We start from the raw sequence: 115,343 nt of genomic DNA, 5'->3' as shown, positions 1-115,343 counted from the left end.
TATTGCTGGACGAACCGACCAACAACCTGGATATCAATACGATCCGTTGGTTGGAAAATATTTTAGTTGAGCGCAACAGCACTATCATAATTATTTCGCACGACCGTCACTTTTTAAATGCGGTGTGCACGCACATGGCGGATTTGGATTACGGTGAGCTGCGCGTTTATCCCGGAAACTACGACGACTATATGATGGCGTCCACGCAAGCGCGTGAAAAATTATTAAACGAAAACGCGAAGAAGAAAGCACAAATTGCCGAGCTGCAAGCTTTCGTTAGTCGCTTTTCTGCCAACGCCTCCAAGGCCAAGCAAGCGACCTCGCGCGCAAAACAAATCGACAAAATCCAACTGGATGATGTTAAACCTTCAAGCCGTGTCAGCCCCTATATTAAATTTGTACAGAATAAAAAGCTGCACCGTCAGGCAGTTACTCTGGATCAGGTCGCCAAGGGTTTTGATCGCCCATTATTTAGCGATTTAAGTTTGCAAATTGAAGCGGGCGAGCGCATCGCGATCATTGGCCCTAACGGCGCCGGTAAAACAACCTTGTTGCGTTGTTTGTACGGTGATTTGCAACCCGATAGCGGTACCGTGAAATGGGCTGAGCAAGCAGAGATCGGTTACTTCGCGCAGGATCACGCCGCTGATTTTGTCGATGATGTGAATCTATTCGACTGGATGAAACAGTGGACTAAAGGTGATGAGCAATTAGTGCGCGGTGCTTTAGGGCGAATGCTTTTTTCCAACGATGAAGTGAAGAAAAAAGTAAAAGTATTATCCGGTGGTGAAAAAGGCCGCATGCTGTTTGGCAAGCTCAGCCTGGTCAATCCCAACGTATTGTTAATGGATGAGCCCACCAACCATTTGGATATGGAATCGATTGAGGCATTAAACCTCGCGCTGGAAAATTATCCCGGCACATTGATTTTTGTCAGTCATGATCGCGAATTTGTATCCTCTCTGGCCACGCGCATTATCGATATGCAGCCCACCGGATTGATAGACTTTCACGGTAACTACGAAGATTATTTGCGCAGCCAGGGGATCTATACAATTTGATTTAAGTGGGGGGATCGCAATAAATCCCCCGCCACTTGTGTAATTTTGGGTACGGCAAAACAGCCTTGCAATCGCGGGTCCATCGTGTTGCTGAGATATGTATGTAATGAAGGGCTAACCGAATCGACTGAGCTTGAGCCAGGCAATCTGTTGTACGCGAAAGTAGTGTGTAAGTTGGGCGGTGTTAAAAAATTGTAGGAATTTTAAATGGTGGGCCCAGCTGGACTTGAACCAGCGACCTGCCGATTATGAGTCGGATGCTCTAACCAACTGAGCTATAGGCCCCAAGGGAAACTGCTGAATCGCAGTGGGCGGCATTATAGTGAGTTGTGTTCGGTGTGGCTAGGGTTAATTTTTTCTGATTTTTATCAGCATGAGATAAAAAAACCGCCGATTGGCGGTTTTTTTTTGCGTTTACGCGATTGTAGGTCTTCGCTCCTAATTGCACACAGTACCGGTTACCGCGGGTACAACAGCAGTTCCATTTGGTTTGGTGCCTTGGAAGCCGAACTCAACGGATTGCCCGGGTTGAATCGTTCTATTCCAGTCCATATGTGTGGCGCTGTATGGGTTGCTGCCGCTCATCACGCTATTCCAGATGTTGGTTACCCGCGTCGCATTGGTGTAGTTCCAGCTCACGCTCCAGCCATTAATTGCTGTTGCGCCGGTGTTGGTGATTTTTATCGACGCGGTAAATCCGCTGCCCCAATCATTGGTGACTGTGTAGGCACATTTTCCATTGCTGGCTGCTTTGGATGAGCTTGAGGCGCTCCTGGATGTTGTTGCACTGCTTGAGGTGCGTGACGAAACGGAAATACTTGAACTTTTGGACGAGCTGGAGGATGTGCTTGGTGCGCTGCTGAATGAGACAGAGCTGACCACACTGTTTCTATCTATTTTGTCGAGCATGATTTGCGCATAGCGTCGGCCAAATTCGCGATAGGAGGCAGTAGTGAAGTGATACACATCCATGCCGGGCAGGCCCAATGCCGAAACAACGTGGGCATTGTTGATTAACCCTGGTAGCTTTCTAACTTCGGCATTGTGCCAATGACAGCAGGAGCCATAGTCTGCGTAGAGTAATTCGCCAGCGAGAAAAGGCACGTCGCCAATACCAAGATCTTTGCGCAAATCAGTGACGATCTCTTTGACTTGGTATTTCCAATTCGGGTCGCTGGTATCGCTTTCCCCTTGATGAAAAATAATGCCTTTAATGACACCTGCTTGTTGGGCTTTTTTGGCCATATCGAGTAACCAGGCATAGCCACCGTTAAACTGCGTGGGTAGGTTCTGATTATTTCGGCCAATAGGCGCGGATTTTTGGTATAGCTCTATCGGGGTTCCGGAGACAGCGGCGGGAACCAATCCAATGGTGACCGAACTCGGCATTCCATCGGCCATGGTTTTGCCAAAATAATCGCCGGGACCCAGCCCGCTATAGCATCGATTAAGTGGCGGTGATGCCACATACCAGTTGCCATAGGTACGACCTAAATTGCCGCAATTCAAATCCGCCATGACTTTTACGCGGGGATTGGTGACGCGGTCCTGCGTCTCGATGGGCGCCGCACCTTCCATATTGGACTGGCCAAACATCAAGTAAATATGAAAATTTGGATCGGGAGCGGCTGAGGCTTGATTTGCCGCCATTGATAACAAAATCGGGAAGAGTAATTTTCCGGGTGCATTATTTTTATTAAACATGGGTGACTCCTTCATTGCTTAAGTGGGGATGTGCAGTCGTTATTGTTTGAACCACTAACTTCAAAGTTCGCGCGGATATTGGCCGAGGGAACAGTAAATGGCTTGATTGGAATACAGGAATGTTTGATGGGCGCAGAAAGTTGAAGCTTTATTGCAAAAAGGAGAAGTGCAGGTTTCGCCGAGAGGAATTATTGACGGTGCTAATTGCGGGCTGAGCGGGGATTTTGCTGGCGTGCAAAAAATAAAACCCGCCGAAGCGGGTTTTAGGAATGGCGATCAATTAATCATCCAGGAAGCTGCGCAGGTGATCAGAGCGCGATGGGTGGCGCAATTTGCGCAACGCTTTGGCTTCGATCTGACGGATACGTTCACGGGTTACATCGAACTGCTTGCCCACTTCTTCCAAGGTGTGGTCGGTGTGCATATCGATACCGAAACGCATACGCAGTACTTTCGCTTCACGTGCGGTGAGGCCAGCCAGCACTTCGCGAGTCGCTTCCATCAGACCTTCCATAGTCGCCGACTCCACCGGAGAAATAATGGTGGTGTCTTCGATAAAGTCCCCCAGATGCGAATCTTCGTCATCGCCGATTGGAGTTTCCATGGAGATAGGTTCTTTGGCAATTTTCAGTACCTTGCGAACCTTGTCTTCCGGCATATCCATGCGCTCGCCCAATTCTTCTGGCGTAGGCTCACGACCCATTTCCTGCAGCATTTGACGCGATACGCGATTGAGTTTGTTGATGGTTTCAATCATGTGTACTGGAATACGGATGGTGCGTGCCTGGTCTGCAATCGAACGGGTGATTGCCTGACGAATCCACCAGGTAGCGTAGGTAGAAAATTTGTAGCCGCGGCGGTATTCAAATTTATCCACTGCTTTCATCAAACCGATGTTGCCTTCCTGAATCAAATCGAGGAATTGCAGGCCGCGGTTGGTGTATTTTTTGGCGATAGAAATCACCAAGCGCAAGTTCGCTTCCACCATTTCTTTTTTCGCACGACGTGCGCGTGCTTCACCAATTGACATGCGACGGTTGATGTCTTTGATCGCAGCGAGGCTCAAGCCACTTTCTGTTTCGATCTGTGCAAGTTGTTGCTGAGCAGTTTTTACGTCGGGCAACACTCGCTCAAGTTTTTCCGGGCTTTCTACTTTTCCTTTCAGAATTTCAGGCAGCCACTCTTCATTGGTTTCATTACCAGGGAAGGCTTTGATAAAGGTTTTGCGCTGCATCTGGGCTTTGCGAGTACACAAGTCCATGATGTGGCGCTCTTGCTTGCGAATGTGATCAAGCGTTTCGCGTGCTTTGCTATAGATCGGATCGAATTGACGTGCGGGCAACTTGAAGAATTTGAACAAGTCACCAAGGGTGGTCAGTTCTTTTTCCGCTTGCTTGCTGCCGTAGCCGTTCTTGGCAAGTGCCTTAACGGTTTTGTCATATTGCTTTTGCAATTCTTCGAAACGAACGCGCGCCTCTTCTGGATCTACACCCGCAACCGCTTCTTCTTCGTCATCACTTCCGCCTTCTTCGTCTTCTTCGTCATCAGAAGCCGGTTTCGCAGCGCCGCCGGTAGTGGCAACAGGAAGTTCTTCGACTTCTTCGGCGAGGGCGGAGGGAATATCTTCAATCGGGTCGAGCCAGCCGATAACCACGTCAGCCAGGCGACGCTCTTCTTTGGCAACGAGCGCGTACTCATCAAGTACCTGCTGAACCGCGCCCGGCCAGTAGGCGAGGGCATGCATTAATTCGCGCACACCCTCTTCAATGCGTTTGGCAATAACAATTTCGCCTTCACGGGTGAGTAGTTCAACTGTACCCATTTCGCGCATGTACATCCGCACCGGGTCTGTAGTACGGCCGGTTTCGGTTTCCACGGCTACCAGTGCAGCAGCGGCCTCAGCAGCGGCGATTTCATCGGCTGCGGAGTCGCCATCAGTCATTAACAGGGTGTCTGCGTCGGGCGCAGTTTCGTACACGCGAATACCCATGTCGTTGATCATCTGGATGATGTCTTCGACCTGATCCGGATCGGAAATGTCTTCTGGCAGGTGATCGTTGACTTCGGCATAGGTAAGGTAACCCTGCTCTTTACCGCGGGCGATCAATTCTTTGATACGAGACTGTTGTTGTTGGACGTCGTCAGACATTCGAGACCCTATAAAACCTGGTGAGTGAAATGCAAAGCCCGAAATTATACTCCACTTGTTTGAGTGGATTCTAGGCAGTCGCGCGGCGACACTGAAAACTCTCGTTACTTGTCGTGAAAGTTGCGCAGCTTTTGATCGATTTGCTGGGTTAAGGTTGTAGTTTAGTCGCGAGAGCTGCGCGTACGAGTTGCTCTCGCTCTTCTTTGGATAGTTGAGTAAAGTTGGTGCTCTTTAGTTTTTCCAGTGCGGTGGATGAGCTTTTTTGAATATCTTGCTTTTTTAGTCCTGCGATTGCTTTTTGAAATTCTATCTGGGCGTCATACATGATCTTTTCCTTTTTACTTGCTAGATCATCCAAAAGGGGGTGATCCGCCATCAATGCAAGTAACTTCGCCTGTTCTGACCCATAAAGGCCTGCCCAATGAAACATTATTTGTCCATCCGTGTTGTAGTGTGGTCTTTCGTGGATAGTTTTTAGGATATCCCCAAGTAGTCTCGAATTCTCATCATCTTGCGACAGCCAATACGTGTGGTCCGGCTCTAGGTTGGCCAGATAGGGGTGTTTGAGCAGCAACGCTAGGGCTAGTTTGAATGGTGTATTGATGTGTCGTTTTCGATCCAATGGAGGTATTGCTGCATCCAAAGGCTTGGATGTTGTACGGTGATGGGCGTAAAAGTTTTCGTATTCCGGTGGTGGCAGTTCCGCGGGGAAATCACCGTAATCGCCCGGATGCATACCCGTGTCGTAAGGATTTTGCTGGTGTCCCTGCGCTTGATGGTCCCACCAGCTATCTGCTTGTCGCGGCAAAGCAACCTGGGGGGCTTTTTCCTCTGCTGAGGTTTTGGTTTGCAAGGGTTGGGGCTGGGCTTCTTTGGTGTGCTGCTCTAGCACCAGGTCTTGCAATACATTACGGCTCAATCCTGTGCGCGTTGCCAGACTTTCAAACATGAGTTCGCGAAAAACGCCTTTGGGTAAGCGATCCAGTAGCGGGGCTGCGCGTTTGCTGAAGGTGGCGCGGCCTTCCATGGTTCGAATATTCAAGCCGTCTGCAACAGCATCAAATAAGTAATCCTCAAAAGGGACCGCCAGTTCGATCATGCGCTCAAATTTTTCGGGGCCGATTTGGCGCACCAATGTGTCCGGGTCTTCATTTTCAGGTAGGAACAGAAATTTCACTGTTCGGCCATCCGTCATGCATTCTATTGAAGCTTCCAGTGCGCGATGGGCGGCGCTGCGACCGGCTTTATCGCCATCAAAACAAAACACCACTTCATTGGTGTATTTAAAGGCGCGGTCGAGGTGGTCTGGTCCACAGGCTGTGCCGAGCGTGGCAACGCCGTAATGTATCCCAAATTGCGCGAGGCTAACCACATCCATATAGCCTTCAACGACCAGCAGGCGCGGTAATTCGCGGTAGGCAAGGCGCGCTTCATAGAGTCCATAAAGCTCCTGGCCTTTGTGGAATACCGGGGTTTCAGGTGAGTTGAGGTATTTGGGTTTGTCGTCCCCTAAAACGCGTCCGCCGAAGCCAATCACTCGTCCGCGCGTATCGCGTATGGGGAACATAATGCGATGGCGGAAGCGGTCGTAGAGTTTCTTTTCTTGTTCCTGATGGATCAGCATGCCACCTTCGATTAGAAGGTGCTTGTCATCATCGTTTTGTGCGAGAGATTTAAGCAGGTTGTCCCAGCCTGGCGGAGCAAAGCCTACCCCATAAGCTTTGGCGGTTTTGCCATCGAGTCCGCGATTTTTAAGGTAATTTACAGCCAGGTGTTTGCTGGGGTGATGACGCAGTTGTTGCTGGTAAAACAGATCTGCTTTTTCCAGTAGGGTGTAAATGCTGCGTTTTTCTTCTTCGCGTTTTTGCTGGGCTTCGGTTTGGACTTCGCGCGGCACTTCCAATCCGGCGAGTCGCGCGAGTGACTCGGTGGCTTCAGGGAAGCTGAGGCGCTCGTAATCCATGATAAAACCCAGCGCATTGCCGCTCGCACCACAGCCAAAACAATAGAAAAACTGTTTCTCCGGGCTAACGGTGAAAGAGGGGGTTTTCTCGTCGTGGAAGGGGCAGCAGGCGCTGTAGTTTTTGCCGGTTTTTTTGAGTTTTACACGGCTATCGACCACATCGACTATGTCGAGGCGGTCGAGCAGATCGTCAATAAAACTCTGGGGGATTAGTCCGGCCATGAAACAATCGCCTGAGGGGGTTGTCAGACTCTAGCACCAAGCTAGCAACCCAGGCGACTAGGTGCTTAATTTGGCTTTGAGAAGTTTGCTCACGTCGCCCATATCGGCGCGGCCTTGCACTTGGGGTTTAATCAGCGCCATGGCTTTGCCCATGTCGCGCGCCTCAGTAACACCAGCATCGGCAATTGCCTTGGCAACTATCGTATCCAATTCGGCCGCTGTGAGTGCAGCAGGCAAGAACTCCTGGATCTGGCCAATTTCATAAGCTTCCTGTTCGGCGAGCTCGGGGCGATTGGCGTTGCGATATTGAGCCTCAGAGTCGCGGCGCTGTTTGACCATTTTGTCCAGCACAGCTAGCACGCGGGCGTCATCCAATTCGATGCGCTCATCCACTTCAATTTTCTTGAATTCAGACATCACAAGACGCAAAACCGCGACGCGCTCTTTTTCTTTAGCGCGCATCGCGGTCTTTAAGGCATCATTTATGCGGTCTTTTAGCGTTGCTTGATTCATGGGTTCACCAATAATCAATGACTTTAAACGCACGGCTTGTTAGTGAAAAGATGCAAACACAACTAACTAGCAGAACCGGTAAGCACTGGCTGCTGCGTTATCCCGAGCGGGCGCAGCGAGCTATTAGTACAGACGGGTAAACTTTTTGGATTCGCGTTGAACCTTTTTAGCATGACGCTTAACAGCAGCGGCAGCATCACGCTTACGAATAGTGGTTGGCTTCTCATAGCATTCGCGAGCGCGAACATCAGCCAAAATACCGGCTTTTTCACAGGCGCGCTTGAAGCGACGCAGGGCTACATCAAATGGCTCGTTTTCTTTGATTTTTACTGAAGGCATGTCGTTACCTTTAAATTAATAGTGCTTGAAAATGATGTCTTGTGGATAGTTACCGGTATAAAACACGGTCAAGTATCCGAGGGGTGCGGATTCTATACGCTTATTCACCCTATCGCAACCTTGGGGCAAGTTATCTGGTCGGGGTTTTACTGGGTTTTCTCCTGCCGGAGGATTATCATAGCCGCCCTTTTGGGCACGCGGCCGTGCCCGACTACAACGTTTTGAGGTTGGCTATGCGTGTGTTGGGACTGGAAACATCTTGCGATGAAACCGGTGTGGCTGTTTATGACAGTGAACTGGGGCTGCTCGCCCATGTGCTCTACACCCAAATAGCGCTGCATGCCGAGTACGGCGGAGTGGTTCCCGAGCTTGCCTCGCGCGATCATGTCCGTAAGCTGCTGCCTCTTATTAATGAGGTGATGGAAAAAAGTGGTTCTGTGGCCATGGATATAGATGCAATCGCCTATACCTCAGGCCCAGGCTTGGTGGGTGCTTTGATGGTTGGTGCTACCTTCGGGCGCTCACTGGCCTACGCCTGGAAGGTGCCGGCAATTGGCGTCCATCATATGGAGGGTCACCTGCTAGCCCCTATGCTGGAAGCGTCGCCTCCCGAATATCCATTTGTGGCGTTGCTGGTTTCTGGTGGGCACACGCAACTGGTAAAAGTAAATACATTGGGTGATTACGAACTGTTAGGCGAATCGATCGACGATGCAGCGGGTGAAGCTTTCGATAAGGCTGCCAAAATGCTCGATCTGGATTATCCCGGTGGACCACAGGTAGCCAAGCTTGCCGAGCGTGGGGTTGAGGGGCGCTTCAAGTTCCCGCGCCCGATGGTTGACCGTCCCGGTCTGGATTTCAGTTTTAGTGGGCTCAAAACGGCGACCCTCACCGCGGTGAATGCCAACAAGCAGGAAAATGGTTTGCCCGATGATCAAACCTGCGCAGATATCGCCAATGCTTTTCAAGCGGCGGTTGTGGACACGTTGGTGATTAAATGTAAGCGCGCGCTCGAGCAAACCGGAATGAAGACACTGGTGATTGCCGGCGGAGTCTCTGCCAACAAAAAGTTGCGCGCTGATCTGGATATCGAGTTGGCTAAAATCGGCGCAAAAGTATTTTATGCGCGTCACGAGTTTTGCACCGACAATGGCGCCATGATTGCCTACGCCGGTTGCCAACGCTTATTGGCAGGTCAACATGAAGAATTGGCGATTAATGTCAAGGCGCGTTGGCCGCTCGATTCTCTTTCACAACTTTGATTCTCATTTCAATTTTAGCAGACGCTGATTATGGATATTGTTTACATCCGCGATTTACGTATCGACACGATTATTGGAATTTACGACTGGGAGCGCGAAGTGCGCCAAACGGTCAGTATCGATTTGGAAATGGCCAGCGACATTTGTAAAGCGGCGGCGACTGACGATATTCAATTTGCGCTCAATTACAAAGCGGTTTCCAAGCGCTTGATTGCCTATGTAGAAGATCGCAATGCGCTGTTGGTGGAAACGCTTGCCGAAGAAATTGCGCAAATTATTCGTACCGAATTTGATGTGCCCTGGCTGCGTTTGCGTTTAAGCAAGCCTGGCGCAGTGCGCGGCGCGCGTGATGTGGGTTTGATTATCGAGCGCGGTGCTCGCCCCGAGGGGTTGCCTTTATGACCGCAATTTTTTTAAGTCTTGGCAGCAATGTGGATCGCCATAAACATATTCTGGCTGCACTGGATGCCTTGAGTGAATTGTTGGGTGAATTAACAATTTCGTCAGTGTATGAAAGTAAATCGGTGGGATTTGATGGCAGTAATTTCTTTAATTTAGTGGTGGGCGCTGAAACAGCTTTGGCTATTGCCGAATTGTCCGAAAATTTAAAGCGTATTGAAGATGATAATGGTCGCAAGCGCAGTGGCCCCAAGTTCAGTCCCAGAACCCTGGATATAGATATTCTCACCTTTGGGGGTTTTGTTGGGGTGGATAGCGGGGTTGAATTACCGCGCGCGGAAATTACCAAAAATGCATTTGTACTCTTGCCGCTGTCAGAGATAGCGCCCGCTGTTGTGCACCCGCAGTTACTAAAAACCTATCAGCAGTTGTGGGCAGAATACGATCAAACTTCACAAAAGTTGTGGGCGATTGATTTTGCCTGGCGGGGGAAGGCTATTTCTAAGGCGCGCTAGATTTTTGTGTAAACCAGTAAGTTCCTGTCATGCTGTAATCCTTCGACGCATACCGTTCTAATCCATACCTTCATATGGCGCACTTCGTCTTAAAAAGAAAGTGAGTTGAGGGGGCTCCCGCTAAAGCCACTTTTTATAGGCAACAATTCCGAATCCGGCTGCAATCACTAGCATGGCTCCCAGCGTATAAAAATAACCGTAAGTCGCGTGTAGTTCGGGCATGTTGTCGAAATTCATTCCGTAAATACCAGCGATGAATGTCAGCGGAACAAAAATCGCGGTGATCACAGTTAACACTTTCATGGTGTTGTTGAGTTGATGCGAGCTGATGGACAAATATCCGTTAATCAGGTCGCCACAAATTTCGTAATACATGGTGGTCAATCCGTGCAATCGTTCGCAACGTTCAAATAAATCCTGCAGTGCGTGCTCAATATCTCCGTCTTCGTCGATTAAACGTTGCGGAATATCTTTCAATAAGTTGGTGACGAGCTTTTCGTGGTAGCTGAAAATGCGTTTGAGTTTACGCAGTCGCGACTGATAAGCGATTAGTTCGCGCATTATGTCGTCATTCGGCTTTTCTTGCATTGAATCTTCCAGTTCGGTTAACGACGATTCAAATGCGAGTATCGTTTCGAGGTAGCGACCCACTGAAAAACGCATAATGCGCGAAGCCAACAAGCCAGGGCTCACCAATAAATTTTCGCTGTGCGCATTTTCCCAGTAGTAACTTATGCCCATCGAGTTGCGCGGATGGCAGCTGATAAGGCAACGATCTCCGGCAAATAATGCGATAGTCATTTGTTGAATAGTAAGATCTTTATTGAATTCGGTGATGCCTCGATAGAGCAGCAGTGTGTAATTATCAAACGTCTCGGTTTTTGGTGGGTGGCGAAAACGTTGCACATCTTCCACGGCCAGTGGATGGCATTCCATGGAGAGCAAAAATTGTTTTTCTACGACTGGCTCTTCCGCTAATAAGTCTATCCAAATGTAGCCGCTGTTATCGCGCTGCCAGCGTTCGATAAGTTCTTTACCACCCTGCAAGTGTTCGCCGTGAGTGGTGAGTAGTTGGGTTCTAATCATTAGTAAATGGTATCGAAAGTTGTTCGTCTAATTGTTAAATAGTCAGTGTGCGTCCGCCGTCGACGGTAATAATTTGCCCTGTGATGTAGGGTGCGTCCTTTGCTAAAAATAAAATTGTACGTGCAATGTCCTGTACTTGTCCGCGCTGTAATAAGGGGATTTGCGAGAGCATTTTTTCCTTATTTTCGTCCGATAGTTGCGCTTCAGTTTTTTTGTAATGATCTTCTGGCCATAAGATGGCACCCGGTGCAATGCCATTTACGCGCACTTCGGGAGCAAGTTCCTGAGCGAGGCTTTGGGTGAGCATCATATTGCCTGCTTTTGCGATAGAGTAAATGCTATGTTTTTTTAGCGGACGTTGCGCGTAGATATCTGCAATATTGATGATGCTGCCATGTGTCTTCTTTAAATGTGGTGCGAGTGCCTGAGCTAAAAAGAAGGGTGCTTTGAGGTTGGAGTTTATCAGGTTGTCCCAGTCCTCGGTGGAGGCTTCACCGATTGGCGTAGGGAAAAAACTGGAAGCGTTGTTAACTAACAGGTCCAGACGTTGCCAATGTGCTGCACTTTGTTGTGCTAGTTTGATGACTTGGGTGTGGTCATTCAGGTCAGCCGCTATCCCGGCAGCAGAATTGTCTCGTTCACTATTTAAATCATCAATCAAATCTTGCGCTGCACTGGCGGAGTGGTTGTAGTGCACAATCACATTGAAGCCGGCGTTGTGAAGTTGCCGCGCAATTTCAGCACCTATACGTTTTGCCGCACCGGTAACCAGCGCTACTTTGTGGTGATTGCGGTCTGTTTGATTGGTTGGGGGTGATACAGACATATTTCTCTCCTGCAAAATATTATTCCGCAATGGAAAATTCTTGCTTTAAGCGTGTAATCTGTTCGAGCCGCAATCGTGCAATTGCTTCCCCAAACTCCGGGCCGGTAATACCCTTCTCGCGCAGGGCGGTGAGGTCAAGTTGCTGGCTAACGGCTAATGCGCGCCGAAAATAGTCAGCTTGTGGATAGCTTCGATTTTCAAAGCCTGTGCGGCCACGCGCATCTGCTTCACAGCATACCAAAAAGTGCTGGAAGCGTTCAGGCCTACGAAACGCGTCATTACCTTGCAGCACTTTTAATACAGTGGCAGGCTTGAGCTCCATGGCTCTGTGGCAGTGGGTATGCCACTGTGCCACCATCAGCGCCAGCTCCTTGTAATCTCGCGGTGCGGCCACGCGTTCACACAACTGTTTTACCAGCGGCAGGCTGCGTTCTTCATGTGCAATATGGCGCGGCCACTCTTGCCTGGGGGTAGCGGCTTTACCTAAATCATGCAGCAGGGTAGCAAAGCGAATGCAAGGGTTGATCGACAATTTTGCCGCTTGTTGCAAACTCATTAGCGTGTGTACACCGGTATCTATTTCCGGGTGATGTAGCGCGGTTTGCGGTACACCAAAGAGCGCATCAATTTCCGGGAATATTTTTTCCAGCGCATGGCACTCGCGCAACACGTGGATAAAAATTTCAGGGTTGGGTTCCGCGAGTGCACGTTCGGTTTCTTTCCAGATGCGCTCGGCAACTAAATGATCCGCTTCACCGTTCTTCACCATGGTTTGCATGAGCGCTATGGTTTCATTCGCAACGCGAAAGCCATATTGGTGATAGCGCGCCGCAAAACGCGCAATGCGCAGTATGCGTACCGGGTCTTCTGCAAAGGCGGGCGATACGTGACGAAGTAATTTATTGCGCAGGTCGGCTTGGCCACCGTAAGGGTCGATGATTTCGCCCTGTTCATTTTCCGCCATAGCGTTAATGGTAAGGTCGCGCCGGATAAGGTCGTCCTCCAGCGTCACTTCAGTGCCGCAATGAAAAATGAAGCCGGTGTAGCCTGGGCCAGTTTTTCGCTCGGTGCGGGCAAGGGCATATTCCTCTTTGGTTTGCGGATGCAGAAACACGGGGAAGTCTTTGCCAACGGCCGTGTAACCCATTGCTTGCAGTTGTTCTGGCGCCGCACCTACCACCACCCAATCACGCTCCGTGACTGTGCGCCCTAATAACTTGTCTCTAACAGCACCACCTACCAAAAATGTTTTCATGAGTCTCGCTTATTAAAGTTCTCGCTTATTAAAACCGTACCTTATTAAAAAGTAATGGCGATTTGTTGATGATGAAGTATAGGGGAATCAAGGTGATAAAAAAATCTACAAAATGACTTGTAGCTGAATAGAAATTAAATTACTCTCGTGCGACTAAACAACTTCATCTAACCATAGAACAAAATATTATGTATTCAATGAATTCCCTAAAACATCGCCAAGTAACCGTGCGACCAATTTTTTGGTGCATGGTCATTGCGCGTGTTTGGGCGGAATTTGTTGATTAATGTTTTAATCGTTGTAAACAAAGGCCGCAGCATAAAAACTGCGGCCTTTTTGTTTTTTTGGGTTCAGTTTTTAAATGAAGTAACTGCTGCGGACAATTTCAATTTCCTCCTCAGGGAATATAAGGAGTTATGCCGTGGCTGTGTTAGTTGCCTATTTTTCCGTGGTGCTTATTTGGGCCACAACGCCCCTCGCTATTCAATGGAGTAGCGATAGCCTTAGTTTTATTGCCGCTGCCGCGGCGCGCATGTCAATCGCGGTGGTATTAGCATTGTCATTGCTGACAATGTTACGCCAATCCCTGGCCATTTTTTGGCGGCATCGCATGATTTATTTTGCCGCGTCGATTGGCATTTTTCCCAATATGCCGGTGGTCTATTGGGCTGCGCAATTTATTCCTTCGGGGTTGGTCGCGGTGATATTTGCGTTGTCGCCATTTGTGACCGGCGTAATGACATTGTTATTGCTTAGGCAAAACCCCTTCACGCTAAAAAAAGTGCTGGCGCTGTTACTGGCGCTAATTGGATTGGTCGTTATTTTTTATCACCAATTGCATTTTGATTTTCGCTCGATTTATGGCATCTCGGGCATTTTGTTGTCCTGCGTGTTATTCAGTTTTAGCACTGTGTGGGTAAAAAAATTGACCGAGCAGCAAGCTGTTTCTGTAGATGCTTTTCATCAGGCGACAGGGGGGCTGCTATTTTCGCTGCCGGGACTATTGCTGAGCTGGTGGTTAATGGACGGTGAGTTTCCGCAAACCGTATCCGTTAAGTCGGCCGGTTCTATTGTGTATTTGGCGATCGTGGGATCTTTGGTAGGTGCAGCGCTGTTTTTTTATATTTTGCAGCGCTTGTCTGCCAGTGCGGTATCGCTGATTACGCTAATGACACCGGTGTTGGCGATTTTGTTGGGCAAGAATTTGGCGAATGAGGAATTGTCGGCGCAAACCTTAGTTGGGGTTGCACTGGTATTGGTGGCGCTGCTGTTTTATTCCCCGTTTTCCCTGCAAGGGATCGCTCGATGGTGCTCGCAAAAGTTGCTCGCGGGTTTGCAATCCGACGCCATTGTGGCGGAAGACGATCCTGAATCCGCACTGCATGAAGCAAGAGACGACATGATTCGCTACAAATGAGTTGTTTTGGTGCGCGCCTGGGTGGCGCGCTTGGTTTTTGTGCACCAAGCTTGTGCTTTGGTGGGTTTTGTTTTGGGTATGCAATCTTGTATTCAATCTGCAATACATTGATTTTTCTATAAAAAATAAAATTGGCGTGCTCCCTGCAATACTCGGGTCAAGCTAGCGTGAATTATCAATAGCTGCCTCAAAACAAACTAGTAAAGACCATTAATTAGAGGACAAACTCATGAAGAAGATGAAACAAACGTTAATTGCTGGTGCTGTAGCGCTGTCTGCTTTTGCAGGTTTTGCGGTTCCTGCGGCGCATGCAGATGTAGCGGCCAGTGTTGGCGTATCCAACATGTACTACTGGAGGGGTTATGATTTGGGCGGCGGTGCCGCGTTAACTGCCGATGTTAATGTTAGCGGTAGTGGTTTCTTCGCCGGTGCCTGGACTTCTTCAGGTGATGAAACATTGGGTACCGAATATGACCTTTACGCTGGTTACGCGGGTGAAGCTGGTATTTTCAAATATGGTGTGAGTGTGGTGTCTTATAACTACCCAGAGCTTGGTGGTGAAGACAAAATCGCGCCAGGTGATTATGTTGAAATTATTCCAATGATTGGCGTCGGTCCAGTGAAATTCACTTATTACGACGCAGTGGCTGCGGAAGTAGCACCGTTGAATAACGAAGATTATTCCTATGCAACCCTCGAGTTAATCTTCGATAAAGTGTCGTTCAAATATGGTCAACACATGGATGACGGCGACACCACCTCTTCTCACTTGGATGCAACTTACAAGTACAACGACAAACTCAGCTTTACCGTTGGCACCTTGATTGATGATGGTGATGATCCTGAGGCAGATGACGCTGCGTTCGTGGTTAACTTGTCGTTACCAATCGAATAACCTTCTAGTTATTCCGAGTAGAAAAAGGCAGGCCCCGGCTTGCCTTTTTTGTTTCTGATCAATGTTTATTAAATAATAATTATATGATTTAATAAAAGATTCTCTTATGGCCCTTATACTCGCGCTCGAACTCTGGTTCAATGCGTGCGCAGCGGCTTCACTCTTTTAAGGAATCTTTCATGTCTCGCTCTTCTATTCTTGTGACTGGTGGTGCCGGGTTTATCGGCAGCCATGTTTGCGTAGAACTAATTAATAACGGTTATTTGCCCGTAGTGGTGGATAACCTCATCAACAGCAAGCCCGAATCGCTCAAGCGCGTAGCCCAAATCACTGGCGTGGAACCGGTGTTTTATGAAGTTGATATCAACGATAAGGATGCTCTGCGCGAAGTCTTTAAAAAGTATGAAATTGAGGCGGTAATGCACTTTGCCGGCTTAAAAGCGGTGGGGGAATCCACCAAAATCCCCATGAAATACTACCGCTACAATGTGGCGGGAACCTTGTCACTTACTGAGGTTATGGAGGAGTTTGAGGTCTGGAAGATGATTTTCAGTTCCTCCGCTACCGTTTATGGTGACCCGGTTTCTGTGCCGATTGATGAAAGCTTTGCAACTGGTGCGACCAACCCTTATGGCCGCAGCAAGTTGATTGTGGAAGATATTCTGCGCGATATCGCCAAAGCGCCGGACAGTCGCTGGAATTTCTCTCTGCTGCGCTACTTCAATCCGGTTGGTGCGCATGAAAGTGGCTTGATCGGTGAAGATCCTGCTGGTATCCCCAATAACTTGTTGCCCTATGTTGCTCAAGTTGCGATTGGTAAGCTGCAAGAGTTGGGGGTGTTTGGCGATGACTACGAAACCATCGACGGTACTGGCGTACGCGACTACATCCATGTTGTAGATTTGGCCAAAGGTCACGTGGCGGCGTTGCGGGCGTTGGAGAAATTTTCCCCTGGGTGCCGCGCTTACAATCTGGGAACTGGCTCTGGTTTGTCGGTATTGCAGATAGTGAAAGCCTTTGAAGTGGCCAGCGGGCGTAAAGTGCCTTACAAAATATTGCCGCGTCGTCCCGGCGATATTGCCGCTTGTTATGCCAATGCAGACAAGGCCAAATCCGAGTTGGGCTGGGAGGCCGAGCTGGGGCTCGAGCGCATGATGCAAGATGCATGGCGCTGGCAATCGCAGAACCCTAATGGGTACGATGCATAAACGCCTCCACGGAGAAGCCCGCCGCGTGCGGGCTTTTTTTTGCACCAAATAATTTTATTTACATTAAATTTACGCTGAGTGGATTCCGCAGTTATAGTGGCACTAACTTTTCTCTTAAGGTGTTGGTGATGGTTCATTTATTTTGGCTATTTGTCGGGCTGGTTTTGCTTACTCTAGGGGGCGAGGCGCTGGTGCGCGGGGCGCTCGCTGCAGCGCGGCGAATCGGCGTATCGCCGCTGCTGGCCGGACTTGTCATTGTCGGCTTCGGTACCTCGGCCCCTGAATTGGTCGTGTCCTTACAAGCGGCGTTAAGCGGTCAGCCGGAAATCGCAGTCGGTAATGTGGTGGGTAGCAATATTGCGAATATCTTGCTGATTCTGGGGATTAGCGCGGTCATCATGCCATTAGTGACGCATATTCAATGTTTGAAACGAGACGGTTTGACCATGCTATTTGCCACCTTAATGTTTATGGGGTTGGCTAGCCTTGGTGGTTTGGGGCGTGTTGAAGGAATAGGTATGTTGTTGGTTTTGGTGGGCTATCTGATTTGGGCTTACCGCACCGAACGTGAAGACACGGCGAGCCCGGAAGCGCAACTGCACAAGGCTGAATCAGAGGAAATTGAGCTGGTACCTATGTCTATCCCTTTGACGCTGTTGACTACTCTGGGGGGGTTGGCGATGTTGATTGTTGGTGCAAATCGCTTCCTGTTGGGTGCTGTTGGTTTAGGCGAGGCACTAGGAGTACCTGAGGCGATTATCGGGTTAACGGTCGTTGCTGTGGGGACCTCCTTGCCTGAGCTGGCGGTTTCTATTATCGCCGCCATACGAAAACACGCGGACGTTGCCGTGGGTAATATTATTGGAAGCAATATTTTTAACGTCCTCTGTATTTTGGGGATTTCATCCACTATTAGCCCGTTACCCGTGCAAGGACGTTTGTTAGAAATTGATCAATTTGTAATGCTCGGGGCCGCGGTTGCCCTGTTGTTATTTTTGTTTTTCGGCTTGCGTTTGTCGCGCTTGAAAGGCGGCTTATTATTGGCCGGGTACGTGGTTTATATTGCTGCGATGTTTGGTTTGCAGTCGTAATTCGTCAAGGTTATTCCTTTCTCCTGAAGCTGCCGCGAGCAATCCGGCGGCTTTTTTGTCGTTAAAGCATGTGATCTGTTTTGCGAAAAAGCTTCTCACTTTTTACTCAATCAAGTGAGAGGCCCCAGCTTTGAGGGAATCTTCAAAAGTGAGAAGAGAAAATACGCTGACTGCTAGATGCTTACTCTGGTGTTAGTTCACCAACACGACAATAACTTTAATAAGTAGTAAGACAACGCACACTTTTCTGGCAGTTGAAAGCTGTGCCTAACCATCAGCCAAGAGTTTTCTTCATCGCTACTCACAATTTTATAACGATAAAAAGCGTGCCTACCTTGCGACCACTTTGGGAGCAATGAGCTGGCCGCGATTGTGGTGTATCTGAAGGGAAATTTAGTGGAGACATCGATATGCAACCCATCAATTTGAGTCGGATATTATTCCTGCTCTGCAGCGTTTTATTTAGTCACAATCTCTTTGCGCAAACCAATCTTGCCTTAAACAAAACCGCGACCGCCAGTTCATCGCTGATCGCAGCCGCCAATGCGGTCGATGGGAATGGAGGTACTCGCTGGGAATCGGCACATGGAAATGGCCCCTCATGGCTTAGCGTGGATTTGGGGGCGAACGTTAACCTGTCGTCGGTCGTGATCGATTGGGAAGCGGCAAACGCAGCCAACTACGATGTTCAGGGTTCAACCAACGGCTCTACCTGGGTAAATCTTGCATCGCGCTCAGGCGGCACTTTTGGAACCCGAACCGATACTGTTGCAGTAACGGGTAGTTATCGTTTTGTTCGCATTAATGCCACTCAGCGCAGCGCCGGTAATGCCTGGGGCTATTCAGTATGGGAGTTGAAGGTTTACGGCAGTACTGCCGCCAGCAGTGGCTCCAGTAATTCAGCCTACACAAATCTGGCGCAGGGCGCCATTGTCGCGGCAAGTTCTCAGGTGCAACCCGCCACAATGGCGATTGATAACAATTTTGGTACGCGCTGGGAGTCTACTCACGGTGTGGATCCCGCCTGGATCAGTCTGGATTTTGGCTCGGCGAAACCCTTGGCGTCCGTTGTAATCGATTGGGAAGCGGCAAATGCAGCCAACTACGAGGTGCAGGGCTCCACTAACAATAGCAGCTGGACCACGCTCGCATCGCGAACCGGGGGAACCTTTGGTGCGCGGACCGATACTATTGCGCTAAACGGTTCATACCGCTACCTGCGTATTTATGGCACGGCGCGCAGTGCGGGTAACCAGTGGGGCTATTCGATTATCGAGCTGAAAGTTTATAGCTCTGGCGGTTTGGCGAGTAGCGCATCGTCGACTAGCAGTGCGCCAGTGGTGGTTTCCAGTCGCGCCGCTTCGTCCGTGGGCGTTGCCAGCTCCGTCAGTATTCCCGTGAATGTGACTTACAAGCCCTTGTACCCGAATCAATCCACGCCGGAAATTTCACGTAATTGGCGCATCGAAGCCGATGGCACCATTGTAACTTTTGGCAGTGGCCGCGCTCGCGCTCGCCACGAAGCGGAAGATATTTTCTATACCTTTCCATCGTTTTATCACGAGCATCGCACGTTTAAATTTGAAGTGCACGATCACACACCCAAGGGGGAATCGCGGGTGGAGATTTTCTACGAACCTGAATACGCCAACTTCAACGATATCGGTTGCCGCAAAAGTTTATTCAATCCATACCGTTCCTACTTTGGTGATAACGGCGGTTTCACCCGTATTCGCAATGCTGACCCCGCAACGGGTAAGGGTGAGTTGTGGCGCTGCACCGGGACACGTTTTGTGCCGGGCGAGCGCGAAGGCCAAACCGCATTGCGCACCGGGGAGTTCTACGATTTTGAATTTCAGCAATGGCTCGGGTTTACCGATACTGATCCGCGTGTGAGTGCGCAACGTGTGTACTACACCGATACTTTCCGCATCAAATTAGGCAGCCCCGGTTTGTATATCGTGAATAACGACGAGTTGAATGCGAAGTTGTCATCCGGTGGTGCAGCAACGGCAGCCCCGGTGCGTGCATTTAAAGGTATTGCGCAAGCGGATGTGATTAGCACATCGGGTGTTTTGGCCGACTCCGGTGCGCCTGGTTATCAATCGATTCGGTCGCCTCAATCGATCGCCAAGGGTTATCAAAAACCGTCTTACTTGCTTACTAACCCTGCCAACAATGCAACGGTAACCTACCGCGACGGCAATCAAACATTTACCGATCAAGTTATTGAATATGCACCAACGGCGGCGAGTCCATTTATTGTGGATCGTCATACACATCTTTGGACGGCATTTTTTCGTGAAGCCTTGAATATCCGCTGGGAGACGCATAATCAATTCTTAAACGGTCGCCGTATTTTTCACACCGATTTTGTAACAGGAAAGCACTTTGAATCAGGCAATCCGGATTTCACTGAGTTAGCAAATCTCTCTACGGGTTTGACGATCAATAATTCGTGTGTGGGTTGCCATGTCAATAATGGCCGCGGTCAAGCACCCGTTGCCGGACAGTTGCCGAATAGCATGGCGGTGAAAGTCAGTTCAGGTGCGACGGACATCAATGGCAATGCATTGCCACACAACTATTTTGGCAAGGTATTGCAGCCACAATCGCGCAATGGTGGTGTGCCGGCAGAAGCAATTACCAATGTGAGTTACACCACCGTGGCCGGAACGTTTAATGACGGCACCACCTATCAATTGCAAGCGCCTAATTATTCTGTACAAGTGCTCGATAACGCCGGTGGGGCAGTAAATAATTTCTCACCGCGGATGGCACAAACTATTGTTGGTCTGGGTTTGTTGGAAGCAATTTCTGAAACGGTATTGTTGCAGCGCCATGATCCGAATGACAGTAACAGCGATGGAATTTCCGGTCGCGCAAATCAGGTTACTGATTTAAAAACCGGTGAGCAGCGCATTGGTCGTTTTGGCTGGAAAGCTTCCGTTGCAACTCTGGAGCAATTTACCGCTGATGCATTGCATGAAGACATAGGTGTTAGCACGAGTATCTTGCAAGGCCCTGCCTGCGGGATCAATCAAACAGCGTGTCGCAACGCGGGCCCCAATGGTATTGAGCTAAGCGATGCGCGGATGAGTTTATTGACTGTGTATATGCAAGCGCTCGGTGCTCCGGCCCGCCGTGCAGAAACTGTTAATAATGCCGATGTGGTTCGCGGTGAATTGGTGTTCGGTAATTTGGGTTGTGCCGCTTGTCATACGCCGAGTATGGCGACGGATTACGGCCATCCACTGGCGGAGTTGCGCGGGCAAACGATCAGGCCGTACACCGATTTGTTGTTGCACGATATGGGTGAAGGTTTGAGTGATCGTTTAACGACTAATGCGACCTTGAATCGTGAATGGCGCACCCCGGCGCTTTGGGGTTTGGGGTTGGAAGAAGCGGTGAATGGTCACGGCCGTCTGCTGCATGATGGGCGTGCGCGCAATATTAATGAGGCGATTTTGTGGCATGGGGGCGAAGCGGCCGCAAGCCAATCTGCTTACAGAGCGGCGACTTCGACACAGCGTAACGATTTGATTAAATTCCTCGAATCTCTGTAGTTTTATTGCGTTGATTTGAAAAAATAAAAAACTCCCGTCAATGTGTGACGGGAGTTTTTCTATTTAACCGCAAGTCAAACGCAGTGCGGTTGATTGCATGAAATTCCTTGTGGGCGCGTATGATGCTTCCTTGCTGCATACGGTCACAGATTGAATGTCGGAGGTCTTCCTTGCCGACGCAAATCGTTACACCAAGTCTTTTTCGGTTGCAAACGACAAGGCGAAAGATTTTGGCCCTACGTTAATTGCGCCAGTCATGCTCATCATCGACAACATGGTTTTAATGTTGTGTTGTTTGCAGAACTCTCGGAATTCCACCAGGACTGGTTCGTCTTTAATTTCTTCCAGCAGGCCGCCGTAACTCATGGCAATAACTTCACTGCTTAAACCTTGTTGAATTTGCTTTTTCACATGCGTGAACAATTTTTCCAATGCGCCCAAAAAGCCCTTGCCAGTATCGATCTTGTCCGTTGCGCCGCGATGTAATTGGACGATGGGGCGCAAATTCAAAGCGCTTGCCAGTTTGAAGTTAATCCAGGAAATATTGTTGTCGCCTTTGCGCAAATGGCGACGTTCGCGCATGTAAGAAAGGTCGTTTGGAATTAAATAGCCGTAAACCTGATCGCGCATGTTGTCGATTTCACGAATTGATTTATTCAGCGGCAATTTGTCCACATGAATGCGTTTTACCAATTCGTAAACCAACAGCGCGTGGCCGGTAAACATGGACATTGAATCGTACAGACGAATGCGGAAGGGTGCGCGGCCTTCATTTTTTTCCAGTTCGCGGAATTTTGGTTCGTTCACCAGCGCCGCTTCAGAAACGCGCTTGAATACATCACTTTTTTTGCTGTTGATGGTAACTACTTGCACTAAATCGTATTTGGGTAGCAGACGCTCTTTTAAAATGTTGGTCATGTCATTGACAGACAGTGGATCGGATTGCGCCAAGCCATAAACATCACGCGAGTGATTTTTGTAAAACTTGAGCATGGTTTCGGGATCGCGATAATCCAGTTCCTGGCCCTTGGCGTGGTTGATGTATATCGGCAGCACTTCGATGTTGTGCTGTTGAATAAACTTTGCGGGCAAATCGCAAGTTGAGTCTACGGCAATACACGTCCTGGATGACATTTTTCTCGCTCCCATGATTAGCATAGTTAGTTTTGAATTCGCTATGCCGTCCCTGGCGAGTTATCCTGGCCCCGTTCAAAAGGCGCTCTTTGATGGTGTCAGTATGGTGGTAACGCAAAGAATTCAGTAGTCGCATAAATCACTGCGTTTTGTGAGGCGTTGTTAGTTCGTGTGTGAGATATGGCTTACACGGATGCAGATTTTTGCGCTAAAGGTTATAAGCGCCATGGGTGTCCAGTAGGGTAGGGCCAATGGTTTGGGTAGTTAAGCAGGAAAGATCGGGGTTGGGAGAGTTAATCGGCTTCCGGTGTCATGGGTAGCAATATGCTAAAGCACGCACCACCCAATTCTGAACGGGTAATGCGTATGTCGCCATCGTAGCTGCGTACAATTTCGGCGGCGACTGACAGGCCAATGCCCTGGCCTGGAATGCTGGTGTCCAGTCGCTGGCCACGTTCCAGAATTCGCTCGCGCTGGTCTTCGGGGACGCCGGGGCCGTCGTCTTCAATATCGATGCACAACTGTGCGCCCTCAATGGAGCTAGTCATTCGCACCTGTTGTTTGCCGTATTTAAACGCGTTTTCCAGCAGGTTTCCGACCAGCTCCATCACATCTTGCTCGTCCCCCGCCACCAGTGAGTTGGGGGCTAGGTCCAGCTCCTGCTGCATGCGTTTTTCGGCATAGACTTTTTGCAGGGTTGCGAACAGGCGTTGGGCAATGGGTTCAATGCGCGTGCGCCGGAAAGTCCCTTTTTGCTGGCTGGATACCGCGCGCTGCAATTGATAGGTCACTACCTGGCTCATGCGCGCGACCTGTTCGCTCAACTCTTTATCCGGGTCGGGTGACTGGTTGATTTTGCTTTGCAATACCGCCAGCGGTGTTTTCAAGCTGTGAGCCAGATCTGACAAGCTATTGCGGTAACGCTGGCGCAATGATTGTTCGCGGTCCAGAACCTGGTTTAAGTTGCTCACAATGCGTTGCAATTCTTTGGGGTGCTCGCCCTCGATACTGCTGGTGTCGCCACTTTGCATCGCCTTGAGCGCAACGGCGAGTTTCCCCAATGGCCGCAGGCCCCAGCGCAGAATCAGCGTTTGGGCAATTAGCAGGAATATCCCCGCTGCCCCCAACCAGCGCCAGAGTTCGCTGCGGTAGGCGCTCAGTTCGGCCAGGTATTCTTCAGCACTGTGAATGACGACAAAGTGGAAGGGGGTAGGGCTGCCTTTGGCGTCTTCCCAATTCACGGTATAGCGGGCGACAAAATGGCGTTTGTTATCGAGTAACTTCTCGCTGAACAACATCTTGCCCGGTGTATCGCTTTTGGCGATTTTTTTATACTCCGGTGGATTCGTTATCGCTGCCGAGTTTGAGTGCCAGACCGCCTTTTCTTTACCATCAAAAATATAGCCGTAGAGGCCCGAGTTGGGATGCTCAAAATCGGCCTCGCTCAGTGTGACTGAGGTGATACGCAATCCCGTGATACGGCCATTTCTGGTTTCCGGTTCGGCCACGCTCATCAGCAAATTCACATGGCCGCGCAGGCGCGATCGCTCCGCCACCTCCAGGCTGTTCTCAAAGGCGCGATCAAGAAAAAAACCGGTCAACCCCAAAAATAGCGGCAATAGCAGCGCCGATGCCAGCAACAGGCGCGAGGCGATAGAACTGAAACGTGCGCCCACGCCTATTGCTTGTCCAGGTTAAAGCGATAACCAAGGCCGCGCTGGGTGGTGATCAAGTTGAGGGTGCCTTCCGGATCCAGCTTTTTGCGCAAGCGCCCTACGAACACTTCGATCACATTGCTGTCGCGGTCGTAATCCTGCGCGTAGAGATGTTCCGTCAGCTCGCTTTTGGAGATGTTTTTACCGGCGTGCATCGCCAGATAGGTAAGGGTGTTGTACTCGAAACTGGTGAGCTCCACTTCTGTTTCATCGCGAAAGACGCGCTTGGCGCTGGTGTCAATGGAGATAGGGCCATAGCGCAACACCGAGGACGCGTGGCCACTAGCGCGGCGCAGCAACGCGTGAATGCGCGCGCGCAGTTCTTCCGGGTGAAACGGCTTGGTTAGGTAGTCATCGGCGCCCGCTTCAAGCCCTTCTACTTTGTCTTGCCAGTTTCCGCGCGCCGTCAAAATAAGGATCGGGAAATTACGCGCTTTCGCTCGCAATTGTTTAATCAGGTTGGAGCCATCCAGCAGCGGCAGGCCCAAATCGATAATTGCGAGGTCGTAATCGTATTCAGTCCCCAGGAACAAACCCTCACGGCCATCCGCGGCGGCATCGCAGGCATACTTTTCCGCTGCCATCAGGCTCTGAATCTGCTCGCGCAGCGGCTTTTCGTCTTCAACAATCAGGATTCGCATAGTGGGTGTCAGTCCGTGCTGGATGGGTAGAAACAACTAGTTGTTAATAATTTGACCGGTTTGGCCGTGGACGCGGACAACTTTCATCCGGCCAGAATTTAACACCTTGACGCCGTAGACAACACCGTTTTCGGTTTGTTGGCTATTGACACTCATCACCTGCCCACCGGTAGAGCGGCGTACCAGTTCAGCGGCTTGTGCGGGGGTTATTTGGGGCGGCGGTGGGTCGGACGGGATAGGATCATTGTCGATACGACGGCTATCGATCATGTCATTGGCGGGGGTGCTGGTGGAGATCCCCATATCGCCGCCCAGTAAATCCGGTTCGGCAGCGGCAGGCAAGGCGCCGAGCAGCAAAGTGGCCAGCAATCCGCTGGCAGCGCAGGTGCGTAAACGGGTGATATGACGAATAAACGACTTCATACTACTGGGTCCGGCAATACTTGATCCAACAAGATTTATGCCTTCACTATCGCTGCTGTTTCCCCAAAGGTCAATTTGACCTTTGGGGTTTTCGGTAAAGCGTTATTCACAAAGTCCTATCTGTGACGAATGCGGTCGCCAGGGTGATGACGAGTTTCGGTCTGGTAAATCCGGCCACCGTACAAATAGCTCACTTCATAACCCACCAGCTGGCGCTCATAACGAGTGCGGTATTGAGTGGAGCAAACTTCGCGGTCTTCATAGCGCGTCACTGTGCGGCCACCACCGGCAACATCGTTACCAATTGCAGCGCCGATCAAGCCTCCCGCTGCCGTCGCATGACCGCTATGGCCAATTTCTTTACCAATCGCTGCACCGATCAAGCCGCCAACGACAGTGCCTTGGAAAGAGTCACCGCCGCGCTGACGCTCGCGGTAAGCCACGGTTTCAACCTGGCAGGATTCGCGTGGTACATCCACCGCGACCTCGCGGTAAATCGGGCGCACATCAGTCACTGGGGCGTAGTAGTCCCGTTCATAAACCACGACTGTCTCATGGTGATGGTGTCTGTGGTGATCGTGGCCGTGACGATGATGATCGCGATCCGCCAGTGCATTGTTAGCCAGCAGTAGGCTGATGCTGGCCAGGGTGCTGATGAGTAACAAGCGTTTCATGTGGTATCTCCGTTGGGGGTTAATACAGAGGTTTCTGTATTGGATTAACGTGATTCCAGACTAGTCCTCGTAAACTGAATTCAAACTGAAAGCCCTTCGCGTTTTATTGTGCGCCAGATCGCAATTGCGCTAACTCACCGGAATTTGTGTGGGCGTTGGAAATAAAGCCCGCAAATGCGCCAATTTGTGGTGCAACTCGGGTTATAATCGCGGCCATTTTTTCCAAACTGCATTTTGGGCTTTCCCGCACACGCACAGGTTGTTTCATGTCTGCATCCAAATCTGAAATAAACGTTAAAGACTACATGGCCGGTCTTGGTCAAAAAGCGCGCACGGCTTCTCGCATCATTGCGGCGGCGCCCACCGCCCTGAAAAACAAGGCATTGTTGGCGATTGCTGACGAGCTGGATAGATCGCGCATTACCTTGGTCGCTGAAAATCAGAAAGACCTGGCGGCTGGCAAGGCCAATGGTCTGGATGCCGCCATGCTCGACCGACTGGCTGTTAAACCAACCACTATCGACGGAATGATTGAAGGGTTGCGCCAGGTTGCGGCATTGGCTGATCCCTGCGGTGAAATTACCGATATGAGCTACCGCCCTAGTGGTATCCAGGTAGGCAAGATGCGTGTGCCTTTGGGGGTGGTGGGGATTATTTATGAATCCCGCCCCAACGTAACTATCGATGCCGCCAGCCTGTGTTTGAAGTCCGGTAATGCGGCGATTTTGCGCGGTGGCAGCGAAGCAATTCACTCTAACCGCGCTATCGCCAATTGTTTACAAGCAGGCTTGAAAGCTGCTGGTTTGCCTGCAGAAGTGGTACAAGTGGTAGAGACCACCGATCGCGCGGCAGTGGGCGAGCTGATCACCATGCCGCAGTTTGTGGATGTAATTGTTCCCCGCGGTGGTAAAGGGCTGATCGAGCGTATCAGCAATGATGCCAAGGTACCGGTGATCAAACACCTCGACGGTATTTGCCATGTCTACATCGACGATAAAGCCGATCTGGATAAAGCCTTCACGATTTCCATGAACGCTAAAACGCATCGCTACGGTGTTTGCAATGCCATGGAAACACTGTTGGTTCATGAGCAAATTGCGGCGCAAATTCTCCCGCGACTTGCCGCTGCCTATACCGAAAAAGGTGTGGAGCTGCGTGGCGACGATAAGACCCGCGCAATTATTTCTGCAAATGCCGCAACCGAAGAGGACTGGGCAACCGAATACCTCGCGCCGATTTTATCGATCAAGTTGGTGAGCGGTTTGGATGAAGCTGTCGCGCATATCAATCAATACAGCTCCCAGCATACAGACGCGATCGTAAGCGAAGACTACACCCGCGCGCGCCGCTTTATCACCGAAGTGGATTCAGCGTCGGTGATGGTGAATGCATCCACGCGTTTTGCCGATGGTTTTGAATACGGACTGGGTGCGGAAATTGGAATTTCTACCGACAAAATCCACGCGCGTGGACCTGTAGGGTTGGAAGGTCTGACCTCGCAAAAATGGGTAGTGTTTGGTGATGGGCACATCCGCACCTAAGCCCCATAGCCTGGGTTTATTTGGTGGTACTTTTGATCCGATTCATCTCGGGCATTTGCGTCTGGCGCTGGAGTTAAAGCAACAGCTGGCGCTGGATGAAATGCGGTTAATGCCTTGCTACATTCCACCGCATCGCGCATCGCCCAGTGTGGATGCGCAACAACGATTAACGATGTTGCAGCTCGCGTTAAAGGAATGTCCGCAATTGCACTGGGATGCGCGTGAACTGCAACGCGAAAAACCCTCCTACACTTATGACACTTTGCGCGAGTTGCGCACTGAGTTGGGTGAAGAGGTGAGCCTGAGTTGGTGTATGGGCATGGACAGTTTTGTCGCGCTCGATACTTGGCATCGGTGGCAGGAATTAATCGAGCTTGCTCATCTCGTGGTTGTCGCGCGTCCCGGTTGGGAGTTGCCAGCGCAGGGGCCTGTGGCGGATCTAATCGTGCAACATCGCGCTGATGCTGAAGCAATTCGCTCGGCATCTGCTGGTAAGTTGGTGATATTGGAACAGCGTTTGTTGCCAATTTCCGCCACGGAAATTCGCGCACATATCAAGGCGGGAGCATCGCCGCAGTTTTTAGTGCCGGATGCGGTATGGAGTTACATCCGCGCGCAGGGGCTGTACCGATCTTAATAAATTTTATTGTTAGTTTTTTAGTAAATAGGTAACTGAATGTCAGATTTAAATAAAGCGATCATCGAAGCCCTTGAAAATCTCAAAGGCAAAAACATTGTCACGCTCGATGTACGCGAACTCAGCGATGTGATGGACACATTGATTATTGCGAGCGGTACTTCCAGTCGTCACTCGCGCTCATTGGCAGAGAATCTGGTAGAAGAGACCAAAAAAGCCGGCTTTCGTGCATTGGGTGTTGAAGGCCTTGAAACCGGTGATTGGGTGCTGGTCGACTTCGGCGATACCGTAGTGCACGTGATGCAACAGGAAACCCGCGATTACTACGAGTTGGAAAAACTCTGGTCGATGAAGCCTGCGAATCGTACGTAATTACTGATGAGTGCGTCGCTGCAGATTTAGCAGTGACGGACTGTCGGAGACAGGGGTGAGGCAAGCGTTTGCAAAACATGTTTTGCGCGCAGCTGAACGACAACAGGTTTACCTGTTGGCAGGCCCGCCCAGCGGTCGACGACAAGCCTACATGGATGTATTCACGGCGTGTCCGGCACTGCTAAATCTGCAGTGATGCACGGTGCTAAAAAGTATCACCGAATGCGCATAAGAATTATCGCCGTAGGCACAAAAATGCCCGATTGGGTTGAAGCGGGTTACGCGGAATATGCCAAGCGTATGCCGCGCGATCTCACTGTGGAAATGGTGGAGTTGCCACTCGCCCAGCGCAGCAAAAATAGTGACATCGCCAAAGCCATGGAAAAGGAAGGCGAAGCTATGCTTGCAGCAATTGAAAAAGGCGGCAAAGACGAACAAGTCATTGCGTTAGAGGTCAAAGGCAAACCCTGGAGCACCGAACAACTCGCGGAAAATCTCGCGAGTTGGAAAATGAGTGGCAACAACTACTCATTATTAATTGGTGGCCCGGATGGATTGGCACCGGCGTGTGTGCAAAAGGCGTCGATCAAATGGTCGCTTTCGCCGTTGACCTTGCCGCATCCACTCGTGCGCATTTTAGTGATAGAACAGTTATATCGGGCCAGCAGTATTTTGCAAAATCATCCATACCATAAATAATTTGCAGAAAATAAAACCATCACCGCCACATCAACCTTGATTTAATTTTCGGCCCGACCATGCAAGAAAACCAACATTTTAAAGATCACCAGCGCGAAGCTAAATTATTTCGCAATCGCGTGCTGGTGATGGCAACGTTTATGTTGCTATTGGTATGCACGTTGGTTTATCGCTACTACGATTTGCAAATCGTTAACTACGAAGAATACGCCACTCAATCCGAGCGCAACCGCGTTCACGTGCAACCAGTACCGCCGACACGCGGTTTGATTTTTGATCGTAACAATGAATTGCTGGCCGACAACAAAGCCAGCTTTACCTTGTCGGTAGTCAGTGCGGATGCTACCGAATTAAATAACACCATCGAGCTGCTCAAAACCCTGATCGAAATTACCCCGTCCGATTTGGGCAAATTCTATAAAGCGCAAAAGCAGCGCCGCCATAAGCTCGACCCGGTTCCGCTGCGTTATCGTCTGACCGAAGACGAAATTGCGCGTCTCGCGGTAAACCAGCATTTGCTTGAAGGCGTAGAGGTTAATGCGGAGTTGGTACGCAACTACCCGCACATGGATATGTTTGCTCATGTAATTGGCTATACCGGGCGTATCAGTGAAAAAGATATGAATAGCTTTACGCCAGAGCAACTGCAGCGCTATTCGGGTACCCATGCGATTGGCAAGAGTGGTATCGAAAGCAGTTATGAAAATGTACTGCTTGGACAGGTGGGCAGCCAAAACGTAGAGACCAATGCCCGTGGCCGGGTCATGCGCGTGTTGGATCGTATCGATTCGGCGCAAGGCAGCGATTTGCATTTATATTTGGACACGCGCCTGCAAGAAACGGCGGTTGCTGCCATGCAAGGGCGCCGCGGTGCGGTAGTGGCAATTGATGTAAAAACCGGCGGCGTATTGGCAGCGGTCAGTAATCCCGGGTTTGATCCCAACCTGTTCGTAACCGGTATTGGGTATCGCGATTACAAAAACTTGAATGACGATATTGATACCCCTCTATTTAACCGCTTCTTGCAAGCGCAGTATCCGCCTGGTTCCACCATTAAACCGGTAATTGGACTGGCGGGTTTGTACCATGGCGTTACTGACGTAGATCGCGCGATTTCAGACCCTGGTTTTTTTACACTGCCGGGCAGTTCGCGTATTTATCGCGACTGGAGCCTAGCCAAGACCGGAGGTGGCCACGGTCGGGTGAATCTTAAAGTGGGTATTTCGCAATCCTGTGATACCTATTTCTGGGATCTGGGTACCCGTATGGGAATCGACAAGATGAGTGCGTTTGGTACCCATTTTGGTTTGGGTCTGGCAACGGGTATCGATGTTCCCAGTGAGCGTAAGGGCATTTGGCCATCGCGGGAGTGGAAGCGGGCCGCCAAAGGTCAGGCCTGGTATCCCGGCGATACGGTAAACATGTCTATCGGACAGGGCTTTGTGTTGGCAACTCCACTGCAATTGGCGGTGGTTGCCAGCACCATCGCTAACCGAGGTGTGCGCTACCGGCCGCAATTTGTGCAGCGCATTGGCGACAAGGTTCATGAGCCGATTATCGAAGAAACGCTGGATGCGAAAACCGAATACTGGGACGCAATTTTTGAGGGTATGGCTGAAGTGGTCCACGGTCCGCGCGGAACTGCTAACCGCTATATGAGCCCCGGTGCGGAATATCGCATGGCGGGTAAGTCGGGTACGGCGCAGGTGGTGGGCATTGCACAGAACGCCAAGTACAAATCGGAATTGCTCAAGGAGCGTCACCGCGATCACGCACTGTTTATCGCGTTTGCGCCGCTGGAAGACCCAAAAATCGCTGTGGCCGTCATGGTCGAAAATGCGGAAGGTGGCTCCAGCAAGGCGGCGCCGGTGGCTCGCTGGGTAATGGATGCCTATCTGCTGGGTTATTACCTGAAACCGGGAGAGCCGGTTCCTCCGTTGGGATTTCACCCAGCCGCTATTATTAAACGCGCGAACAATTACATTGCCGAACGCAAAGCCGCGCGCGAAGCCAAAGCGGCAGAAGAAGCAGCAAAATTGGCGGGCTCATCCGCATCCTCGGTATCTACTTCCAGTGCGGGAGCTAGCCAATAATGAATCGACAGGATTTTCAGCGGCGCATGCCGGAAGCGTCACGTGCGTTCAGTCGTCCGACGCGCTTGGCGGAGCGTTTACACATCGACTTTTTCCTATTGATGTTGTTGCTGTTGCTAACCACGATTGGCCTGACCGTACTCTACAGCGCCAGTGGGCACAACTTGCCCAGTGTGGAAAAGCAGGGCACTTTTTTTATCATCGCTTACGTGACCATGTTCGTGGTGGCGCAGATCCCGGTGGATTTTATCCGGAGGATGGCACCATTCGCCTATGTAGGCGGCGTCCTGTTGCTGCTAGCGGTGACTATTTTTGGCGATATTTCCATGGGCGCCCAACGCTGGTTGCAGATCGGCAGCTTTCGCTTCCAGCCCTCGGAAATTATGAAGCTCGCCATGCCGATTACCGTAGCGGCCTTCCTGAGTAGCGGGTTTCTGCCGCCGAGTTTTAAACGCGTAGTCGCCGTATTGGCGCTGATCGGAATTCCCACCGCGTTGATTATTGAACAGCCAGATTTGGGTACATCGATTCTGGTGGCCACCTCGGGAATGATGGTGTTGTTTTTCTCCGGATTGTTGTGGCGCTACATCGCGGCTGCGGCAGTGGTTTTTGGAGCGAGCCTTTGGCCCATCTGGCATTACATGCTGCACGACTACCAACGTCAGCGGGTGTTAACCATGCTCGATCCGACGCAAGATCCGCTCGGTACTGGCTGGAATATTATCCAATCCAAAACCGCTATTGGCTCCGGTGGTCTCTCGGGCAAAGGTTGGATGGAGGGCACCCAGTCGCGTCTCGACTTCCTGCCAGAAGGCCACACGGATTTTATTATCGCGGTGATGTCGGAAGAGTTTGGGTTGCTGGGGGTGATAATGCTGTTGACGGTTTATGCGTTGGTAATTATTCGTGGCTTGACCATCGCGGTGAAATCGCAAAACACCTTCGGACGCCTGCTGGCCGCCAGTGTTAGCTCGACCTTTTTTGTGTACGTGTTTGTAAATATGGGTATGGTGTCGGGCATGCTGCCGGTGGTGGGTGTACCCTTGCCGCTGATCAGTCAGGGCGGTACCGCGATCGTTGCGCTCTTTGCCGGGTTTGGTTTGTTGATGGCTATCTCCACCGAACAGAAGCGCGTGATGACGCCCCAGTCCTGAAGCAGATGCGGTTGTTTGTCGAGCAAAAAAATGAGAAGAAAGGTTATGCGTTTTCCCCACATTAAATCCTGGTCGTTAGTTAAGGGCTGGCTCGGCGCGGTTGGTTTAGGCTTGTGCGCGGGTGCCAATGCCGATTACAGCCAGCATCCACTGGCGGCGGAATTTGTGAATGAGATGGTGCAGCAGCATGGGTTTACTGCCGCCGAAATCAATCAATGGTTGAGCAAGGCGGAGAAGCGCCAACCGATTCTGGATGCCATTGCGCGCCCGGCGGAAAAATCCAAAACCTGGAAAGAGTACCGACCGATTTTTATTATCCCTGTGCGCATCACTAATGGTGTTGCCTTCTGGAATGAGAATCGCGCGGCGCTCGCGCGCGCCGAAAAAGAGTTTGGTGTGCCCGCCGAAATTATCGTGGCGATAATTGGAGTGGAAACCAACTACGGTAAAAATACTGGCAGTTGGTATGTAATAGATGCGTTAACCACGCTCGCATTTGACTATCCGCCGCGCGCGCCTTTTTTTCGCTCAGAACTGGTGAATTATTTCATCCTCACGCGCGAGCAAAAGCACAATCCGCTTGAATTTAAAGGTTCCTACGCAGGCGCTATGGGTTATGGCCAATTTATGCCCTCCAGCTACCGCAATTTTGCAGTGGACTTTAACGGCGATGGTTTTACGGATATCTGGAACAACACTACCGATGCGATTGGCAGTGTTGCCAACTACTTTAAAAAACACGGCTGGCAAACAGGCAAGCCAGTGGTTGCTCCCGCCAAACTTACCAAAGCGCGCGAACAAGTCAGTGCTCATGCATCGTTTAACAAAGTTGAGCAGCCTGTGCTTACTCTGGGTGATTGGAAAAAACTCGGTGTAGCACCAATAGTAAAAATTGCGGCGCGCACACCGGCAATCACTGTTGAATTTGAGGGCGTGAATGGCCTGGAGTATTGGTTTGGTCTGCAAAACTTCTACACCATCACCCGTTACAATCGCAGCCCCATGTACGCCATGGCAGTCTATGATTTGAGTCAGGATATTAAAGCCGCTATGAAACAAAGCGGAAAAAAATAACGCTTACTCAAGGGCAAAGCACATGCAGCAATATTCATCATCGCCAGTTTTTAGCAAGCATCAACCCCGGATGTATCTAGTATTGGCGTTGTTGTGCGTGTTCCTTGCCGCCTGTTCCGGTTCCAAGCCCAAAACCAAAACTACTGAGCCCTACAATCCTAATGATGGTCGTTATAAGCACGATAAGGATTTTGGCCCGAGTGAAGAGGTAGACCTCTCCCACATTCCTGATGCGGTGCCGCGCTATGAAGTTCGCACCCGCGCGGGTAATAAAAATCCTTATACGGTATTGGGTAAAACCTATCACCTGATTAAAGATGAAACCTCTTACAAAGAGCGTGGCTACGCCTCTTGGTACGGCAATAAATTTAATGGTTACCACACCTCCAATGGCGAGCTCTACGATATGTACGCCATGACCGGCGCGCACAAAACTCTGCCAATTCCCTCCTATGTGCGCGTGACTAACTTGGATAATGGTAAGAGCGTAGTCGTGCGTATTAATGACCGCGGCCCATTTCATCAGGGGCGCATCGTCGATTTAAGTTACGCGGCGGCCCAGCGCATTGGTATTCACAAGGCCGGTACCGGACGGGTGGAAGTTGAAATTGCGCTACCGGGGGATGCGCCGCCTATTCCGCGCAAGGCAGAGACTTCAGTGGCCAAGCAAATTGAAGCAGCGCTGCCACCGGGAACCTACTTGCAGATAGGCGCATTTGGTAATAAACAAGCCGCGCAGGATTTTGCGTCGAACCTGGGTACGAAGTTAACGTTTCCAGTAGTGATAAGTTCTGCGTCCGCACCTAAAGAAATTCATCGCGTGCGCCTTGGTCCGTTTAAAGATGCAAAAAATTTACAGCAAGCGCGCGATCAATTAGCGCGCGTAAAAATTTATGAGGCCCATGTGGTCTATCAGTAATTTCATAACGCTGACTTTGTGAACAAACGATTCAGTTTAGGTTCACCCGAAATAGTTAGTGTGGCACCGTTTATTTTTGTTAGAAGAGTGTTAATCGACCATGATTAAAAAATCTATTGTATGTGGACTGTTATTTTCATCGGCTTTGGTAGTTGCCCAGCAGCCAACCATCCAGCAACCAACTGTTCAACAATCTGCACCGCAACCGGCAACAGCACAACCAGCGCAACTGCCAAATGCCCAGTTGCCAGCATCGACTCTGCCTGCTGCTCCAACACCCGGTCAGGTAGTTGAGCAAAAGCCACAAGTCATTCCCGCTGCACCGCAATTAGCCGCAACGGGTTTTATTTTGGTGGATGCCACCACGGGTAGTATCGTGGCCGAATTTAATTCTGATCAGCGTTTGCCACCAGCGAGCCTTACTAAAATGATGTCCAGCTACTTGGTGGTGGATGAAATTGAAAAAGGCAAAATCACGGAAGATGCCATGGTGAACATCAGTGTGAAAGCCTGGAAAATGGGTGGTTCACGCATGTATGTGAAAGAGGGCACCCAGGTTTCGGTGATTGATTTGTTGCGCGGTGTCATTATCCAATCCGGCAACGATGCCACTGTGGCACTGGCTGAATATGTATCTGGCAATGAAGATGCGTTTGTCGATTCCATGAACCAGCGAGCAGCGCAATTGGGCATGGCAAACACCCATTTTGAAAACTCTACCGGTTGGCCTGCAGAAGGACATTTAACGACTGCAAAAGATTTGGCCATTCTGGCGCGTGCGATTATTAATGATCACCCGACGCACTATCCGCTCTACGCGGAAAAATATTTTTTCTACAACAATATTCGCCAACCTAACCGCAACCTGCTGTTGTTCCGCGATGAAACTGTGGACGGCCTGAAAACTGGTCATACCGAAGAGGCGGGCTATTGTTTGGTGGCGTCTTCCAAACGCGAGAACACGCGTTTTATTGCGGTTGTTATGGGAACCGCTAATGAAAGTGCGCGCGCTGCAGAAACACAAAAATTATTGGCGTATGGTTTCCGCTATTTCCAAACCACCCAGTTGTACCAGGCGGGACAACAAGTTAGCACTTCACGCGTGTGGGCCGGGAAAACCCAGGAAGTAACGCTGGGTATTCCCAACAATATTGTGCTAACTATTCCGAAAGGCCGTGAACAAGCCATGCAGGCCAAAATGCACATCAACGAAATTATCAAAGCGCCTATTGCCGTGGGTCAGGAGCTGGGCAATTTAACCGTTGAGTTAGATGGCCAACTCATTGTGAATACCCCAATTGTTGCGTTGCAACCCGTTGAAGAAGCCGGTTTTTTCGCTCGCTTGCTCGACAACTTGAAGTTGTTCTTCCGCAATTTATTTAGCTGATTATAAAATCGGTTCATTTGATTTCGAACCTATCTGCATCCAATACAAAGGCAGCTTCGGCTGCCTTTGTATTTTTTGAGTCGATGCTTGCATACGTATTCATCTTGCCGGGTGCAGGTTGTAAAACTATTCTGCTCGAGTGGTGTTCTGTAAAAATTGTTTTATCAACAATAGAAAAAGTTTTTCATAATAAATACGAATTAAGACCATTATCGCCCGCGTTGGCTAAACGCCTTTTAAATACTCTTACGTAGAAAATTGATTCAGTGGCATTGATCCGGTAGCAATGGCAGCAGGTTTTCTTGCAGCCAGGGATCTGCATAATTTTTGTTTGATTGACTCAATCAGCTTGGTTGGAAAATAACATTGAGTTTTTCAGGTGCGCCATGCATCTGTGGCTTTGCTTTGCCTTAAATAATTCAAATTACATAACAATAATATATCCAGGTGCCTAGATTGCTATTCGCCTGGTCGTTACCGGGAGAGAGACACTATGCACGCTTCATCAACGGCTATTGCTGCCCATTCGCAGCGCTACTTCCTGTGCAGTTTTTTCCTGCTGTGCGCATTGGCTTATGCACAGGCTGGTCAGGCCCAAACTTGGGTAAACAGCTATTTTCGCGGCACGCCCAACAATTGGGCAGCGACGGCAATGACTAAAAATTCCTCGACGGGTTTATGGGAAACCCAACAAAGTTTTTCGGGCGCGAACCCGCGCTTTAAAATTAGTCGTAACGCTGAAAACTGGAATGAAGCTTACCCCGTGCAGGACTATTTAATTACTGGCGGCGATGGCGATTACAAAATTACCTTTAATGATTCGAGCAAGGCAATTGTTGCAACCAAACTGCCTATTGTGCTCTCTGCCAATAATATATGTTTTAGCAACCCGAATAATTTTGCTACGCCTTATATTTATTTTTGGAATCCACTGCCTGCGGGGGCAGTGACCCCTTTGCCCGCTTGGCCCGGTAAGAGTATGACCAAGCGTGGCATTTTTTATTGTTACGACTTCACAGTTGCGATTCCTGCTGGTATGCAGATGCCGGCTTCGCTGGATGTGATTTTTAGCAACAATGGTGCAAACCAGACGGCGAACCTGAAATACACGGGTGCGGCCTGCTATGATAATAATGCTTGGAAAACATTAGCGCAGTGCGGCTTCAGTGTAATTACAACCTCATCAGCGGCGAGTATTTCTTCTTCGTCTGTTGCGTTATCAGCGACATCATCCTCAGTTGGTTCATCATCAATAGTCTCATCAATAACCACATCCATTATTTCGTCAAGCGCGATTTCTTCATCGGCAGCCCTAGGTTCATCCGCAGCGTCTTCCAGTAAATCCAGTTCTTCAGTTAGCTCTATTACCAGTTCTGCCACTGCGGAAAAAACAAAAATCTATTTTAAAAATACCGCTAACTGGGCTTCGGTCAATATCCATTATTTCAATGTGCAACCTGCATTGGCTGGCTCAACCTGGCCTGGCCCGGCGATGATTAAAAATATCAATGCCCCAACATTTTACAGTCACGAATTTGCCAGCACGGTTACTTCAGCGGGCATAGTGTTTAGTGTGAATGGCAATCCCAAAACGATCGATTTAAATTTTGTTGCGCCGAATAATTGCTACGACTTTGGTACAGCAAGTTGGAAAACCGCTAGTACCTGCGGTGTACCCGCGGAATTGGTTGCCAATGCCGGTGTGGATCGCAAAGCCAATATCAATACGCGTCAGGCGTTATCGGCGGCAGCGTCAATTGGAAATTATGTTAGCGCTAATTGGACCAGCCCGGCGTGGTCAGGTGCATTGACCGGCAGACAAGTGGTAACACCATTGTTGAAAGCTGTCGGCAATATCACAGTAACGCTCACACTCACGGCGGCTGATGGCAGTACCGCCACTGATACTATGGTGATTAATGTTGTTGCCGGCGCTCAAGCATTACCCGAGCGCCCGCAATTGGCTGCGCCGCTTGGTTTTCCCATTAGTGGCACTGTGAGTGCGGGCAAGTATCGCTTTGTAAATGCCTACCCGAATTTAACTGAATATTTCTTTTCGCCGGTGATGGTCACTAACGACGGCATTAATGATTTGGTGTATGTCGTCGACAAAGAAGGCGCGATTTATGTGTTCCCGAATAATGAAAATGTAATCGCCTCTGAAGTGCGAAAACTGTTGGATATCAAATCCACCGTGCTCAACAACAATGAAAGCGGGATGTTGAGCATGGCGTTTGATCCTTATTACGCCACCAATGGTTTTATTTATGTGTATTATCTTTTTGGTGAGACAGATAATTTTTATCCGCGTACGGATGGCATAGTCGGTGGCAAAACCGGCGATGCGATTATCGAGCGTTGGACAGTTGATAATCCGGCAAATCCAACCTCTGCCGGTGCCAAAGTAGAAGTGTTGCGCATTCCGCAAATTGGTGAAGACCACAAAGGCGGCATGATGCAATTCCATCCCACTGAACATTATTTGTATGTGGGAATTGGTGAGGGCGGTTACGGTCACAGTGCGTTTACGCAAAATCCCTTACCCAGTGATCCTTACAATCGTCGCACCAATAACAGCGCGCAGGATCCAATGACATTGCGCGGAAAATTTATTCGTATTGAGCCATTAGCCCAAGCGGTAGATGGAAAATATTATCGCGTACCGGCCGATAATCCTTTTGTTGGGCGCGCTGGTTACTTGCCAGAAATTTGGTCCATGGGCCATCGCAATCCTTGGCGCTGGGCGTTTGATACTGATGCACCTTACACTCTGTGGGAAACAGAAATCGGGCAGGATACGGATCTCGCCTACGAAGAAGTTAACATTATTACCAAAGGCCAGAATTACGGTTGGCCGGTGTGTGAAGGTACGCGCAATCGTGGTGCACTTGGTGGCGATGCACCAAAAAATTGTTTAACAGATTTTGTTCCGCCACGCGAAGGTTATGGGCGCACCTCCGGTGTTTCCATTATTGGTGGATTCGTTTATCGCGGCACGGATTTACCCAACCTCAATGGCAGTTTTATTTTTGGTGATTACGTCAGCAAGCGCCTCTGGTCGGTTGCCAATGATGGCCAGGCAAAGAAATTAATTAGCGAGGCTTTTCCGCACTACATTTCATCGATTGGCAAAGACCTCAAAAAGAATTTATTAGTTTCCAGTCACGGTCGCGAACTGGGTGGGCCTTCCAGCATTTTTAAAGTGGTGGATGATGATGTTTCATCCGCACAAATTCCACCGACCTTGTCGGCAACCGGTTTGTTTGCCGATTTGCCCAATGCCATTCCCGCGCACGGCGTTATTGAATACACCGTAAATACCAAAGGTTGGTTTGATGGCGGCCAGGTGCGGCATTTTATGGCGCTGCCCAATACCAGCAAAATTACTGCTGATGCAGCAGTTGATCCAGTGGCAATTTGGGATTTGCCTGTTGGTTCGGTAATCGTCAAACATTTATCGATAGCGACATCGACCAACGCCAATAAACCTTTCACTACCTCGGTATTATTTCGTCAGGAATCCGGTTGGCAAGCGGCAAATTATCGCTGGAATGCAGCGGGTACTGATGCGGATTTAGTTACTGAATCGTCCGTAGAACCCGACGGTGGTGTGGTGAGTGTGGTGCGCAAGGTGGAGACGGGCAGTACCTGTGCTGGCTGCCACAAAGATGCTGGTGGAAAATTAACACCCTTATCGATACACAACTTGCAATTGAACAATCATTTCAATTATCAAGGAGTCACAAACAATCAATTGGATGTGTTTAATGCGATAGGTTTGTTCACGTCGCCTCTGAACAACAGCACCAGTTATGCAAAATTCACAGCACCAACGGATGCAAGTGTTGACCTGACAGCACGCGCAAAATCCTATCTCCACACCAACTGCTCTCACTGCCACTCGGGTACTTCGGGTGGTATGGATATGCGTTACGGCACTGCACTGGCAGCGATGAAATTAGTCAATGATCACAATCGTGTGGTGCCTGGAATTCCTGCTAACAGTAACGTCTATAAATATCAAACCGGTGCGGGCATGCGTATGCCGTATGGATCGGTGGCAACCAATGCTGAAGCAGAAAATTTATTCCGTAACTGGATTATTGAATTAGGTGTTGATGTTGTTCAAACCGGTATTGAAATAACCGCAACCAAAGCTTCGCCTGAAGTTAACGAGATTGTTGGTTTAAGTGTGGAATCGGTTTACAGCAACGGCACTCGTTTGCCAGTGTCGGGGTCAATCATTTGGTCATCAAGCAACCCGGCCATTATTTCCACGCAAGGTAAAACCGGTGCGGCAATTAATGTTACTGCGTTAGCAACTGGCGCTGTAACTATTACCGCGAGCAGTGATGGTTATAACGATAGCATTGAACTGGAAATTGTTCCGGCGACAAATCCGGTCACTGCCCTGGCAATTACCGGTGCCGCAAATTTGCGGTTTAAAACTGGCGAGACGCAGCAATTGGTTGCGGTAGGTACAGCAGGCGATGATTTGCTGGGCATGAATGCACAAGTGAATTGGGCGAGTAGTAATACCTCTGTGGCAAGTGTATCGGCGGCGGGTTTAATTACCGCGGGTGCAACCGCAGGCACGGCAACTATCACTGCAACTTACGGAACAATTTCTACAACCTATACGGTGACGAATTTAGGTGCGGGGCAATATGTGTATGTGAAAAAGCCGGCCGCGTGGGCAACGGTGAATACGCATATCTGGACTAACCAAAATGGTGTAGAAACAAATCGCACTGGTGCATGGCCAGGGCCTGCAATGACGGAAGCCGCCGCTAAATACGGTGCAAATTGGTTGCGTACATTTATTCCTGTGACATGGGCAAATACCGCAGGCAGTACCAATATTATTTTCAGCAACAACAAAGCCAATCAAACCGGCACTTTAACGGTAAACCAATCCAATCCGGGTTGGTATGACGCCGCCTGGTTAACAGCAGAACCTGCATTGGCGGTAGTGGAATCGGGCACGCAAATTCAAGTGGGCAATGGCACTGCGACTATCGCGAACAGCGCCAACCTGAGTGGAAAATTATTTGTACCCGGCACTCTAGTTGATATCAAAGCAAACGCTGCCGGTCCGGGCATGAAATTTGTGCACTGGGAGGGAACCGGTGCAGCCTATTTGTTGGATGCCAATAGCGCGAATACAAAAATGGTGGTGGGTAATGCCGTTTCACTTACGCTACTTGCAGTGTTCGATACCGTTACCGACCAGCATCAGGTGGCGCGCAGCCATTATCAAAGCCAGGGTTGCAATGGTTGTCACGGCAGTGATGGCAATGGTATTCCCTCATTACACGATTTACAAACGCGCTACACGCTAACGAGTTTGGCAAATTATATTGCAACCAATATGCCCAGAGGTAATGTCGGCAGCTGCACCGGTACCTGTGCAAGCAGTATTGCGGCGATGATTTTTGATGAGGCGTTTATTGCACCGGCGGGCGTGTGCAACGCAGAAAGCCTCGACGATTTAATTCCGCAAGATCGCAGTTTCCGTTTGCTATCAACATTGGAATACAACAATTCAGTACGCGATTTGTTGGGGCTCGCAACCACTGTCGATTTCACCAGCGGGCGCATCCCGGCAGATATTCCGGTGAATGGATTTAAAACCAACGCCAATACTATTTTTACTAACGATTACGCCAAAGGTTATGTGCTTGCTGCCGAAGCAGCTGCCTCCATGGTGAGTCATATTTACAGTCTCACACCGGGATGTAGCAACGCGACTTGTTTTGTGCAGACTTTTGGCAAGCGCGCCTATCGCCGTCCGTTGAGTGCTACAGAAGTTACTAAATTAGTTGCACTGCAAACAGCGCAGGGCAATCTCGCATTGCTCACCGCCATTCTTTCATCGCCCTCCATGTTGTATCGCTCGGAAGTGGGTGAACTAAAAGGCGCTTATTACGAACTCACGGATTATGAAGTTGCTGCTATGTTGTCCTACACCTATTGGGCAACAACGCCAGATGCGGCATTAATGGCGGCGGCTGATGCAGGGCAGTTGAGTACGCCTGCACAAATTTCTGCCAAGGTTGCGCAAATGCTGCAAGACTCCAAAGCGCAAATTGCCTTCGAGCGTTTTATTACTGGTTGGCTGGATCTGGATAAAGACATTAAAACCTCCGTATTAAGTGCAGGCCTCAAAGCTGATATGAAAGCGGAAACTATTGAGTTAGTTAAGCGCACGGTATTTAGCGGTGGCAGCTACAACGAATTGCTCAATGCCAATTACAGCTATATGACGCAACAGCTTGCGACCCATTACGGTTTGAGCTGGCCGGGTGGCAGTGGAATTCAACGCGTGGATTACAACGCGGCTAATGCTGAACGTCGCGGGTTGTTAGGGCATGCGGGCATTCTTGCCATCCAATCGGCATCGGAAAAAACGCATCCGGTAAAGCGCGGGTTGTTTGTGCGACGCAATCTGCTCTGCCAGGATTTTCCGCCCCCGCCGGTAGGTGCTGAATTAAAACCATTGGAAGACCCAAGCCTTACCGTGCGCGAACGTTTTGAGCACGCGCATTTAAAAGAGGGTTGCGAGGCTTGTCATCAATATATCGACGGCATTGGTTTTGGTTTGGAAAATTACAATGCACTGGGTTTGTATGTGACCAACGAAACCACCGATAACGGCTTGGTAAAAATAATTAATTCGCTCGGTTATATCGGCAGTTTAAATTCGGCGGAGACTTATTTGTCTGAAGCGGAACCGGTAGTGACCTATCAGGGTATGGATGAGTTGGCGGGTCTGATTGCGGGCAGCACCAATGCCAAAGCCTGTTATGTGCGGCAGTGGTATCGCTATGCACGCGGGCAACGCGAGGAAGTGAATGATAGTTGTACGCTGCAAGTCATCGGCAAAACCTTCAAAGAGTCAAGCAATGCCAGCATGCTGGATTTGATGATCCAGTTTACCCAAACCAAAAATTATATTTTGCGCAAGTAAGGGCGGAGGGCACAAAGATGAATCTGTTGAAAAATAAAATGCAGCGTCGCGAGTTCCTGCGCACTATTGCGCGCCTGGGGTTAACCACGGCGTTTACTAGTCAATTTATGTTATCGAGAAATGTGTTTGCGCAAGCGGCGGGCGCTAAACGTTTTGTGATGGTTTATTACCCCAATGGCTGTGTGCGCGATAAATGGCATTCCTATAATCTGGGCGCGCTCGGTAGCAACAGTTTCGCAACTAGCCCATTGCAACATTTAAATGCGCATCTCACTAAACTGATTCCCATAAAAAATCTCACCTATAACGGTCACGGCGGAAGTTCGGGCCATCCGGAAGCCTGTCGTGGTGTCTTTTCGGGTGGCCAGGAATATGCGCCCACGTTTGATGTGGCACTGGGCGAGGCGCTCGGTGGGCGCCTCACTAAAAACATGCATGTAGGCGTTTGGAGCAGCAAAGCGAAAGATGCCTCGCATATGCCGTTTACCGATAAAAATCGCAATAAGATTCAAGTCTCCGATGATCCGCAGCAAGTGTATGACACGCTGCTCGCGGATGTGGTGCGCAACGCAGGTGGTGGCACGCCTGATCCAGATACCGAGCGTCGTAAAAAAGTGTTGGAAGCGCTGCACGAAAATCTGGATTTGCTGCAAGCGAATACACTCAGTGTGAAGCAGCAAGGGAAATTATTAACTCATGAAGAAGCATTGAATTATTATCAAAATACACTCACTGGTACGCTCAATGTTGGCAGTACCGGATTTGCGCGCCCCGCCATTGGCATGACCGGAAATAATGACGATGGCGATGCAATCGCGAAAGCACAAATGCGCAATATTGCGATGGCGTTTCAAGCAGACATCACCCGCGTCGCCAGTTTTCAATTTATGGGCGCGCAGGATGAATCACTAAAAATTAATTTTCCGGCGATTCGCCCGTATATGGGTGAATTCGGTATCGGTGAAAAATTAACGTACAACCAAAACGGCAGTCACGCCAGCTCGCACGATGAGTCATCACTCTTCGATGCCCAAACCCGTTGGTACAACATTCTTGTTTCCTACCTGATGGACGAGCTCGCCACCCGCCCGGATGCAGCCTACGGCGGAACGCTGTTGGATAACACTTTAATTTTAGTAATGTCCGAGGTCGGCGGCGGCAACCACCAACAAGAAAACCCCGGCATCTACGTCGCCGGCGGCGCCGGCAATTCAATTCGTATCGGCAATGCTATAGATGCGAATAACGCCGGAATGTCCAATTTATATCTGGATATCGCCAAAGCCTTTGGTTTGAATTGGACGCGTTATGGAAATAGCTCGGGTGGTGTTGCGGGTTTTTTGAGATAGCTAACTATTTATAAGCGAAAGTCTCCATTAAGCGGGCGGCTCATTATTTGGAGTTTGCTCCGTAATAGTTAAAAACACGCTTTGATTTTTTGAAATAGTTTGACCAAATTAGATAATAAATTATGGAGAAAAAAAATGGAGATGGTTTATCCTGAGCAATTCCATTTTTGTAGGCCATATAAATTAGTATTCCAATGATTAATTTGGCGGCAAGCTCGAAGGACATTAGTTTTTTGATTGATTCCGGGGTGCTGGTGTTTTGTATTTTGATTGACCTTAGTATCAATATTGAAAAAATGAAGTCTGGCGTCAGTTCGAGAATATAGAACATCAGTTTATTGCTTAAAATGGATGTTTCAGAATCAAGCACGGAAGATAAAATATAGGCCAATGATCCCAAGGGTAGGAAGATCAGCCATATGAAGTTAATTATGTAAAAAAACTTAAGCCATCCTTTAAAATGGTTTTCCTGCTTGTTGTCGAGATCGGATTTTGGAGTGTCATATATAGTCATGGCTTCTCATTATAACAATGAGCCTTTTCTGGAGGCAACGTTACAAAACCCCCGCACTCTTAATTTCCAAATAAGCATTCGCAACTCGAACCGCTAATTGATTGGCGGTGCAGTCAACTGCATAAACTCCGGCAGAGGTTAATTTTTTGTGGGATTCGCTGCGTTCGTGCAGGAAGCGGCGGACGCCGGCGTAGCTTAGGGCTTCGTCGAAGGTTTGTACGGATTGGTCGTTGAGGTCGTCGAGGATTTGTTCGCGGATGTTGGCGATCATCACCAAGTGGCGTTTCTTTAATAAGTTCGCGGCGAGTAATAGTTCGCTGTTGTCTTCGTCGCGTGAGTTGGTGACTAAAATAATCAGCGACCGTTTCGGTTGCAGTACCGATAATTTTTCCGCAGCGGTAATGTAATCCGCGGTGGATTGGCTGGCTTGTAAATCGTAAATGCCGTTAAGCAATACACTCACACGCTCAGTGCCTTTTTGCGGTGGAATCCAGCGGTGTTTGGTATTTGTTGGGTTGCTATTACTCGCTTCGCCGCCGAAACTCATCAGGCTAACGCTATCGCCCTGACGTAAGGCGATATAACTCACTAGCAACATGGCATTTAGTGCGTGATCAAAATGGCTGAGTTCATCGTCTTTGGCGCGCATGCGGTGGCCGCTATCGATCATCAGTACAATTTGCTGGTCGCGTTCATCCTGATAATCGCGCGCAATTAATTTTTGCCGGCGCGAGGTGGCTTTCCAATCCAGTTGACGCAAGCTGTCGCCTTGGCGGTATTCGCGCAATTGATGAAATTCCATGCCTTCCCCACGCCTTGGCTTCTTGCGAATACCCATTTGGCTGGTGTGATTTTCCGTGGCGAGAATCGCGTAGTTGGCAATAGCCACAAAATCCGGAAATACTTTTGCATCGCTCGTTGTACCGGTTTGGTAGCGAATATTCCACAAGCCGAGCGGACTGCTGAATTCAATATGGCTGGGTGTTAATTGCAATAGGCCGCGCACAAGTGGGCGTAAGGAGTATTCGCTGCTGCTGGTTTTATTGGGCTGCAATTCAATGCTGAGCGGTAAGTGCTGATAATCGCTACTGCTCGGTACACCATCAAAAATCCGTATACGAGTTGCCTGCGTATATTGATGGCGAATGCGGATTTTTACCGGTGTCCATTTGTCCACCGCGAGATTGCCCGGCAATTCGCGTTCAATCTCTACCGGCGGCAAGCGGCGCGATAAAACAAAGTCGAGCAGGGCAATTAATAATACCCCGAAAAACCCCCACTCCAGCCACTGGGACTGGAATTGGGTTTTAAAATAATGGCTACTGAAACTGTTGGCAAAAATCAGCCCCGCCAATAATAAGAATGCCAGCGTCAGCTTTGTATCCGGTGTCCAGCGTCTCTTCATGTGAACTCTAGGTTTTCGTTACAAATTCAATTCAGGTGCGGAATTAAGTTTTACTTTTTGAGTTGTTCGTTCTTCCCGTAGGTGATGTTGTTATAGCTCCATCACCTCATCCCTGTTAATGATTCCATTGAGTGTCAGTGCTTAATGGCGCGGCGCTTCCACCTGTAGCAAAATATTATTCAGGATGCGCTCGGCAGCGACACCTTCAATTGCCAATTCCGGTGCTAGCAAAATACGGTGGCGCAAGGCTGGGATAAACATTTTTTTCACATCGTCGGGCGTGACAAAACTGTTGTTGCTTATCAATGCATAGGCGCGTGCGGCAGAGAGCAGCGCAATACAGGCGCGCGGGCCAGCGCCGCGCGAAATGCCTGACCAGCTGCGCGTAGCGCGCACCAGTTTCACCACGTACTGCAGGATTTGCTCGTCCACAGTGATTTGCTCGGCAATTTTTTGCAGGCTTAACACATGAGAAGGTTTTAATAGCGTGCGAATATGTTCCAAACCAAAACCGCCCTGGGCTTGTGAGCACACCTGACGCAACATAATTTGCTCATCGCTTTCGTTCGGGTAATCAATAATAACCTTCAACATAAATCGATCGAGTTCTGCTTCCGGTAGCGGATAAGTGCCTTCCTGTTCGATCGGGTTTTGCGTGGCCAATACCATAAAAGGCTCACCGGTTTTAAAGGATTGGCCTTCAATGGTAATTTGCCCTTCCTGCATCACTTCCAATAATGCAGCTTGGGTTTTCGCGGGTGCGCGGTTAATTTCGTCCGCGAGTAACAGATTGGTAAATACCGGGCCGCGACGAATTTCAAATTCCTGCTTGGCCATATTAAACATAGCGTGGCCAGTAACATCGCTAGGCATTAAGTCTGGCGTGAATTGCACACGCGAAAATTGGCCGCCAAAACATTTAGCCAGGCTGCGCACCAGCAGGGTTTTGCCCAGGCCGGGTACGCCTTCAATTAACACATGGCCGCGCGCAATCAGGGCAATGAGTACCTGCTCAATAATCGCATCCTGGCCGATCAACACTTTTTTTATTTCATTCAATAAGTTATTCGCCACCGCACTTGCTTGTTGCAGGCGCGCCTGGGTGTTTTCCTCACTTTTGGGTTCTGTGTTTTCGGGCATCACTGAATCATTCATAATTGCTTCCTGATAATTTGCAGATGGGCAATAGCGGTGGCAAACGCTTGCGGATGCAATAAGTCATCCGTATAGAGCGCGTGACGAATTTCATTTTCTTTTAAACCAGTCATTTGCTGAAGCAGTTGGATGCGCGCACTCTTGCTGTCGTCTTTACTGAGTTGCGGGTGCTGCTGTGCAAGGCGTTCCAATACTTCTTCGCGTAGTAGTTTCAATAATTGCGGGTGCTGTTGTTTGCGCCAGAGCAGCATGGCGCTGGCATAAATATGTTCTGCAAGGCTGCGGCGTCCTTGATGCTCAACCACGAATACCGGGCCGAAACGCGCGCTCCTTGCCCATAGCCAGCACAGCAGTGCCAGTAGTGAGGCGAGTACGGCATATTTCGCTTGTTGCCAAACAAGTGCAGCGAGTGAAGGTGCATCCTGATTAATTAAAAACCAGACTCGGCCGTTGGGGTTTACCAAACTCCAGAGCGCATAGGCGTGGTCATGGCAATCAATACGGCGATTCGACCAGATGCGATTGTCACTGGTAACGGTGATAGAGCCCTTGCCAATTTCAAAGTAAACCAGGTGCATGGTTTCTTCGTGAGTTGTGTTGGTAGTCGCATCAGACTGTTCTGCGTCTGCGTCTGCGTCTGCGTCTGCGTCTGCGTCTGCGTCTGCGTCTGCGTCTGCGTCTGCGTCTGCGTCTGCGTCTGCGTCTGCGTCTGCGTCTGCGTCTGCGTCTGCGTCTGCGTCTGCGTCTGCGTCTGCGTCTGCAAATGCATCATCAACTTCTGCATCTTCATCGGTATATTCCTCTTCCGATTCATGTTCATCGCTCCAGCGATGGGTAAATGGATCTTCATAGGAGAAGTCAATACGTAGCGGTTTTGCCTCATCGCCAAATTCGATTTCTGTGGGGTGCTCGTCCAAACTGCAGCGATAATAATTTTCCGGCTTTTCTGCTTCGTCTTCTTTATCGGTTTCCTTGCTGTTGGCAGTAGCTTTCTTGCCATCTGCTGTTTCTTTGTTATCAGCAGGTATTGAATCTGTATCTGATTTGTTCTCTGCTGCCTTTTCCTTTTCCTTTTCCTTTTCCTTTTCCTTTTTCTCTTCTTTTTTCTTTTTTGCATCTTCGTCCAGGCCATCGGCGATGCTTTCGATGAGGTCTTCGTCTTCCTCGGATTTTTCCTCGGCGGGAGTTATTCCAAAATCGCTCAGCAGTAAATCTTCTTCATTAGTGTGAGTGCCAATAAACGGATTCTGTGTGGAGGTAATCAGGGTGCCACCATTTTCTATCCACTCGTAGAGCGCATCATAGCGTTCTTCATTCAGGGTTTTATTGGCGTTGATGAGTATCAGTGTATCTTTCGCTCCTAATTTAACGTTTCGCCAACGATGTTTGTCGAGCAAACTCAGGTTTTTAACGCTGGTGGCTTGGATACCATGTTTGCGGAGAAAAATTTCGGCAGCGAGGTAGGGGTTCTGACGAGCCTCTTTGGAAAAACCTAAATCTATTTCTTTTTCTTCCCACTCCAGTTTGGTGTAGGCCCAATAGCCTAACCCTGAAACTACAACGAGCAGCAGGCCGATCAATAAGATATTTTGGCGGCGATTGTTATTGCTGCCAGTTCCGGCGCGATCAGGCGAAGTATCAGTCATTTAACTTCTCCTGCCGAGTTGGTGCCGGTCTGGTGGAGCCAACTGTTATTCCATGTGTCGCAAAGTTGCTCAGCAGCTTGCGTTTCTGGTGCGACATGGCCGTAGGCCAGCTGCTGCCACATACGCGTGAGACGGGCGAAATAATCGATGCGTACTTCTTGTAGTGCGCGCGTGTTGATATTTTTGGTTTGCGCAAAATGATCCCGTACTAACTGTACGCATTCGCCTTCAGTGTGGCCATCGTGAACGTCTACACCCTGGTGAATTAATTGAAACAGGCTGGCGCGATAGAGCAATGCAAGCGCAGCGCGTGTGTCGCCGGTGCGCAATAATCCCAATGCGCTTTCACTAATATTTTCGGGGAGTGATTCGCGCGTTACATCCATCCCAAACAAGGTTACGGGTTTGCTGCGTGCAACGGGTTGCGGCGCGATGCGCACAAATTGCGCCGCTAGCCAGGCGCGATAGCGATACACCAGTAGGCCGATAATAGCGAGTACTGTCAGCCATAATAAAATTTCCAACAGGCTTGCCGCCGCTACAAACCCTTTAAAGTCGCGCAACGAATCAAAGAACTTATCCCAAAACTCCTCATCAACTTCATCTTCTTTATTCTGTTTGAGTCGGCGTTGTATTTCTTTGCGCGAAAACTCGCTTTGCTGCATGACGTCTTTGATGCCTTGCTGTGCAGTATCGCGATTCAATTCTTGGTACTCGCCCAAGGGTAAATCGACGACGGGTTCGTCTTTGTATTCGGCAGAAGTATCTTCCTGAGGAAGCTGTGCACTCAATTCGCGTTCATTTTCGTGAGTGGGCGCGATCTGCTGTTCCGGTGCCGACTCCACATCGGCATAGGCCGGTATTGGTGCATCGGCAAAAAATGCGCTTAACCCAATTAGCAGTACTCCAATTAAAGGAGCAACCGCCGGTGCGCGACGTTTGTTGACGATACGGCGAAAAGCGATATCAATATCCCAGGCTTCCAGTTTGATGCGGCGATTTAAATAAAGCGCAAATCCGCATGCAGTATAAAACGGTGCTGTTAATCCCAGCGCGCTGTACCAAAGCACAATTTGCAATTCGATTAACTCGGATGATTCACTATCAAAAAATAATCCCACCCATTCAATATTTAATTCACGCGGGATAAACGCCCAGATGAGAGTGATTAGACCAACTAACAAACTGATCTCCAACAACAGGCCGAGCACGCTAATCCAGCCGGCCGGTGCCGAGTCTTCGCGGTGCAATATGGCGAGGCGATCTTGCCGCCGCGCTGCGCGCAATCCTTCAAGTTGCAACACCGGCAAATCCATCGAACGAGTGGGGCTAAAGCGGCGCCAAGTTAAACTCATAAGAATTTGCGTGAACGCCTGGGTAGGAAATTGTTTTAAGGTGCTGCGGGTTGTAGGTAAATCGTTAAACACCGCATGACTGAGGATGTGTAACAGTGGGCGCTCGTAAATGGGTTTGAACCACCAGATCACCAGGGCGCTAATCCACCATTTATCGGTAGGAATCAGCAACGCAATTAGCAATATCGGAAAGCTGACAATCAGCCAGACTTTCATGAGTGGCCACCACCAGCGGCGCGCCATTAATAATCCTAAATCCAGTGCTTCCCAAGCTGTGCGCGGGCGAATTTCAATGGTGATCTGATCCAGGTTCATCCTCGACCTCGCTCGCCACGCAAACCTCGCCCGCTAAACACCAGATAGCCAATTACCAGTGCCCACAAAAATCCCCCCACCAAATATTTTTGCCAGGGCATAAGAATATTGTTGGATGACCAGAAGGCTTCAATAAATGCGGCAATGGTTAGCATGATAATAACGCCGTACACCAATTTAATGGCGACGCTGCTGGCGCGCTTGAGCGATTCGGTACGCGAAATATTTCCGGGTGCCAGCAGGGCGTAGCCGAGTTTTAACCCCGCTGCACCGGCGATGCAAATGGCGGTTAATTCAAAGCTGCCGTGACCCACAACGAAGGTAAAAAAGGTTTCGGTAAATTGCGCGTTGGTTAAGTGGCCGGCGACAGCGCCCATTAATAAACCGTTGTAGACCAGAAAGAAAATTGTCCCAACGCCAAATAAAATGCCAGACGCAAATGTTTGGAAGCTCACGCCAATATTATTGCGGATGTAAAAACCAAACATTTCCACATTGGTATCGGACGCGCGCGCCGCACCCAGAGTGCGGTTGTGCGGGTCGTACATTTCTTCAAAGTTGCTCACCTGATCGGGCGTGGTGATGGTGTATACCAAATCCGGCTGCCACAAAATCGCGAGATAAACTAATAAACCGGGAACATACAACAGCGCCGTGGCCCACCAGACATAAGCTTGCTGTTTGCGCACCAACCGCGGAAAGCCAGCAACAATAAAACTGATGAACTGCTGAAAAAAGGGTTGCTTGCGGCGATAGAGTTGTTGATGCCCACGCACCACCAAATCGCCGAGTTTATCCACCAGATGGCTGGAATAGTGGCGATCTTTTGCCAACGCATGGAAATGGCATAAGCGGCGATAGCGGCTGGCAAAGGTCGCTAACTCATTGCCTTTTAAACGGCCATCGGCTTTTTCCAGTTCGATAATTTGCGTTTCCAGCAATTGCCAAAGCGGTTGGTAGAGTTGTTCGAATTGTCCTTGTTTCATGCGCTATTCCGTTTACTGCTTGCCAACCATAGTGTTGGCCATTTGTTTAATGGCGATCACTGGATCTTTGGCATTAATTACCGGCTGAAGTATGAATGCCAATTCGGTTTGGCGCTCTCCGGAAAGATTTTTGCTGCGTTCGGCGAAGGCAAGCAACGCGCGCTGCTCATCGGTAGAGAAATCGGCTGGCACTGGCAATTGCCCGCGCACTTCAAAGTTGGGCTCGCGCAACGGTGGTGCATCGTAAATCACCATGCTGCCAGCGGCTATATCGCCCAAGCGCTTGAACTGATGATTGCACAGACTGGTAATGATACCTGCAAGGTAAGCCAGCGGAAGGAAATCAACAACGCGCAGTAAATTGCGCACCAGTGAGGGGCCAAAGGTAATGGGCGTACCATCGTCGTTGACAACGCGAATCCCCATCCACTTTTTACCGGGCGTGCGGCCATTGCGCGCCACCTCAAAAAACACCGGGTAAAACCATTCCAGAAGGAATATTAAAATCAGGGCAATCCCGCTACCCAGCTTACCTAGCAGTGAAAACACTATGGCGATAAGGATGGTAATGCCCATGCGGATCATCACATCCAACAATTGGGCCAGCGTGCGTACACCAAAACCCGCCGGCGTCAGCGGCAAGAGCGCTCCTTCCGGGGTTTCCAATGATTGACGGGTATCGAGTAACAAAACCTTTTCCTTTCCTGGATGCGGGGTAAGCCCCGGGGTGATGTCGTGCAAATTATTGTTTGGCTTTGCCAAGGATGGGGGCGAGGATAGCGGATAAGGGTGGGTATGGGTAGCTAAAGACCGGGGTTTTTAGCTTGAGGATGACGCTTTCGCCCCCATCTAGGCGTTATAATTTGCGCCTCATCTTCAGGTTTTAGTGTTATGTCCCAGCAACAACCCCCAAAAATTGAATTTCCCTGCGAAAACTACCCGATCAAAGTCATGGGCGATGCAGTGCCCGAGCTGCACAGCTATGTGATTGAGATCATGGAGCGCCATGCGCCGGGGTTTGATCAGACCCGTATCACCGTGAAAGAGAGCAGCAAGGGCAGTTTCCGCTCCTTGACTGTCTGGATCACCGCCACCGGGATAGATCAACTGAGCGCTATCCACGATGACCTGCGCCTCAACCGTATGATCAAGATGGTGCTCTAAGTTGGCGGAGCTTAGCCTTGAGGTAGTGAATCTCGGTCAGCGCGACTACGCCAGCTGCTGGCAGGCGATGAGCGAGTTCACCAACCAGCGCACCCCGGATACCACCGATCAGCTCTGGCTGGTGGAGCATCCGCCGGTGTTTACCCAGGGGCAGGCGGGCAAGGCCGAGCACTTGCTGTTTCCGGGGGATATTCCGGTAGTACAGACGGATCGCGGCGGCCAGGTAACCTACCACGGGCCCGGTCAGCTGGTGGCCTATCCACTGCTGGATTTGCGCCGGCTCAATATCGGGGTGCGCGAGCTGGTGACCCGTATCGAACAGACCATAGTCGCGACTCTGGCCCATTACGGCATTGACTCGGCGGCCAAGCCGGATGCACCCGGCGTCTACGTCAATGGCGACAAGATCGCCTCGCTCGGCTTGCGCGTGCGGCGCGGCTGCAGTTTTCACGGTCTGGCCTTGAATGTGGATATGGATCTGGCGCCGTTTTTGCGGATAAATCCCTGCGGCTATCAGGGCTTGGCCATGACCCAGATGCGCGACCTTATCGCCGCTGCGCCCAATTTGGTGCAGGTGCAAAACCAACTTGTTACGGAATTCGCGCGGAAATTGGGCTACGAAACCTGTACAATGCGCGCCGTAGATTAACGTCGCGAGATTCCTATGTCAGATCTTCCTCCCGTATCCACCTTTGTCCCTGAACTTCAACCGGTCAAACGCACCGAGCGCTACAAGCAGGGCGAAAAGCTGCGCGATGCCGACAAGGTTGAGCGTATCCCGGTCAAAGTGATTGCCACTGATCGCGAGGAAGTGCAGCGCAAGCCCGACTGGATTCGCGTGCGCATACCCGCCTCGCCGGAAGTTGATCGCATCAAATCCATCCTGCGCAAGAACAAGTTGTCGTCAGTGTGCGAAGAGGCTAACTGCCCAAACCTGGGTGAATGTTTCAGCGGCGGTACCGCGACCTTTATGATCATGGGCGATATCTGTACCCGTCGCTGCCCCTTCTGCGATGTGGGTCACGGCAAGCCCAATCCCCTCGATGAGCAGGAACCGCGCAAGCTGGCAGAAGCCATCGCCGAAATGCGTTTGAAATATGTGGTGATCACCTCCGTGGATCGCGACGACCTGCGCGATGGTGGCGCCCAGCATTTTGCCGACTGTATCCGCGAAGCGCGCGCGCTCAGCCCCAAACTGCAAGTGGAAGTACTGGTGCCCGATTTCCGCGGTCGCATGGAAATCGCGCTGGATATTCTTGAGCAGGAAGCACCGGACGTATTCAACCACAATATGGAAACCGTATCGCGTTTGTACCGTCAGGCGCGCCCCGGTGCCAACTACGAGTGGTCGCTGCAATTGCTCAAGCAATACAAAGCGCGCCGCCCGGATGTACTTACCAAATCCGGGTTGATGGTGGGCTTGGGCGAAACCAAAGAAGAAATTATCGAAGTGATGAAGCACATGCGTGAGCACGATATCGATATGCTCACCATTGGCCAGTATTTACAGCCGTCCAAAGACCATTTGCCAGTCGAGCGCTTTGTGCATCCGGATGAATTTGCCGAGTACACCCGTCTCGCCGAGGAGATGGGCTTTAAGCACGCCGCCTGCGGCCCGCTGGTGCGCTCTTCCTACCACGCGGATAAACAAGCCCACGGTGAAGATGTGAAGTGGTTCGGCGAGACCAAATAATCCTGAAGCCTGTTGTAGGTTCAGCTTAAAAAACTCCCGCTAGCCGGGAGTTTTTTTATTTCCGGTTCAGCAAATTGAACTAAAGTTAATTCAATATTCGTCGGCGAATTAAGTTGTTAATGTGAAAACATCTGCGGTAAAAAAATCCCCTGAGTTACAAATTGCACTATTGGAAAACCATCCTGAATTTTTTGCGCAAATTGCTTATTGGCACCATCAGGAGTGTGAGCGTCAGGGGCTGAAATCGACACTGGCATTGCGTCAGCAGCGCCTAGTGTTGCATGTGAAAGAAAACCTTATCCCCAAAACCCTGATCATTCTGCAGCGCGGTGAATTGGTTGGCTGCGTGAGTCTGGTGAATTACACCTATCGCAGCAGTGAACGCATGCCCAAAGTGTCCAGCGATTCACCAGTATGGTTGAGTAATTTATTTGTAGTGGAGCAATATCGACGGCTAGGTATTGGAATGGTGTTGATCGATGCTGCAAAAAGCTACGCGCGGGATTTAGGATTAGGAGAGCTTTGGTTGTCAGCGACGGATTACACTGATTACTATCAAAAGCGAGGTTGGGATATTGTTCGCCATACGCGCTTGGGCGGGCGACAAGTGAACGTGATGCGAACTAATGTGTAAATGGTTATCGATGTAGTAAAACATGTTCGATTAGTGTTCCCAATCGAACATGTTCGCGAAGAAAATTAGTTCACTTTTACCAATTTTGCTTTTTGTTCATCGGTCAGGGAATCGAAGCTGGCAATCGTCAATATTTGATTGTTACTCGCCGTTGTATTCGCGTCCAGATTGATTGATACGTCTTGCGGTAATTTGTACATGGCACCAGTTGCCGGGTCCACAATCAACATACCGATCAAACCACCAAATAAAATATTGCCCCAATACCAACCATCCAATGAGCTGGTCAGCGTAAAGGTTTTCTCACCAAAGCCTTCTTTTTTAAAGGTGATTAAATAGCGCTCCCCTTTGAAGTATCCTGCATTGGCTTTCAGTGTTACTACGCTTGGCGTAACACCAGAATGAACGACCGCGCCGCTGCGGTTGGTAATGGTGAAGTTAGCGGTATCCGGTGCAGACTTTAGAGAAATCGGGTAGGAGGAATCACTAACGATGCTCGCACAACCACTCATGAAAAAGCCGCAAAAAGCCGCCGCCGCAATTTTGTTTTTAATAGACATATCAATCTCCATGTTTTTTAAGCGCCATATTGGCGCGGCAAGCCTATCCCATCGTAATTCCATGTACAAGCGGCGGTTGTATTTGCAAAAGTGTTGCACCGGTGTTGCAACACGTTTATTTATCAATGCAGTGTAATTTCACCTATCAATGCAATTTCAGTCGCGGTCTTAACCAGCGATTCAACCTTCCTCCCAGCATAATCAATCCGGTGCGGATTAATCCGTGGATGGCAATTTGGTGCATGCGGTATAACGAGATATAAACCATGCGCGCCAAACGGCCTTCAATGAACATACTGCCTTTGCTCAGGTTGCCCATTAAGTTGCCGACGGTTGAATAGCTGGCGAGCGAAATTAGCGAGCCGTGATCGGTGTATTTGTAAGCGTGTAAAGGTTTGTTGTTTAACAGTGCGACCAGGTTTTTGTAGCAGGTACTGGCCATCTGGTGGGCAGATTGCGCGCGCGGGGGCACGCGGGAACCATCGGGGTTGGTAAATTGCGCGCAATCTCCGATGGCGAAAATCGTGGCATCGCGTGTGGTTTGTAAAAATTCATTGACATGCAATTGATTGATGCGATTGGTTTCCAGCCCAGCGATATTGGCCATGAAATCGGGCACTTTAATTCCGGCGGCCCAGACCATCAAATCGGCATTAATCAGTTGGCCATCTTTGGTGTGCAGGCCTTCGGCGGTGGCGGCGGTGATCAGGGTATTGAGTTTTACGTCCACGCCAATTTTTACCAACTCTCCATGGGCGGCCCCGGAAATTCGCTCCGGCAGTGCCGGCAAAATGCGCGGGCCGGCTTCTACCAGAGTGACATGCAAGTGTTCATTAGACACGGCATCGAAACCATAGTTGTGAATTTCGTGTACGGCGTGGTGCAATTCCGCCGACAGCTCCACACCGGTTGCACCTGCACCGACAATGGCAATGCGCACATGATTATTGGCGCCGGTAACGCGCTGAATACGCAAAAATTTATTGAGTAATTTATTGTGAAATTTATGGGCTTGCGCCGGGCCATCTAAAAACAGGCAATGATCTTTCACGCCGGCGGTGTTGAAATCATTGGACATGGAGCCGAGCGCGATTACTAAATAGTCGTAAGGAATTCGAGTGGACGGCAAAAACTCCACACCGTCTTCATCTTGCATGGGAGCCAGCACTACTTCACGTTTGTCGCGGTCAATGTCAATCATGGTGCCGACGCGAAAGAAAAAATGGTGTGCGTTGGCGTGGCCGCGATAGCTCACCGCATCCACATCTTCATCCATAGTGCCCACCGCGATTTCGTGAAGCAGTGGCTTCCATAAATGCGTCGTGTTGCGATCGATCAGCGTCACTTCCGCTTTATTTTTTCGCCCGAGTTTTTCCCCCAGTTTGGTGGCGAGTTCCAGCCCGCCGGCGCCGCCGCCAACCACGACTATGCGTGGTTTGGTGGATGAGTTTGGTGTGGTTGATGTTTGCATAGTACACCTGCAAAAGTAGTGGATTAATTTCTCGCTAAAAACAGGCTTGCCAGAGGCCGCTCGATAAATCGATAGGTGTTTTGTTGTAGTGCGGCGTTGAAGTGTTGCCTGGCGGCCGAGGTTTTTCCGGCGCGATAGTCGCGATAACCGGAATAAAAATAATATTCAGTAAGTTCGCAGCGATTGGTTGCGGCTTGTTGTAATTGTTGGCGATTGATTTTGTTAATCCAGTAAGCGTAGACGGCGCCTTCCCACTCATTGCGGACGGCCATTTTTTTCCCGCGTGCTATCTTGGAGAAATCCCAATCCGTTTGGTCATGAATAATATCGGCTTTAATCGCATCATAAATGCTGATTTCACGCTGTGCCTGTAAGTACTCGGTAAATGTTACTGCTGCTTTTTGCCAATCGCCTGCATTCATATAAATTTCGTGAAATGCCGTATCGCTCGCGGTAAGTCCTTGTTGTTTGGCTTTTTCCAACAAATTAAACGCCTGCTGATTTTTTCCTATGGTGGAGTAGGTCTGTGCTGCCCAGGCATAATTTTCGGCACTGGGAGCAATCTCTAACACTATGGCAATTTCATTCAGCGCTAACTGGTGGTGATTGGTATCAATAAACATCTGGGCCAGTTGATAATGCAATTCCGCCTTATCCGCACCCATTGGCATGGCTTTTTGGTAATAGCCAGCTGCGCTGGAGAGCGATTTATTTAATTCGTAGGAGCAACCACTGGCTTCGGCGCGTTCTTCATAGGTTTCCGCGAGTGTTTGGAAAAAATCGCGTGATTGCACCTGATTGGTCTCCGCCTGTTTCAAGGTGGCTAGTGCAAGCGGGTAAAGCCCCATGGTGCGATACATTTTGGCGAGCTGAATGTAGGCCTTGTCGTTGGTGGGTTGCTCACGTGTAGCACTCAGCAGCGCATCTAATAATTCTTCGGGTTGCTTATTTGCACTTTCTTTTTGCGCGATATAACGCTGCAAAAAAAGTGCGAGCGACGGAGGATTCAACGCTTCGCGCGCACCGGGCGAGAGTTGGGTGAAAATGGTTTTGGCCTGGGTTAGCGATTGATCCTTGCCTTTTACGATATCATCGTAATAAATGTTGTAAAGCGCGGTCAGTGTCGCCTCATTGCCTGGCACCAGTTCTAAAACCTTACGAAATTCGGCTATCGCCAGTTTTCGCTGCGCCGCCGATTTTTCCGGCTCAGCCGATTTTAATTGCTCGGCCGCGGAGTTATACGCAAAACCCAATTTATAATGTACTTCCGGGTTGTTAGGGTCTTGTGTAAGTTGTTGCTGCAGATTGCGAATCATACCTGAGCTGTTTGCCGTTACTTCACTATCTGCTGTTTGCAGCGTGGGTTCTTGCAAAGGCTTAATGGATTGTTGGCTGCAGGCACTGAATAGTGCGCAACATAGCAGTGCAGATGCTACGCGAGCAGACAGTGATGCGAAGCGAGCCGGCGATGATCCCAACCGCTGTTTTACAAACCGCAAATCGTTTCTATACAACTCCATAGCATCAATCTCAGAGTTGGTAGCCGAGGGCTTCGGCTTTTTTAAAGGCTGCATCTGACTCTTTAAACTGATGAATGTAGCCCAACGCCAAGCCTAATTGGTAATGCGCTTCGGCATTTTTTGGAGCGGTGCTCACTGCCGAGCGCGCGCTTTCCAGTGCCTGTTGGTAATTGCCATTTTTAATGTGCAGTTTGCTCAGGGCGATTAAACTGGAGATGTCGTTTTTGTCACTCTCCAGCGCCGCAATGTCAGCCGCCGTAGTGTTGTATTCGTAAGCCAGTGTCCAATCAGTTGAATCCAGCAACTCTTCGGTTTTTTCATAAAAATCCGCGTAGCTACTTTTTTCAACACGATTCGCTTTTACCGTTAGATTCTGCTCCACAATATAACGTTGTGGTTCTTGTTTTCCGCTTTGCACAAGCTTGTACCAGGGGTTATCAATATTCACGCCTTGGGTTTTAATGCGCAGTTGATGTTTATTGCTTGGGCTGTTAAACACAATGCGTGTTTGCAAACTGTAAGCGGGGTCGTTCACATAGGGTTGTTTGCGATCGGCGGGTTTATGCAGGTTGCGCAGATCGGCAAATAAATTGGTGAGCTGGGTAATACTAAACGCGTAATTGATGGCTTCCTGATCGCCACCCCATACATTGGTAAAGGCAAAGCGGCCGTGGATCACAAAGGGTTGCCATAAATTGTCGGCATTGCTGGTACTCAGTTCAATGACCTCCGCCGAGTTGTAAATTTGCCCGATAAGCTCGCGAAAATATTTGTCGCGCTCGTGAGAGTACTGCCACATGCTGCGCAAGCGCTGTTCGTACAAGCCGCCAAAACTGAGTTTGAAGCTGGCCCGGGCGTTGCGACCTTCGAATTTATCGAACACCAGTTCCAAGTGAGCAAAATGTTGGCTGGCATCCAGTGTGGGTAACACGCTGATTTTTTTATTCTGCTCATTCACTACCAGCGACGGCTGGCCTTCTATGCCGACCGAAAAACCAGGGTACAAACTGGTTTCACCGGTGGTGTCCATCCAGATTTCTGTCAGGCCAGTTTGTGCAGGAATATGCACGATCATATGGTCAAAACTGATTCCGGGAATGGTCATATCGGGAATGCCGCGCCCGCGCGTTACAATCAAGGCCGGGTCGGCTTTTATGCCCAGATCGCGCAATAACTTAACGGCTAATAGGGTTTGGTCTTTGCAATCGCCATAACCGTTTTTCAAAATTTCGGTGGTATCGTGCGGCTCGTAACCGCCACGTCCTACGTGGGCAAATACATAGCGAATACGATCCTGAATGGTTTGGTAAACCGCTTTGACTTTCGCTTCTGGTGTCGGTGACGATTTTTTAATATCGGTGACAATTTTTTCCAGCGCTGCATCGCTCAACAAATGTGGCTCGATCAGGCTGTTGGCCCAGCGTGCCACTTCATTCCAGTTATCGGTGGTGGCGACACGCAGGTAGGGGGCATAGTCATGCTCGCGCGGCATATCGCTTTGCAGTTCAATTTTGGCGAGGTTGGTGCCGCTCCAGCTCAGTATTTGCTGGTTATTTTTTTCGTTGCGCTTGAATGCGATGGCATAGCGACTCGCATCGGTACTGAATAGCTTTATCGTTGCCGGTGCATTGATGATTAATTCACTTTTGGTAATGGCATCAGCGCGCGATCCCTGGCCCGCAGCGCGATCTTCCCACCAGTGGAAACTAAAGCTGTCAAACCAGTGGTTGGGAACCATTTTTTTGGTGTCGGTATAACGATACTGAAATTCAATTACCGATCCTTTGCGCACATTGGGCAAGGAAAATAATAACTCTTTGCGGTCGTGATAAAAATTTTCATCGGTGGGGCTTTGGATCTGGGTAGCGTCAGCTTTGATGCTATCGAGTTTGCCATCCGGTGTGCGTACATTGGCGTACTCGAGTTGAATGTCTTCGTAGAAACTATTAAAGCTCACGCTGATTTGGCTGTAATCGCGCACCGCTTCATCACTGTTGATGTACACCGCAACATAGGAGGTGGCGTGGCTCATTAACTGTTCGTCAATATCTACTACGGTTTTCCGTAGCAGCACTTGCGCCTCGGTAGCAGAAGAGGGTTTGTAGCCACGCATCAGATTTTTAAGCGGCGGGGCAATTCGCTCGGCAGTTTCTTTATCGATTGCTGCCGCATGGCTGGTGGCCGAACTAATTGCTAACACCAGTAGCCAAAGCGAATATTTTCTTACACACACAGCTAAAAAATCTGACACGCGATGCCTCTCCAACAATTGCCAATTAAAACTCGTAGAACCTAGCTTGCTTAGACTTCAATCCACCGGCCTTCAGCAGCACTTTCAAAAATAGCATCGATAGTGCGCATATTGGCAATGGCATCATCCAGGGGGGTAGGCACGGGTGTATTGTTAAATACGCTTTGTGCAAAGGCATCGCCCATGGCGCCGTAGTGGTTGTGATCGGGAACCTCAATTTCTTCTACCACCCGGTTGCAGGTGATACGAATTTTTTGAGTGGGTTCGCCGCTATCGTTATAGAACGGGCGCTCCAATATCAGGCTGCCTGCTTCGCCGCTTGCCTCCACGCGTTGCATGGATTCCAACTTGGTGGCTACTGAGAAAGTGGCGGTGCCATCGCGGAACTCTAAAATTCCTGACGTTAAGCAGTCCACTTCTTCGCCGGGCATCGGCGTGATGTGCCCCATCACCTGATCCGGTTCCTGACCGAACAATAGGCGCGACAGGGAAATTGAATAGCATCCGATATCCAGCAGGGCACCGCCACCCATATCAATGCGATTGCGAATATTGTCGGAGTCGCGATTGTTGTAACAAAACACCGAGTGCACTGTGCGCAGCTTGCCGATGCGTCCTTCATCGATGAGTTTTTTCGCCAGTTGCCATTGGGGGTGAAAGCGGTACATAAACGCTTCCATCACTTTTAAATGCGGGTGTGCTTTCGCGGCGTCTACCAAGCGTTGGGCATCCTCGGTATTCATGCCGAGCGGCTTTTCACAGAGCACGTGCTTGCCGGCCTCCAGTGCGCGTATCGACCAGTCTACGTGCAAATGGTTGGGGAGCGGGTTGTAGATTGCATCGACATCCGGGTCCGCCAGCAGCTCGTGGTAATGGCCGTAAGCGCGCTCGATTTGCAACTTATCAGCGGCCGCACGCGCGCTTTGTTCATCGCGTGAGCAAATGGCGATGACCTGGTTGTGTTGCGATGCCTGCAATGCAGGAATGACTTTTTCGCGGCCGATCTTGGCGGTGCTAAGCACGCCCCAACGAAGTTTTTGCATGGTGGATCCTTAGTGTCAGGAAGTATTTTTATGAGGGTTTTTACGAGTTCACTGCAGTGCGGTCAGTGTAGCCCACGCGCGACTTTAGCGGGGAGTCGCGCACGGAAAAAGGCGGGTAAAAAATTGAAATTTACGGCGTCTGGTGAGGAAATTTCAGTTTCAGGCGTTGTTACCAGGGCAAGATATCGCCATTGGAATGCCAGAAGGTGCCGCTATTTTTCAGGGTGAGGTCGGCAATTCGCTGACTCAAGCGTTGGGCGGATTCCTCTGCCGAAATATCGCCGCCAAAATTAACCATAGCGGTCTGTACATAGCCTGGGTGCAGCACCGCCACGGCAATCCCCTTGGGCTGCAAGTCGCGTGCGAGTGACATGGCGGCCGCATTGAGTGCCGCTTTGGACATACGGTAGCCGTAATAACTGCCCGAGGTGTTGTCGCTAATGGAACCCATGCGGCTGGTGATAAACGCTACCTTGGCACCGCGTTGCAAATTGCCGAGAAATGCCTCGGTTACCCGCAGTGGCGCAATGGCATTGACATTGAGTTGTTGTTCGATACTGGCGTAATCCAGATTGCCCAGGGCTTCTCGCTGTAAAATCCCGGCGTTATTTATCAGCAAATCGATTTTCTTTCCGGTGAAGGTATCGGCCAGCTTATTCAGTGCGGCTTGATCGGTGACATCCACCCCGGCGATGACGCGCGCCCCTGATTCCACCAATTCGGGGGATGCATTGCGGCACACCGCCAATACTTGCCAACCTTGGGCGAGATAGGTTTTGCTCAGGGCGAGGCCAATTCCGCGATTGGCACCAGTAATTAATACGGTTTGCATGTGAGGTCCTTGTTAAGCTGCAGGAAAGGTCTGCGGCGAATAAATGCGCGCAGTGAATTAGTTGATAGCGGTTTACAGACTATAGAGCCAAGCCGGTTCGAAGAAAAGGACGGTGTGATATTTGTCGTTAAAGCTTGCCGGGACCTTGACCCGTCCAGCGTTTGAAAGCGCGGCGCAAGTTGGCCGCATCATAAAAGTGCAATTGCCGCGCAACTTCTTCTTGGGTGATGCGGGTCTCGCTGAGCCAGTGCAATGCCAGGTGTTTGCGCACCAAGTCGTATTGCTGTTGAAAACTACTGTGATGTTTTTGCAACTTGCGTTTCAGCGTGGCGCTGCTCATGCCGAAATCCTGGGCGCATTGCTCAAGGTTTGGTTGGTCTTGCAAGTTACTGTGGAGATAGTAATAAACTTCATGTAAAAAACCGCGAGGGTTTTCTGCTGTGAGTGGGTTGATGATGTTCATAGAAGTTGGAATTTTGGGCCAGTTGCTGTGCAATTCATGACGCGCAATAGCAATCGCATCCGCGCGTGCGTTGAATACCAATTGCTCCCCCAAATGCACCTGATATTGCTCAATATATTCTGGCTTGGCGTGTTTAAAATAAAATGTCCAGGTGGGCGATGAAGCGCTACGCCAGCGCGTAAAGTTGCGCATACTGCTCGCCATCATTGCCAGCAAAAAGGGAGTTAACTCATCGGCTCCGAAATTATCCTGCCAATAGATAACCAGGCGGTCTTGCTCATAATGCAAGTGCAAACTAAGCAATGGCGATAAGGTGCCCGCATAGGTGACGAAATAGTCCAACAGCTCGGCCAGGTTGTTTGCCTGGCTTAAGTGTGCTTGATAAGGCGTTAGCAAGTCTCGCGCTACTAAAAAAACTAACTCATAACCTTGTGGTTGGCGGGTGGCGTTGTCCAGCAGACGAAAGATTTGCTGCGGTGTGAGCAATATGTTTCCTTGGGCGATATCCTCATAAAAAATGCCGGTGTTGCGCAGCAATTTGTGTTCTTGCTGACCGCGCGCGAGTGCCAGGTCGATGAGGGTTTTGGGCCAGCTCTGCGCAGGAATAAACGCGCTGTCGCGTTCGCGGTAAAGTTGAGGCAAGTAGCGTCGGTAGCGATTATCCATTACGCGACCTGATCGATAAAGTTGGGGCGCTTTTCCTTGGTTTGCAAAAGGTTGCGGGTAGCGCGCTGAAGTAAGTCTTCAGTCGTGTCTGGTTGTTGCAGTGTATCACCCGCTATTGCGATACCTGTACTTGCGCTGTGAAAAATCGATTCACCTTGACCGCTGGTTTTAAATGCAAAATGCTGGATCGCCAGGGCAATTTCCTCGCTGATTGTTTCGGCAAGTGAACGAGTCGTATTGGGTAGCACCAGTGCAAAACGATCGCCCGCGTAGCGGCAGAGCAAATCGTTGCGGCGAATGTTTAATAATATTAATTCACCGAGCGCCTGCAATAATCGGTCGCCCTCCGCGTGGCCATAGCGGCGGTTCGTTGCGTCAAAAAAATCTATGTCAATTAAGATCAGCGCGAGGGTCAAATTATTTTGTCGTGAATGATGTAATTCCTGTTCCAATAATTTTCGCAGGTAAGTTGCGCCGTTGAGCTGTGTAATAAAATCCAGCCCGCGATGATCGCGAAATAAGCGTTCACGCTTGCGCAGTTGTTCATTGATGGTCAGCTGCTCTTGATGCCAGTGGTAAATGCCGAAGGTTAGGAGGCCGAGACCGATCGGCATTAAACCCGATTCAACCCAGTGGTCCCAAAACGCGCTGACAGGGAAGGCAATAAATTCATCCAACCAATCCTGAAAACTGGCGAGGAAAATACAACTCAAACCAATGCTTAACCATTGGGTCACGCGACCATTGGGCCGGCTGTGCAAAATTAATAGCAACCATACCAGTGCGAGTAACGCCGCACCGCCTTCACTGATTACATCGAGCCAATTTATTTGGGCCCAGCGTTTACTATCGCCTTGGGCGAGGCTGGCGATGAGCGTCACGTTGGCCGCCAATGCCAGCACTAATAGTTTCCATTGATGAAGTTTCAACATGCTGCGCGTTAATCCCACGATGAGTCTACAAATCATTCGCCAACATCATGCGTGTTGGCCGGTGTGCAGCGATACCAGCTCTGTATGACACTTGTGTGAATACAAAGGAATACACGTTCGAATCATTGAGCTATTTTGCCTCTCCCGATCCGGTTGTCGGCGCAAGAGGCAAAATAGCTCAACGCATATTTATTGGGACCTATCCCGCTGTCATGCGAGTGTCATCTGTGGCACCTAGCTTTGCCTTCCGAACCTGTTTGGCTCGCACGTTATGTGCTGGTCATCGACGAATCTGGAAAAAAGTGGGGAGAATCATTGTGGCGCAACGCAGACACGCAAAAAAAAATTGCAGAGATACTTTTATAAAAAATACCGTCTTTATTAAAAGCATTTTGTCATTAACGCTAGCAACAATCGCGGGTGGTGCGCTGGCGGATGGACGCATCGAAGGCCAAGTAAAAGCAGCGGAATACGGTGTTGCCTTACAAGGCGTGAAAATTCGTATCGCGGAATTAAATCGCGAAGCGGTGAGCCAGCGCGATGGCCGTTATGTTTTTCTCGATGTCGATGCTGGCAATTACACATTGGAAACGAGCTATATAGGCGCAGACCCGGTGCGTCGTTCAATTGTTGTCACTGACAATCAAACCACTAAAACCAATTTCCAATTAGTGGGCGTTTCAGGAATAGTCGAGAACGTGATAGTAATTGGTCAGGCGGCAGGAATGAACAAAGCACTCAACAAACAACGTAGCGCAGAAAATATTATCACTGCTGTTTCTGCCGATGCGATTGGTCAATTCCCGGATACTAATGTTTCTGAAGCGCTGCAGCGTTTGCCGGGCTTGTCGGTGGAGCGCGATCAGGGTGAAGGCCGTTATGTGCGCGTGCGCGGCATGGGGCCGGACTTTAACGCGGTAACTATTAATGGCGTGGGTGTTCCCGGCCCGGATGCTGATCGCCGCGCGGTAGCCTTGGATGTCATTCCGTCAGACCTGTTAGAAAATTTAATCGTTACCAAAAGCTTAACGCCGGATATGGATGCCAATTCATTGGGTGGCAGTATTGAAGTACAAAGTTTATCGGCGTTTGATCGCGACGGTGCGTTTTGGCAAATGACGGCTGAAGGCAGCTTCGACGATAACACCGAACAAACCAGTCCTAAATTCGCTGCAACGGCGAGCAATCAATTCAGCATTGGTGGTGATGAAAATAATCTGGGTGTTGCTTTCGGGGTGAGCTCATTTAAACGGGAATTTGGTTCCGATAATGTGGAAACGGGGGGCGCCTGGGATTTTGAGGAGGGTGTTAAACTGGAAGAGCTTGAGCAGCGCGATTATCGCATTTCACGCGAGCGTTCTGGTCTTACTTTGAACCTGGATTTCAAACCAACCACCAATACTGATTTGTATTGGCGCAATCTGTACAGCGAATACACAGATTCAGAAATTCGCCTCGCTAATGTCATTGAATTTGAAGATGCCGTAGCAGAAGGTGAAATTGGCAGTGCTGAAGTGCAACGCGAATTAAAAGATCGCACAGAAACCCAGGAAATTTTATCTACCTCATTTGGCGGTCAAACCCGTTTTGAGCGCTGGACAGTCGATTATCGTTTGGCACACAGCGAATCTAACGAAGACGAACCGCAAAACATCGCCGGAGCAGTATTTAAAATTGACGATGATGTGATTGCCGATGAGGTTTTCGATTTAGCGTTTCAAGGTGCACGAAAAATTCGCATTACTGCTCCAGCAGAATATTATCAATCCGCTAGTTATAAACTGGACGAAGTTGAATTGGGCAGCACCAATACCAATGACGACAGTGATGCGGTTAACCTGGATTTTACTCGCGACTTGCAATTAGGTAGCAATGCTGCGCAAATCAAGTTTGGTGTAAAACGCACTGAACGTGAAAAAGACAACGATGTAAATGTGTGGGTTAGCGAAGATTTTAATGGCGATACCGCCTTAACCAGTTTCGCTAAGGGTGTGGTGGATTATCAACTGGGCGAGTTCGGCTCCGGTATTAGTACGCGCGCGGTAAGAGCAGCTATCGCTGATCAGGAACTTGATGAAGTGGAAAGCAGTATCGGCGATTTTGCTATTACTGAAGATACCAGTGCCGCTTACTTAATGGGACGCATCGATATCGATTCCTGGCGTATTTTAACCGGCGTGCGCTATGAAGATACAAGTTTTACCGCGCAAGGCTATTCCTGGGACGACGCTGTTGAAGGGAGCACTGCAACACACTTTGAAAATTCGGATGATTATTTTTTGCCCGCAGTACATATTCGCTATAGCCTGAATGACAAAACCCAGATTCGTGCCGCCTGGACCAATTCGGTTGTGCGGCCGGGTTTTGCACAATTGTCGCCAGGACGTTTAATTGAAGAGGATGATGGCGATATTGAAGCCGAGTTTGGCAATCCGGATTTAAAATCATTGGAATCCAGCAACCTGGATGTGGGTATTGAATATTACCCCGGTGTTGCGAGTGTCATATCAGCATTTGCGTTTCACAAATCGATTGATAATTTTGTGTATCAAACCGATTTGGGAGGCACCACCGGTTATGAAGTGTTTGATCACGCGGTAACTTTTGTAAATGGCGATAGCGCAGAAATTACGGGGATTGAGTTGGCAGCGTCCAAACAGTTTTCCAGTTTGCCGGCGCCCTGGTACGGTTTGTTAGTTGGCGGCAATGCCACGTTTGTCGATTCATCGGCTGACATTGGCGGCTATGATGACGGCGAGTTTATCGCGCGTGATATCCCTATGCCGAGCCAGTCCGACACTTCCGCCAACCTGATGCTGGGGTATGAGTCTGATAAAATCAGTATGCGATTATCGGCGAATTATAAATCCAGCTATTTATTGGAAGTGTTGGAGCCAATGGAGTCCACTTACGATGCTTATGTGGATGACCAGATGCAACTGGATTTTTCATTGCGTTATTTCCTGACTGATACCATCAAAGTGCATTTTGAAGCGTTGAATTTAACTGACGAGGTCTACTACACCTACGTAAATAATGCGCGCTATAACGCGCAATACGAAACCTACGGTGCGACTTATAAACTTGGCATTAGCTTTATGAGTTTTTAAGGAATGATTAAGTGCTTGCGCTTAATCTGCTGAAACATTGCGCGCCTTGTTAACACCGGCGCGCCCATGGTTTTGCGCGTTCGCAGATCAGTCTGGTTGTAGTTAATCGTTTCAAGTTTTTCAGGATCTTAAAAATATGTATCTTAAAATTATGCGTCTAAAAAAAGCAGTCAGCATCGCTTTGCTGTTGGGGGCAGCATTTGTGTTACCCGCCTATGCAACCGAACAACAACGGAATAGCAGTTCCATACAGGCCTTGCCGAAAACTATTCAGGCATCGATGCTCGCGCCTCTGAGTGGAGGTGGATATTTGGCAGTTGATGGAAAAAATGGCGTGAGTTGGTTGAATGCCGATGGTACGCCTTTGGCCGCGTTAGCGGCGCCGGCGGAATTGCTCGACTGGCGAGAGGAAATTCCTGTTAAAAATGGGAAACTTGAAAAGTACGTGGTAGCGGCTACGGTTCGCTTGCCTGAACAGCAGCCCGTCATTATGGTGCTGAATAAATCCACGAAAAAAATCAGTGAACTGGTACGTTTGCCTATCCCGAGTTTCAAAATTGAAAGTCTGTGCTTGAGTGTGGATCCTGCGCATAATCTGTCGTTGTATTTGCTGGATGAACGCGGTACTGCAGAACATTGGCTAGTGGCGGATGCGCAAGGTGAACCGCTGATTAAAAAATTGCGCAGTGTGCCAATTCCTCCCAACAGCAAATCTTGTTCTGTGGATGATCAGCAGGAATCGTTATTTATTGTTGAGGAAGCTATCGGTGTCTGGCGTTTAAATGCGTCGGTGGAGGCAGCTCCGGGGCGCCAGTTGGTAGATGCCGCCAAACCATTTGGGAAATTAAGCCAATCGGTAGAATTAGTGGCAGCGCTACCCGGTGGATTGTTAGCGTTTGAACCACAACAAAAAAGTGTATTGTTTTATCGGAAGCAGGGCGACTCCTACCAATTGGAAAAATCGCAGACAATTTCCCAGGTTGAAGAAGTTGAAAACCTATCCGTCGTTTATGATTCTGTGCGCCGGGAAATAACGGCAGTGCTTTTTGACGAAGCAACGCAGCGTCATTGGCAAATTAAATCCCCTTGGGCGTACGACAATCAGAACGATAAAACGGTGATGCCAATGGTTTCCGTCGTTGCCGACATTCAAACAGAAACCATGGCGCGATTTGGTGATGCGGCCGATGACCCGGCTATTTGGGTTAATAAAAAGTCCCCGCGCAAAAGTCGTGTGATTGGCACTAATAAACAACAGGGATTATTTGTCTACGATTTACAGGGTAAGCAAGTGCAGCATTTTAACTCTGGAAAATTAAATAACGTGGATGTGCGCTACGGTGTTCCGGTTGGTAAAAAAAAGATGGATATCGCGGTAGCTACCAATCGCGCTGACAACAGCCTGGTGATATACGCTATTGATCCCTCGTCGGGAAAGCTGGTGTTTTCTGGCAGCGTCAACACTGATTTGGAAGAAATCTATGGTTTTTGTCTCTACCAATCTGCATCAGCTACCTACGCCATTCCGAATGGAAAAAGTGGTGAGTTTCAGCAAATTAAATTAATCGCCACGCCCGACGAAAACAACAATATTACCTGGCGTGGAGAATTGGTCCGCCGCTTTTATGTAAAAAGTCAGCCGGAAGGCTGTGTGGCTGATGACAAAAATCAGCGCCTGTTTGTGGGTGAAGAGGATGTTGCACTGTGGACCCTGGGCGCCGAACCAACCGCTGCAAATACCCCCGAACTGGTGTTGGCCGCCGGTGATTTATTGGTTGCTGATGTTGAGGGAGTGGGAATTTATCAGGGTAGACAGCATTCCTATGTGGTGGTTTCCAGTCAAGGAAATAACAGCTTTATAGTCATCGATGCGCTACCGCCGTTCAAGGTACGCGGTCGCGTGCGTATTGATATGGACGCTGCGCATGATATTGACGGTGTGTCGGAAACCGATGGGCTAGAAGTTAACGCTGCGAATTTTGGTGGTAACTATAATGAGGGGATGCTCGTAGTGCAGGATGGTCACAAAGTAATGCCGGAAGCGCCGCAAAATTTTAAATATGTTGATTGGAAAAAAATCAGTGCCGCCTTACAGCTTGATTGAGAGCCTTTTGCCCCTCTTTGTGTAAAGAGGGGTTCCATATCAGCTTGACGGTAAATACCACTCAGGTTTTAGCGCATAACCTATTTCCACATCGCCCCGAAAACCGAGTTTTTCGTAAACACGGTGGGCTTCAGTGCGTTGCATTCCCGACAGTAACATCACTTTGTAACAGTTTTTCTGCCATGCCAGGTCTACTGCGAAACGCAACATACGGCTACCTATGCCTTTGCTGCGGCAACGGCTATTGGTAATGACATGTTCGATCATGGCAAAAGGACGGGCGCCATTGGTGAGTGTTGGTATTAATCCCAGCATGCAACTGGCAATCAGTTGCTGATTTTCTTCAACCACAATCAGTGCAATCTGTGGGTTTTCCAGCATCGCTTGCAATGTGCTGACTGCAAGCTCATTGGATATTTTTGGGTCATTGGGCCGAAGCTCGCTGTAAAGCGCGAGCAAACCCTCGCAGTCAGCGAGGGTTGCCGTGCGGATAGTTTCCATCGGGATTTGCTGGTCTTTTTAGTTTGTTTTATTGGCCTTTGCGCGATTCACGGATGTAAAAGCGTGCGTCTTTGGCATTGTTGTAACAATTGTCGAAGTTTTCAACCGCTTGCATGGTGCGCGCCGCGGTAATTAAACTCAGCGCTTTGGTATAGCTCACGGTACCGCTAAAACCATCAGCTTTTGCAATTGATAACTCGCTCCAGGCGGCTTCAATTTCTTTATCGCAAGCGTTGCGGAATTGGGTTTTTCCCGCACAGGCGGATAGCGTAACCGCCAACACAATCAGGCAACTGGAGGTAAGTATTTTACGGATGGGCATCTGTGAATCTCCTTGGGCTTGTTGTTGATACTTGGATCAAACTTTTTCGCAGGAGTTCACATTCTGGCGGTAGTGTAGATGAATGCCAAGCCGAAATTGCTATTCCGGCTTGGGAATGCTCGTTCAGGCAAGCAGGGCGTCGGGCTGTTGGTGTAGTTCGCGATCTATAACGCCAATGGTTTGGGCAATTACATGATCAAGAGAGCCTCGCACATCAATACGATAAACATCCGGTTCAGTGCTCGGGTCTTCAAGGCTATCAAATTGACTATCAACCAATGTGGGTGCCATAAAGTGACCTGCACGCTTGTTAACACGAGTTTGTATCGTGTCTTTGTCGCAGTGAAGAAAGATAAAAATCGTCTTAAGGCCTGCTTTGCGCAGCTCATCTCTGTGCACGGCCTTAAGCCCTGAAAACGCCAGGGTAGAGTGCTGGTCACGGGTGGCTGCGTCGCGGAAGTAATCGCGCATCCTGATTACCCAGGGAAGTCTCATCGCATCCGTTAACGGAATGCCTTTTGCCATGGTGTCGCGCGATTCCTGGCTATGAAAGTCGTCGCCATCAAGATACGCGTACCCATAGTGGTCGGCGATGGCTTTTGCTACGGAAGATTTACCGCTGCCGGAGACTCCCATCACAATGATCAGATTGGTGGCGGCATCCGGGTTGCTAATTGCATAAGAGTGTTGCATCTGGGGCTGTCTCGTGTACGTCCAGGGATAAATCCGGCGCAAGGCTGGAGATTCAATGGAATCGCAATCAAAATGTTCAATCACTGTACATGATAGCGCAACCATCGTGCTTGTGGTATGGTAGCAAAAAATAATAGCGAAGTGCAGATATTGCCTATGAAAACAACAAAAAAAAGACTTTCAGATAAAAAAATCACCTTGGTTGATGTTGCAAATGCGTCTGGTGTTAGTGCTATCACCGTGTCACGTGTGATCAACCAACCGGAAAAAGTATCAGAGTCCTTGCGAATTCAGGTGCAAAAAGCAATTGATTCGCTCGGCTATATCCCTAATCAGCACGCCAGCTCACTTGCGTCATCCAAGTCCCGTGTTATTGGTGTCGCCATCCCTTCGCTCAGCAATATCGTGTTTACCGAGGTGTTGCGCGGGATTTATGAGGTGATGGGGGCCAACGGCTACAAGGTTCTATTGGTGGATACTCACTATTCTCCGCTCGAAGAGGAGAAGATGATTCGCACCCTGCTAAGTCAGTCGCCTGAAGGGCTAATTATCACCGGGGGCGACCAGACCAAGGCCTGCCAGAACTTCCTGACCAAAGCGCGCATTCCCATCGTACAGATGATGGAGCTGTTGGCAGACCCCATTGATATGAACGTCGGTTTTGCCCATGGTCGTGCGGGTTACGATGTAGTGAAACACTTGATTGGCCAAGGGTATGAGCGCATCGGTTTTATCGGTGCCCGTATGGACCCGCGCGTTCAGCAACGTATGCAGGGTTATAAATTGGCGCTGGAGCAGGTGGGCAAGTTTGATAAAAACTTTATTGTAACTACCCCTGAGCCATCTTCGATCGGTGTAGGTGGTGAGCTGTTCAAAAGCTTGATGGCCTCCACCAACGGCGCCGTCGATGCCGTTTTTTGTGTAAACGACGACCTGGCTCTGGGGGCATTGTTTGAAGCTCAGCGTATGAATATCAATGTTCCGCAAGATCTCGCGATCTGCGGATTTAACGATATTGAGGCAGCTGCCTATGTTAACCCGTCGCTCACCAGTGTATCGGTAGGGCGCTATGAAATGGGTGTAAAAGCAGCAGATATGATTATTCGAGTGCTCAACGAAAAACCCATCGAATCCAGAAAGGTAGATATGGGTTACGAAATTCGCAAGCGTGCGTCTACCAGTCGCCTCTAGTGAGTTCATTCATTTCATCCCCCGACACCAACGACAAAGCAGCTTTATAGCAATCACAAGACCACAGCAACTCACTTCGCTGGCACCGGGTGCTGGCGAAGCCTTATTAACTCCGGAGAGTAATGGTGAACGCGCAAGAGTCCCTGACAAACAACAATGATCGCCTTGCCAAACTTAGTTGGCGCGAACGTATAGGCTACGGTTTGGGAGATGCCGGGTTCAATTTTTATTGGGCAATTATCGGTTCCTATTTAGTATTTTTTTATACCGACGTATTCGGTATAGCGCCAGCCGCCGCGGCAACCATGGTGACGGTAACCAAAATTATTGATGCCATTACCGACCCGATAATGGGTGGAATCGCGGATCGCACCAACACTCGCTGGGGAAAATTCCGCCCTTACTTAATTTGGGGAGCCTTGCCGATGATGGGGGCTGGCGTGCTCACAATGAGTACGCCCGATTTGGACGAGACGGGCAAATTGATTTGGGCCTATTCCACCTATGCGTTCCTGATGCTCTGTTACACCGTGCTCAATATGCCTTACAACTCACTCTCTGCTGTGCTTACCGGCAATGTGCAGGAGCGCAACACCTTAAACAGCACCCGGTTTTTCTTTGCGTATCTCAGCAGTATTTTGGTGGGCGCAGCGACGCCGGAGCTGGCTGAATATTTTGGCGATGGCGATCGCTACAGCGCCAAGGGTTGGCAATTAACTATGGCGGTCTATGCGACTATCGCATCCTGTTTATTCCTGGTGACTTTTTTTACCACGCGCGAGCGCATTCAGCCTCCGGCGAACCAGGAAAAAACCAATCCGCTGGTTGACCTTAAGGATTTGTTTACCTGCCGCCCCTGGATGGTTCTGTTCGTGTTGGCGCTGGTGTTCATGATTACCATGACGCTGCGCAGTAGCTCGGCCGCCTACTATTTCCGCTATTTTGTGGAGCGTCCGGATCTGCTCGGAAATTACATCGGCTTGCAAATGGCGGGTTTGATGGTGGGGGCGATGATGGCCTCAACCGTGACTAAATACATCGACAAACGCAAGCTGATGATGGTGCTGCTGGTGGTGGTAGCCAGTCTTTCGATCGCATTCACTTTTGTCCCCAAGCCTGATCGTCATGGCGTGGTGGACATTTCCGGCAGTGAACTCGTGCAATTAAATGCGAGCGAATTGCTCGATGGAGACCAAGCACCGGGCGACAGCTATCAGTGGCTGCGTCACGACAAAATTTTCTGGATTATTAAAGAGCGCGTTGCGCTGGAAGAAACCGGACCGGTGATTTCGCTGGAAAATGCCAAGGGTCAAACCCTTAGCGTAGTGCGCACTCGCGCCGATGGCACCACTCAGGACAGCGCGGATTTGCCCGCTGAAATTCTGTGGATGTTTGCGCTGAATATTTTGATCAGCATCGCCTTGGGATTTAAGCCGCCGATCACTTGGGCAATGTATGCCGATGTGGCCGATTACAACGAGTGGAAAAATGGTCGTCGCGCTACCGCCATGACATTTGCGGCAACCACTTTTTCGCAAAAAATTGGCAGCGCCGCAGGTTCAGCCTTAATGCTTTCTGTACTCGCGGCTATGGGGTATCAGGCGGGACAAATGCAGGCGGGCGCCTCGCTTGACAGTATTGTCTATATGCAGACAGTTGTTCCCGGACTGTTCGCGCTGGTCACGGCGTTTTCGCTGATTTTTTACAACCTGACGGATAAGCAGGTGGAAAAAGTTCAAGTCGAACTTAAGTCTCGCCACTCGTAATTATTTTTCGCTGCCGAACTTTTCTCCCTGGTTAGAATGGGCGGGAAAAATTCGGCTGCTGCATTTCAATACGTATAAATTTACAAGACTCCAGAGCTTCCTATGACGACAAAACTACTTAACGCCAGTGACGCTGGCGAACGCTACGAGTTGCACAGTCCTACCGCAATGCCGCGCGCAGCGGGTTTTTTGTGGAATCAGCGCATGATGATTCAATCCACTTGTCGCGGTTACGCGGTTGCACAGTTTATGCAGCCTGAACCGGCCAAGTATGCCTATGCGCCGAATCTGGAGGCCAAGACATTTATGCAGCCAGAGCAGCCCTACTATGCGCATCATCCGGGCCGCTTTTTTTATGTGAAGGATGAAGAGACTGGCGAGATTTTTTCGGCGCCCTATGAGCCGGTGCGCGCGGCCTATGAAAATTATGTGTTCTCTATCGGTAAAAGCGATTTGCGCTGGACCCTGCAGTCACTCGGCATCGAAGTTGAGATTACGCTGTCCCTGCCGGTGGCGGATGTGGTGGAACTCTGGGATGTAAAAGTGATTAATCGCTCCGGTCGCGCGCGCCGCATCAGTGTTTATCCCTATTTCCCGGTGGGCTATATGTCCTGGATGAACCAGTCGGCGGAATACCGTGCTGATCTGGGCGGCATGGTGGCAACCTGCGTGACTCCCTATCAAAAAGTGGCGGATCACTTTAAAAATAAATTTTTCAAAGACAAAACCTTCTTCCTGCATGAGCAAAAGCCCGATGCCTGGGAAGCCAAGCAAGAGACCTTCGAAGGGGAAGGTGGATTGCACAATCCATCGGGATTACAGCAAGAGACTTTGTCGGGCGGTGATGCGCGCTATGAAACGCCCGCTGCTATTTTGCAGTACCGTTTGGAATTGGCAGCCGATGGCGCACAGCGTTATCGCTTTATTTTTGGCCCGGCCTTTGATGATGCCGAAATCAAAAAAATGCGCGATACCTATTTGAGTGAGCAGGGCTTTGCCAAGGCGCGCGCTGAATATTCTGCCTACGTTGCCAGCGGCAGCGGTTGTCTGCAAATTGAAACTCCGGATGCGGAGTTGGATAACTTTGTTAATAACTGGTTGCCGCGTCAGGTGTTTTACCACGGCGATGTCAATCGCTTGACCACTGACCCGCAAACCCGCAATTACCTGCAAGACAATATGGGCATGACGTTTATCAAGCCCCAGGTAACGCGCGCGGCATTTTTGCATGCGCTGAGTCAGCAGGAAGCGTCTGGTGCTATGCCCGATGGTATTTTGCTGGTAGAAGGTGCTGAGCTGAAATACATCAACCAGATTCCTCACACGGATCACTGCGTTTGGTTGCCAGTGTGTTTGAAAACCTATCTGGATGAAACCAATGATTACGCGATTTTAAATGAGCCGGTTCCTGGTCACGATGGTAAGACCCTGAATGTATTTGAGCGCATCAGCAACGCTATGCGCTGGCTGCTGCAGGCGCGCGATTATCGCGGCTTGAGTTTTATCGCTCAGGGCGACTGGTGTGACCCAATGAATATGGTGGGTTACAAGGGTAAAGGTGTTTCTGGTTGGTTGTCGGTAGCAACTGCCTATGCGTTAAATTTGTGGGCGGATGTCTGCGCAAAAACATCGCGCAATGATTTGCAGCAGGAATTTATTGCTGGTGCTAATGAAGTAAATGCAGCAGTGAATAAATATATGTGGGATGGTGAATGGTTCGGACGCGGTATTACCGATGATGATGTGGTGTTTGGCATCAGCAAGGATAAAGAAGGGCGCATCTTTTTGAACCCGCAAAGTTGGGCGATTCTCGGTGGTGCGGCCAATAATGAGCAGCGCGATAAGATGATCGCCGCCGTAGAAGCGCAGCTGGAAACGCCTTACGGTGTGGCCATGTTGGCTCCTGCCTTTACCTCTATGCGCGATGACGTTGGCCGTGTAACCCAGAAGCACCCTGGGTCAGCGGAAAACGGTTCTGTGTATAACCATGCTGCCATTTTCTACATTTACAGTTTGTTCACTATCGCCGAAAAAGATCGCGCCTATAAGCTGTTGCGGCAGATGATTCCCGGCCCATCGGAAGCGGATTATTTGCAGCGCGGCCAATTGCCGGTGTATATCCCTAACTATTATCGCGGTGCTTACTATCAGTATCCGCGCACTGCTGGTCGCTCATCGCAACTGTTTAATACTGGCACTGTGTCCTGGGTGTATCGCTGCATGGTGGAAGGTATTTTTGGTTTGCAGGGGGATACCGAAGGCCTGCGCGTGAATCCGCAATTGCCATCGGCCTGGAATGAAGCCACAGCGGTGCGCGAATTCCGCGGTGCGCGCTTCAATGTCAGTATCAAGCGCGGTGCAACTGACAAATTGCAATTGCGCTGCAATGGCGATTTGTTGGCAGATAATTGTGTGCGCAATATTGTGGCTGGTAGTGAATATCAGTTGGAAGTGTTAATTCCCTGATTTGCTCATTTCACTGCCAGCGAAAATAAAAAAGGCGTGCCCGGTGCACGCCTTTTTTATTTGCAAAATAATCGCTCGCCAATTTATCGAACAGCCTGCAATCAATCGTTAAAAATCAAAAATTTCGCTCAGGATGGATTTCTTTTTGTAGGGTTTACCGTAGTGACCGCCATAGTTGTGATGCTTGCGGTCATCGTAATCTTTTCGATGTGAGTCGTACTGGCGCTGCTCTTTGTACTGGGGTTCTTGCGGGCGATAGTGCTGTTCTTGATGTTGTGGGCGGTAAGTTTGTTCCTGATAGCTGCGGGCGGGCTCAGGTTGGACTTGTGGTGTTGGTGCCGCGTCTTCCTGTGCGCGTTCAATCAACTTATCCAGTTCTCCGCGATCCAGCCAAACGCCACGACATTTGGGGCAGTAGTCAATTTCAATACCCGAGCGCTCGGAAATGAGCAGGTGAGGGCGATCGGGGGATTCGTAACAGCTGGGATTGGGGCAGTGCATAATGTGTCTCCGAATGAGGCGTGAATAAAAAACGCAACGACCGGACACGCGAAACCTTTGTCATTGCGACAAAGGTCTCGTTCACAAATGCTGGGCATTTGCCTGCGGCGCCGGAGCCTGTGTAGTGATAAGGCTCGTGATGACGACATCCGCAGCGGGAACTACTCCCCTTCGGTAGGGCGGATTTTTCAGCAATGCGCTGGAGTTGTCAACCCGCCTCGGTTTTGGTGGCTTTCTTGGTGGTTTTGGCGGGTTTTGCATCGGCTGCTTTGGGCTTTGTTTCTGTAGCCACGGGCTCTGCCGCTTTTGCCTTGGGTTTGGTTTTGGTTTTGGTTGGCGCTGAAGCCTGGCGGGCTTTTGCGATGGACAGGTATTTAACCCAAGCTTGTTCAATGGGGCTTTTGGGGGCGCTTTGGTTGGCGATAACTTTGAGGATGTGTTGGTCGTCAGTGGTGGGGTCGGAAACTTCTTCTTGCATCAGGGCGTTAATCAGGACTCCGTGTTTGCGTATCAACCTTGCTTGAACATCGGATAACCCCCCCTTCTCAAATCCTTCAGGGAAATTCACAGCATCCTGGAATGTTTGTTTCAGGTAATGATCACGCGGCAACATAGGGTATCTCCATTATTAGTATGTGCTATCGGATTTCGGGTGCCTGCAGATGGCTGTGTCCGTGTTTTGGTCAGTCTGGAGGAGTTACCTGCAAATCCGGCTCTTGTTGTTATAGCGCTGGAATAGCCTTCCAGCCAAAAGTTGCTGCCGAATTTAATCTGTTTTTGTGACACTGTATAGAGCTTAAATTGCCCTGAGAGGTGAGTTTATCGGCTGATTGCTGCTGATTAACTCTACATGCACAAATTGCGGGCACAAAAAAACCGGCCGTAGCCGGTTTTTGTACTGCTGGTCTGGTGCGCTTAAGCAGCCAGTGCCTTTACTTTAGCGTTCAAACGGCTCTTGTGACGAGCAGCTTTGTTTTTGTGGATCAAGCCTTTGTCGGCGATACGATCAATCACAGAAACTGCAGAAACATAAGCGGCTTGAGCAGCAGCTTTATCGCCAGTAGCGATAGCAGCCAGCACTTTCTTGAGGTAAGTACGCCCCATAGAGCGCATGCTTGCGTTGTGCTTGCGAGCTTTTTCATTCTGACGCGCGCGTTTTTTAGCTTGGGGTGAATTTGCCACCTTAGTGCTCCTATATATAAATTCGGGTTAAAACTGTCTAAAAAAGGGTCTGGATTCAGGGACGCGACATTATGCCGTCTTAACGCGGTTTGTCAACCAAAGAAACACATTTTGGGTGCTAATCGAGCTTGGTCGGTGTGATCAGATTTTTACGATAGTTTACACGCCAACAAGAGGTTAAATCTTGGATTCTGGATACACTTTGAGCAACTTATAAAGATAAAAAGCCTTACGGAGTGCTCCTACGATGAAATTAACGCTTATCAATCCCCTCCTGGTGCCCGCGTTTGTCCTATGTTGTTGTGGTTGGCTGTCCGCCTGCGGTAGTGGCGGGGGTGGGAGTAAGGATTCCGGGGGACCCGCCTCAGCGGCTGTAAGCTCAAAAGCATCAAGCTCGACCCCCGTGAGCACGCCGGCCTCTTCGTCCGTGGCGTCGGTTGTGCAAAGCTCAAGTTCGGGGGCGATGTCTAACCAAATGGTTCCCTTCGTTTTGCCTTTTGATGATGCCGCGAGCGGCATTACCCAGGTTGGCGATTTATTGAACCATAAGCCGGCTGGCAAGTTCGGCGCAATTAGAGTCGATGGTCATGCGCATTTCGTTGCGGGGAGCGAACGCGTTCGTTTCCTGGGGGTGAATATCACCGCCAGCTCCACACTTACAGCCAAGAACAATGCGGAGAAAGTGGCCGGGCGTTTAGCCAAGTTTGGCGTGAACCTGGTGCGATTCCATCATATGGATAATAACTTCGGGGCCAAAAGTATTATCAATTATGCAGCGGGTAATAGTCGTTCGCTGGATGCTGATAACCTCGACAAGCTGGATTATTTTATCCATCAGCTCAAACTCAACGGCATTTACATCAATCTCAATTTAATTAACTCGCGCGATTTTTCTGCCGCTGATGGTTTACCCGCAGACATCAGTCAGCTCACCTGGAAACAGCGTCATGTGTTGGGTTATGTATCCCCGACTTTTCGCAATCTGGAAAAAGAATTTGCAACACAATTGCTGACCCATAAAAATCCCTACACAGGATTAACTTATGCGGAAGATCCGGCAATTGCCTTTGTGGAAATTAATAACGAGAACGGCATTTTTCAGCAGTATTACGATGGCTCGATCGATAAGTGGCCGCAAGTATTCAGTGCGATGCTGAATGAGCGCTGGAATAACTGGCTTGCGGAAAAGTATGCATCTACCGCCACGTTGGAAGCTGGATGGGGTGCGCTTGATCAACCTCTGGGTTCTGAAAAGTTGGCCAATAATAATTTCGCCAACGGCACTAGCGGTTGGAATATCGAACAACACGATACAGCAAAAGTTACTGCAACGGCCGGTAGTTTTGCCGGGCGCGGCGGCGTGGAGTTAAAAGTAACCCAAGCGGGCTCTGCAAGTTGGAATGTGCAATTAAATCAGGGCAATCTCGCGATAATAAAAGATCAGCTTTATACCTTGGGTTTTTGGGCTAAGGCGGATACTGCTCGGCAACTCGGCGCAGCCATGGGGTTGGCTTACGACCCTTGGACAACATTACTCGAGCGCAATTATTCGCTGACCAGTAGTTGGCAATATTTTGAAACCAGCTTTATTGCCAGCCAAAGCGATACCAATGTGCGCATTAATTTCAACGGCTTCGGTAATACGCTTGCGACAGTTTATATTGGCGATGTCAGTTTTAAAGCGGGCGGAAGTATTGGCAAATTGCCTGCGGGCCAGTCCCTGGATGCAAAAACCATTGGTAACAATTTGCGCTCAGCCGGCTACACCAATGGGCGCGATAAAGATTGGGCAGATTTTTTACGCGCGTTGGAAACGGCCTACTGGGCGGATATGAAAAACCACATAAAAGCCACCATAGGTTTTAGTGGTTTGGTAACAGGCACTGCGATTATGAATACGCCGCCGGGAACCCATAAACAATTTGATTTTGCCGACGCACATGCCTACTGGCAGCATCCGGTATTTCCAACGGCGGATTGGGATGCGGTGAATTGGACGGTGGATAACCAATCCATGGTCAACACCTTTAACAATACCCTGACCGCACTGGCGAAGCAGCGTATTCAGGGGATGCCCTTTACCATTTCCGAGTACCAGCATTCATCGCCCAATAGCTACGGCAGTGAGGGGCAGCTGCTGGTCGCGGCTTACGGTGCGCTGCAAGATTGGGACGGCATTATGATGTTTGCCTATGACGCCGGGCCCAATGATAATTGGGGACAGGGTTACTTCAGCGATTTTTTCAGCATGAATGCGCACCCCACCAAAATGGCCAATATGCTGATTGCCGCGAATATGTTCCGGCGCGGCGATGTGGCGGCGGCACAAAGCCAACTGCTGATGAATTTTGATCCGGCTACGGAACTAGGTGTGTTGGTGAGTAAAGGTGGAGCTTGGAATGTCGCCAATGGCTCACATTTAAATGTACCCAATGATATTCCGCTCACCAAACGTTTTGCGTTGGATGTGAGTGCAAACCCGCAGGGTTTGAGCACCGCACCGGTGGCGAGCAACCAAACCCAAGTGGCCTCGGATACCAATGAGCTGGTGTGGAATCTCTCTCAAGTCAATCAGGGTTTGGTAACGGTAAATACAGCGAAAACCAAATCGTTGATCGGCTTTATTAATAATCGCGCGCTTATACTGGGTAATGTCGGTATTAAAGTGGCGGCCACTGCTAACAATTGGGCAACGGTTGCGCTCACCGCGCAGCAGGGTAGTTTTAGCGATATCGATAGCGAAGCGAAAATTTTGGTAGTGGCAACTGGCAATGCCGAAAACACGAATATGCAGTGGAAAAGCGCAGCGAAAAATTCGCTGGGCACAAATTGGGGGACCAGCCCAACGCTGGTGGAGGTTATTCCTGTCACTCTGGATTTGCCATTTGCCAGTGCGCGTACAAAGGCTTGGGTTCTGGATGAAACCGGTCAGCGAAAAGCGGCGTTGGCGGTGGGCGATAACGGCGGCAAGGCGCAACTGGTATTGAATGGCGCAACCGCGAGCTTGTGGTATGAAATCGAAGTGACCGCAGCGAAGTAGCCCGGCTGTTAAACGCCTAAACGAACTGCACGGAAGCTATCCTGCAGTTCGTTTTATTGGTCTGCAACTGGTAGATATGACTATTTCAGTATCGCTTCTTCTTTAGTCTACTCTGGCGCGATAAAACTGATTTGCCGTGATAATATTCTTCCCTGAGCCAAGTCCAAACGCGCCGGGGATGTTGCGTGACCGATTCCAACAATTCCAATCAGACCCAGATTCGCGCCGATCTTGCTACGGGTGAAACCCGCGTGGCAGGGACTACTGCACCCGCGCATTCTGCTACTGATCACTCTACCCAAATTACCCGTTATTCCGCATCCCACAATCACTCAGCTGGCTTTGCGCGTGCGCGTGAGTTAGTTGAGCAATCGCACACCGGCAAGGGGTTGCTGCTCAAGAAACGCTTTTTGTTGGAGGATGTGCTGGGCCATGGCGGTATGGGTACCGTCTATAAAACCCGGGATTTGCGCAAAGTAGAAGCCGAAGACCCCAATCCGTATATCGCCACCAAGGTATTGAATCAGGATTTTAAAGATCACCCGGACGCCTTCGTTACCTTGCAGCAGGAAACGGCAAAATCCCAAACCCTGGCGCATCCGAATATTGTGACCGTGCACGATTTTGATCGCGACGGCGATACGCTTTTTATGACCATGGAGCTACTCGAAGGTCAGCCGCTCGATCAATTAATCAAGGCGCAGCGCAATCAGGGGTTGCCCAAAGAACAGGTGTGGAAAATCACGCGCGATCTATGCGCGGCATTGGCTTACGCCCATCAGCGGCAATTTATTCATGCGGATTTCAAACCGGGCAATATATTTGTCGCTCCCGACGGCAGCGCCAAAGTGCTCGACTTTGGTATCGCGCGCGCGACCAATCGCGAAGCGCACAAGCATAAATTCGATGCAGGTCAGTTGGGTGCATTAACACCGGCCTACGCCACGGTCGAAATGGTAAAAGATGAGCCGCTCGCATTTACTGACGATGTTTACGCGCTGGCGTGTGTTGTCTATGAAATGTTGGCGGGGCGTCATCCCTACAATAATCGCTCGGCACTGCAAGCTCTTGAGCACAAAATGCAGGCCAAGCGTTTAGAGGGATTGAGTTCGCGCGAGTGGAAAGCCTTAAGTCGTGGTCTGGCGTTAGTAAAGTCCGAGCGCTACGCGAGTGTCGCGCAATTTTCTGATGCGTTATTTCCCCGGCGCAATCCAATACTCTTGCGTGGCGCTATTGGTCTGGCCTTGGTGTCGCTGCTGGGGGCCGGTTGGTTTGCCTATAGCCAGCAGCAGGCGCAGCAAAAAGTACGGGCGACTATTGCGGAAAAAGTGGCGGCAGCGCAACGCTGTTTTGCGGAAGAAAATTTTGATTGCGCAATTGAACACAGTTTGGTGGCCGCCAATCTTGACCCGGAGAATGTCATCGCCAGACAATTGTTGTTAAGCGCCCAGCGCGCCAATGAACAGCGTGCTAGCGATGAGAAAATTAACGAGTTAATTGCTGAAGCAAAAACCTGTTTGCAGCAGCAGGACTTGGATTGTGCGGCATTGTTTTTACAAAAAGCGGAAGCAATAGGTGCACATAGCTCGCAGGTGGTGAGTTTTCATGAGGCACTGAGTGTGGCGCGCGCGCAACAGGCGCAAACCGCAGCAAAAAAAGAACAGGAAATTAGCAGTGCGTTGGCGCGCGCGCAAACTTGCTTGTCTGGGCGCGACTATTCATGTGTGGTTAATTCGGCTGTTCGTATTTTGGAGTTGGACCCGACCAATGCCCAAGCTGTAGCGATTAAACAATCTGCGTCCTTGGCTCAGGAACAGGCCAGTGCGCTCACCGTAAAAATCACGCGGTTGATGAGTGATGCACAAGGCTGTATGGATAAGAAAAATTATTCCTGCGCGATAGCCAAAGCGGAGTCTGTACTGGAGTTGGATGCGAGCTACCAAGCGGCGGTAGCGTTAAAAAATCGCGCCCAGGAAACCCAGCGCAAACTCAAGGAATCCGGGTTCACTATTAAATAATTTGTTGAGCGCATCTAAATAACTCACTTGGGGGCTATTACTGTGAAAGCCAAAATTATAATTGCTATTCTTTCGTTCTCATTAATTTCACCTGCCTACGCATTTAGTTTGAGCGATCTGAAAGACAATATTGATCGCTCCTACAAATGCAAAAGTGGCGATCAGGGCTGTAAGAATCGAGAGCGCTTAAAAGCGGCAGCGCGTGTTGCAGCAGTTGCTGTGGCAGTGACCTTAATTACCAAAATGATTATCAAGCACCGGTCCGAGCGCATCGCCAAAGAGGAGCAGGTTGCCGAAGAATACAAAACCAAAAATCAGAATTTACCTGCAGAGCCTGTGGCCACTGAGTATCAAACCAAAACCTTGCCGGGCAACGTAGTGGCACCCGGCCAGGAAGTGATCATTCAATCGGATATCGTGGTGGTGCCGGGTACCCGCCATAAAACGGCATTGATCGAAGAGCGTATTGCGATTTACGACAATGAAGACAACACCAAGGAATTAAAAAATTTCACCAAGCCGGTGAATGAAAACACCAAAGCCGGCGGCCGCTACAAAAATGAATTTACCTTCACCCTGCCTGAAGGTTTGCCGCAAGGCGTTTATCCGATTAAAACGGAGTTGTTATTGAATGGCGAAGTAGTGGATACCGCGAATAATGATATTCAGTTGGTGATGCAGGTTGATCATCATGGTAATCACCAGTTGTTGGCGATGAATTGATTGTTTAGACAATTAGAAAACAATAAATCAGGGCGCAATAAATTGCGCCCCTACGATCAGGTGATTGGGGATAAATAATCTTCAAGTTCTTGCAGACGCTCCGGTGTGCCTACGTCGCTCCAGTGTCCGTGATGCAGTTGCCCGCTTAATTGTTGTTGCGCAATGGCGTGGCGAAAGCACTCAACTAATGGAAACTTTGCGCGCTTGTTCGGGTAGTGGGATACCAATTGCGGTTTTAGTAAACTGATGCCGGCAAAGGTGAATCGCTGCGGATGTTTTTTTTGCGCGTCTTCCAGTAATACGCCGGAATCGCTCAAGGCAAAATCGCCAAGAGGATGAAATTCCGGGTTAGGCACCAATAACAAATGACCCAAGTGTGTGGGACTTAATAGTTGCGCACACAATTCGCTAAATTCCAGATCGCTCCAGACGTCGCCATTTATTAATAAAAACGTTTCATCGCCCAGTAAATTCAGCGCCTTTAAAATCGCGCCGCCGGTTTCCAACGGTTCGGGTTCCTGCGAATACTGGATCTGCAAATTCCAGCGCTCGCCATCACCGAGATGTGCACGAATTTTTTCACCCAGATAGGCGAGGTTAATAATGACGTCGCGAATGCCCGCGCGCTGCAAATTTTCCAGATGGTATTCAATCAAGGGTTTGTTGTTGGCACAGAGCAGGGGCTTGGGGGTGTGATCGGTCAGGGGGCGCATGCGATTTCCCAAACCTGCGGCGAGAATCATGGCTTTCATGGGCGATCCCCGGCACTTTGATAATCTGCGTACCATTCCTGTTGTTGGGCGAGCGGTAGCAGGGTGCGCGCAAACCAATGTGCAAAGACCTGAAGTTCTGGGTATTCCTGTGCGACCTCCAGCGTATAGCGAATCACAAGCGGTAAATCCTGCAGGTATCCAGGCTTGTTATCGCGCAAATTCAAGCGTGCAAAGATGCCCAGCACTTTGATATGACGCTGCAATCCAATAAGGTCAAACCAGCGCAAAAATATTTTCGCATCTACTTCCGGGATTTGTTGGAGTTCGATGGCTCGCGCTCGGTAATAGAGCGCCCATTGCGTTACTTTTTCCGTTGGCCAGCGCAGGTAGCAATCGCGTAGCAGCGAGACTAAATCGTAAGTGACTCCACCCCAGAGTGCGCCTTGGAAATCAATAACACCCAGTTGGTTGTCGCTGCGCAGAATCAGATTGCGCGAGTGATAGTCGCGGTGCACAAAGCTTTGGGGTTGATTCAGGGAATTGTCTTCCAACAAATTAAAAAGATGGTCGAGCAGCTGTTGTTCCGCTGTGGACAACGGGTGCCCTAAAAGCTTGCCCACAAACCATTCGCTGAAAATTTCCAGTTCACGGCGCAGCAAGGCGCGGTCGTAGCGAGGAATTAATGTTGGATTATCTGCGCAACCCTGCAGCTGCAGTAGTGTGTCGATTGCTTGATGATAGAGCAGGTCGGCATTGTGATTATTTGCGGCGCGGAACAATAAGTTATCGCCCATGTCTTCCACCAGCAGGAAGCCTTGGTTGGGATCGGCGGCAAATATTGCCGGGCTATGCACGCCCTGGGCATGAATCAATGCGGCAATCGCAATAAACTGTTGGCTGTCTTCCGTGCCGGGCGGGGCATCCACAGCCAGCCATTGAGAGGGTTGTTGAAAGCGGAAGTAACGGCGGAAGCCGGCATCGCTGCCCAGACTTTGGAGTATAATCGGATGCCACGCTTCTGGTGTGTTAAGGGTTGTCCAGTTGGCAAGCGCTAACTTGCGGGTATCGGTAACGGAGCTGCTGGTGGAATCTGTCATCGGTGGCCTGATAGTTTAGGGCGTTATTCCAGGGGGTGTTATTGGTCGCGGATTCTACTCCAGTCGCTGCTCTTTCCCCAATCTATTGCTTTTGGTGCTATTCATTCCCAGTGCAGGCGGTTTCCAGTAGAATCGCTGCAATTTTTTCGGCGGCAACTTTTTCAGGCGCCTGTTGACTCAGTTCAGCAAATCCAACAATTGACGGCAGTGCGCATATTCGCCCGCCAGTACGAGACCGCGGTTAATGGCTCCAACCCAGAATCAACCCAAGCAAGATCGATACTTTTCATTAAAAAATCGATATAGATCATTTGTCCCTTCGCGGCTGGCCCTGTCGATTGCGGCCCAGTGCGCAGGCCTATTGCTGCTGCCTGCCGCTTCCGTGTGGGCGCAGGACCAGTCGTCCAGTGCTAGCAATTCGTCGTCCTCCGGTGCCCCAGCAGTTGCCCAGATTAATCCCAATGACGCTTTGCGCGAATTGGATTGGGTTCCGATGGAAGAGTTAACCGAGGAGCAAAAGCAACAAGTACCGGTTGCTTGCTGTGGTGCTTATATAGCACCACCCCGCGATGATGCGGAATCAGAGATGGACCCGGAAAAAGCGAATATTTTCGGTACTGCGGATTATTCTGAATCGGAAAAGCAAACCAAATTTGTTATGCACAGTGATGTGCGCCTTACTCAGGGGCGCCGCTCGTTCCGCGCCGACACCTTCACGTTTGATAAAACAACGCGTGAAGCCGAGTTGAAAGGAAACATTCAGGTGCGTGAGCCGGGTGTATTGCTACGCGCCGAGCGCGCCTATGTAGACACCAACACCGGCAACGCCGAGCTGGAACAGGCCCGTTTTGTACTTTACGAAACACGTGTGCGTGGCCGCGCGGAAAAACTTGAAAAGTTTGGTGATCAGATTATCAGCTTGGACCAAGGGACTTTTACCAGTTGCGAGCCAGGAGACAATACCTGGATGATCCGCGGCTCCAATATCACCTTGCACAATGACAAGCATTACGGCACCGCTAAACATATGCGTTTGGAAGTCAAAGATATTCCCATCGCCTATGCCCCTTATTTCCGCTTTCCTATTGGGCCAGATCGTTTAACCGGGTTTCTCTTTCCCTCTATGGGGTTTGATGAAAATGACGGCGTCGGTGAATTTACAGCGCCCTTTTACTGGAATATTGCACCCAATTACGATGCCACTTTCACCTGGCGCTATTTGTCGGATCACGGCAACATTCTGGCCAGTGAGCTGCGTCATATGTCGAGCAGCTTTGACACTCAATTAAACGCCAGCGCCCTGAATGATGATCGTGGTGGCTACAGTGAGCGCCTGCAGGATCAAATTGATAGCGGTGAGCTTGCCGAGGAAGATGCCTATCCCTACAAAGGTAAAGATCGCTGGCAGTTCAATCTGAACCAGACTGGCGGACGCAATCAGCCCTGGTCCACTCTTATCGATTACACCGATGTGAGCGATACCGATTATCTGCGCGATGTGGATAGTAGCGCTGTGGATTTGAACCGCCAAGCCTATATCCGTCAGCGTATATCGGGTAGCTACACCACAGATCATTGGCAGTTAGCCGGAAAGATTGAGGAGTTTCGCCTGCTAACGGACAACCAATTGCCGTATCGCGAGTTGCCGCGGTTGAATGCCGATGGTGAATATCGCATTAATGAGTGGCTGCTGGAGCTGGATAACGAATACACCCACTTTGCAATGAACCGCTACTTTGGGGATAACCCGGAACAGGCCCTTAATAAAGCTGATTTGATTACTGGCGAGCGTCTCCGCACCAATTACGGCTTGACCTGGGACAAACAGTACGCCGCCGGGTTTATCAAACCGGGTGTGGGGGTCAAAACTCTGGGCTATCAACTGGATGCGACCAATATGCGTGCAGACGCCGACACCAGTCCCCGCATTGTGGCGCCACAAGGCTCGTTGGATACTGGTTTGTACTTCGAGCGCGACCGGCAATGGTCTGGCGAGGCTTTCACCCAAACCCTTGAGCCGCGTGCGTTTTACTTGTATCGCGACTACGAAAATCAGGATGCGTTTTACGGTTTGACCAGCGAGACCAGCTACGTCAACTTCGACACCTCGGATTTGGTTTTTACCTACCAGCAGTTGTTCCGCGATTCGCGTTTTTCTGGTGGCGATCGTATTGACGACGCCAATCACCTCGCTGTGGGGCTGACGAGCCGCTTCGTTGAAGCCGATACCGGTATAGAGCGGGTGCGTTTGAGTGTGGGGCAGATCAATTATTTTGAGGACCGCGAAGTTAGTATCCTCAACAATGAAGATGACTATGCCAATACCCGCAGCAGCTCCGCCATTGCGGGTCAGGTGAGTGCGCAACTGGGCGATCATCTGCGCCTTTCCAACGACATTCTCTATGATCACCAGCAAAAGAAAGTTAACGCCGTGAGCAGCAGCCTGCATTACATGGATGAGCAATACCGCATCCTGAATCTGGGCTATCGTTACTCGCGCGATCCGGTGACCCTGAGCCCACTGGATACTAACCCGCAAATCGGCGAAACCCTGGATCAGTTGGATGTAACCGCGCTCTGGCCCCTGAATAACCAGTGGGCGGTAATTGCACGCACTAACTATGATTTTAATTTCAGTGCGGAACTCGATACCTTTGCCGGGCTCGAATACACCGATTGTTGCTATCGTATCCGCGTATTGGCCCGCCAGTGGGTGGATTTCGATTTCAGCCAGGATTTCCTGCAGGATTTAAGCAATGACGATTATGATCGCGGCATCTTCTTTGAAGTGCAGTTACGCGGTTTTGGCACCTTGAGTCAACGTATTAGTAACCTGCTCGATAAAGCCATGTTGGGCTATAGCGAGCGTGAAGCCTCTTTACAATAAAACAGTGATTGATGTTATGAGTAAGAACCAAAACAAGCCTCATCAAATGCGCAGTGCCTGGGCGATGTTTATGAGCGGGCTGATGCTGCTTGGCAGTCAAGCCTGTCTGGCCCAAAGCAATGCGGTATCACTGGACCGCGTTGTGGCGATTGTCGATAAAGATGTTGTGTTGGAAAGTGAATTGAATGATCGCAAACAATCGGTACTGGATCGTTTGCGTGGTCAATACCAGCAATTGCCACCTGACGAAGTGCTCAACAAGCAAATTCTGGAACAGCTAATTGTTGAGCGTATTGAGTTGGGATTGGCGGAGCGCTATGAAATTAAAGTGGACGAGGCTGAAATAGATCAAGCTGTAGGGCGTGTGCTGCAAAAGAATCAAATCACTCTGGCGCAGTTGGAGGCAGACTTGCAGCGTCAGGGTTTGAATCTGGCTGGTCTGCGCAAACAAATGCGCAATGAGTTAACGATCAGTCATTTACAACAGGGTGTGGTGAACAGCCGCATTAAAATTACTGAACAAGATATTAATAATTTCCTGGCCTCCAGCGACGGCAAATATGCAACCTCGCCGGATTTTCATATTGGCCATATTTTAATTGCGGTTTCCAGTAGTGCGGATGCAGATGCAGTGGCAGAAGCAGAAAAGAAAGCCAATGAGATCTACCAGAAATTGCAATCGGGCAGTGACTTTTCGCAAATGGCTATTAGCTTTTCCAATGATCAGGCTGCGCTGCAAGGTGGCGACATAGGTTGGCGCAAGCTGGCGCAATTGCCGGAGTTGTTTGGCAACCAAATGGCCAATCTTGCGGTAGGGCAAGTTTCCAAGCCGTTCCGCAGCGGCGCCGGGTTTCATATTTTGAAAAATATCGAGCAGCGTGGTGGCGGTGCACAATTAATCGAGCAAACGCATGCGCGACATATTCTGTTGAAAACGTCGGAAATTATGGATGATGCGCAGGCACGCCAGAAATTGCTGGATTTAAGAACCCGTATTGAAAAAGGCGAAGACTTCGCCAAGCTGGCACGTGAAAATTCAGAAGATACCGGTTCTATGTTAAGTGGCGGTGATTTGGGTTGGTCCACACCCGGTATGTTCGTGCCTGAGTTTGAAGAAGCTATGGCTAACACCTCACCGGGCAATATCAGTCGCCCCTTTAAGAGTCAATTCGGCTGGCATATTTTGCAAGTGATCGAGCGCCGCAAAGAAGATATGAGCGATAAAGTGAAACGCAATCAAGCGGCGAATGTATTGCGTTCGCGTCGCTTCGATGAAGAGTTTCAGTTGTGGTTAACACAGATTCGCGAAGAAGCCTACGTTGAAATTAAACTCTAGTCGCCGTTAGTTAACAATTAATCAGATAAGCGGCTAAAAATTGGGTTGCCTTGCAATTCCGGTTTTTAGCCGTTGCATTTTTGGGCCCAACAATTGTTTGGGCTCAGTAATTTGGGGCACAGTAAAATGACGGACTGCTACCGTATTGCGCTAACACCGGGCGAGCCCGCTGGCATCGGCCCTGATCTTGTCGTTACGCTCGCTCAGCAGGCGCAGCCGCATGAAATAGTGGCGATTGCTGATCCACAGCTATTGCGCGAGCGAGCGCATCAATTGAACTTGCCCTTGCGATTGCGCGAAATCAATTTGCAGGATGCCCCGCGTCCCTGTGCCGCAGGCGAGTTGGCGGTGTTGCCTGTTGTCTTGGTCGAAGCCGCCGTACCGGGCAAGCTTAACGTCAAGAACGCGCCTTATATTTTACGCTCCTTGGATACCGCAATTGCCGGTTGTATCTGTGGGCATTTCGCGGCCCTGGTCACTGGCCCGGTGCAAAAAAGCGTGATTAATGATGCGGGTATTTCCTTCAGTGGCCACACTGAATACTTAGCGGATAAAACCCGTACCCCAAAAGTGGTGATGATGTTGGCTACCGAAGGGTTGCGCGTTGCGCTCGCAACCACGCACTTGCCGTTAAAAGATGTCGCCGCCGCAATTACCCATGATGAGCTCACACAAGTGACTGAAATTTTGCAGCGCGATATGCAACTGCAGTTCGGCATCAAAGAGCCGCGCATTCTGGTGTGCGGTTTAAATCCGCATGCCGGTGAAGGCGGGCATTTGGGGCGCGAAGAAATCGAAGTAATCGAGCCGGTATTAAACGAGCTGCGCGCGCGCGGCATGAACCTCATTGGCCCACTTCCTGCTGACACTTTGTTTACGCCCAAGTACCTGGATAAAGCGGATGCGGTGCTCGCCATGTATCACGATCAGGGCTTGCCGGTTTTGAAATACAAAGGCTTTGGCAATGCGGTGAATGTTACTCTGGGTTTGCCGATTATTCGCACCTCGGTAGATCACGGCACCGCATTGGATTTAGCGGCGACCGGTAAGGCCGATTTGGGTAGCCTGCGTACAGCATTGGCTTATGCACTTGCCATGGTGCAAGCAAAGCACGCGCACTAATTTGAGAAACACTCATGAAAAAAATGTTGAATCACGAATCCCAACATAAAGCGCGCAAGCGCTTTGGACAAAACTTTTTAATTGACCATGGCATTATTCGCGACATAGTGCGCTCGGTCCACCCGCACAAAGATGATGTGATTGTGGAGATTGGCCCGGGTAAAGGCGCTATCACCCAATTACTGGCAGACGCCTGCGATAATTTAAACGTGATTGAGCTGGATCGCGACCTGGTGCCCTGGTTAAAAGTGAAATTTGAAAAACATCCAAACTTCCAGCTTTATCAGGCAGATGCGTTGCAATTTGATTTTGCACAGCTGATGCGCAATGACAAGCCGCTGCGCATTGTAGGTAACTTGCCCTACAACATTTCCACTCCATTGATTTTTCATTTGTTGAGCTATGCGAGCAAAGTGCAAGACATGCACTTTATGTTGCAGAAAGAAGTTGTTAAGCGCATGGCTGCACAACCGGGCGAAAGCGCTTACGGTCGTCTGGGAATCATGGTTCAGTATTATTGTGCGGTGGAGGATTTATTCGACGTTCCGCCGACATCATTTGATCCGGCCCCTAAAGTGGACTCCGCTATAGTACGTTTGATTCCCTACAAAGAATTGCCCTTTGTTGCTAACAATATAAAAACGCTGGAGACGCTCGTAAATGTCGCTTTCCAACAGCGTAGAAAAACCCTGCGCAACTCACTCAAGCAACTGCTCACCACGGAGCAAATGGAAAGCCTTCCCGTCGATTTAAGTTTGCGTCCGGAAGAAATCAGTTTGCCGGAATATGTGGCGATGAGTAATCTGTTGGGCGAAGTGTCATTTAATGGAAAAATATCCGCCGACGATGGCGAGTAATCATTTATTTCAGGTAGTGAAAAATGTCAGCAATATCTGTCAATGTAAAAACCCAATACATTGCAACCCAATCGGTTCCCGCAGAACACAAATACGTGTATGCCTACACGATCACCATCGCCAACCAAGGCGAGGCGCCAGCGCAATTGATCAGTCGCCACTGGCGCATTACCGATGCCAATGACAAATTGCAGGAAGTGCAGGGCATGGGTGTGGTTGGCGAACAGCCGCATTTGCAACCGGGCGAAAGTTATACCTACACCAGTGGTGTTATCCTGGAGACCGAAACCGGGTTAATGGAAGGCACTTACCATATGCGCACCGATGAGGGCGCGATGTTTGATGCACCCATTCCCACTTTTGCCTTGGTGCCGCCTTACGCGGTGCATTAATTTTTAACGGGTACACAAAATAATATGGCTACTTACGCAATTGGTGATATTCAGGGCTGTCTTGAGCCGCTGCAATGCCTATTAAAAAAAATTGCGTTTGACCCCGCTAAAGATAAGCTCTGGCTTGCGGGTGATTTAATTAATCGCGGCCCCGATACCCTTGCCACCCTGCGTTTTTTATACAATTTGCGCGATTCAATTACCATAGTGCTCGGCAATCACGATTTGCATTTTATCGCGGTCTATTACGGTCTGCGCAAAAAAGGCAAAAGCGACACCCTCGACCAATTGCTGATTGCGCCGGATCGTTTGGATCTGGTGTATTGGCTGCGTCAACAAAAACTGGTTCACCATGACGCGGCTTTGGGATACGCCATGGTTCATGCCGGCATTCCACCACAATGGGATTTGCAAGAAGCATTAGTGCGCGCGCGCGAAGTGGAAACCGTTTTGAAAAGCGAGCAACCAGAAAATTTTCTCGCCGGTATGTATGGAAACTCTCCAAACCTGTGGAGCGAGTCGCTAGTCGGTGTTGATCGCTTGCGCGTCATTACCAATTATTTTACCCGCATGCGTTTTTGCAATGCGCAGGGTGTGCTGGAATTGCAAACCAAAGAAAGTGCTGATGCTGCTCCTGAAGGATTTGCTCCCTGGTTTTCCTTTGCGCAACGCAAAACACGCGACGAAAAAATAATATTTGGTCACTGGGCAGCGCTGGAAGGGAAGGTGAATTTGCCTAATTTGTACGCATTGGACACCGGTTGCGTGTGGGGTGGTTCGCTTACCGCCATGCGTTTGGAAGACGGTGTCCGTTTTTCTTGCAACTGCCTTGCTTAATCGCATTCAATACAGTTTGGCGTTAAAAATAGCGCTGATTTCGCCAAACTGTAACAAAATGTTTCATTCAGTTTAAATTCAATTTTCTATCACTAGTATGAACTCGTGCATCAACAACGATGCGAGTGTTTATATCAGAGGATAGATTATGAAATCAAAAATGCTCCCCACTATTATTGCCAGCCTTTCGTTCGCCGCTGTTCCCGTTGCATTTGGCGCAACTTATCAAATGGAATTGGCTGCGGCCTATGGTGAGGTTGACGTCGACAATTATTCAACCAGCCAAAATGATTATTCACTAAGTGGCACTTATTATTTTTCGTTGGTTGATACTAAAAATCGTCCGCTGGCTGAATCTGCATTTTTGCAAAAAGCCGGTAGTGTCAATGTAAGGGGAGATTATAGTCGCTACGAAAGTAGTTATTCCTCATTGGACTACACAAGCGAGGCTCGGGTTTATGGGCGAGAACTAGGTGCAGATATTTATATTCCAAATAGTGTTTTTTATCTGGGTGGCGGCGTTAGGGAGTTTAAGGCGAGGTCCGAATGGAACTATGGTGAAAATAAGGGTAGCTCTTCGGAGGACTGGGATTCTCGATGGTATGTCAAAGCGGGTGTAACACCTGTTGATGGCATGCTGGTTTGGTCGGAGTTTTATGAGGATGTGGATGTCTCTGATTACTGGAATATTAATGCAAAATATGTGATGCCAATTGGTGCGGAAGGGCATTGGCTGAATTTGGAAGCTCGCTACGAAGCAACGGAAGATGATGGGGACGATTCACAAAGTTTTTCTATGGCCGGTGATTATTATCTGGATAGTCATTTAAGCCTGGGTGGTGGTGTTACTCACTACACCTATGATGGTGACTATTCTAACGATAATGAAAATGAATACTTTGTGCGTGCGAATCAATATTTTACCGATAATCTCGCAGTTAATCTGAAGTACGCCGATGGTGATTACGAAAGTAGCTGGACTTTAGGGGCAACGCTGAGATTCTAAAATGCTTTGTTAGTAAAGCCCGGTCTATGATCGGGTTTTTTAATTTATATTTTACTATTGGAATATCTCTTTAATCCAACTTGCGTTTTACAAAGCGCGGTTTATAGTTAAAACGTTAAATAAACGCGAGCTGTAGTTTTGTATATATCTTGCGGGCTTATCCAGATTTATTTATTGAATGAAAAGTAATTTACGTGACCCTGGTTGTGTTTATGTAGTAGGGTTTTTATTTACGTAGTTGGAATTTAGGTGGCCGGTAATTCTTGTAAGAGTCTGGTGCGTCCTGTGTTCTGGCGTTCTCTTCTGTAGCCAGTTGGCTGTTCTGTTGTCAGGTAGCGCCTTGGCCCTCTGTAGATGGGCAGTTAGTTTCACCTGATTTCCGTTGCCGGGAATAGTCCCGGAATCTGACCGTTTTAAAGCATTGAGCTTTGTTAAAGCGGTGGCTAATGAATAGTAGTTATGAGCAATGGTTTATTCCCGTTGTGAGACTGGAAGGTATTTGCTCATCTGTTCGTTGCGATTTCCATCGGCACTACGCTTGAAAAAGGAGTCGTGCAGTGAAACAGAATAATAATTGCAATCGGGTTGTTAATTCCCGGGTATTAATTGCATTGCTGTCTATGATTGTGGCCAATATGACCGCTGCTGGTGATACGGCTCACTCTGCTTACAATATGACGCGCGGCGTAACCGAAATAAGCCATGAGGTGTACAACCTGCACATGGTGATTTTTTATATTTGTTGCGTGATAGGGTTGGTGGTATTTGGTTTGATGTTCTGGGCGATTGTCCATCACCGAAAATCCAAAGGTGCGGAGCCGGCGCAATTCCACGGCAGTTTAAAAATAGAAATTCTCTGGACTGCAATTCCTGTAATTATTTTGGTGGTGATGGCCATTCCCGCCAGCAAAACCTTGATCGCGATGGAAGATGCATCCAAAGCGGATATGACTGTGTTGGTAACTGGTTCGCAATGGAAGTGGCATTACAAATATCTGGAATACCCCATCGAATTTTATTCGCTGCTCGCCACTCCGCGCGAGCAAATTGAAAACAATGCGACCAAAGATGAATTGTATCTGCGCGATGTTGATAAGCCTCTAGTTCTGCCCACCGGTAAAAAAATTCGTTTTTTAGTCACTGCTGATGACGTGATCCACTCCTGGTGGGTGCCAGCGTTTGCGATTAAAAAAGATGCCAACCCAGGTTTTATTAACGAGACATGGGCAAAAATAGATAACCCCGGAATTTATCGTGGTCAATGTGCAGAACTCTGCGGAAAGGATCACGGCTTTATGCCGATAGTAGTCGATGTAAAAACACCGGAAGCATTTGAGACCTGGGTGAGTGAACAGATTGCCGCGCAAGAAAAGGCCAAAGCCGAAGAGGCAGCACGTGGCTTGATGAGTAAAGCAGAATTGCTCGCCCAAGGGCAAAAAGTCTATGAGACGCGCTGTGCTGTATGTCATCAACCCGGTGGTGAAGGTTTGCCCGGCGCCTTCCCGGCATTAAAAGGCAGCGCCATGGTGACGAAAGATAAGCCGGCGCATATCCACACCGTGTTATTTGGAAAACCCGGCACCGCCATGCAGGCTTTTGGCAAGCAACTTACGGCAGCCGAATTAGCGGCGGTCATTACTTATGAGCGCAATGCCTGGGGCAACGATACAGGCGATCTGGTACAGATTGCCGACATTAATGCAGCCTTGAGTGCGGGAGAATAATAATGAGTCAGGAACATTCCCCAAGTATTGGTGAGCACGAAAGCCATCATGCGCACGATGAAAAGCCCGCAGGTATTATGCGCTGGCTCTACACCACTAACCATAAAGATATTGGCACCTTGTATTTGTTGTTTTCGCTGCTGATGTTATTTATCGGCGGCAGCATGGCCATGGTGATTCGCGCGGAATTATTCCAGCCGGGTTTGCAATTTGTCGATCCACACTTCTTTAACCAGATGACCACCGTGCATGGTTTGATTATGGTGTTCGGTGCAATTATGCCGGCCTTTGTTGGTTTGGCAAATTGGATGGTACCGCTGATGGTGGGCGCGCCAGACATGGCGCTGCCGCGCATGAATAACTGGAGCTTCTGGTTGTTGCCCTGCGCCTTTACGATCTTATTGTCCACGTTATTTATGGAGGGTGGTGGTCCTGCGTCGGGATGGACTTTTTATGCTCCGCTTTCAACAACATACTCCAACGATAGCACCGCATTTTTTGTCTTTGCGGTACATATGATGGGAATTTCCTCGATCATGGGGGCGATGAATATTATCGTCACCATTTTTAATTTGCGCGCACCGGGGATGACCTGGATGCGTTTGCCGCTGTTTGTATGGACCTGGCTAATTACGGCATTTTTATTAATTGCCGTTATGCCGGTGTTGGCGGGTGTAGTGACAATGGTGTTAACCGACAAATATTTTGGCACCAGTTTTTTTAATGCTGCCGGGGGCGGTGACCCGGTCATGTTCCAACATATTTTCTGGTTCTTTGGTCACCCTGAAGTTTACATCATGATTTTGCCCGCCTTCGGAATTGTCTCCAGCATTATTCCGTGTTTTGCACGCAAACCTCTGTTTGGCTATGAGTCCATGGTGATCGCTACCGCGAGCATTGCATTTCTTTCGTTTATTGTGTGGGCCCACCACATGTTTACTACCGGCATGCCCGTGGCTGCTGAGTTGTTTTTTATGTATACCACCATGCTGATTGCGGTTCCCACCGGGGTAAAAGTTTTTAATTGGGTAGCCACCATGTGGCGCGGCGCCATGACTTTTGAAACACCGATGATGTTTGCGATTGCCTTTATTGTGTTGTTTACCATTGGTGGTTTATCCGGTTTGATGTTGGCGATTACCCCCGCCGATTTCCAATACCAGGATACTTATTTTGTCGTAGCACATTTTCACTATGTGTTAGTCACCGGTGCCTTGTTTGGAATTATTGCGGGCGTGTATTTCTGGATTCCCAAATGGACCGGCGTGATGTACAACGAGCGCCTTGGTCAATTGCATTTCTGGTGCTCACTGGTTTCGGTCAACCTGTTGTTTTTCCCTATGCACTTTGTCGGTTTGGCGGGAATGCCGCGGCGTATTCCGGATTACGCACTGCAATTTGCCGATATGAATGCATTTATCAGTATCGGTGGATTTTTATTTGGCTTGTCGCAGTTGCTATTTGTCGCCATGGTGTTTCGCTGTATCAGGCGCAAGGGTGTTAAGGCCAGCACGCAAGTTTGGGAAGGCGCTTATGGGTTGGAATGGGAAATTCCATCGCCAGCACCTTATCACACGTTTCAATCTCCACCGGAAATAAAGACGGACGTTAAGCATTAGTGATTACCTGGTTGGTAAGGAGCTGGATCGATGACAAATCAAACCGTTTCGCATCAGCCGCTGTTGCGCAAACTCCTGTTGGTTTGCATTGCGATGTTTTTGTTCGGATTTGCGTTGGTGCCACTCTACGATGTGTTTTGCCGTTTGACCGGCTTAAATGGAAAAACCGCTGCGGTGGCAGCAGCGCCATCTATAAGGGTTGATAAAAGTCGTGTGATCAAAGTGGAATTCATTGCTAATCGCGATGACTCTATTCCCTGGAATTTTGCACCGGAAATAAATTCAATCGAACTGAATCCCGGTGCAGTAAAAGTTATTTATTTTAATGTGAAAAATTTATCGGCCCAGGCCATGGTTGGCCGCGCAGTGCCGTCGGTATCGCCGGGAGCTGCAGCGCGCTATTTTAAAAAAATTGAATGTTTTTGCTTTTCTGAGCAACCGCTGGACGCCCATGGCGAAAAATCCATGCCGGTGCAGTTTTATATAGATCCGCAATTACCTGCGGAATATTCCACGATTACCTTGTCCTATCGTTTGTATAAAAGTCAGGGGCAAACGGCGAGCCGTTAGCTTCAGTGTGTTAATCCAGTGTGCGAATGGAGGTATCCCATGAGTACCAGTTACCAACACTATTATGTTCCGCATCACAGTCATTGGCCGATTGTCGGCGCGATTGCGTTATTTTTAATGGCCAATGGCGCTGCCCACTGGGTGAACGACAATCTCTGGGGCGTGCTTGCACTTATTGCTGGCTTTGGTTTGTTGTTGATTATGTTATTTGGCTGGTTTGGTAATGTGATTGAAGAATCTATGGATGGCCTATACAGCAGGCAAATGGACCAATCCTTTCGCCAGGGAATGAGCTGGTTTATTTTTTCGGAAGTCATGTTTTTTGCTGCGTTTTTTGGTGCGCTTTTTTATGCGCGTATTATCTCTGTGCCTTGGCTGGATGGCGCTGGCAATAATGCTATGACGGCCGAAATCCTCTGGCCCAATTTTGACGCTATGTGGCCGCTAATTAAAACCCCCGCTGGCGCGGAAACTCAAGCAATGCCGTGGGATGGAATTCCGCTTATTAATACCGTTATTTTGCTGGTCTCCTCCATTACCTTGCAATTTGCGCATATTGGCATAGAGCAAAAGAAACCGGCGCAGCTGGGTTTCTTTTTGATGTTGACCATTATTCTTGGCGCCTGCTTTTTAGCACTGCAAGGCCATGAATATTTTCACGCCTATGAAGAGTTGGGGTTGCGTTTGGACTCTGGGGTGTACGGCAATACCTTTTTCTTACTTACCGGTTTTCACGGGTTGCACGTCACCCTGGGGGCGATCTTCCTGACAGTGATCTTTTTGCGCATTGCAGTAAAAGGTCACTTTACCCCTGAGCGCCATTTCGGTTTTCAAGCAGCCGCCTGGTATTGGCATTTTGTGGATGTGGTTTGGTTAAACCTGTTTGTCTTTGTGTATGTGTTGTAGCGATTGCACATTAGTGCAATCGCTTTTGAGGGTATTGGTCATTGTTTTTCAGTTAACAGTTTTTAAATTAACAGTTTTTAAGTAAAAATTTTATAAGTTAAATGTTTTTATTTCGGTGTTTTTAGTTAATAAGGTCGTGGGTTGGGGGTAATAACCCCGGTGGCAAGGAGAACCAGTATTGCCAGAACAACCAGTGCTGAAAAAATCAGCCGGCGACCTAGAAATTTGGACATCTTTGGCGCTGCGTCGTCATTTTTCATCATGACATAAAGCGCTTGGAACAAACTGATAATCACGAGCATTAACAGCGCAATCAGAATAATTTTAGTGAGCATAATCGGCTCCACGGATGTGTGACATGACCATTATAGTCTTTAAACGCAACTGGGTAGTCCATTGGTATTGGGCAGTTATTAATGTGTTGGTCGTTGCGATTTTATTGGCTCTGGCTTCCTGGCAATGGCAGCGGGCAGCGCAAAAGCAGCAGAGTCTGGATCAACTCGCACAATGGCAAACGCAACCCGCAACCACATTGGGCGGCTTGATGACACACGCGCAAGAGGGAACTAATTTACTTGCGCAGGATGGAGCATTAGTCGCGTTTACTGGGCATTGGATTTCTCCCTATGTTTGGTTGCTGGATAACCAGTTGCTGAGCGGACGGCCCGGTTACGATGTGGTTATTCCTGTGCAGGAACTTTCCGCATCACCGCCAGCAATTGTGTTGGTTAATTTGGGTTGGGTCTCCGCGCCCCTGTCCCGCACAGAATTGCCTGAAGTAAATATTTCCGATGAAATAAATGTGCAAGGTGTCTATCGCGCGCGTTCCGATACCTTGTTGCTTGGAAAAAATCTGGAAGACCAGGGGCGTTGGCCCATGCGTATACAGAAAATAGATAACCAACTGCTAGCGAGCTACTTGCCTGCAGGATTATTGCCGGGACTCATCTATCAGCAACAATCATCGCCCTTTGTTGTGCATTATCGCCCTGTGGTCCTACCTCCTGAGCGGCACAAAGCTTACGCCTTGCAATGGTTGTTGCTTGCTGTTGCTGCGCTGCTGGTGGGCTTGGCTTGCGCTCATGAAACCGCCTATCAGTGTGAAACGGTGAGCAATTCAAAATCAATCACAGCGGAAAATTCGGCTAAAGAAATGCGAGAACAACCATCGAAAAAAATTCTGCCCTTGAAGACCCTTTATCTAAAACCGCCTTTTCTAAAAATAAGGTATCAACGAGGAGCCATTAGCATGAACGCGCGGAATTTCTTTTTATTATTTTCCCTGTGCGCACTGGTACCTTTTGCTGCTGCAAAATTAAGTTTGTCCATGGGCTGGTTTACAGGCGAAGCAACCAATAAAGGCCGGTGGCTGACGCAGGAGGTGAAGCTAATTCCTGCACTCGCACAGGGCGATTTGCATTGGACTGTGGCTTATGTGAGCGCGCAATCTTGTGCTCAAGAATGCGAACGCGCGCTGACACTTTTGCAACAGCTCTACACCGGGCTTGGCCGCAAACAGCTAGGCGTGCAAGCCATGTTGGTTGCCGGCAATACAACAGATGTTACGAGCCTGAAGTCGAAATTCTCCGCGCTAAAAATGGTGCAGACCTCTGAAGGATTAAACTCTACAGCAGCAATGAATTCTACGCTGGAGCTATTGAATAACCAGTTTGTCATTATTAACCAGCATGGAATTGTACTCTTGCGCTATCCCTTGACTGATTCCATAGCCACCCAAGTGGCCGCCGATGTGCGCAGTGATCTATTGCGGTTGTTTAATTACGATCGGAGCCGTCTATGAATTCGTCGTTGATTGTATTTCGACGTTTGGTAAATAGTGCGATGTTGTTAGCGCTAATAGTGATTGGCTTGGGCGTTTACACTCGCTTAACCGATGCGGGGCTTGGTTGTCCGGATTGGCCTGGCTGTTATGGGAAACTGACCGCCCCTTTGCACGAGGAGCATATCGCTAAAATTCAACAAAAATTTCCTAACGCTGTAGTTGAGCCGCACAAGGCGCACAATGAAATGTTGCATCGCTATATTGCCGGCTTGCTCGGGTTGTTGGTGCTGTCGATATTTTTGCTCAGCCTGGTGATTAAACGCTGGCGTAAATTTGGGGTGCTGTTGCTGGCATTAATTATTATGCAAGCGCTGTTGGGAATGTGGACAGTGACTTTGAATTTGATTCCGCTGGTAGTGATGGCACATTTGCTGGGTGGATTTTTTTTGCTCGGTTTGCTGGCGCTGTTACGGCTGGATATTTTCAATGCGCAATATTCCCTTGCCACCGAACCTGAGTTAAGACGCTTTTTGCCCCTTGCCTATATAGCCGCGACGTTTTTGTTAATGCAGATCGCCCTGGGGGGCTGGACGTCGGCAAATTACGCAGCACTGGTGTGTACACAATTGCCAGTTTGTGATGCGGGATGGCAAACGCGTTTTTCACTGGAATCCATTTTTCATTTACCGCTGGGGCACGAGACCTATGAGTATGGTGTGTTGTCTTATGACGCACGTATGAGTATTCATGTGGCTCATCGCGTTGGTGCAATGATGACTACACTTATAGTTGCGCTGCTATTGATGTGTAGCTGGCGCAACGCGAAAACGGCAGGTATGCGGCGACTGGTATTGACGATTGGCCTGTTGCTAGTTACCCAAATTGGCCTAGGTATCGCCAATATTTATTGGCAGCTACCACTGGCAAATGCGGTGGCGCACAATCTGGTCGCTGCTAATTTGTTGATGTTAACGCTGGTATTTATTCGGCAATTGCACTTGCGCACGCGTACGGGTGCATTAACCGAAAATTCGATAACCAAAGTGGCTATGGGTGCGAGTCAATCAGTTGTTAATTAGTCAGTTACCAATCAAACAGTTGTTAATCAATAGTTATTGATGCGGCTGGGAGGTGTTATGGCCAGTATAAAATTATTATTGCCACACAATGTGCGCAGGGAATTTTTATTGCTGTGTCGTGACTACTATCAGCTGACGAAACCCAAAGTCGTTGCATTATTAGTGCTTACCGCTTGGGTGGGAATGATGCTCGCAACACCGTCCATACCTGATCTTATCAAAATAGTGTTTGCGTGCATCGGTATTGGTTTGGTATCGGCCGCTGCGGCGGCATTCAATCAGGTGTTGGATCAAAAAATTGATGCGCAAATGGCCCGCACCCACATGCGTCCCTTACCAAAAGGCCGTCTGTCTACTACGCAAGCGGTAACCTTTGCGTGCGCTCTGGCAATTCTTGGTTTTGCCATTTTATCGCTCGGTATTAATTGGCTTACTGCCTGGCTCACTTTGTCGGGTTTATTTGGTTATGCCGTCGTTTATACATTGCTGTTAAAACGTGCAACACCACAAAATATTGTTATAGGCGGTATTGCAGGCGCCTTGCCACCTGTATTGGGGTGGAGCGCAATGACAGGGCAGGTAGGTGGTGAAGCACTGCTGCTAATGATGATGGTGTTCACCTGGACTCCCCCGCATTTTTGGGCGCTGGCTATTCATCGCGTAAACGATTATGCGCGCGCGGGTATTCCCATGTTGCCCGTCACCCACGGCATCGAATTTACCAAAACGCTGATTTTGCTCTACACCTTGTTGTTGGCGGTAGTCTGTTTGTTGCCGTATCTGATTGGCATGAGTGGGTTAATTTATTTGTTGGGTGCATTGGTGATGAGTGCAAAATTTATCGCCCACGCCTGGCAATTAAAATTCCATGCTGACGCTGAGTCGGCGATGAAAACATTTCGTTTTTCAATTGTGCACTTGATGGCGTTATTTTTAATTCTCTTGGTGGATCACTATGTCTACTGGAACCTTCAAATGCTGGTGCGCTAGCATTTTTGGGATTTTTGCTCTGTTGTACTGCGCATCCGTGTTTGCTGAGTTGCGCATAGAAAATGCCTGGGTCAAGTTGGCACCGCCGGGCGCGCGCGCCAATGCGGCCTATGTGCAGTTATACAACAGCAGTGATGCGCCGGTTGTAATTCAGTCCCTGAGTGCAACCTGTTGTGCTGAATTAATGTTGCATCGCACTCGCTATGTAAATGATAAGGCGATTATGGAGCATCTCGACCAATTGATTGTTCCCGCGAATGGAAAAATAACCCTAGCGCCGGGCGGCATGCACATTATGTTGCTAGGCGCACGTAAGCCTTTGCAACAGGGCGAGCAGATTGAGCTGGAGTTGCATTTTGCTTCAGGCCAGCAACAAACCATCCACTTGCCGGTAAAAGCCGATGACGATTAACGCAGCGCGCACGGGCTGGGTATTCTTTGCTTTATTGTGTCTGTTGCTGGGCGCATTAAGTGCAAAACAGTTATTTGCGGCCCTGGTAAATAAGCCGCTGGTACTGGAACGCCTGCAGTTATTACCTGAACCTAAACCCTTGCCTTCAGTATTGCTGCGTACTGCTACGGGAGATGCGTTTGCGCGCGAAAAATTTCAGCAGAAATGGAGTCTGGTTTTTTTTGGCTTTACGTCTTGCCCGGATTTTTGCCCGATGGAATTACAAAAGCTCGGTAAAATATTGAAGCTTGCCAGACAAGAAGGAAAGCCGCTGCAGGTGGTTTTTGTCAGTGTGGATCCCGAACGCGATTCGGCAGCGCGCCTTGCAGAATATGTTGCCTTTTTTCATCCGCAAATTATCGGTCTGCGCGGTGATAATCCCGCTATCGCCAATTTTGCACGCTTCTTTGGTGCGGCGTATGACCGTTCAGCGCTGGTCAACAATAAGGTGCTTAGCATCCCGGCGGGTGCGGCCATGCCAGCGTTAGCGGGTGATCATTATCAGGTGAACCACTCCACGCGAGTATTTGTGATAGATCCGCAGGGGCAGTACGTCGGATCTGTGTCCATGGCTTCCGAGGCTATCGGTGATTCGACAGAGTCACTATGGTCGGATTTAAACAAAGTGTTTTAGCGTTGTAGGTTATCGCGCCACCATTTTTGAATTTGAATCGTTCTAATGGTGTGCATGAACATCATGCGCGCGCGCCCTATACTCATACACAGAGTGCTATTCATTGTTTTAAATGCGCGGTTATTGCAGGTGCTTTTAAAAATAACGACGGTGTTGCCTGTCAGGCGTCGGTATTGACTTGCAGGGCACACAGTTTTCTTTAATAGGTGTAGCTGGAGGCAGGATATGATTTCCCATGTTGCCGGACTCTTTACTCATCCTCACCAGGAATGGGAGGAAATTCGCGATACCCAGGAAAGTGTTTCCCATCTTTATTTTGCCCACGTACTTTTACTCGCACTTATTCCACCTGTTTCCATGTTCATTGGAACCACTAAAGTGGGGTGGACAATCGGCAAGGGCGACCCGGTGATGCTCACTGAATCCAGTGCAGCGATTATGAGTGTGCTTATGTATTTGGCTATGCTTGCCGGTATAGCCTTCATTGGCGGATTTATTAATTGGATGGCGCGCACTTATGATTCGGCACCAGGGCTTGCGCGCTGTATTGTATTTGCGGCTTATACCGCTACACCGTTATTTGTAGCTGGGCTTTGTGCGCTCTACCCCAATGTTATTCTTACTATGTTGGTGGGCATAGCCGCGATTTTTTATACCGTGTATTTGCTGTATATGGGCATCCCGATTTTTATGAAAATTCCGGAGGATGAAGGCTTTATTTATTCAAGCTCAATTTTGACCATAGGTTTGGTGATGTTCGTATCCGTTATGGCGATTACGGTGTTGATTTGGAGTTTTGGTTTTGGGCCGGCCTATACATCCTAAAGACTTCGAAGTATGAATTAAAAAACGGGCATGGAGTTTCATGCCCGTTTTTTATTTTGGATGTAAATACTTCGTGTAATTACAAACTGGAAAATACCGCTTTAGCAGCGCTCAGTGTATCTGCAATATCCTGGTCCGTATGTGCGGCCGACATAAATCCTGCTTCGTAGGATGCCGGCGCTAAATAGACACCGCGCTCCAGCATACCGTGGAAAAATTTATTGAAGCGCGGAATATCGCAGGCCATAACTTGTTTGAAGTTAGTGACTTTTTTCTCGCTGGTAAAGAAGAAGCCAAACATGCTACCTACGTGGTTGGTGGTAAATGGAATGCCCACTTCGTCGGCCAGCTTTTGCAGACCTTCAACGAGTTGTGTGGTGCGATTGCTGAGGTTTTTATAAAAGTCTGGTTGCTCCAATAATTCCAGCGTTTTTAATCCTGCTGCCATAGCGACAGGGTTTCCCGACAAGGTGCCTGCCTGATACACAGGGCCGGAAGGGGCAATCATTTGCATGATGTCGCGCCGACCACCAAATGCACCAACCGGCATGCCACCGCCAATCACTTTGCCAAGGGTAGTGATGTCAGCCTTGATGTTGTAATAACCCTGTGCACCTGTGTGGCTGACGCGAAAGCCGGTCATGACTTCATCCAGAATTAATACACTGCCATATTGGTCGCAGACTTCACGCAGGCATTCCAAAAAGCCCGGCACTGGTGGAACACAATTCATATTACCGACAACAGGTTCAACAATAATGCAGGCGATTTGCTCGCCGAGTTTGGCAAAGCACTCGCGCACCTGTTCGGCGTCGTTGTAATCAAGGGTGATAGTGTGATCGGCCAATACCGCCGGTACTCCGGGCGAGCTTGGCACACCAAGCGTTAATGCCCCGGAGCCCGCTTTGATCAGGAGTGAATCCGAGTGGCCGTGATAGCACCCTTCGAATTTAATAATTTTGTCGCGCTTGGTGAAGGCGCGCGCTAAGCGAATAGCGCTCATGGTGGCTTCGGTACCAGAGCTGACAAAGCGCACCATATCCATACCGGGCATAAGGGCGCAGAGTTTTTCAGCAAGCGTAGTTTCGCGTTCGGTGGGTGCGCCAAAACTCAAACCGTGTTTGGCTGCTTCGATAACGGCGTTAATTACTTCCGGGTGCGCATGCCCCAGTACCATGGGACCCCAACTTTGTACGTAGTCGATATAACGTTTTTTATCGGCATCCCAAGCGTAAGCGCCCAAGGCCTTTTCAAAAAATATCGGCGTACCACCCACGGCTTTAAATGCGCGCACTGGTGAGTTAACTCCGCCGGGAATATGTTTTTGAGCTTGTAAAAATAATTCTTCTGAACGACTCATAATTAATCCTGATTATTTGTAAGCGATAAATTTTTTTGCGACTTGTTTAATGTCGTCTGCCGAAAATAGTTCGTGACATACTGCAATTTTGTCCGCACCCGCATCCAATAATATGTTGGCATTAGCCAAGGTGATTCCGCCAATTACCACTATGGGAATAGTGGGGAATTTTGCTTTCGCGTCGCTGATTAGGGTGAACTTTGCCGGGCGCGCGTTGGGTTTGGTCTGCGAAGGGAAAAAGCGCCCGAAGGCAATATAATTGGCACCGTCAGCGACCGCTTGTTGCGCCAGTTCCAGCGAGTCGTGGCAGGTTACGCCAATAATAGCTTTATCGCCGAGCAATTGGCGTGCGGCTTGTGGGCTGCCATCTTCTTGGCCCAGATGTACACCATGCGCGTTTACCGCGCGCGCCAGTTGCACATCATCATTCACAATAAGTGCGGCCTGATAATGATTGCAGAGCGCAACTAACTGTTGCGCTTCTGTTGCGCGCTTTTCTGAATCGCTTGATTTGTCGCGATATTGAATCCACTTGCAGCCACCTTGCAGTGCACTTTCCACAGCGGCAAATAATGTGTTGCCGGGCAACAGTTGTGAATCGGTAATCGCGTAGAGAATGCTCATGATGCGCTCTATTGAAAAGGTTTAACGACAACCAAAATCACAATGCCGAATAACAAAAATACCGGTAGTTCGTTAAACACGCGAAAAAATTTATGGCTTTTGGTGCAGTGATCGTCGCGCAATTGTTTCCAATAAACCACACAGGCGTGATGGTAAGCAGCCATCAACGATACAAGGGCAATTTTGCACCAATACCAGATTTGGGTTGAATAATAATCCCAGCCTAGCCAGCTCATCCACGCGCCGAATATAAACACCGCGATCATTGATGGATTGGCGATACCGCGCAGCAGTTTGCGCTCCATGATTTTAAAACGTTCGCGACTGATTTCATCTTCACTCATGACGTGATACACAAACAGGCGTGGCAAGTAAAAGAGTGCTGCCATCCAGGTGATGACAAAAATAATGTGGAGGGCTTTTATCCAGAGCATTTATTAAATCCAATTAGTAACTGTGGAGTTGCCGCATGAAGGGACTCATATTTCAAGACTGTCGGAGACAAGGATGTCGACGACAAGCCTCCAGGGATGGATTCACGGCGTGTCTTGAAATATGAGCCCCTTCATGCGGCAACGATCTCTAAATTCGGTAGTAATTATCAATTTTTTCGCGGCTGATAATACCCAGCGGCTGATGAGTATTATCGGTAGATTCTACCCAGAGCGCATCTACCTGTTGGCGATTCATCAACTCCAACGCTTCATACAAATTGGCATCGGCGGGAATGCGGGCTAAATCATACCGTCGCGCGGGAATTTCCAGCAGGTTTATTTCGCTAATTTGTTCAGCGCCAGTAACAGACAATTGTTGTAAATAGTTGGCCAGATCAGCCGGTTGTAATAGTTGTTGGTTATCGCGCAGTAATATCCAATGCGGGCGATGGCTTAATAATTGTTCCGCGGCGCTGGGGATAATTGAAGTAGGCGTTTCTGCCAGATGGCGATCTATCAACCCGCGCACGCCGGTGCGGCTAAGTAACTGCTCCATCGCTTCCGCACGGTGAAATTTCCCCTGAATGCGCAATACATGCTGAAACAGCCCATCGCAGCGGAACACCCAGCGGGTGCACAGGCAGGCGGCTATCACCACCAGCATGCTGGGGAAAATGATATTCGGGTTATAGGTGAGTTCCAGAATCGCCATCATGGCGGCGAGCGGGGCGTTCAATGTAGCGCCCATCATGGCACCCATGCCGAGGATCACGTAAAAGCCAATGGCGCTGGCGGAATCGGGCATCATCATCTGCGCCAGGTTGCCCACCGCACCGCCAACGCAGGCGCCGATAAACAATAATGGACCTACTACGCCGCCCGGCATGCCTACGCCGAGACTAATGGAAGTGGCAAACAGCTTGGTGACAGCAATCGCCAGCAGCAACCAAAAACCTATCTCGCCTGCCAACGCACGGCTAATGGTGTCGTAACCTACGCCCATAATCTGGGGAATCCATAGCGCACAACAACCGGTAAATAATCCAGCCAATGCGAAACGCAGGGCAATAGGGCGATTCAATGCCCAGCGGCAGGCACCGCCGTGGATACGTATATAGGCTGCTGCAAATACCGCTACCGCCAAACCAACCATTCCCATCAGGGGCAATTCGCGCAAGTCGCCCATAACCGATTGCGCGTTCATAAAGGCTATTTCCTGGCCGAAGGTGAGTCGAGTCATAGTTGCGCCGGCGACTGCTGCGAGAGTTACCGGGATAAAACCGACAATGGTGTACTCCATCAACACCACTTCCATAGCGAAGATCACGCCCGCCATCGGCGTGTTAAAGCAGGCCGCAATGGCTGCGGCAACACCACATCCCGCTAATGGCTTTAAGGCGTTGGCGGGCAGTTTCAGCCACTGCCCCAATAAACTTCCGGTGCCTGCACCCAGGTGAACTGCCGGTCCTTCGCGCCCCACGGATTGCCCGCTTAGCAAGCAGGTGGCGCCGCCAAAAAACTGGTTGGCGAAGTTGCCCGGTGGCATACGCCCCTGATGGTTTTGCAGGCGATCCATCACATGACCAATGCTGGTGGCGTGATGGCGTTTGTCTACACACTGAAGGATAAGCCCCAGAATCACTGCCCCGGTAATGGGGAGTGCAAAGTGAACAAGGCTACTAACTGCTTCGAAGTTCTCAAAGCTGTCAGGCAGGAAATGGCCCAGCGGAATTTCTACTGCCCAGCGAAACAATACAATGATCGCGCCGGCAATAATACCAGTGAGCAAGCCGAGCAGGGTTAAATGGGGTAGTGAGTCGTCACGGGCCAGTTTATCGCGCAGGGATTCTGCCTGGCGGTTGAGGAATTTTTGTGGTCTTGTACTGGCGGGGTCAGACACGGAGCTTTCCTGTTATTAAATCGCTTTGAATTAAATCAGCTGTTATTAAAGCGGAGCGGGCGGCAGCTTTTGCTTTCGATTTGCCGGCAAGCCTCTTATGATAGCCGTCTTTTCTTTGTCGCCAGCGGCGACAGGTGCCAGCATAACAACTGGCGAATCCTGTGTCCCGGCATTGTAAGACCACATTGTAACGACTAGTTGATCTGGAGGTTTGAGGTGATTAAAGCAGCCATCGTTGGCGGAACAGGTTATACCGGCGTGGAGTTACTGCGCCTGTTGGCCAAGCATCCACAGGTAGAAGTGACTGTTATTACCTCGCGCGCCGAAGCCGGCGTAAAAGTAGCGGACATGTATCCGAGCCTGCGCGGCCATATCGACCTGGCTTTTACCGAGCCGGATGTAGCAGTATTGGGTGAGTGTGATGTGGTTTTTTTCGCTACTCCGCACGGTGTTGCACAAAACATGATGGGCGCCCTGATGAATACCAAGGCGCGTATCGTCGATTTGTCCGCTGACTTCCGTATCCGCGACGTTCCCCTGTGGGAAAAATGGTACAACCAAACCCACGGTGCACCTGATTTGGTGGCACAGGCTGTTTATGGCTTACCGGAAGTTAATCGTGACAAGATTCGCACCGCCAAACTGGTGGCCTGCCCCGGTTGTTACCCTACCGCAACTCAATTGGGTTATTTGCCATTGATTGAAAACAATCTGGTCGATCCAACCCGTTTGATCTCCAATGCGGCCAGTGGTGCCAGCGGCGCTGGTCGTCAGGCCAAGATCGATAACTTGCTGATGGAAATCAGCGATAGTTTTAAAGCATACGGCGTTGCTGGTCATCGCCACTTGCCAGAAATTGAACAGGGCCTGCGCGACGTTCAGCCAGTTGGCGCTGCGCCAGTGTCCCTGACCTTCGTGCCACACTTACTGCCCATTATTCGCGGTATTCACGCCACCCTTTACGCAACAGCACTGGATGTGAGCAAGTTGCCGGATTTGCAAAAACTCTACGAGCAGCGCTATGCCAATGAGCCTTTTGTGGATGTATTGCCGGCGGGTGAATTGCCGCAAACGAGAAGTGTGAAAGGTTCCAATGTGTGCCGTATCTCGGTGCTGCGCCCACAACAACGCGATACTGTCGTTGTGCTCTCGGTAATCGATAATCTCACCAAGGGCGCATCAGGTCAGGCGATCCAGAACATGAACATTATGTTTGGTTTTGATGAGCGCGCCGGCCTGGATGTAGTGGCGTTGATGCCCTAATTCTATGGTTTTACGCGGGGCGGCTTATTGCCCCGCTAATAATAACAACACGAACACGATAATTTTTTATGGCCAAAGTTAAAGGCTCTCCTATTTATAGTTATAAAGTAGTTCCTCATCGCCCGCTAAAAACAGCGTTTTTGGTGCTGCTGTTGTTGCTGTTGGTCCTTACCGCTTTGGCTGCGACCTATCACTACGCACAACTTCAGGCTAGTAACAATCGATTAAGCATCGAGGAAGCCCAGGCATTGCGGTTTCAACTGGAAAAAGTAACTCAGGAGGCCGAGGAGTCACGACGCGAGCTGACTCGTTTGCAAGTAGGTGCTGAGGTTGATCGTCAAGCGGGCGAGGAGATGCGCAAGCGCGTGCTTGAGTTACGTGAAGAAAAAGCGGCTCTTCAGCGCGACATTGATGTGTTTCGCATCATGACGTCAGATAAAAATAAAAATCCAAAGGGCATCAGTTTCGGTGTTTTTGCCGTTTCTGCCTTGCCAGATAACAAGCATCAACTAAAACTGGTAGTACAAAAACTCGCGGAGGGCGATGACGACTTTACCGGGCAGTTGAAGTTTATGGTGGTTGGGCAGAGGGAAGGGCAAGAGACCAAAATCTCCCTGCATGAATTGGTTGTTTCCAAAGTCGGTGCCGAACCTCTGGCAGAAAGCATTCCCCTTAATTTCAAGTTCTTTCAAAACATCGAAACGGAAATCGTGTTACCTGAGGGCTTCGTGCCTTCGCGCGTTGAGCTGGTGGTCAAGTCCGATGCCAGACGCAGCCCGGTAACAGTGGAAGGGCAGCTTGAATGGCCTGAAATCAAATAGCAGCTTTGCTAAGGAGCAATGAATGGCGTTTTCCAACAATCACACCCTTATTTCTCGTGCGACCCGTGTTAATGGCGACCTGCATTTCACCGGAGAGCTTCAAATTGAAGGTAAGGTTACCGGTAATATCTTCGCAGATGATGAGAAGGATGCGAAACTGGTTATCGCGGATACAGGTTTGGTGGAAGGCGAAATACGCGCACCGGTAGTTATCGTTAACGGAAAAGTGGTTGGCAATATACACTCCAGTAAACACTTGGAGCTGGCCGCGAAAGGCAATGTAACAGGCACCGTTCACTACAATTCCATTGAAATGGTCAAAGGTGCCCAGCTCAATGGTTCTATGGTGAATAATCAGGCTCAACAAGCAAACCCAGGCTCGGCGACGGTTGCAACGGCTTAATAGTTGACTGTTTTACTCAGGTAAAGGGATAATAATCGTTCTCGCGTGGCGAGGTGGTTGTTATCCGGAGTTTTTATGTCTACCGCTGAAATCTATATTCCCGAAGTTGTTTCTGTCACAGAGAGCGCTATAGCCAAAGTGCGGAGTTTGATTGAGGAAGAGGATAATCCAGACCTCAAGTTGCGCGTCTATGTGACTGGTGGTGGCTGTTCAGGCTTCCAGTATGGCTTTACCTTTGATGAAGCTGTTGCAGATGATGATTCTATTGTCGAGCGCGATGGTGTAAAGGTGGTGGTGGATGCGATGAGTTATCCCTACCTGGTTGGGGCTCGCGTTGACTATGAAGAGGGCTTGCAGGGCTCCAAGTTTGTTATCCAAAATCCAAATGCATCCAGCACCTGTGGTTGTGGATCGTCGTTCAATATCTAGCTGATACTCAGCTAGCGTAATAAACCCCGCCAAGAATAACCTCGCGTTTAGCGCCGGTAACTGCACATAAGTTGCCGGGCTTATGGTTTATTGTCTGTTGTGCCAGCCAGGCGAATGCCATGGCTTCAATCCATTGGGGATCAATTCCCTGACTGGCAGTGGAGCTAACCAGGCAATTAGGTAGTAGCTTTGCCAGTCGCTCAAGTAATCGAGTGTTAAAGGCTCCCCCTCCGCAAACCAGAATTTCTTTTTCCGTTTGACATAGTAAATCAATACTTTCCGTAATCGATCTGGCGGTCAGCTCCAGCAGTGTAGCTTGTACATCCTGATTGGCTGGGGGGAAGGGGAGTTGTTGCAAATGCCGGTCGAGCCATTGGCGGTTGAAGTGTTCACGCCCGGTACTTTTAGGAAAGGGCTGCTTGAAGAAAGCATCTGACAGTAAGGACTCCAGTAATTCTTGATGGGCCGCTCCGGAGGCCGCCCAACCGCCCTGTTTATCGAAACTAACGCCGTGATGCTCGTTGATCCATGAATCCATTAGTACGTTACCGGGGCCCGTATCAAAACCACAGGCCTCTCCGCTCGCGGGTAGCCAGGTGATATTTGCCATTCCACCAATATTGACGATTACCTTATCCCGCGCTGATGAATGGAACAGTGCGCGATGAAATGCAGGTACCAGTGGCGCACCTTGGCCCCCAGCGGCCATATCTCGCCGCCGAAAATCGGCGACTGTGGTAATCCCGGTCAATTCAGCAATCACATTGGGATCGCCAATTTGCAAGGTAAAACAATTACTGGTGGTCCCGGGTGGTCGATGGCGGATGGTTTGGCCGTGGCTGCCGATGGCGGTTATTTGGTTCGTCGTTAGCTGAGCTTTTGCTAAAAGCTCAAGCGTGCACTGGGCGAAGTGTCGTCCAAGCTCTGTATCTAACTCACCCATACGATCAATTTCATTGTCCCCAGGAATGGATATGGAATGAATTCGAGTGCGCAGTCCGTTAGAGAAAGGAAGGTTGTGCGTGGTTATTAATTGGGGAAGGTTGGTTTGCATGTCGACCAGTGCTGCATCTATACCGTCAGCACTGGTGCCAGACATCAAACCTATGTAGAGCTGGCGGTTAGACATGACTAATTAGTTAATTGGACTTATTGCCGCTCTTGGCAACTGCTACACGACTAGTGGATTTGTAATCGTCCAATTTGGCAATCATTGTTCGGGTTGTTTCGTTAAAGCGAGCTAGTTCGGTTTTCTCTATGCCCATTGCTTTAGGAAGCGGTACGGTTACAGGGTTGCGCACCTGCCCGTTAACGTGGAATTCATAGTGTAAGTGCGGGCCAGAAGCCAAGCCGGTGGATCCAACGTACCCGATTACATCTCCCTGCGTGATGCGCGCTCCGGTTTTCATTCCCTTCGCAAAACCATTCATGTGTCCGTAAAGCGTCTCAATACCCTGACCATGCTGGATAACGATACAGTTACCGAACGCACCTTTGCGTCCTGCAAAGGCAACTTTGCCATTGCCTGTGGCGCGAATTGGTGTGCCGCGAACAGCGGCATAATCTGTACCTTTATGGGCGCGAATAATATGCAGTACGGGGTGTTTGCGAGCGAGATTGAAATGAGAGCTGATTTTGGCAAATTCGATGGGAGTGCGTAGAAACGCCTTGTGCATACCGCGTCCTTCCGGGGTGTAATAATTGCTTACGCCATCTTTGTCGGTATAACGAACTGCCTTGAAGGTTTTTCCGCTGTTGGTAAACTCGGCGGCCACGATCTTGCCCGTACCGATTTTTTTACCATTTAGAAATTGTTCTTCATACATGACCTTGAAGCTGTCACCTTTTTGGATATCCAGTGCAAAGTCGATATCCCAACCAAAAATATTGGCTAGTTCCATGGTCAGGTTGCTGGGCATGCCAGCACGTTTGCCAGCCATATAGAGGGAGCTATCAATGGTGGCGTAGCGGAATGCGTGCTTTACATCGGGTTTAAGGGCGGTTTCTTTGCTATCAAAGCCTTTTGCTGTGCGATTAAAGCTCAGGCTGTTCAGGTCATCAATTATGTAATTAAGGCCTTGAAGTTGGTCGTTTTCCACCAAAAAAGACATTTTTTGGCCGGGGCGAATGTTGCGTAAATCCTTGGCATCTTTGGCTTCGCTAAATAACTCGTAAATCGCACGATCATTAAGTCCGGCACGCTTAAAAATAATGGACAAATTGTCGCCATTTTGAACGGTAAATTCTTTCCAGGGCGATTCAGGCTCGATAACAACAGTGCGTTGTGGTTCGGGTACAGCGGCAACTTCTTGAATGATGGCTTCTACAGCGGGCACTGCAATTGGAGTTGCCTGGGTCTCGGTGCCTTGAAAATGCAGGCCAGGAATATTGCTGCTTTCGACTAGTTGATTGGATGAATCGGATCCTTCTTCCATAACCACTAACGCTGCTACACCCACAGATAGCGCAGCAACTGCCAGTAAATGGTTACTTGGCATGTACTTAAATAGGGTCGATCGTGCAGTATCGTAATAATTCTTTATTGGCGGCATAAGAATGTCGTCTTTCTTTATAGAGAAATGTGATCCAAGAAAGAGCATTTATAGCAGAAAAAAATGCCCTTAACACCCCAAAATTTCATCTCCCTGCAACAAGTCTTTGCTTTAGCCTTGAAATTGAAGCGAGATACGGTATCTTGGCCACCTTTTTGTCCCAAATCGAAACACAATTAACTGGCCTGGTTGGTGCGTTATGACTGCAATTGACACAAATTTTCTGCAAGAGTTGCAAGATCGTGGGCTTATTG

Annotated in this window: 96 protein-coding genes and 1 tRNA gene (2 of these 97 running past the window's edge); 54 read left to right on the top strand and 43 right to left on the bottom strand. The window is 49.5% G+C overall.

From position 1 onward, the window contains the following. A protein-coding gene (locus D0C16_RS12085; protein ID WP_151032608.1) for an ABC-F family ATPase crosses the window boundary here: on the top strand, window positions 1–1,061 show its 3' portion. The gene continues 529 nt to the left of window position 1, outside the view; only the last 1,061 of its 1,590 coding nucleotides appear in the window; its start codon lies beyond the left edge, outside the window; the stop codon is at window positions 1,059–1,061. Between the two features lie 208 nt (window positions 1,062–1,269). Here the strand turns inward: D0C16_RS12085 and D0C16_RS12080 are convergent. From D0C16_RS12080 to rpsU, 6 genes are all read right to left on the bottom strand, one after another. Next, window positions 1,270–1,346 (bottom strand) — tRNA-Ile (locus tag D0C16_RS12080). A 153-nt stretch (window positions 1,347–1,499) separates the two neighbouring features. Beyond that, entirely contained in the window at window positions 1,500–2,765 is a 1,266-nt protein-coding gene (locus tag D0C16_RS12075; RefSeq protein WP_191968701.1) for a sialate O-acetylesterase, read from the bottom strand. 280 nt (window positions 2,766–3,045) lie between these two features. After that, complete coding sequence (rpoD, locus tag D0C16_RS12070; RefSeq protein WP_151032606.1) at window positions 3,046–4,914, bottom strand: RNA polymerase sigma factor RpoD; 1,869 nt, start codon at window positions 4,912–4,914, stop codon at window positions 3,046–3,048. Between the two features lie 148 nt (window positions 4,915–5,062). Further along, window positions 5,063–7,099, bottom strand: coding sequence for a DNA primase (dnaG, locus tag D0C16_RS12065; RefSeq protein WP_151032605.1), 2,037 nt, complete (start codon window positions 7,097–7,099; stop codon window positions 5,063–5,065). 57 nt (window positions 7,100–7,156) lie between these two features. Then, complete coding sequence (locus D0C16_RS12060) at window positions 7,157–7,612, bottom strand: GatB/YqeY domain-containing protein (RefSeq protein ID WP_151032604.1); 456 nt, start codon at window positions 7,610–7,612, stop codon at window positions 7,157–7,159. A gap of 123 nt (window positions 7,613–7,735) precedes the next feature. Further along, window positions 7,736–7,951, bottom strand: coding sequence for a 30S ribosomal protein S21 (gene rpsU, locus D0C16_RS12055; RefSeq protein ID WP_007644759.1), 216 nt, complete (start codon window positions 7,949–7,951; stop codon window positions 7,736–7,738). Window positions 7,952–8,184: 233 nt separating this feature from the next. Between rpsU and tsaD the strand changes: the two genes are divergently transcribed. Genes tsaD through folK form a run of 3 tightly spaced genes read left to right on the top strand, consistent with a single transcriptional unit; the run spans window position 8,185 to window position 10,127 of the window. After that, window positions 8,185–9,213, top strand: coding sequence for a tRNA (adenosine(37)-N6)-threonylcarbamoyltransferase complex transferase subunit TsaD (gene tsaD / locus D0C16_RS12050; protein WP_151032603.1), 1,029 nt, complete (start codon window positions 8,185–8,187; stop codon window positions 9,211–9,213). 30 nt (window positions 9,214–9,243) lie between these two features. Further along, the gene (folB, locus tag D0C16_RS12045) at window positions 9,244–9,615 is read left to right on the top strand and encodes a dihydroneopterin aldolase (protein WP_151032602.1); all 372 of its coding nucleotides are present in this window, start codon (window positions 9,244–9,246) and stop codon (window positions 9,613–9,615) included. Further along, window positions 9,612–10,127 carry a 2-amino-4-hydroxy-6-hydroxymethyldihydropteridine diphosphokinase gene (gene folK / locus D0C16_RS12040; protein ID WP_151032601.1) on the top strand — a complete coding sequence of 172 codons (516 nt, stop codon included), beginning with the start codon at window positions 9,612–9,614 and terminating at the stop codon, window positions 10,125–10,127. Before folB ends, folK begins: the two co-directional genes overlap by 4 nt. A gap of 120 nt (window positions 10,128–10,247) precedes the next feature. Here folK and D0C16_RS12035 read toward each other — a convergent pair whose 3' ends face one another. Genes D0C16_RS12035 through D0C16_RS12025 form a run of 3 tightly spaced genes read right to left on the bottom strand, consistent with a single transcriptional unit; the run spans window position 10,248 to window position 13,294 of the window. Then, window positions 10,248–11,213 carry a magnesium transporter CorA family protein gene (locus D0C16_RS12035; RefSeq protein WP_151032600.1) on the bottom strand — a complete coding sequence of 322 codons (966 nt, stop codon included), beginning with the start codon at window positions 11,211–11,213 and terminating at the stop codon, window positions 10,248–10,250. A 34-nt stretch (window positions 11,214–11,247) separates the two neighbouring features. Then, window positions 11,248–12,039 carry a pteridine reductase gene (locus D0C16_RS12030; protein WP_151032599.1) on the bottom strand — a complete coding sequence of 264 codons (792 nt, stop codon included), beginning with the start codon at window positions 12,037–12,039 and terminating at the stop codon, window positions 11,248–11,250. Window positions 12,040–12,058: 19 nt separating this feature from the next. Further along, entirely contained in the window at window positions 12,059–13,294 is a 1,236-nt protein-coding gene (locus D0C16_RS12025) for a multifunctional CCA addition/repair protein (RefSeq protein WP_151032598.1), read from the bottom strand. Between the two features lie 421 nt (window positions 13,295–13,715). Between D0C16_RS12025 and D0C16_RS12020 the strand changes: the two genes are divergently transcribed. The 5 genes from D0C16_RS12020 (at window position 13,716) to D0C16_RS12000 (ending at window position 21,471) form a co-directional block, all read left to right on the top strand. Next, the gene (locus D0C16_RS12020; RefSeq protein ID WP_151032597.1) at window positions 13,716–14,711 is read left to right on the top strand and encodes a DMT family transporter; all 996 of its coding nucleotides are present in this window, start codon (window positions 13,716–13,718) and stop codon (window positions 14,709–14,711) included. Between the two features lie 229 nt (window positions 14,712–14,940). Continuing rightward, window positions 14,941–15,606, top strand: coding sequence for a TorF family putative porin (locus tag D0C16_RS12015; protein ID WP_151032596.1), 666 nt, complete (start codon window positions 14,941–14,943; stop codon window positions 15,604–15,606). A 179-nt stretch (window positions 15,607–15,785) separates the two neighbouring features. Next, window positions 15,786–16,814, top strand: coding sequence for a UDP-glucose 4-epimerase GalE (galE, locus tag D0C16_RS12010; protein ID WP_151032595.1), 1,029 nt, complete (start codon window positions 15,786–15,788; stop codon window positions 16,812–16,814). A 128-nt stretch (window positions 16,815–16,942) separates the two neighbouring features. Next, window positions 16,943–17,905, top strand: coding sequence for a calcium/sodium antiporter (locus D0C16_RS12005; protein ID WP_151032594.1), 963 nt, complete (start codon window positions 16,943–16,945; stop codon window positions 17,903–17,905). Window positions 17,906–18,315: 410 nt separating this feature from the next. Next, a complete protein-coding gene (locus D0C16_RS12000; RefSeq protein ID WP_151032593.1) occupies window positions 18,316–21,471 on the top strand; it encodes a di-heme oxidoredictase family protein in 3,156 nt (1,051 codons plus the stop codon). Window positions 21,472–21,657: 186 nt separating this feature from the next. On the opposite strand, the gene D0C16_RS11995 is transcribed toward D0C16_RS12000, so the two are convergent. The 5 genes from D0C16_RS11995 to D0C16_RS11975 form a co-directional block, all read right to left on the bottom strand. Then, window positions 21,658–22,605: a DegV family protein gene (locus D0C16_RS11995; RefSeq protein WP_151032592.1), complete on the bottom strand. Its 948-nt coding sequence runs from the start codon at window positions 22,603–22,605 to the stop codon at window positions 21,658–21,660. A 293-nt stretch (window positions 22,606–22,898) separates the two neighbouring features. Beyond that, on the bottom strand, window positions 22,899–24,281 hold the full coding sequence (locus tag D0C16_RS11990) for an ATP-binding protein (RefSeq protein ID WP_191968700.1): 1,383 nt from the start codon (window positions 24,279–24,281) through the stop codon (window positions 22,899–22,901). 2 nt (window positions 24,282–24,283) lie between these two features. Next, a complete protein-coding gene (locus D0C16_RS11985) occupies window positions 24,284–24,961 on the bottom strand; it encodes a response regulator transcription factor (protein WP_151032590.1) in 678 nt (225 codons plus the stop codon). Window positions 24,962–24,997: 36 nt separating this feature from the next. Continuing rightward, window positions 24,998–25,384 carry a PepSY domain-containing protein gene (locus D0C16_RS11980; protein ID WP_151032589.1) on the bottom strand — a complete coding sequence of 129 codons (387 nt, stop codon included), beginning with the start codon at window positions 25,382–25,384 and terminating at the stop codon, window positions 24,998–25,000. Between the two features lie 116 nt (window positions 25,385–25,500). Beyond that, on the bottom strand, window positions 25,501–26,058 hold the full coding sequence (locus D0C16_RS11975; RefSeq protein ID WP_151032588.1) for a glycine zipper 2TM domain-containing protein: 558 nt from the start codon (window positions 26,056–26,058) through the stop codon (window positions 25,501–25,503). Window positions 26,059–26,345: 287 nt separating this feature from the next. Between D0C16_RS11975 and D0C16_RS11970 the strand changes: the two genes are divergently transcribed. From D0C16_RS11970 to D0C16_RS11920, 11 genes are all read left to right on the top strand, one after another. Continuing rightward, on the top strand, window positions 26,346–27,599 hold the full coding sequence (locus tag D0C16_RS11970) for a glutamate-5-semialdehyde dehydrogenase (protein WP_225319040.1): 1,254 nt from the start codon (window positions 26,346–26,348) through the stop codon (window positions 27,597–27,599). After that, the gene (nadD, locus tag D0C16_RS11965) at window positions 27,580–28,236 is read left to right on the top strand and encodes a nicotinate-nucleotide adenylyltransferase (RefSeq protein WP_151034914.1); all 657 of its coding nucleotides are present in this window, start codon (window positions 27,580–27,582) and stop codon (window positions 28,234–28,236) included. Before D0C16_RS11970 ends, nadD begins: the two co-directional genes overlap by 20 nt. A gap of 39 nt (window positions 28,237–28,275) precedes the next feature. Continuing rightward, window positions 28,276–28,608, top strand: a complete 333-nt coding sequence (rsfS, locus tag D0C16_RS11960; RefSeq protein ID WP_151032586.1) for a ribosome silencing factor — start codon at window positions 28,276–28,278, stop codon at window positions 28,606–28,608. A 222-nt stretch (window positions 28,609–28,830) separates the two neighbouring features. Beyond that, window positions 28,831–29,307 carry a 23S rRNA (pseudouridine(1915)-N(3))-methyltransferase RlmH gene (rlmH, locus tag D0C16_RS11955; protein WP_151032585.1) on the top strand — a complete coding sequence of 159 codons (477 nt, stop codon included), beginning with the start codon at window positions 28,831–28,833 and terminating at the stop codon, window positions 29,305–29,307. A gap of 59 nt (window positions 29,308–29,366) precedes the next feature. Next, on the top strand, window positions 29,367–31,400 hold the full coding sequence (gene mrdA, locus D0C16_RS11950) for a penicillin-binding protein 2 (RefSeq protein WP_151032584.1): 2,034 nt from the start codon (window positions 29,367–29,369) through the stop codon (window positions 31,398–31,400). Then, window positions 31,400–32,554, top strand: a complete 1,155-nt coding sequence (rodA, locus tag D0C16_RS11945; RefSeq protein ID WP_151032583.1) for a rod shape-determining protein RodA — start codon at window positions 31,400–31,402, stop codon at window positions 32,552–32,554. Before mrdA ends, rodA begins: the two co-directional genes overlap by 1 nt. Before the next feature lie 45 nt (window positions 32,555–32,599). Beyond that, window positions 32,600–33,628 (top strand): lytic murein transglycosylase B, encoded by a 1,029-nt coding sequence (gene mltB, locus D0C16_RS11940; RefSeq protein ID WP_151032582.1) that lies wholly within the window; start codon window positions 32,600–32,602, stop codon window positions 33,626–33,628. Between the two features lie 22 nt (window positions 33,629–33,650). Further along, complete coding sequence (locus D0C16_RS11935; RefSeq protein WP_225319005.1) at window positions 33,651–34,547, top strand: septal ring lytic transglycosylase RlpA family protein; 897 nt, start codon at window positions 33,651–33,653, stop codon at window positions 34,545–34,547. Between the two features lie 100 nt (window positions 34,548–34,647). After that, entirely contained in the window at window positions 34,648–35,934 is a 1,287-nt protein-coding gene (locus D0C16_RS11930; protein ID WP_151032581.1) for a D-alanyl-D-alanine carboxypeptidase family protein, read from the top strand. Window positions 35,935–36,427: 493 nt separating this feature from the next. After that, entirely contained in the window at window positions 36,428–42,904 is a 6,477-nt protein-coding gene (locus D0C16_RS11925) for a starch-binding protein (protein ID WP_225319004.1), read from the top strand. 17 nt (window positions 42,905–42,921) lie between these two features. Continuing rightward, entirely contained in the window at window positions 42,922–44,253 is a 1,332-nt protein-coding gene (locus tag D0C16_RS11920) for a DUF1552 domain-containing protein (RefSeq protein WP_151032580.1), read from the top strand. 554 nt (window positions 44,254–44,807) lie between these two features. Here the strand turns inward: D0C16_RS11920 and D0C16_RS11910 are convergent. From D0C16_RS11910 to D0C16_RS11885, 6 genes are all read right to left on the bottom strand, one after another. Further along, on the bottom strand, window positions 44,808–46,172 hold the full coding sequence (locus D0C16_RS11910) for a DUF58 domain-containing protein (RefSeq protein ID WP_151032578.1): 1,365 nt from the start codon (window positions 46,170–46,172) through the stop codon (window positions 44,808–44,810). A gap of 141 nt (window positions 46,173–46,313) precedes the next feature. Beyond that, entirely contained in the window at window positions 46,314–47,327 is a 1,014-nt protein-coding gene (locus D0C16_RS11905; RefSeq protein ID WP_225319003.1) for a MoxR family ATPase, read from the bottom strand. After that, entirely contained in the window at window positions 47,324–48,973 is a 1,650-nt protein-coding gene (locus tag D0C16_RS24015; protein ID WP_191968699.1) for a DUF4350 domain-containing protein, read from the bottom strand. The genes D0C16_RS11905 and D0C16_RS24015 overlap by 4 nt, the downstream gene beginning before the upstream one ends. After that, on the bottom strand, window positions 48,970–50,643 hold the full coding sequence (locus tag D0C16_RS11895) for a DUF4129 domain-containing protein (RefSeq protein ID WP_151032577.1): 1,674 nt from the start codon (window positions 50,641–50,643) through the stop codon (window positions 48,970–48,972). The genes D0C16_RS24015 and D0C16_RS11895 overlap by 4 nt, the downstream gene beginning before the upstream one ends. Further along, the gene (locus tag D0C16_RS11890; protein WP_151032576.1) at window positions 50,640–51,629 is read right to left on the bottom strand and encodes a stage II sporulation protein M; all 990 of its coding nucleotides are present in this window, start codon (window positions 51,627–51,629) and stop codon (window positions 50,640–50,642) included. Before D0C16_RS11890 ends, D0C16_RS11895 begins: the two co-directional genes overlap by 4 nt. 12 nt (window positions 51,630–51,641) lie before the next feature. Beyond that, window positions 51,642–52,319, bottom strand: coding sequence for an RDD family protein (locus D0C16_RS11885; RefSeq protein ID WP_151032575.1), 678 nt, complete (start codon window positions 52,317–52,319; stop codon window positions 51,642–51,644). Between the two features lie 201 nt (window positions 52,320–52,520). On the opposite strand from D0C16_RS11885, the gene D0C16_RS11880 reads away from it, so the two are divergent. The 4 genes from D0C16_RS11880 (at window position 52,521) to D0C16_RS11865 (ending at window position 55,120) form a co-directional block, all read left to right on the top strand. Continuing rightward, window positions 52,521–52,793, top strand: a complete 273-nt coding sequence (locus tag D0C16_RS11880) for a YbeD family protein (protein ID WP_151032574.1) — start codon at window positions 52,521–52,523, stop codon at window positions 52,791–52,793. A gap of 67 nt (window positions 52,794–52,860) precedes the next feature. Next, window positions 52,861–53,442 (top strand): lipoyl(octanoyl) transferase LipB, encoded by a 582-nt coding sequence (gene lipB / locus D0C16_RS11875; protein ID WP_304487117.1) that lies wholly within the window; start codon window positions 52,861–52,863, stop codon window positions 53,440–53,442. Between the two features lie 15 nt (window positions 53,443–53,457). Then, the gene (lipA, locus tag D0C16_RS11870) at window positions 53,458–54,486 is read left to right on the top strand and encodes a lipoyl synthase (RefSeq protein ID WP_151032572.1); all 1,029 of its coding nucleotides are present in this window, start codon (window positions 53,458–53,460) and stop codon (window positions 54,484–54,486) included. Window positions 54,487–54,607: 121 nt separating this feature from the next. After that, on the top strand, window positions 54,608–55,120 hold the full coding sequence (locus tag D0C16_RS11865; protein ID WP_151032571.1) for a GNAT family N-acetyltransferase: 513 nt from the start codon (window positions 54,608–54,610) through the stop codon (window positions 55,118–55,120). A gap of 65 nt (window positions 55,121–55,185) precedes the next feature. Here the strand turns inward: D0C16_RS11865 and D0C16_RS11860 are convergent, their stop codons facing one another. The 8 genes from D0C16_RS11860 to D0C16_RS11825 all read right to left on the bottom strand — a co-directional run bounded on the left by D0C16_RS11860 (window position 55,186) and on the right by D0C16_RS11825 (window position 64,894). Further along, entirely contained in the window at window positions 55,186–55,680 is a 495-nt protein-coding gene (locus D0C16_RS11860) for a hypothetical protein (RefSeq protein ID WP_191968698.1), read from the bottom strand. Window positions 55,681–55,825: 145 nt separating this feature from the next. Next, complete coding sequence (locus D0C16_RS11855; protein WP_151032570.1) at window positions 55,826–57,151, bottom strand: NAD(P)/FAD-dependent oxidoreductase; 1,326 nt, start codon at window positions 57,149–57,151, stop codon at window positions 55,826–55,828. A 23-nt stretch (window positions 57,152–57,174) separates the two neighbouring features. Beyond that, window positions 57,175–58,725 carry a lipopolysaccharide assembly protein LapB gene (locus tag D0C16_RS11850; protein WP_151032569.1) on the bottom strand — a complete coding sequence of 517 codons (1,551 nt, stop codon included), beginning with the start codon at window positions 58,723–58,725 and terminating at the stop codon, window positions 57,175–57,177. Beyond that, on the bottom strand, window positions 58,682–60,922 hold the full coding sequence (locus D0C16_RS11845) for a DUF3857 domain-containing protein (RefSeq protein WP_151032568.1): 2,241 nt from the start codon (window positions 60,920–60,922) through the stop codon (window positions 58,682–58,684). Before D0C16_RS11845 ends, D0C16_RS11850 begins: the two co-directional genes overlap by 44 nt. Window positions 60,923–60,972: 50 nt before the next feature. After that, entirely contained in the window at window positions 60,973–61,965 is a 993-nt protein-coding gene (locus tag D0C16_RS11840) for a Gfo/Idh/MocA family protein (protein WP_151032567.1), read from the bottom strand. Between the two features lie 169 nt (window positions 61,966–62,134). Beyond that, the gene (locus D0C16_RS11835; protein WP_151032566.1) at window positions 62,135–62,797 is read right to left on the bottom strand and encodes an SDR family oxidoreductase; all 663 of its coding nucleotides are present in this window, start codon (window positions 62,795–62,797) and stop codon (window positions 62,135–62,137) included. A gap of 127 nt (window positions 62,798–62,924) precedes the next feature. After that, window positions 62,925–63,926, bottom strand: a complete 1,002-nt coding sequence (locus D0C16_RS11830; protein ID WP_151032565.1) for a helix-turn-helix domain-containing protein — start codon at window positions 63,924–63,926, stop codon at window positions 62,925–62,927. After that, on the bottom strand, window positions 63,926–64,894 hold the full coding sequence (locus D0C16_RS11825; protein WP_225319002.1) for a GGDEF domain-containing protein: 969 nt from the start codon (window positions 64,892–64,894) through the stop codon (window positions 63,926–63,928). The genes D0C16_RS11830 and D0C16_RS11825 overlap by 1 nt, the downstream gene beginning before the upstream one ends. 281 nt (window positions 64,895–65,175) lie before the next feature. Here D0C16_RS11825 and D0C16_RS11820 point away from each other — a divergent pair, with 281 nt between their 5' ends. After that, the gene (locus D0C16_RS11820) at window positions 65,176–67,968 is read left to right on the top strand and encodes a TonB-dependent receptor (protein WP_225319001.1); all 2,793 of its coding nucleotides are present in this window, start codon (window positions 65,176–65,178) and stop codon (window positions 67,966–67,968) included. A gap of 136 nt (window positions 67,969–68,104) precedes the next feature. Next, window positions 68,105–70,072 carry a phytase gene (locus tag D0C16_RS11815; protein WP_225319000.1) on the top strand — a complete coding sequence of 656 codons (1,968 nt, stop codon included), beginning with the start codon at window positions 68,105–68,107 and terminating at the stop codon, window positions 70,070–70,072. A 39-nt stretch (window positions 70,073–70,111) separates the two neighbouring features. On the opposite strand, the gene D0C16_RS11810 is transcribed toward D0C16_RS11815, so the two are convergent. The 3 genes from D0C16_RS11810 to D0C16_RS11800 form a co-directional block, all read right to left on the bottom strand. Beyond that, complete coding sequence (locus D0C16_RS11810) at window positions 70,112–70,573, bottom strand: GNAT family N-acetyltransferase (RefSeq protein WP_151032564.1); 462 nt, start codon at window positions 70,571–70,573, stop codon at window positions 70,112–70,114. Between the two features lie 28 nt (window positions 70,574–70,601). Beyond that, on the bottom strand, window positions 70,602–70,895 hold the full coding sequence (locus tag D0C16_RS11805; RefSeq protein ID WP_151032563.1) for a hypothetical protein: 294 nt from the start codon (window positions 70,893–70,895) through the stop codon (window positions 70,602–70,604). A gap of 123 nt (window positions 70,896–71,018) precedes the next feature. After that, the gene (locus D0C16_RS11800; protein ID WP_151032562.1) at window positions 71,019–71,588 is read right to left on the bottom strand and encodes a gluconokinase; all 570 of its coding nucleotides are present in this window, start codon (window positions 71,586–71,588) and stop codon (window positions 71,019–71,021) included. Window positions 71,589–71,744: 156 nt separating this feature from the next. Here D0C16_RS11800 and D0C16_RS11795 point away from each other — a divergent pair, with 156 nt between their 5' ends. The 3 genes from D0C16_RS11795 to D0C16_RS11785 all read left to right on the top strand — a co-directional run bounded on the left by D0C16_RS11795 (window position 71,745) and on the right by D0C16_RS11785 (window position 77,011). Further along, complete coding sequence (locus D0C16_RS11795; RefSeq protein WP_151032561.1) at window positions 71,745–72,779, top strand: LacI family DNA-binding transcriptional regulator; 1,035 nt, start codon at window positions 71,745–71,747, stop codon at window positions 72,777–72,779. A 122-nt stretch (window positions 72,780–72,901) separates the two neighbouring features. Further along, on the top strand, window positions 72,902–74,545 hold the full coding sequence (locus D0C16_RS11790) for an MFS transporter (RefSeq protein WP_191968697.1): 1,644 nt from the start codon (window positions 72,902–72,904) through the stop codon (window positions 74,543–74,545). A 102-nt stretch (window positions 74,546–74,647) separates the two neighbouring features. Beyond that, window positions 74,648–77,011, top strand: coding sequence for a GH36-type glycosyl hydrolase domain-containing protein (locus D0C16_RS11785; RefSeq protein ID WP_151032560.1), 2,364 nt, complete (start codon window positions 74,648–74,650; stop codon window positions 77,009–77,011). Between the two features lie 108 nt (window positions 77,012–77,119). Here the strand turns inward: D0C16_RS11785 and D0C16_RS11780 are convergent, their stop codons facing one another. The 3 genes from D0C16_RS11780 to rpsT form a co-directional block, all read right to left on the bottom strand. Beyond that, complete coding sequence (locus D0C16_RS11780; RefSeq protein WP_151032559.1) at window positions 77,120–77,512, bottom strand: zf-TFIIB domain-containing protein; 393 nt, start codon at window positions 77,510–77,512, stop codon at window positions 77,120–77,122. A 208-nt stretch (window positions 77,513–77,720) separates the two neighbouring features. After that, window positions 77,721–78,125: a DUF413 domain-containing protein gene (gene maoP / locus D0C16_RS11775; protein ID WP_151032558.1), complete on the bottom strand. Its 405-nt coding sequence runs from the start codon at window positions 78,123–78,125 to the stop codon at window positions 77,721–77,723. 302 nt (window positions 78,126–78,427) lie between these two features. Continuing rightward, the gene (gene rpsT, locus D0C16_RS11770; protein ID WP_151032557.1) at window positions 78,428–78,694 is read right to left on the bottom strand and encodes a 30S ribosomal protein S20; all 267 of its coding nucleotides are present in this window, start codon (window positions 78,692–78,694) and stop codon (window positions 78,428–78,430) included. Window positions 78,695–79,157: 463 nt separating this feature from the next. On the opposite strand from rpsT, the gene D0C16_RS11765 reads away from it, so the two are divergent. The 3 genes from D0C16_RS11765 to D0C16_RS11755 all read left to right on the top strand — a co-directional run bounded on the left by D0C16_RS11765 (window position 79,158) and on the right by D0C16_RS11755 (window position 84,475). Next, complete coding sequence (locus tag D0C16_RS11765) at window positions 79,158–81,734, top strand: carbohydrate binding domain-containing protein (RefSeq protein WP_191968696.1); 2,577 nt, start codon at window positions 79,158–79,160, stop codon at window positions 81,732–81,734. A gap of 185 nt (window positions 81,735–81,919) precedes the next feature. Further along, entirely contained in the window at window positions 81,920–83,752 is a 1,833-nt protein-coding gene (locus D0C16_RS11760; RefSeq protein ID WP_151032555.1) for a serine/threonine-protein kinase, read from the top strand. 42 nt (window positions 83,753–83,794) lie between these two features. After that, window positions 83,795–84,475 (top strand): hypothetical protein, encoded by a 681-nt coding sequence (locus tag D0C16_RS11755; protein WP_151032554.1) that lies wholly within the window; start codon window positions 83,795–83,797, stop codon window positions 84,473–84,475. A 56-nt stretch (window positions 84,476–84,531) separates the two neighbouring features. Here the strand turns inward: D0C16_RS11755 and murU are convergent, their stop codons facing one another. Together murU and D0C16_RS11745 are read right to left on the bottom strand one after the other, a co-directional pair. Continuing rightward, window positions 84,532–85,227 (bottom strand): N-acetylmuramate alpha-1-phosphate uridylyltransferase MurU, encoded by a 696-nt coding sequence (gene murU / locus D0C16_RS11750; protein WP_151032553.1) that lies wholly within the window; start codon window positions 85,225–85,227, stop codon window positions 84,532–84,534. Beyond that, window positions 85,224–86,285 carry an aminoglycoside phosphotransferase family protein gene (locus D0C16_RS11745; RefSeq protein ID WP_151032552.1) on the bottom strand — a complete coding sequence of 354 codons (1,062 nt, stop codon included), beginning with the start codon at window positions 86,283–86,285 and terminating at the stop codon, window positions 85,224–85,226. Before D0C16_RS11745 ends, murU begins: the two co-directional genes overlap by 4 nt. A 244-nt stretch (window positions 86,286–86,529) precedes the next feature. Between D0C16_RS11745 and D0C16_RS11740 the strand changes: the two genes are divergently transcribed. The 11 genes from D0C16_RS11740 to D0C16_RS11690 all read left to right on the top strand — a co-directional run bounded on the left by D0C16_RS11740 (window position 86,530) and on the right by D0C16_RS11690 (window position 99,541). Then, window positions 86,530–89,172, top strand: coding sequence for an LPS-assembly protein LptD (locus D0C16_RS11740; protein ID WP_225318999.1), 2,643 nt, complete (start codon window positions 86,530–86,532; stop codon window positions 89,170–89,172). A 16-nt stretch (window positions 89,173–89,188) separates the two neighbouring features. Beyond that, complete coding sequence (locus D0C16_RS11735) at window positions 89,189–90,508, top strand: peptidylprolyl isomerase (protein WP_151032551.1); 1,320 nt, start codon at window positions 89,189–89,191, stop codon at window positions 90,506–90,508. 126 nt (window positions 90,509–90,634) lie between these two features. Next, complete coding sequence (gene pdxA / locus D0C16_RS11730; protein WP_151032550.1) at window positions 90,635–91,630, top strand: 4-hydroxythreonine-4-phosphate dehydrogenase PdxA; 996 nt, start codon at window positions 90,635–90,637, stop codon at window positions 91,628–91,630. 14 nt (window positions 91,631–91,644) lie between these two features. Next, window positions 91,645–92,487 (top strand): 16S rRNA (adenine(1518)-N(6)/adenine(1519)-N(6))-dimethyltransferase RsmA, encoded by an 843-nt coding sequence (rsmA, locus tag D0C16_RS11725; protein ID WP_151032549.1) that lies wholly within the window; start codon window positions 91,645–91,647, stop codon window positions 92,485–92,487. Window positions 92,488–92,510: 23 nt separating this feature from the next. After that, a complete protein-coding gene (gene apaG / locus D0C16_RS11720; protein ID WP_151032548.1) occupies window positions 92,511–92,879 on the top strand; it encodes a Co2+/Mg2+ efflux protein ApaG in 369 nt (122 codons plus the stop codon). 24 nt (window positions 92,880–92,903) lie between these two features. Beyond that, window positions 92,904–93,716 (top strand): symmetrical bis(5'-nucleosyl)-tetraphosphatase, encoded by an 813-nt coding sequence (locus tag D0C16_RS11715; protein WP_151032547.1) that lies wholly within the window; start codon window positions 92,904–92,906, stop codon window positions 93,714–93,716. A 148-nt stretch (window positions 93,717–93,864) separates the two neighbouring features. After that, on the top strand, window positions 93,865–94,722 hold the full coding sequence (locus D0C16_RS11710) for a putative porin (RefSeq protein ID WP_151032546.1): 858 nt from the start codon (window positions 93,865–93,867) through the stop codon (window positions 94,720–94,722). A 620-nt stretch (window positions 94,723–95,342) separates the two neighbouring features. After that, window positions 95,343–96,446, top strand: coding sequence for a cytochrome c oxidase subunit II (gene coxB, locus D0C16_RS11705; protein ID WP_370458220.1), 1,104 nt, complete (start codon window positions 95,343–95,345; stop codon window positions 96,444–96,446). 77 nt (window positions 96,447–96,523) lie between these two features. Beyond that, window positions 96,524–98,065 carry a cytochrome c oxidase subunit I gene (ctaD, locus tag D0C16_RS11700; protein ID WP_225319039.1) on the top strand — a complete coding sequence of 514 codons (1,542 nt, stop codon included), beginning with the start codon at window positions 96,524–96,526 and terminating at the stop codon, window positions 98,063–98,065. 30 nt (window positions 98,066–98,095) lie between these two features. Beyond that, the gene (locus D0C16_RS11695) at window positions 98,096–98,635 is read left to right on the top strand and encodes a cytochrome c oxidase assembly protein (protein ID WP_151032544.1); all 540 of its coding nucleotides are present in this window, start codon (window positions 98,096–98,098) and stop codon (window positions 98,633–98,635) included. 39 nt (window positions 98,636–98,674) lie between these two features. Then, the gene (locus D0C16_RS11690; protein WP_151032543.1) at window positions 98,675–99,541 is read left to right on the top strand and encodes a cytochrome c oxidase subunit 3; all 867 of its coding nucleotides are present in this window, start codon (window positions 98,675–98,677) and stop codon (window positions 99,539–99,541) included. Window positions 99,542–99,666: 125 nt separating this feature from the next. Here the strand turns inward: D0C16_RS11690 and D0C16_RS11685 are convergent, their stop codons facing one another. Then, window positions 99,667–99,876 (bottom strand): DUF2909 domain-containing protein, encoded by a 210-nt coding sequence (locus D0C16_RS11685; RefSeq protein WP_151032542.1) that lies wholly within the window; start codon window positions 99,874–99,876, stop codon window positions 99,667–99,669. Between the two features lie 23 nt (window positions 99,877–99,899). On the opposite strand from D0C16_RS11685, the gene D0C16_RS24450 reads away from it, so the two are divergent. From D0C16_RS24450 to D0C16_RS11650, 6 genes are all read left to right on the top strand, one after another. Further along, window positions 99,900–101,342 (top strand): SURF1 family protein, encoded by a 1,443-nt coding sequence (locus tag D0C16_RS24450; protein WP_225318997.1) that lies wholly within the window; start codon window positions 99,900–99,902, stop codon window positions 101,340–101,342. Next, window positions 101,339–102,403: a heme A synthase gene (locus tag D0C16_RS11670; RefSeq protein WP_151032541.1), complete on the top strand. Its 1,065-nt coding sequence runs from the start codon at window positions 101,339–101,341 to the stop codon at window positions 102,401–102,403. The genes D0C16_RS24450 and D0C16_RS11670 overlap by 4 nt, the downstream gene beginning before the upstream one ends. A gap of 57 nt (window positions 102,404–102,460) precedes the next feature. Continuing rightward, window positions 102,461–103,393, top strand: coding sequence for a heme o synthase (cyoE, locus tag D0C16_RS11665; protein ID WP_151032540.1), 933 nt, complete (start codon window positions 102,461–102,463; stop codon window positions 103,391–103,393). After that, complete coding sequence (locus D0C16_RS11660; protein WP_151032539.1) at window positions 103,359–103,805, top strand: copper chaperone PCu(A)C; 447 nt, start codon at window positions 103,359–103,361, stop codon at window positions 103,803–103,805. Before cyoE ends, D0C16_RS11660 begins: the two co-directional genes overlap by 35 nt. Further along, the gene (locus D0C16_RS11655) at window positions 103,795–104,478 is read left to right on the top strand and encodes an SCO family protein (RefSeq protein ID WP_151032538.1); all 684 of its coding nucleotides are present in this window, start codon (window positions 103,795–103,797) and stop codon (window positions 104,476–104,478) included. The genes D0C16_RS11660 and D0C16_RS11655 overlap by 11 nt, the downstream gene beginning before the upstream one ends. Before the next feature lie 225 nt (window positions 104,479–104,703). Next, window positions 104,704–105,303 (top strand): Yip1 family protein, encoded by a 600-nt coding sequence (locus D0C16_RS11650; protein WP_151032537.1) that lies wholly within the window; start codon window positions 104,704–104,706, stop codon window positions 105,301–105,303. 79 nt (window positions 105,304–105,382) lie between these two features. Here the strand turns inward: D0C16_RS11650 and hemL are convergent, their stop codons facing one another. The 4 genes from hemL to D0C16_RS11630 all read right to left on the bottom strand — a co-directional run bounded on the left by hemL (window position 105,383) and on the right by D0C16_RS11630 (window position 109,621). Continuing rightward, entirely contained in the window at window positions 105,383–106,663 is a 1,281-nt protein-coding gene (gene hemL / locus D0C16_RS11645; RefSeq protein ID WP_151032536.1) for a glutamate-1-semialdehyde 2,1-aminomutase, read from the bottom strand. Between the two features lie 12 nt (window positions 106,664–106,675). Then, window positions 106,676–107,287: a thiamine phosphate synthase gene (gene thiE, locus D0C16_RS11640; RefSeq protein ID WP_151032535.1), complete on the bottom strand. Its 612-nt coding sequence runs from the start codon at window positions 107,285–107,287 to the stop codon at window positions 106,676–106,678. 8 nt (window positions 107,288–107,295) lie between these two features. Beyond that, a complete protein-coding gene (locus tag D0C16_RS11635) occupies window positions 107,296–107,721 on the bottom strand; it encodes a CopD family protein (RefSeq protein ID WP_151032534.1) in 426 nt (141 codons plus the stop codon). A 148-nt stretch (window positions 107,722–107,869) separates the two neighbouring features. Then, a complete protein-coding gene (locus tag D0C16_RS11630) occupies window positions 107,870–109,621 on the bottom strand; it encodes a chloride channel protein (RefSeq protein ID WP_151032533.1) in 1,752 nt (583 codons plus the stop codon). 216 nt (window positions 109,622–109,837) lie between these two features. On the opposite strand from D0C16_RS11630, the gene argC reads away from it, so the two are divergent. The 4 genes from argC (at window position 109,838) to erpA (ending at window position 112,537) form a co-directional block, all read left to right on the top strand. Beyond that, complete coding sequence (argC, locus tag D0C16_RS11625; protein WP_151032532.1) at window positions 109,838–110,884, top strand: N-acetyl-gamma-glutamyl-phosphate reductase; 1,047 nt, start codon at window positions 109,838–109,840, stop codon at window positions 110,882–110,884. Window positions 110,885–110,952: 68 nt separating this feature from the next. Next, the gene (locus tag D0C16_RS11620; protein ID WP_151032531.1) at window positions 110,953–111,705 is read left to right on the top strand and encodes a DUF6776 family protein; all 753 of its coding nucleotides are present in this window, start codon (window positions 110,953–110,955) and stop codon (window positions 111,703–111,705) included. 22 nt (window positions 111,706–111,727) lie between these two features. After that, window positions 111,728–112,108 carry a polymer-forming cytoskeletal protein gene (locus D0C16_RS11615; protein ID WP_151032530.1) on the top strand — a complete coding sequence of 127 codons (381 nt, stop codon included), beginning with the start codon at window positions 111,728–111,730 and terminating at the stop codon, window positions 112,106–112,108. A gap of 75 nt (window positions 112,109–112,183) precedes the next feature. Beyond that, complete coding sequence (gene erpA, locus D0C16_RS11610; RefSeq protein ID WP_151032529.1) at window positions 112,184–112,537, top strand: iron-sulfur cluster insertion protein ErpA; 354 nt, start codon at window positions 112,184–112,186, stop codon at window positions 112,535–112,537. 7 nt (window positions 112,538–112,544) lie between these two features. On the opposite strand, the gene D0C16_RS11605 is transcribed toward erpA, so the two are convergent. Together D0C16_RS11605 and D0C16_RS11600 are read right to left on the bottom strand one after the other, a co-directional pair. Further along, complete coding sequence (locus D0C16_RS11605; protein ID WP_151032528.1) at window positions 112,545–113,666, bottom strand: anhydro-N-acetylmuramic acid kinase; 1,122 nt, start codon at window positions 113,664–113,666, stop codon at window positions 112,545–112,547. 10 nt (window positions 113,667–113,676) lie between these two features. After that, entirely contained in the window at window positions 113,677–115,089 is a 1,413-nt protein-coding gene (locus D0C16_RS11600) for a peptidoglycan DD-metalloendopeptidase family protein (RefSeq protein ID WP_191968695.1), read from the bottom strand. A 199-nt stretch (window positions 115,090–115,288) separates the two neighbouring features. On the opposite strand from D0C16_RS11600, the gene tyrS reads away from it, so the two are divergent. Beyond that, window positions 115,289–115,343, top strand: partial view of a tyrosine--tRNA ligase gene (gene tyrS, locus D0C16_RS11595; RefSeq protein ID WP_151032527.1) — the start only. Its footprint extends 1,253 nt past the window's final position; the window shows 55 of its 1,308 coding nt (coding positions 1–55); its start codon is at window positions 115,289–115,291; its stop codon lies off the right edge, out of view.

Origin of the sequence: Cellvibrio sp. KY-GH-1 (genome assembly GCF_008806975.1) — a bacterium.
Lineage (GTDB): Bacteria > Pseudomonadota > Gammaproteobacteria > Pseudomonadales > Cellvibrionaceae > Cellvibrio.
Note: the sequence above shows the minus strand (reverse complement) of the source record. Positions and strands in the feature narration are given on the sequence as shown.

What these genes read in the sequence shown, in the direction of transcription:
- D0C16_RS11890 (WP_151032576.1), bottom strand. Translation starts at nt 51,629, where the DNA reads ATGAAACAAGGACAATTCGAACAACTCTACCAACCGCTTTGGCAATTG.
- D0C16_RS11880 (WP_151032574.1), top strand. Translation starts at nt 52,521, where the DNA reads ATGTCCCAGCAACAACCCCCAAAAATTGAATTTCCCTGCGAAAACTAC.
- erpA (WP_151032529.1), top strand. Translation starts at nt 112,184, where the DNA reads ATGTCTACCGCTGAAATCTATATTCCCGAAGTTGTTTCTGTCACAGAG.
- D0C16_RS11985 (WP_151032590.1), bottom strand. Translation starts at nt 24,961, where the DNA reads ATGCGAATCCTGATTGTTGAAGACGAAAAGCCGCTGCGCGAGCAGATT.
- D0C16_RS11920 (WP_151032580.1), top strand. Translation starts at nt 42,922, where the DNA reads ATGAATCTGTTGAAAAATAAAATGCAGCGTCGCGAGTTCCTGCGCACT.
- D0C16_RS11650 (WP_151032537.1), top strand. Translation starts at nt 104,704, where the DNA reads ATGATTTCCCATGTTGCCGGACTCTTTACTCATCCTCACCAGGAATGG.
- D0C16_RS11995 (WP_151032592.1), bottom strand. Translation starts at nt 22,605, where the DNA reads ATGTCATCCAGGACGTGTATTGCCGTAGACTCAACTTGCGATTTGCCC.
- D0C16_RS11830 (WP_151032565.1), bottom strand. Translation starts at nt 63,926, where the DNA reads ATGGATAATCGCTACCGACGCTACTTGCCTCAACTTTACCGCGAACGC.
- D0C16_RS11660 (WP_151032539.1), top strand. Translation starts at nt 103,359, where the DNA reads ATGTCTACTGGAACCTTCAAATGCTGGTGCGCTAGCATTTTTGGGATT.
- D0C16_RS11670 (WP_151032541.1), top strand. Translation starts at nt 101,339, where the DNA reads ATGAATTCGTCGTTGATTGTATTTCGACGTTTGGTAAATAGTGCGATG.
- D0C16_RS11925 (WP_225319004.1), top strand. Translation starts at nt 36,428, where the DNA reads ATGCACGCTTCATCAACGGCTATTGCTGCCCATTCGCAGCGCTACTTC.
- dnaG (WP_151032605.1), bottom strand. Translation starts at nt 7,099, where the DNA reads ATGGCCGGACTAATCCCCCAGAGTTTTATTGACGATCTGCTCGACCGC.
- D0C16_RS24015 (WP_191968699.1), bottom strand. Translation starts at nt 48,973, where the DNA reads ATGACTGATACTTCGCCTGATCGCGCCGGAACTGGCAGCAATAACAAT.
- D0C16_RS11840 (WP_151032567.1), bottom strand. Translation starts at nt 61,965, where the DNA reads ATGCAAAAACTTCGTTGGGGCGTGCTTAGCACCGCCAAGATCGGCCGC.
- coxB (WP_370458220.1), top strand. Translation starts at nt 95,343, where the DNA reads ATGATTGTGGCCAATATGACCGCTGCTGGTGATACGGCTCACTCTGCT.
- D0C16_RS12025 (WP_151032598.1), bottom strand. Translation starts at nt 13,294, where the DNA reads ATGAAAACATTTTTGGTAGGTGGTGCTGTTAGAGACAAGTTATTAGGG.
- folK (WP_151032601.1), top strand. Translation starts at nt 9,612, where the DNA reads ATGACCGCAATTTTTTTAAGTCTTGGCAGCAATGTGGATCGCCATAAA.
- D0C16_RS11765 (WP_191968696.1), top strand. Translation starts at nt 79,158, where the DNA reads ATGTCTAACCAAATGGTTCCCTTCGTTTTGCCTTTTGATGATGCCGCG.
- ctaD (WP_225319039.1), top strand. Translation starts at nt 96,524, where the DNA reads ATGCGCTGGCTCTACACCACTAACCATAAAGATATTGGCACCTTGTAT.
- D0C16_RS11930 (WP_151032581.1), top strand. Translation starts at nt 34,648, where the DNA reads ATGATTAAAAAATCTATTGTATGTGGACTGTTATTTTCATCGGCTTTG.
- D0C16_RS11975 (WP_151032588.1), bottom strand. Translation starts at nt 26,058, where the DNA reads ATGAAACGCTTGTTACTCATCAGCACCCTGGCCAGCATCAGCCTACTG.
- D0C16_RS11785 (WP_151032560.1), top strand. Translation starts at nt 74,648, where the DNA reads ATGACGACAAAACTACTTAACGCCAGTGACGCTGGCGAACGCTACGAG.
- D0C16_RS12035 (WP_151032600.1), bottom strand. Translation starts at nt 11,213, where the DNA reads ATGATTAGAACCCAACTACTCACCACTCACGGCGAACACTTGCAGGGT.
- D0C16_RS11715 (WP_151032547.1), top strand. Translation starts at nt 92,904, where the DNA reads ATGGCTACTTACGCAATTGGTGATATTCAGGGCTGTCTTGAGCCGCTG.
- D0C16_RS11810 (WP_151032564.1), bottom strand. Translation starts at nt 70,573, where the DNA reads ATGGAAACTATCCGCACGGCAACCCTCGCTGACTGCGAGGGTTTGCTC.
- D0C16_RS11805 (WP_151032563.1), bottom strand. Translation starts at nt 70,895, where the DNA reads ATGCCCATCCGTAAAATACTTACCTCCAGTTGCCTGATTGTGTTGGCG.
- D0C16_RS12005 (WP_151032594.1), top strand. Translation starts at nt 16,943, where the DNA reads ATGGTTCATTTATTTTGGCTATTTGTCGGGCTGGTTTTGCTTACTCTA.
- galE (WP_151032595.1), top strand. Translation starts at nt 15,786, where the DNA reads ATGTCTCGCTCTTCTATTCTTGTGACTGGTGGTGCCGGGTTTATCGGC.
- lipA (WP_151032572.1), top strand. Translation starts at nt 53,458, where the DNA reads ATGTCAGATCTTCCTCCCGTATCCACCTTTGTCCCTGAACTTCAACCG.
- D0C16_RS11620 (WP_151032531.1), top strand. Translation starts at nt 110,953, where the DNA reads ATGGCCAAAGTTAAAGGCTCTCCTATTTATAGTTATAAAGTAGTTCCT.
- D0C16_RS11800 (WP_151032562.1), bottom strand. Translation starts at nt 71,588, where the DNA reads ATGCAACACTCTTATGCAATTAGCAACCCGGATGCCGCCACCAATCTG.
- D0C16_RS11850 (WP_151032569.1), bottom strand. Translation starts at nt 58,725, where the DNA reads ATGCAGCCTTTAAAAAAGCCGAAGCCCTCGGCTACCAACTCTGAGATT.
- D0C16_RS11685 (WP_151032542.1), bottom strand. Translation starts at nt 99,876, where the DNA reads ATGCTCACTAAAATTATTCTGATTGCGCTGTTAATGCTCGTGATTATC.
- D0C16_RS11860 (WP_191968698.1), bottom strand. Translation starts at nt 55,680, where the DNA reads ATGTCTATTAAAAACAAAATTGCGGCGGCGGCTTTTTGCGGCTTTTTC.
- D0C16_RS11635 (WP_151032534.1), bottom strand. Translation starts at nt 107,721, where the DNA reads ATGCTCTGGATAAAAGCCCTCCACATTATTTTTGTCATCACCTGGATG.
- pdxA (WP_151032550.1), top strand. Translation starts at nt 90,635, where the DNA reads ATGACGGACTGCTACCGTATTGCGCTAACACCGGGCGAGCCCGCTGGC.
- D0C16_RS11740 (WP_225318999.1), top strand. Translation starts at nt 86,530, where the DNA reads ATGGCTCCAACCCAGAATCAACCCAAGCAAGATCGATACTTTTCATTA.
- D0C16_RS11600 (WP_191968695.1), bottom strand. Translation starts at nt 115,089, where the DNA reads ATGCCGCCAATAAAGAATTATTACGATACTGCACGATCGACCCTATTT.
- D0C16_RS11825 (WP_225319002.1), bottom strand. Translation starts at nt 64,894, where the DNA reads ATGATTTGTAGACTCATCGTGGGATTAACGCGCAGCATGTTGAAACTT.
- nadD (WP_151034914.1), top strand. Translation starts at nt 27,580, where the DNA reads ATGGGCACATCCGCACCTAAGCCCCATAGCCTGGGTTTATTTGGTGGT.
- D0C16_RS11780 (WP_151032559.1), bottom strand. Translation starts at nt 77,512, where the DNA reads ATGCACTGCCCCAATCCCAGCTGTTACGAATCCCCCGATCGCCCTCAC.
- folB (WP_151032602.1), top strand. Translation starts at nt 9,244, where the DNA reads ATGGATATTGTTTACATCCGCGATTTACGTATCGACACGATTATTGGA.
- lipB (WP_304487117.1), top strand. Translation starts at nt 52,861, where the DNA reads ATGAGCGAGTTCACCAACCAGCGCACCCCGGATACCACCGATCAGCTC.
- D0C16_RS11835 (WP_151032566.1), bottom strand. Translation starts at nt 62,797, where the DNA reads ATGCAAACCGTATTAATTACTGGTGCCAATCGCGGAATTGGCCTCGCC.
- mrdA (WP_151032584.1), top strand. Translation starts at nt 29,367, where the DNA reads ATGCAAGAAAACCAACATTTTAAAGATCACCAGCGCGAAGCTAAATTA.
- D0C16_RS12000 (WP_151032593.1), top strand. Translation starts at nt 18,316, where the DNA reads ATGCAACCCATCAATTTGAGTCGGATATTATTCCTGCTCTGCAGCGTT.
- D0C16_RS12060 (WP_151032604.1), bottom strand. Translation starts at nt 7,612, where the DNA reads ATGAATCAAGCAACGCTAAAAGACCGCATAAATGATGCCTTAAAGACC.
- D0C16_RS11895 (WP_151032577.1), bottom strand. Translation starts at nt 50,643, where the DNA reads ATGAACCTGGATCAGATCACCATTGAAATTCGCCCGCGCACAGCTTGG.
- D0C16_RS11790 (WP_191968697.1), top strand. Translation starts at nt 72,902, where the DNA reads ATGGTGAACGCGCAAGAGTCCCTGACAAACAACAATGATCGCCTTGCC.
- murU (WP_151032553.1), bottom strand. Translation starts at nt 85,227, where the DNA reads ATGAAAGCCATGATTCTCGCCGCAGGTTTGGGAAATCGCATGCGCCCC.
- rlmH (WP_151032585.1), top strand. Translation starts at nt 28,831, where the DNA reads ATGCGCATAAGAATTATCGCCGTAGGCACAAAAATGCCCGATTGGGTT.
- thiE (WP_151032535.1), bottom strand. Translation starts at nt 107,287, where the DNA reads ATGAGCATTCTCTACGCGATTACCGATTCACAACTGTTGCCCGGCAAC.
- D0C16_RS11690 (WP_151032543.1), top strand. Translation starts at nt 98,675, where the DNA reads ATGAGTACCAGTTACCAACACTATTATGTTCCGCATCACAGTCATTGG.
- D0C16_RS11735 (WP_151032551.1), top strand. Translation starts at nt 89,189, where the DNA reads ATGAGTAAGAACCAAAACAAGCCTCATCAAATGCGCAGTGCCTGGGCG.
- D0C16_RS12075 (WP_191968701.1), bottom strand. Translation starts at nt 2,765, where the DNA reads ATGTTTAATAAAAATAATGCACCCGGAAAATTACTCTTCCCGATTTTG.
- maoP (WP_151032558.1), bottom strand. Translation starts at nt 78,125, where the DNA reads ATGTTGCCGCGTGATCATTACCTGAAACAAACATTCCAGGATGCTGTG.
- hemL (WP_151032536.1), bottom strand. Translation starts at nt 106,663, where the DNA reads ATGAGTCGTTCAGAAGAATTATTTTTACAAGCTCAAAAACATATTCCC.
- D0C16_RS11695 (WP_151032544.1), top strand. Translation starts at nt 98,096, where the DNA reads ATGACAAATCAAACCGTTTCGCATCAGCCGCTGTTGCGCAAACTCCTG.
- D0C16_RS11795 (WP_151032561.1), top strand. Translation starts at nt 71,745, where the DNA reads ATGAAAACAACAAAAAAAAGACTTTCAGATAAAAAAATCACCTTGGTT.
- D0C16_RS11935 (WP_225319005.1), top strand. Translation starts at nt 33,651, where the DNA reads ATGCAGCAATATTCATCATCGCCAGTTTTTAGCAAGCATCAACCCCGG.
- cyoE (WP_151032540.1), top strand. Translation starts at nt 102,461, where the DNA reads ATGGCCAGTATAAAATTATTATTGCCACACAATGTGCGCAGGGAATTT.
- tsaD (WP_151032603.1), top strand. Translation starts at nt 8,185, where the DNA reads ATGCGTGTGTTGGGACTGGAAACATCTTGCGATGAAACCGGTGTGGCT.
- D0C16_RS11905 (WP_225319003.1), bottom strand. Translation starts at nt 47,327, where the DNA reads ATGAATGATTCAGTGATGCCCGAAAACACAGAACCCAAAAGTGAGGAA.
- rpoD (WP_151032606.1), bottom strand. Translation starts at nt 4,914, where the DNA reads ATGTCTGACGACGTCCAACAACAACAGTCTCGTATCAAAGAATTGATC.
- apaG (WP_151032548.1), top strand. Translation starts at nt 92,511, where the DNA reads ATGTCAGCAATATCTGTCAATGTAAAAACCCAATACATTGCAACCCAA.
- D0C16_RS24450 (WP_225318997.1), top strand. Translation starts at nt 99,900, where the DNA reads ATGACCATTATAGTCTTTAAACGCAACTGGGTAGTCCATTGGTATTGG.
- rsmA (WP_151032549.1), top strand. Translation starts at nt 91,645, where the DNA reads ATGAAAAAAATGTTGAATCACGAATCCCAACATAAAGCGCGCAAGCGC.
- D0C16_RS12030 (WP_151032599.1), bottom strand. Translation starts at nt 12,039, where the DNA reads ATGTCTGTATCACCCCCAACCAATCAAACAGACCGCAATCACCACAAA.
- D0C16_RS11745 (WP_151032552.1), bottom strand. Translation starts at nt 86,285, where the DNA reads ATGACAGATTCCACCAGCAGCTCCGTTACCGATACCCGCAAGTTAGCG.
- D0C16_RS11710 (WP_151032546.1), top strand. Translation starts at nt 93,865, where the DNA reads ATGAAATCAAAAATGCTCCCCACTATTATTGCCAGCCTTTCGTTCGCC.
- D0C16_RS11655 (WP_151032538.1), top strand. Translation starts at nt 103,795, where the DNA reads ATGACGATTAACGCAGCGCGCACGGGCTGGGTATTCTTTGCTTTATTG.
- D0C16_RS12015 (WP_151032596.1), top strand. Translation starts at nt 14,941, where the DNA reads ATGAAGAAGATGAAACAAACGTTAATTGCTGGTGCTGTAGCGCTGTCT.
- mltB (WP_151032582.1), top strand. Translation starts at nt 32,600, where the DNA reads ATGCGTTTTCCCCACATTAAATCCTGGTCGTTAGTTAAGGGCTGGCTC.
- D0C16_RS11615 (WP_151032530.1), top strand. Translation starts at nt 111,728, where the DNA reads ATGGCGTTTTCCAACAATCACACCCTTATTTCTCGTGCGACCCGTGTT.
- D0C16_RS11605 (WP_151032528.1), bottom strand. Translation starts at nt 113,666, where the DNA reads ATGTCTAACCGCCAGCTCTACATAGGTTTGATGTCTGGCACCAGTGCT.
- rpsU (WP_007644759.1), bottom strand. Translation starts at nt 7,951, where the DNA reads ATGCCTTCAGTAAAAATCAAAGAAAACGAGCCATTTGATGTAGCCCTG.
- rodA (WP_151032583.1), top strand. Translation starts at nt 31,400, where the DNA reads ATGAATCGACAGGATTTTCAGCGGCGCATGCCGGAAGCGTCACGTGCG.
- D0C16_RS11815 (WP_225319000.1), top strand. Translation starts at nt 68,105, where the DNA reads ATGTATCTTAAAATTATGCGTCTAAAAAAAGCAGTCAGCATCGCTTTG.
- D0C16_RS11855 (WP_151032570.1), bottom strand. Translation starts at nt 57,151, where the DNA reads ATGCAAACATCAACCACACCAAACTCATCCACCAAACCACGCATAGTC.
- rsfS (WP_151032586.1), top strand. Translation starts at nt 28,276, where the DNA reads ATGTCAGATTTAAATAAAGCGATCATCGAAGCCCTTGAAAATCTCAAA.
- D0C16_RS11910 (WP_151032578.1), bottom strand. Translation starts at nt 46,172, where the DNA reads ATGAAGAGACGCTGGACACCGGATACAAAGCTGACGCTGGCATTCTTA.
- D0C16_RS11980 (WP_151032589.1), bottom strand. Translation starts at nt 25,384, where the DNA reads ATGAAGTCGTTTATTCGTCATATCACCCGTTTACGCACCTGCGCTGCC.